The 115,343-nt window shown below is 42.5% G+C and carries 105 protein-coding genes and 1 pseudogene (2 of these 106 only partly in view); 87 read left to right on the top strand and 19 right to left on the bottom strand.

Annotated elements, in window-relative coordinates; translation table 11 throughout:
• Positions 1-609, top strand: partial view of a ketopantoate reductase family protein gene (locus tag M3636_RS09320; RefSeq protein ID WP_251382240.1) — the 3' portion only. It extends 312 nt beyond the left edge of the window; only the last 609 of its 921 coding nucleotides appear in the window; its start codon lies off the left edge, out of view; it ends in the stop codon at positions 607-609.
• Positions 610-862: 253 nt separating this feature from the next.
• Here M3636_RS09320 and M3636_RS09315 read toward each other — a convergent pair whose 3' ends face one another.
• Positions 863-2,287, bottom strand: a complete 1,425-nt coding sequence (locus M3636_RS09315) for a glycoside hydrolase family 1 protein (protein ID WP_251382239.1) — start codon at positions 2,285-2,287, stop codon at positions 863-865.
• Positions 2,288-2,529: 242 nt separating this feature from the next.
• Here M3636_RS09315 and M3636_RS09310 point away from each other — a divergent pair, with 242 nt between their 5' ends.
• From M3636_RS09310 to M3636_RS09300, 3 genes are all read left to right on the top strand, one after another.
• The gene (locus tag M3636_RS09310) at positions 2,530-3,498 is read left to right on the top strand and encodes a LacI family DNA-binding transcriptional regulator (protein WP_251382238.1); all 969 of its coding nucleotides are present in this window, start codon (positions 2,530-2,532) and stop codon (positions 3,496-3,498) included.
• Between the two features lie 246 nt (positions 3,499-3,744).
• Complete coding sequence (locus tag M3636_RS09305) at positions 3,745-4,038, top strand: DUF3817 domain-containing protein (RefSeq protein WP_251382237.1); 294 nt, start codon at positions 3,745-3,747, stop codon at positions 4,036-4,038.
• A 113-nt stretch (positions 4,039-4,151) separates the two neighbouring features.
• Positions 4,152-4,757, top strand: a complete 606-nt coding sequence (locus M3636_RS09300; protein WP_174715299.1) for a pentapeptide repeat-containing protein — start codon at positions 4,152-4,154, stop codon at positions 4,755-4,757.
• 95 nt (positions 4,758-4,852) lie between these two features.
• Here the strand turns inward: M3636_RS09300 and M3636_RS09295 are convergent, their stop codons facing one another.
• Entirely contained in the window at positions 4,853-5,686 is an 834-nt protein-coding gene (locus tag M3636_RS09295; RefSeq protein WP_251382236.1) for an AraC family transcriptional regulator, read from the bottom strand.
• 120 nt (positions 5,687-5,806) lie between these two features.
• Between M3636_RS09295 and M3636_RS09290 the strand changes: the two genes are divergently transcribed.
• From M3636_RS09290 to M3636_RS09235, 12 genes are all read left to right on the top strand, one after another.
• Entirely contained in the window at positions 5,807-7,273 is a 1,467-nt protein-coding gene (locus tag M3636_RS09290) for an alpha-L-fucosidase (RefSeq protein ID WP_251382235.1), read from the top strand.
• Between the two features lie 815 nt (positions 7,274-8,088).
• Positions 8,089-13,293, top strand: a complete 5,205-nt coding sequence (locus M3636_RS09285; RefSeq protein WP_251382234.1) for a S8 family serine peptidase — start codon at positions 8,089-8,091, stop codon at positions 13,291-13,293.
• A gap of 314 nt (positions 13,294-13,607) precedes the next feature.
• Complete coding sequence (locus tag M3636_RS09280; RefSeq protein WP_251382233.1) at positions 13,608-14,852, top strand: trans-sulfuration enzyme family protein; 1,245 nt, start codon at positions 13,608-13,610, stop codon at positions 14,850-14,852.
• Positions 14,853-14,969: 117 nt separating this feature from the next.
• On the top strand, positions 14,970-15,716 hold the full coding sequence (locus tag M3636_RS09275) for a FadR/GntR family transcriptional regulator (RefSeq protein ID WP_128102361.1): 747 nt from the start codon (positions 14,970-14,972) through the stop codon (positions 15,714-15,716).
• Positions 15,716-16,924: a M20 metallopeptidase family protein gene (locus M3636_RS09270; protein ID WP_251382232.1), complete on the top strand. Its 1,209-nt coding sequence runs from the start codon at positions 15,716-15,718 to the stop codon at positions 16,922-16,924. Before M3636_RS09275 ends, M3636_RS09270 begins: the two co-directional genes overlap by 1 nt.
• On the top strand, positions 16,921-18,489 hold the full coding sequence (locus M3636_RS09265) for an ABC transporter substrate-binding protein (RefSeq protein WP_251382231.1): 1,569 nt from the start codon (positions 16,921-16,923) through the stop codon (positions 18,487-18,489). The genes M3636_RS09270 and M3636_RS09265 overlap by 4 nt, the downstream gene beginning before the upstream one ends.
• 149 nt (positions 18,490-18,638) lie before the next feature.
• Positions 18,639-19,556 carry an ABC transporter permease gene (locus tag M3636_RS09260; protein ID WP_251382230.1) on the top strand — a complete coding sequence of 306 codons (918 nt, stop codon included), beginning with the start codon at positions 18,639-18,641 and terminating at the stop codon, positions 19,554-19,556.
• A 16-nt stretch (positions 19,557-19,572) separates the two neighbouring features.
• A complete protein-coding gene (locus tag M3636_RS09255; protein ID WP_128102358.1) occupies positions 19,573-20,505 on the top strand; it encodes an ABC transporter permease in 933 nt (310 codons plus the stop codon).
• 26 nt (positions 20,506-20,531) lie between these two features.
• Positions 20,532-22,562 carry a S9 family peptidase gene (locus tag M3636_RS09250; RefSeq protein ID WP_251382229.1) on the top strand — a complete coding sequence of 677 codons (2,031 nt, stop codon included), beginning with the start codon at positions 20,532-20,534 and terminating at the stop codon, positions 22,560-22,562.
• Complete coding sequence (locus M3636_RS09245) at positions 22,559-23,020, top strand: hypothetical protein (protein WP_251382228.1); 462 nt, start codon at positions 22,559-22,561, stop codon at positions 23,018-23,020. Before M3636_RS09250 ends, M3636_RS09245 begins: the two co-directional genes overlap by 4 nt.
• Positions 23,021-23,268: 248 nt before the next feature.
• Complete coding sequence (locus M3636_RS09240) at positions 23,269-23,844, top strand: TetR/AcrR family transcriptional regulator (RefSeq protein WP_251382227.1); 576 nt, start codon at positions 23,269-23,271, stop codon at positions 23,842-23,844.
• A gap of 22 nt (positions 23,845-23,866) precedes the next feature.
• Entirely contained in the window at positions 23,867-24,727 is an 861-nt protein-coding gene (locus M3636_RS09235) for a phosphotransferase family protein (RefSeq protein ID WP_128102353.1), read from the top strand.
• Positions 24,728-24,896: 169 nt separating this feature from the next.
• On the opposite strand, the gene M3636_RS09230 is transcribed toward M3636_RS09235, so the two are convergent.
• Entirely contained in the window at positions 24,897-26,336 is a 1,440-nt protein-coding gene (locus M3636_RS09230) for a DHA2 family efflux MFS transporter permease subunit (protein WP_251382513.1), read from the bottom strand.
• A 277-nt stretch (positions 26,337-26,613) separates the two neighbouring features.
• Here M3636_RS09230 and M3636_RS09225 point away from each other — a divergent pair, with 277 nt between their 5' ends.
• The 5 genes from M3636_RS09225 (at position 26,614) to M3636_RS09205 (ending at position 31,113) form a co-directional block, all read left to right on the top strand.
• A complete protein-coding gene (locus M3636_RS09225; RefSeq protein WP_251382512.1) occupies positions 26,614-27,228 on the top strand; it encodes a TetR/AcrR family transcriptional regulator in 615 nt (204 codons plus the stop codon).
• Positions 27,229-27,266: 38 nt separating this feature from the next.
• A complete protein-coding gene (locus M3636_RS09220; protein WP_251382226.1) occupies positions 27,267-28,400 on the top strand; it encodes an NAD(P)/FAD-dependent oxidoreductase in 1,134 nt (377 codons plus the stop codon).
• Between the two features lie 36 nt (positions 28,401-28,436).
• Positions 28,437-28,724 carry a hypothetical protein gene (locus M3636_RS09215; protein ID WP_251382225.1) on the top strand — a complete coding sequence of 96 codons (288 nt, stop codon included), beginning with the start codon at positions 28,437-28,439 and terminating at the stop codon, positions 28,722-28,724.
• A gap of 81 nt (positions 28,725-28,805) precedes the next feature.
• Positions 28,806-29,354: a GNAT family N-acetyltransferase gene (locus M3636_RS09210; RefSeq protein ID WP_251382224.1), complete on the top strand. Its 549-nt coding sequence runs from the start codon at positions 28,806-28,808 to the stop codon at positions 29,352-29,354.
• Between the two features lie 40 nt (positions 29,355-29,394).
• Entirely contained in the window at positions 29,395-31,113 is a 1,719-nt protein-coding gene (locus M3636_RS09205) for an ABC transporter ATP-binding protein (RefSeq protein WP_251382223.1), read from the top strand.
• 188 nt (positions 31,114-31,301) lie between these two features.
• Here M3636_RS09205 and M3636_RS09200 read toward each other — a convergent pair whose 3' ends face one another.
• On the bottom strand, positions 31,302-32,225 hold the full coding sequence (locus M3636_RS09200) for an AraC family transcriptional regulator (RefSeq protein WP_128102348.1): 924 nt from the start codon (positions 32,223-32,225) through the stop codon (positions 31,302-31,304).
• 218 nt (positions 32,226-32,443) lie between these two features.
• On the opposite strand from M3636_RS09200, the gene M3636_RS09195 reads away from it, so the two are divergent.
• The 10 genes from M3636_RS09195 to M3636_RS09150 all read left to right on the top strand — a co-directional run bounded on the left by M3636_RS09195 (position 32,444) and on the right by M3636_RS09150 (position 40,881).
• Positions 32,444-33,076 (top strand): pentapeptide repeat-containing protein, encoded by a 633-nt coding sequence (locus tag M3636_RS09195; RefSeq protein ID WP_353056276.1) that lies wholly within the window; start codon positions 32,444-32,446, stop codon positions 33,074-33,076.
• 46 nt (positions 33,077-33,122) lie between these two features.
• Positions 33,123-33,698, top strand: coding sequence for a TetR/AcrR family transcriptional regulator (locus M3636_RS09190; protein WP_128102347.1), 576 nt, complete (start codon positions 33,123-33,125; stop codon positions 33,696-33,698).
• Positions 33,699-33,761: 63 nt separating this feature from the next.
• Entirely contained in the window at positions 33,762-34,802 is a 1,041-nt protein-coding gene (locus M3636_RS09185; RefSeq protein WP_174715298.1) for an NADH:flavin oxidoreductase, read from the top strand.
• Between the two features lie 322 nt (positions 34,803-35,124).
• Positions 35,125-36,051 (top strand): cation diffusion facilitator family transporter, encoded by a 927-nt coding sequence (locus M3636_RS09180; RefSeq protein WP_128102346.1) that lies wholly within the window; start codon positions 35,125-35,127, stop codon positions 36,049-36,051.
• 350 nt (positions 36,052-36,401) lie between these two features.
• Positions 36,402-36,758, top strand: coding sequence for a DUF4234 domain-containing protein (locus tag M3636_RS09175; RefSeq protein ID WP_128102345.1), 357 nt, complete (start codon positions 36,402-36,404; stop codon positions 36,756-36,758).
• The gene (locus tag M3636_RS09170) at positions 36,703-37,137 is read left to right on the top strand and encodes a DUF2752 domain-containing protein (RefSeq protein ID WP_353056275.1); all 435 of its coding nucleotides are present in this window, start codon (positions 36,703-36,705) and stop codon (positions 37,135-37,137) included. Before M3636_RS09175 ends, M3636_RS09170 begins: the two co-directional genes overlap by 56 nt.
• Positions 37,138-37,404: 267 nt before the next feature.
• On the top strand, positions 37,405-37,824 hold the full coding sequence (locus tag M3636_RS09165) for an organic hydroperoxide resistance protein (protein ID WP_128102344.1): 420 nt from the start codon (positions 37,405-37,407) through the stop codon (positions 37,822-37,824).
• Between the two features lie 296 nt (positions 37,825-38,120).
• A complete protein-coding gene (locus M3636_RS09160) occupies positions 38,121-39,101 on the top strand; it encodes an aldo/keto reductase (protein ID WP_128102343.1) in 981 nt (326 codons plus the stop codon).
• 265 nt (positions 39,102-39,366) lie between these two features.
• Positions 39,367-39,954: a sugar O-acetyltransferase gene (locus tag M3636_RS09155; protein WP_217363751.1), complete on the top strand. Its 588-nt coding sequence runs from the start codon at positions 39,367-39,369 to the stop codon at positions 39,952-39,954.
• 33 nt (positions 39,955-39,987) lie between these two features.
• Positions 39,988-40,881, top strand: a complete 894-nt coding sequence (locus M3636_RS09150; protein WP_128102342.1) for an alpha/beta hydrolase — start codon at positions 39,988-39,990, stop codon at positions 40,879-40,881.
• A 115-nt stretch (positions 40,882-40,996) separates the two neighbouring features.
• On the opposite strand, the gene M3636_RS09145 is transcribed toward M3636_RS09150, so the two are convergent.
• Positions 40,997-41,530 (bottom strand): 2'-5' RNA ligase family protein, encoded by a 534-nt coding sequence (locus tag M3636_RS09145; RefSeq protein WP_251382222.1) that lies wholly within the window; start codon positions 41,528-41,530, stop codon positions 40,997-40,999.
• A 223-nt stretch (positions 41,531-41,753) separates the two neighbouring features.
• Between M3636_RS09145 and M3636_RS09140 the strand changes: the two genes are divergently transcribed.
• The 12 genes from M3636_RS09140 to M3636_RS09085 all read left to right on the top strand — a co-directional run bounded on the left by M3636_RS09140 (position 41,754) and on the right by M3636_RS09085 (position 56,035).
• Entirely contained in the window at positions 41,754-42,104 is a 351-nt protein-coding gene (locus M3636_RS09140; protein ID WP_128102341.1) for an Asp23/Gls24 family envelope stress response protein, read from the top strand.
• 82 nt (positions 42,105-42,186) lie between these two features.
• Positions 42,187-42,795 carry a GNAT family N-acetyltransferase gene (locus M3636_RS09135; RefSeq protein WP_251382221.1) on the top strand — a complete coding sequence of 203 codons (609 nt, stop codon included), beginning with the start codon at positions 42,187-42,189 and terminating at the stop codon, positions 42,793-42,795.
• Positions 42,796-42,889: 94 nt separating this feature from the next.
• Positions 42,890-43,456, top strand: a complete 567-nt coding sequence (locus M3636_RS09130) for a TetR/AcrR family transcriptional regulator (RefSeq protein ID WP_251382220.1) — start codon at positions 42,890-42,892, stop codon at positions 43,454-43,456.
• 377 nt (positions 43,457-43,833) lie between these two features.
• Positions 43,834-44,250 carry a MarR family winged helix-turn-helix transcriptional regulator gene (locus M3636_RS09125; RefSeq protein ID WP_145408625.1) on the top strand — a complete coding sequence of 139 codons (417 nt, stop codon included), beginning with the start codon at positions 43,834-43,836 and terminating at the stop codon, positions 44,248-44,250.
• Between the two features lie 54 nt (positions 44,251-44,304).
• Positions 44,305-45,159 carry an SIR2 family NAD-dependent protein deacylase gene (locus M3636_RS09120; protein ID WP_251382219.1) on the top strand — a complete coding sequence of 285 codons (855 nt, stop codon included), beginning with the start codon at positions 44,305-44,307 and terminating at the stop codon, positions 45,157-45,159.
• Positions 45,160-46,074, top strand: a complete 915-nt coding sequence (locus M3636_RS09115; protein ID WP_251382218.1) for a protein-ADP-ribose hydrolase — start codon at positions 45,160-45,162, stop codon at positions 46,072-46,074.
• A gap of 7 nt (positions 46,075-46,081) precedes the next feature.
• On the top strand, positions 46,082-46,909 hold the full coding sequence (locus tag M3636_RS09110; RefSeq protein ID WP_251382217.1) for an SPL family radical SAM protein: 828 nt from the start codon (positions 46,082-46,084) through the stop codon (positions 46,907-46,909).
• Positions 46,910-47,101: 192 nt separating this feature from the next.
• Positions 47,102-50,455 carry a tetratricopeptide repeat protein gene (locus M3636_RS09105; RefSeq protein WP_251382216.1) on the top strand — a complete coding sequence of 1,118 codons (3,354 nt, stop codon included), beginning with the start codon at positions 47,102-47,104 and terminating at the stop codon, positions 50,453-50,455.
• Between the two features lie 285 nt (positions 50,456-50,740).
• A complete protein-coding gene (locus M3636_RS09100; protein ID WP_251382215.1) occupies positions 50,741-51,751 on the top strand; it encodes an ABC transporter substrate-binding protein in 1,011 nt (336 codons plus the stop codon).
• A 147-nt stretch (positions 51,752-51,898) separates the two neighbouring features.
• Positions 51,899-53,488, top strand: coding sequence for a helix-turn-helix domain-containing protein (locus tag M3636_RS09095; RefSeq protein WP_251382214.1), 1,590 nt, complete (start codon positions 51,899-51,901; stop codon positions 53,486-53,488).
• A gap of 169 nt (positions 53,489-53,657) precedes the next feature.
• Positions 53,658-54,695, top strand: a complete 1,038-nt coding sequence (locus M3636_RS09090; protein WP_251382213.1) for an NAD(P)/FAD-dependent oxidoreductase — start codon at positions 53,658-53,660, stop codon at positions 54,693-54,695.
• 407 nt (positions 54,696-55,102) lie between these two features.
• Positions 55,103-56,035, top strand: a complete 933-nt coding sequence (locus tag M3636_RS09085; RefSeq protein WP_483311513.1) for a glycoside hydrolase family 5 protein — start codon at positions 55,103-55,105, stop codon at positions 56,033-56,035.
• Between the two features lie 162 nt (positions 56,036-56,197).
• On the opposite strand, the gene M3636_RS09080 is transcribed toward M3636_RS09085, so the two are convergent.
• The 3 genes from M3636_RS09080 to M3636_RS09070 all read right to left on the bottom strand — a co-directional run bounded on the left by M3636_RS09080 (position 56,198) and on the right by M3636_RS09070 (position 58,177).
• Positions 56,198-56,419, bottom strand: a complete 222-nt coding sequence (locus M3636_RS09080; RefSeq protein WP_251382211.1) for a DUF3221 domain-containing protein — start codon at positions 56,417-56,419, stop codon at positions 56,198-56,200.
• A gap of 105 nt (positions 56,420-56,524) precedes the next feature.
• The gene (locus M3636_RS09075) at positions 56,525-57,793 is read right to left on the bottom strand and encodes a M56 family metallopeptidase (RefSeq protein WP_251382210.1); all 1,269 of its coding nucleotides are present in this window, start codon (positions 57,791-57,793) and stop codon (positions 56,525-56,527) included.
• Positions 57,794-57,802: 9 nt separating this feature from the next.
• On the bottom strand, positions 57,803-58,177 hold the full coding sequence (locus M3636_RS09070; protein WP_251382209.1) for a BlaI/MecI/CopY family transcriptional regulator: 375 nt from the start codon (positions 58,175-58,177) through the stop codon (positions 57,803-57,805).
• A gap of 333 nt (positions 58,178-58,510) precedes the next feature.
• Here M3636_RS09070 and M3636_RS09065 point away from each other — a divergent pair, with 333 nt between their 5' ends.
• The 4 genes from M3636_RS09065 (at position 58,511) to M3636_RS09050 (ending at position 60,773) form a co-directional block, all read left to right on the top strand.
• Positions 58,511-59,329, top strand: coding sequence for an oxidoreductase (locus M3636_RS09065; RefSeq protein WP_251382208.1), 819 nt, complete (start codon positions 58,511-58,513; stop codon positions 59,327-59,329).
• A 27-nt stretch (positions 59,330-59,356) separates the two neighbouring features.
• Entirely contained in the window at positions 59,357-59,752 is a 396-nt protein-coding gene (locus M3636_RS09060) for a hypothetical protein (protein ID WP_251382207.1), read from the top strand.
• A 77-nt stretch (positions 59,753-59,829) separates the two neighbouring features.
• Entirely contained in the window at positions 59,830-60,045 is a 216-nt protein-coding gene (locus M3636_RS09055) for a hypothetical protein (protein ID WP_251382206.1), read from the top strand.
• A 38-nt stretch (positions 60,046-60,083) separates the two neighbouring features.
• Entirely contained in the window at positions 60,084-60,773 is a 690-nt protein-coding gene (locus tag M3636_RS09050; RefSeq protein ID WP_251382205.1) for an NAD-dependent epimerase/dehydratase family protein, read from the top strand.
• A gap of 80 nt (positions 60,774-60,853) precedes the next feature.
• On the opposite strand, the gene M3636_RS09045 is transcribed toward M3636_RS09050, so the two are convergent.
• Complete coding sequence (locus tag M3636_RS09045; RefSeq protein ID WP_251382204.1) at positions 60,854-61,864, bottom strand: helix-turn-helix domain-containing protein; 1,011 nt, start codon at positions 61,862-61,864, stop codon at positions 60,854-60,856.
• Between the two features lie 274 nt (positions 61,865-62,138).
• Between M3636_RS09045 and M3636_RS09040 the strand changes: the two genes are divergently transcribed.
• From M3636_RS09040 to M3636_RS08970, 15 genes are all read left to right on the top strand, one after another.
• The gene (locus M3636_RS09040; RefSeq protein ID WP_251382203.1) at positions 62,139-64,751 is read left to right on the top strand and encodes a glycosyl hydrolase; all 2,613 of its coding nucleotides are present in this window, start codon (positions 62,139-62,141) and stop codon (positions 64,749-64,751) included.
• A gap of 85 nt (positions 64,752-64,836) precedes the next feature.
• Positions 64,837-66,729 (top strand): beta-glucoside-specific PTS transporter subunit IIABC, encoded by a 1,893-nt coding sequence (locus tag M3636_RS09035; RefSeq protein WP_251382202.1) that lies wholly within the window; start codon positions 64,837-64,839, stop codon positions 66,727-66,729.
• 145 nt (positions 66,730-66,874) lie between these two features.
• Positions 66,875-67,564, top strand: a complete 690-nt coding sequence (locus tag M3636_RS09030; RefSeq protein ID WP_128102328.1) for a TetR/AcrR family transcriptional regulator — start codon at positions 66,875-66,877, stop codon at positions 67,562-67,564.
• Positions 67,565-67,756: 192 nt separating this feature from the next.
• Positions 67,757-68,386: a copper amine oxidase N-terminal domain-containing protein gene (locus M3636_RS09025; protein WP_251382201.1), complete on the top strand. Its 630-nt coding sequence runs from the start codon at positions 67,757-67,759 to the stop codon at positions 68,384-68,386.
• Between the two features lie 257 nt (positions 68,387-68,643).
• Complete coding sequence (locus tag M3636_RS09020; RefSeq protein ID WP_145408616.1) at positions 68,644-69,648, top strand: ornithine cyclodeaminase family protein; 1,005 nt, start codon at positions 68,644-68,646, stop codon at positions 69,646-69,648.
• 13 nt (positions 69,649-69,661) lie between these two features.
• Positions 69,662-70,624 carry a threonine ammonia-lyase gene (locus tag M3636_RS09015; RefSeq protein ID WP_251382200.1) on the top strand — a complete coding sequence of 321 codons (963 nt, stop codon included), beginning with the start codon at positions 69,662-69,664 and terminating at the stop codon, positions 70,622-70,624.
• Positions 70,605-71,003 (top strand): class I SAM-dependent methyltransferase, encoded by a 399-nt coding sequence (locus M3636_RS09010; protein ID WP_353056288.1) that lies wholly within the window; start codon positions 70,605-70,607, stop codon positions 71,001-71,003. The genes M3636_RS09015 and M3636_RS09010 overlap by 20 nt, the downstream gene beginning before the upstream one ends.
• An 87-nt stretch (positions 71,004-71,090) precedes the next feature.
• On the top strand, positions 71,091-72,314 hold the full coding sequence (locus M3636_RS09005; protein WP_251382199.1) for a sensor histidine kinase: 1,224 nt from the start codon (positions 71,091-71,093) through the stop codon (positions 72,312-72,314).
• A complete protein-coding gene (locus M3636_RS09000) occupies positions 72,311-72,961 on the top strand; it encodes a response regulator (RefSeq protein WP_251382198.1) in 651 nt (216 codons plus the stop codon). Before M3636_RS09005 ends, M3636_RS09000 begins: the two co-directional genes overlap by 4 nt.
• Before the next feature lie 297 nt (positions 72,962-73,258).
• Entirely contained in the window at positions 73,259-74,416 is a 1,158-nt protein-coding gene (locus M3636_RS08995) for an alpha/beta hydrolase (RefSeq protein ID WP_251382197.1), read from the top strand.
• Between the two features lie 254 nt (positions 74,417-74,670).
• Entirely contained in the window at positions 74,671-74,913 is a 243-nt protein-coding gene (locus M3636_RS08990) for a hypothetical protein (RefSeq protein ID WP_251382196.1), read from the top strand.
• 63 nt (positions 74,914-74,976) lie between these two features.
• Positions 74,977-75,324 carry a DUF3221 domain-containing protein gene (locus tag M3636_RS08985; protein ID WP_251382195.1) on the top strand — a complete coding sequence of 116 codons (348 nt, stop codon included), beginning with the start codon at positions 74,977-74,979 and terminating at the stop codon, positions 75,322-75,324.
• Between the two features lie 15 nt (positions 75,325-75,339).
• Positions 75,340-76,074 (top strand): hypothetical protein, encoded by a 735-nt coding sequence (locus M3636_RS08980; protein WP_251382194.1) that lies wholly within the window; start codon positions 75,340-75,342, stop codon positions 76,072-76,074.
• Between the two features lie 395 nt (positions 76,075-76,469).
• Complete coding sequence (locus tag M3636_RS08975) at positions 76,470-77,426, top strand: IS30 family transposase (protein ID WP_251382193.1); 957 nt, start codon at positions 76,470-76,472, stop codon at positions 77,424-77,426.
• A gap of 11 nt (positions 77,427-77,437) precedes the next feature.
• On the top strand, positions 77,438-78,289 hold the full coding sequence (locus tag M3636_RS08970) for an aldo/keto reductase (protein ID WP_251382192.1): 852 nt from the start codon (positions 77,438-77,440) through the stop codon (positions 78,287-78,289).
• Between the two features lie 189 nt (positions 78,290-78,478).
• Here the strand turns inward: M3636_RS08970 and M3636_RS08965 are convergent, their stop codons facing one another.
• The gene (locus M3636_RS08965; RefSeq protein ID WP_251382191.1) at positions 78,479-78,952 is read right to left on the bottom strand and encodes a DinB family protein; all 474 of its coding nucleotides are present in this window, start codon (positions 78,950-78,952) and stop codon (positions 78,479-78,481) included.
• Positions 78,953-79,265: 313 nt separating this feature from the next.
• On the opposite strand from M3636_RS08965, the gene M3636_RS08960 reads away from it, so the two are divergent.
• The 3 genes from M3636_RS08960 to M3636_RS08955 are packed head-to-tail and all read left to right on the top strand — an operon-like array spanning position 79,266 to position 80,638.
• On the top strand, positions 79,266-79,994 hold the full coding sequence (locus tag M3636_RS08960; RefSeq protein WP_251382190.1) for a CPBP family intramembrane glutamic endopeptidase: 729 nt from the start codon (positions 79,266-79,268) through the stop codon (positions 79,992-79,994).
• Positions 79,936-80,424, top strand: coding sequence for a DUF6442 family protein (locus M3636_RS29745; protein ID WP_353056274.1), 489 nt, complete (start codon positions 79,936-79,938; stop codon positions 80,422-80,424). Before M3636_RS08960 ends, M3636_RS29745 begins: the two co-directional genes overlap by 59 nt.
• Positions 80,425-80,428: 4 nt before the next feature.
• Positions 80,429-80,638 (top strand): helix-turn-helix transcriptional regulator, encoded by a 210-nt coding sequence (locus tag M3636_RS08955; RefSeq protein WP_128102316.1) that lies wholly within the window; start codon positions 80,429-80,431, stop codon positions 80,636-80,638.
• Between the two features lie 225 nt (positions 80,639-80,863).
• On the opposite strand, the gene M3636_RS08950 is transcribed toward M3636_RS08955, so the two are convergent.
• From M3636_RS08950 to M3636_RS08940, 3 genes are all read right to left on the bottom strand, one after another.
• Positions 80,864-81,823 (bottom strand): oxidoreductase, encoded by a 960-nt coding sequence (locus M3636_RS08950; protein WP_251382189.1) that lies wholly within the window; start codon positions 81,821-81,823, stop codon positions 80,864-80,866.
• 373 nt (positions 81,824-82,196) lie between these two features.
• Positions 82,197-83,342 (bottom strand): glycosyltransferase family 2 protein, encoded by a 1,146-nt coding sequence (locus tag M3636_RS08945; RefSeq protein ID WP_128102314.1) that lies wholly within the window; start codon positions 83,340-83,342, stop codon positions 82,197-82,199.
• 406 nt (positions 83,343-83,748) lie between these two features.
• Positions 83,749-84,264 (bottom strand): hypothetical protein, encoded by a 516-nt coding sequence (locus M3636_RS08940; RefSeq protein ID WP_251382188.1) that lies wholly within the window; start codon positions 84,262-84,264, stop codon positions 83,749-83,751.
• A gap of 173 nt (positions 84,265-84,437) precedes the next feature.
• Here M3636_RS08940 and M3636_RS08935 point away from each other — a divergent pair, with 173 nt between their 5' ends.
• The 4 genes from M3636_RS08935 to M3636_RS08920 all read left to right on the top strand — a co-directional run bounded on the left by M3636_RS08935 (position 84,438) and on the right by M3636_RS08920 (position 89,488).
• Entirely contained in the window at positions 84,438-85,100 is a 663-nt protein-coding gene (locus tag M3636_RS08935) for a hypothetical protein (protein WP_251382187.1), read from the top strand.
• An 89-nt stretch (positions 85,101-85,189) separates the two neighbouring features.
• A complete protein-coding gene (locus M3636_RS08930) occupies positions 85,190-85,510 on the top strand; it encodes a hypothetical protein (RefSeq protein WP_353056273.1) in 321 nt (106 codons plus the stop codon).
• Between the two features lie 14 nt (positions 85,511-85,524).
• Positions 85,525-85,809: a hypothetical protein gene (locus M3636_RS08925; protein WP_128102311.1), complete on the top strand. Its 285-nt coding sequence runs from the start codon at positions 85,525-85,527 to the stop codon at positions 85,807-85,809.
• Positions 85,810-85,819: 10 nt separating this feature from the next.
• Entirely contained in the window at positions 85,820-89,488 is a 3,669-nt protein-coding gene (locus tag M3636_RS08920; protein WP_251382186.1) for a multicopper oxidase domain-containing protein, read from the top strand.
• A gap of 61 nt (positions 89,489-89,549) precedes the next feature.
• On the opposite strand, the gene M3636_RS08915 is transcribed toward M3636_RS08920, so the two are convergent.
• Positions 89,550-90,191, bottom strand: coding sequence for a hypothetical protein (locus M3636_RS08915; RefSeq protein ID WP_251382185.1), 642 nt, complete (start codon positions 90,189-90,191; stop codon positions 89,550-89,552).
• 81 nt (positions 90,192-90,272) lie between these two features.
• Between M3636_RS08915 and M3636_RS08910 the strand changes: the two genes are divergently transcribed.
• Positions 90,273-90,689: a hypothetical protein gene (locus M3636_RS08910; RefSeq protein WP_251382184.1), complete on the top strand. Its 417-nt coding sequence runs from the start codon at positions 90,273-90,275 to the stop codon at positions 90,687-90,689.
• A 140-nt stretch (positions 90,690-90,829) separates the two neighbouring features.
• Here M3636_RS08910 and M3636_RS08905 read toward each other — a convergent pair whose 3' ends face one another.
• Positions 90,830-91,183 carry a GNAT family N-acetyltransferase gene (locus M3636_RS08905; RefSeq protein WP_251382183.1) on the bottom strand — a complete coding sequence of 118 codons (354 nt, stop codon included), beginning with the start codon at positions 91,181-91,183 and terminating at the stop codon, positions 90,830-90,832.
• Between the two features lie 175 nt (positions 91,184-91,358).
• Here M3636_RS08905 and M3636_RS29740 point away from each other — a divergent pair, with 175 nt between their 5' ends.
• From M3636_RS29740 to M3636_RS08870, 7 genes are all read left to right on the top strand, one after another.
• Positions 91,359-92,567, top strand: coding sequence for a helix-turn-helix transcriptional regulator (locus tag M3636_RS29740; RefSeq protein WP_251382182.1), 1,209 nt, complete (start codon positions 91,359-91,361; stop codon positions 92,565-92,567).
• A 116-nt stretch (positions 92,568-92,683) separates the two neighbouring features.
• Positions 92,684-94,156: a DUF5060 domain-containing protein gene (locus tag M3636_RS08895; protein WP_251382181.1), complete on the top strand. Its 1,473-nt coding sequence runs from the start codon at positions 92,684-92,686 to the stop codon at positions 94,154-94,156.
• Positions 94,157-94,394: 238 nt separating this feature from the next.
• Complete coding sequence (locus M3636_RS08890) at positions 94,395-95,270, top strand: helix-turn-helix domain-containing protein (RefSeq protein ID WP_251382180.1); 876 nt, start codon at positions 94,395-94,397, stop codon at positions 95,268-95,270.
• 153 nt (positions 95,271-95,423) lie between these two features.
• Positions 95,424-95,987 carry a nitroreductase family protein gene (locus M3636_RS08885; RefSeq protein WP_251382179.1) on the top strand — a complete coding sequence of 188 codons (564 nt, stop codon included), beginning with the start codon at positions 95,424-95,426 and terminating at the stop codon, positions 95,985-95,987.
• 72 nt (positions 95,988-96,059) lie between these two features.
• Complete coding sequence (locus M3636_RS08880; RefSeq protein ID WP_251382178.1) at positions 96,060-96,539, top strand: nitroreductase family protein; 480 nt, start codon at positions 96,060-96,062, stop codon at positions 96,537-96,539.
• A gap of 341 nt (positions 96,540-96,880) precedes the next feature.
• A complete protein-coding gene (locus M3636_RS08875; RefSeq protein WP_251382177.1) occupies positions 96,881-98,926 on the top strand; it encodes a methyl-accepting chemotaxis protein in 2,046 nt (681 codons plus the stop codon).
• Between the two features lie 366 nt (positions 98,927-99,292).
• Positions 99,293-100,051: an SDR family oxidoreductase gene (locus tag M3636_RS08870; protein WP_164848715.1), complete on the top strand. Its 759-nt coding sequence runs from the start codon at positions 99,293-99,295 to the stop codon at positions 100,049-100,051.
• 62 nt (positions 100,052-100,113) lie between these two features.
• Here the strand turns inward: M3636_RS08870 and M3636_RS08865 are convergent, their stop codons facing one another.
• On the bottom strand, positions 100,114-100,971 hold the full coding sequence (locus M3636_RS08865) for an alpha/beta fold hydrolase (RefSeq protein ID WP_251382176.1): 858 nt from the start codon (positions 100,969-100,971) through the stop codon (positions 100,114-100,116).
• Between the two features lie 135 nt (positions 100,972-101,106).
• Here M3636_RS08865 and M3636_RS08860 point away from each other — a divergent pair, with 135 nt between their 5' ends.
• The gene (locus M3636_RS08860) at positions 101,107-101,994 is read left to right on the top strand and encodes a LysR family transcriptional regulator (protein WP_251382175.1); all 888 of its coding nucleotides are present in this window, start codon (positions 101,107-101,109) and stop codon (positions 101,992-101,994) included.
• Positions 101,995-102,214: 220 nt separating this feature from the next.
• Here M3636_RS08860 and M3636_RS08855 read toward each other — a convergent pair whose 3' ends face one another.
• The 3 genes and pseudogenes from M3636_RS08855 to garR form a co-directional block, all read right to left on the bottom strand.
• A complete protein-coding gene (locus tag M3636_RS08855; RefSeq protein WP_128102302.1) occupies positions 102,215-103,534 on the bottom strand; it encodes a gluconate:H+ symporter in 1,320 nt (439 codons plus the stop codon).
• A gap of 125 nt (positions 103,535-103,659) precedes the next feature.
• The gene (locus M3636_RS08850; RefSeq protein ID WP_251382174.1) at positions 103,660-105,096 is read right to left on the bottom strand and encodes a four-carbon acid sugar kinase family protein; all 1,437 of its coding nucleotides are present in this window, start codon (positions 105,094-105,096) and stop codon (positions 103,660-103,662) included.
• Positions 105,083-105,997 (bottom strand): annotated as a pseudogene (gene garR / locus M3636_RS08845) (2-hydroxy-3-oxopropionate reductase); the annotation flags it as partial. The pseudogene garR and the gene M3636_RS08850, both read right to left, overlap by 14 nt.
• 278 nt (positions 105,998-106,275) lie before the next feature.
• Here garR and M3636_RS08840 point away from each other — a divergent pair.
• The 9 genes from M3636_RS08840 to M3636_RS08800 all read left to right on the top strand — a co-directional run.
• The gene (locus tag M3636_RS08840; RefSeq protein ID WP_251382172.1) at positions 106,276-106,926 is read left to right on the top strand and encodes a GntR family transcriptional regulator; all 651 of its coding nucleotides are present in this window, start codon (positions 106,276-106,278) and stop codon (positions 106,924-106,926) included.
• Between the two features lie 188 nt (positions 106,927-107,114).
• Positions 107,115-107,276, top strand: coding sequence for a hypothetical protein (locus M3636_RS08835; protein WP_251382171.1), 162 nt, complete (start codon positions 107,115-107,117; stop codon positions 107,274-107,276).
• Between the two features lie 323 nt (positions 107,277-107,599).
• Entirely contained in the window at positions 107,600-108,058 is a 459-nt protein-coding gene (locus M3636_RS08830; protein ID WP_128102299.1) for a GNAT family N-acetyltransferase, read from the top strand.
• A 159-nt stretch (positions 108,059-108,217) separates the two neighbouring features.
• On the top strand, positions 108,218-109,408 hold the full coding sequence (locus M3636_RS08825) for a hypothetical protein (protein WP_251382170.1): 1,191 nt from the start codon (positions 108,218-108,220) through the stop codon (positions 109,406-109,408).
• A 350-nt stretch (positions 109,409-109,758) separates the two neighbouring features.
• Positions 109,759-110,121, top strand: coding sequence for a hypothetical protein (locus M3636_RS08820; protein WP_128102297.1), 363 nt, complete (start codon positions 109,759-109,761; stop codon positions 110,119-110,121).
• A 244-nt stretch (positions 110,122-110,365) separates the two neighbouring features.
• Complete coding sequence (locus tag M3636_RS08815) at positions 110,366-111,112, top strand: Gfo/Idh/MocA family protein (RefSeq protein ID WP_251382169.1); 747 nt, start codon at positions 110,366-110,368, stop codon at positions 111,110-111,112.
• A 32-nt stretch (positions 111,113-111,144) separates the two neighbouring features.
• Positions 111,145-111,453 (top strand): Dabb family protein, encoded by a 309-nt coding sequence (locus tag M3636_RS08810; RefSeq protein ID WP_128102295.1) that lies wholly within the window; start codon positions 111,145-111,147, stop codon positions 111,451-111,453.
• Positions 111,454-111,725: 272 nt separating this feature from the next.
• Positions 111,726-113,270 carry a right-handed parallel beta-helix repeat-containing protein gene (locus tag M3636_RS08805; RefSeq protein ID WP_483311507.1) on the top strand — a complete coding sequence of 515 codons (1,545 nt, stop codon included), beginning with the start codon at positions 111,726-111,728 and terminating at the stop codon, positions 113,268-113,270.
• A 374-nt stretch (positions 113,271-113,644) separates the two neighbouring features.
• On the top strand, positions 113,645-115,343 hold the 5' portion of the coding sequence (locus M3636_RS08800; protein WP_251382166.1) for a beta-galactosidase. The gene runs 380 nt beyond the window's last position; only the first 1,699 of its 2,079 coding nucleotides appear in the window; the start codon lies at positions 113,645-113,647; its stop codon lies beyond the right edge, outside the window.

Raw genomic sequence — 115,343 nt, 5'->3', positions numbered from 1 at the left:
GATACATACGCGATGCAGGACTATTTAAGCAAATCTAAGAGATCACCCAAGCAGGTCGCTTTTGGCTTCCAGACTACCGCTGGTACACGTGCTGACGGGAAAGTGATCTGTATCCGTGGCGGTCATGGGCAGATGGTCATCGGCGGATTGGACGGAACCATTCCTTTCCGTGCTCTGTTGGAGCAGGCATTCATGCAAACTAAATATAAGCTTGATTTTCATGAACAGATCGATGCCTGGCTGAAAAATCACATGGTGTTGATTGTACCAATGAACATAGTCATCCTATTCCATGGCTTTCAGATGAAACAGGTTGTCCGTGACGACAAGCGTATGCATCAGATGGTGGCGGCAATGGGAGAGGGCTTCCGTGTCTTGGATTCATTAGGCTACCCGCTGATGCCTGCAGCGCAGGCATCATGGATCACCAACCACCCCCGCTTAATACGTTGGGCGCTGAAGCTTTTCTTGGCACTTCCAGTTAGCCGATTAATTGATGGGACGATAGTAGAACTCAAGGCGTTAAATGAATCATTTGCCGGGTGGAGAGCTTTGTCAGATGTGTCTACACCGAACTGGGATGCGTTGGAGGCAGATCTACCTACATAATCCTAGGCACTGTGATACATCTTGTGCAAGATGGTACACCTGTCTTAATTTATCCATGGTTTGATACAGATTCATGACATTCAGTATGAGGTAAATGCAGTTCAGATAAAGCAACCGAATGGTTTGCATTTAAATAAAAAGCGCAAGTAGCGGGGCCAATTCGCCTCGATACTTGCGCTATGATGTTTTCTTGAGAGTTTCAAACGCCGATACAATTGCGTCAACAATCGTTCAGAGAATCACCGTAATTGGATTAGCGTTTTAAGCTTTTTCCGTTGGTGCTGATGATATCTTTGTACCAGTGGAATGATTTCTTACGGTAACGTTCGAGTGTACCTGATCCATCATCATGACGGTCAACGTAGATGTAACCATAACGTTTTTTCAGTTGAGCGCTAGAAGCACTTACGACATCGATACATCCCCATGAGGTATAACCCATAACTTCAACGCCATCTTCAATCGCTTCAGCAACCTGTACCAGATGGTCGTTCAAGTATTGGATACGGTAATCATCTTCAACTGTTTTCTCACCATCAGCGCCAGTAATAAGCTCGTCCACAGCGCCAAGTCCATTTTCTACGATGAACAATGGTTTTTGGTAACGATCATAGAACATGTTCAGCACATAGCGAAGACCTTGCGGGTCAATCTGCCATCCCCATTCGCTTGCTGCGAGATAAGGGTTCGGAACACCTCCGAGCAGGTTACCTTCACCTGCTTTTTGTTTCTCAGGATCAGCTGTTTGACAGATGCTCATATAATAGCTGAAGGAGATGAAATCAACCGTGTTGAGCAACATTTCCTCGTCGCCAGCTTCCATTTTAATCTCAATGCCTTTTTCACGGAAGTAACGTTTCATGTAACCTGGGTAACGACCTCTTACGTGTACATCACCGAAGAAGTAGTTGCTATGCTCGAATTCCATCACTTTAATCATATCATCCGGGTTTGGTGTTAATGGATACGTAGGCATGCTTAAGATCATACAGCCAATCTGTGCACTTGGAATAATCTCATGACAGAGCTTCACCGCAGACGCACTTGCTACCAATTCGTGATGAATCGCCTGGAACAAATCTTGCTTGCTCAATTTCTCTTTTGGTGTGTAGATCCCGCCACTCATGAATGGAGCTTCCAGGATGGAATTGATTTCGTTGAAAGTCAGCCAGTATTTAACTTTGTTTTTGTAACGTTTAAATACAGTTGTAGCATAACGCTCATAGAATCCAATCATTTTACGGTTAACCCAGCCATCATATTCTTTGGACAGGTGAAGTGGTGTTTCATAGTGGGACAGGGTTACCAACGGTTCAATTCCATATTTGAGACACTCGTCAAAGAGATCATCGTAGAATTGCAGACCTTCTTCATTAGGCTCCAGTTCGTCGCCTTTTGGGAAAATACGTGACCATGCAATTGAGGTACGGAATACTTTGAAGCCCATTTCGGCAAAAAGCTTCACATCTTCCTTGTAGCGATGATATAAATCGATTCCGATCAGTTTCATATTATCTTCGGTTGGTTCTTCAGTGATCGGCCCCATGATGCCTTTAGGCGCTACATCCTGCGTGGACAAGCCTTTACCACCTTCATTGTATGCACCTTCAGCTTGGTTCGCAGCGATTGCGCCGCCCCACAAGAAATTTTCGGGAAAGTTAAATTGAGTATTACTCATCTGTATCACTCCAGTAGTCAAATTGGTTAAACGAATAAAAAGTGATTGTTGCCTGAAGCACTTGAAATGAAATTAAGCAACAGGCTGATAAAAAAAGCTTAAACGTTGTAACGGGTTACACGTCAAGTTTTACTTTTGACCTTTTTTTGAGGCATACTATACATAGCATCAGTAATATTATTAATCCCAATTCCTTAGGCGAACATTCTGCAACATGATGAGCGGGAAGAAAAGGAGGTCAGATGTCCAAGTTCGATGAGATTATGAAGCGATCTGGTTATTCGAAGGCAACTGTTTCACGAGTGATTAACAACTCACGTCACGTTAGTGACGAAGCGAGGCAGAAAATAACGGAGATTATGAAGCAATTAAATTATATCCCGAATCGTAATGCCATTTCGCTATCAACAGGGCAAACGAAGCAGATCGGCATCGTTACATCCACCTCAAATGCCATTATTCTATCTTTTATGAATCAATTTATTGATACAGCGATGGATTTTGGCTTCCAAACACTGATTTATACAACTCGTGGAGATAAAGATATTGAATTAAAGGCTTTTGAAGATCTGCGGAGTAAACGTGTGGATGGGTTAGCGATTATCGCATGTGTGAACGATCCTGAGAAGTTGAAGGCTTATCTGGAGTATGGTCCTATTGTTTCATGGCAGCGCATGGGGAATAACGAGATCCCATCGGTTGCTATGGATCAGGCTGAAGGATATATTCTTGCACTAGAGCATCTGGTATCCAAAGGATACACGCGAATCGCCAACGTTTTTGGTCGTGCAGATAGCATAAATACGCAAAGTCGCAGAGTGGCGTATGAGACATTCATGGCGAGTAAAGGACTGCCTGTGTTGAAAGAGTCTTATCAATACTGGGTATTTACTTCGTCGGATGGGGAAGAAGCGATGCGGAAAATGGCAAATGCACCTGAGCCTCCGCAAGCTGTGTTATGCTCCAATGACTATGCAGCGATCGGCATTTTAAGTGAAGCGCGTAAACTACATATTAGCGTACCGGAGCAACTCGCGATTGTTGGCTTTGATGATGTTGAACTATCTCGTGTACTCGGAATCACTACGATACATAATCCGATTGCTGAACAGGCAACCCAGGCATTCCACCAATTATGGGCAGTGCTCGGCAGACAGAAAATGGAGCCTGAGCCACTCACATATCGATTGGTTGCACGCGAGACCACATAAATCTGAGCACCTGATCATCCCAATCAGGTGTTCTTTTGTTCTTTAATTATTCAAATTTGAAGTAATTCATTATGGAAGACATGCGTTATACTGAACAGGAGTTTCAACTGTATAACGATGGTCTTTATATTTATAGCAGGTTGTATCGATATCTGACCTATGAACAGTGCTGCTCAACTAAGCGTGCGATGTTACAAGTTACATATTTCACAAACCATGAACAAATGAAAGGTGAGAATGAATGTTATGAAGACCATTACCGGCCGTTTTAGAATTGCAGGCATTTGGGAGGGGATTTCCTTCTTATTATTGCTTCTCGTTGCCATGCCAATGAAGTATTTTGCAGACATATCCTCAGCAGTAGCTGTCGTAGGCATGATTCATGGGGTTCTCTTCCCGCTATATCTTATTGCGTTAGTGCATATTGCGATCGTACATAAATGGAAGCCAGTACGCTGGTTCATGGGTGTGCTAGCTGGATTTTTGCCTTTTGGAACATTCGTATTCGAATCCTATCTTCGCAAGAGAGATTGGAAGTAGAACAAAAAAAGAATCTTGACTTTCAGTGCCATTTAGGCAGGTACTTGACAGGGGTATGGTATAGTGAGGAAAGTTTGATTCATACTGAATACCATACATTGCAGGAGGATACTGTGTACCAATACAAAGATCAGGAATATGATACAGTGCAGTTTGATGGGCGTGATTTACGTTATGGAGAGCTTATAAGCTGTGTTTTCACAAGATGTACGTTTATGAATACAGAGATGGATGAAATTGAGACAAGCAACTGTCGCTTTATTGAATGTGACTTTAGAGGTGTGACGCTGAATGCTTCGTCTCATACGGAATCTGCCTTTGAAAATTGTACGTTTGGCGGAGCAAATCTATTTGTCTCCAAATTCACTTCTTGCAAGATGACAGGCTCTGACTTCTCCGGGGCACAGATGGATGGCATATCCATGATTGGTGGTGATTGGTCTTATACCAATTTGCGTCATATCAAGCTAGGGAAGCAGGACTTAAGAGGCATTCGTTTCCATGAAGTCGATTTCTCCGATACCGATCTGGGTAAGGCCGATCTGAGAGATTGTGATATGTCCAGAGCAACGTTGACCCGAACCAAGCTAACAGGAACCGATCTTCGTGGTGCGAATTTAGAAGGAATTGATCTGAAATCAATGGATGTAAAAGGTGCACGAATGGACAGAGAGCAAGCGGTTCTGTTTATGCGCTCATACGGGGCTAAGGTTGACTAGAAAGCCCAATGGATAAAGAATAGCTCAGTCGCTAGTAATAGCGTACTGAGCTATATTTATTTTGTGGAAACATTGTAATCACCTTTATTAAACGGTTACAAGACAACGCCCGTCTTTAATTTACGGTAATCGGTGGGTGTAAGTCCGGTGTGCTTTTTGAACTGTCTAGAGAAATAATAGAGGTCACTGAAGCCAAGGTGTTCTGCAATGATGGTGACAGTGCTTGGCGTACAGCTTAAGAGTTCCTTCGCCTTATCGATTTTCTTGCTGGTAATATAGTGGATGGGCGGAACACCAATCTGCTGTTTGAAGAATCGAATAAAATAGTTAGGATGCATGTAGGCGAGTTGTGCCAGCTCCTGAACTGAAATGTTTTCTTCAATATGAGAATCAATGTAAGCGAGTACAGCCGTGATTTTCTCTATGGCAGGCACATTAAGATAAGCAATCTGTTCTACGTCCATTTGCATCACATATTGAGCAATGAGCTCCATTAGTTTACTTTTGGCCATCATATGCCCATAGACTTCACCTGACTTCAGATACATAAGTATATCGCGAAAAATCGTATTGATCTGTTCAGGCTGAACAATCGTACAGAAGTGAGGGAACTTCACAATCTGGAATAGATTGATGCCGCCCACCTTAGCACTGAAATGACACCAGTATTTGAGGAAAGAATGATCACTTATGGAGGAGTAGGACTGTGTCACCCCCTCGGGCATCAAGAAAAGTTGACCCGGCACAGGATTGTATTCCTGTTCTCCGATTTTGAGCCAGCCTTCTCCCTCACAGATCCAATAAAATTTGCTGTAATCGGGCGTATAATCCATATCCCGCCAGTCCGTTCCACAGCGATTGTAATCGCCCATGAATAACTCCACTTCAAGGTTAGATAAGTAGTGGGTAAGCAATGTGTGTTGATTCATACCTTCATCTCCCGAGCAGGTTAGTATTGTCCATCTATAGGTTAGTGATCTACATGTCTATTCCCGTGAGAAGCCACTACAATACAAGTGCAACCCATTAGTAGAAGGGATGAGATAGACATGAAATTAGACAAAAATGAATATTTGAAACATATTGATGCAACGATTGCGAATGGAAAGTATCAGGATAACTGGAACTCGCTTCGTCAATTCAAGGTACCCGATTGGTACCAGAACGCGAAGTTTGGCATATTTATTCACTGGGGTTTATACTCCGTACCTGCGTATGATAGCGAATGGTATTCGCGAAATATGTATATTCAAGGCTCCAAAGCCTATGATCATCATCTAGAGGTATATGGCCCTCACAAGGATTTTGGATACAAGGACTTCATTCCCATGTTTAAGGCAGAGAAGTTTGATGCAGATGAATGGGCGACACTGTTCAAACAATCGGGAGCAAGATACGTGATGCCTGTAGCGGAGCACCATGATGGTTTTCAAATGTACCGAAGCTCCATCTCTCACTATAACACATATGAAATGGGACCCAAACGTGATCTGCTGGCAGAGATGAAAACGGCGTATGAGAAGCAGGATCTTAAGCTTTGTGTGTCATCACACCGCGCCGAGCATTGGTTCTTCATGTCCCATGGCAAAGAATTTGAGTCGGATGTGCACGAGCCGTTAGAGCAAGGGGACTTCTACTGGCCTGCGATGCCTGAACCTAAGGATCATTTCGACCTGTATGATTGTCCGCCGAGCCAAGCATTTCTTGAGGATTGGTTGATCCGTTGCTGTGAATTGGTTGATCAATATCAGCCACGTGTTTTTTATTTTGACTGGTGGATTCAGAACGCCGCGTTCAAGCCTTATTTGAAGAAATTCTGCGCCTACTATTACAACAAAGGGGAGGAGTGGGGTACACCTGTTGCGATTAATTACAAGCATGATGCTTTTATGTTTGGCTCTGCGGTTCCGGATGTGGAGAGGGGGCAATTTGCTGAACTCAAACCTTACTTCTGGCAAACGGATACAGCAGTCGCCAAAAATTCCTGGTGTTACACGGAAGGTAATGTGTATAAAACGGCGGGGGAGATTATACGAGATTTTGTCGACATCGTGAGTAAAAATGGAAGTCTTCTGCTGAATGTAGGGCCTCGCGCCGATGGTACTATACCGGATGAGGATCGAAACCTGCTGCTTACCATAGGTCAATGGCTCGAAGTGAACGGGGAAGCCATCTATGATTCTACGTACTGGCGTAAGTTTGGGGAAGGGCCAACGGAAATTAAAGAAGGACAATTTACGGATGGGCAAACTAAACTGTTCACCAGCGAAGATATCCGGTTTACGGTAAGAGAGCAGTATCTCTATGCATCTGTTCTGGTGTACCCTGCAAACGGTGTAGTGCATATTCAATCCTTGAAGGAGAAGTCGCCTTATTTCGAAGGAATTATAAAGGGAATTCAGTTGCTTGGATTTGATGAACAACCCGAGTGGGTAAGAACGGGAGATGCGTTAACGATTACTACGACCAATGTACAAAGCGAATTGCCTGTCGTTTTTCGGATTGAATTGGATTAAAAATTAGGTGGATTAAGATATAGATCCATGCATGATGTGAGAGAATAGAGAGTCTAAGAAACCAATGCGAATGAATCGTGTTGGTTTTTTTGAGTTGTTTTAGTAGAATCAGGGCTGTTGAAATATGTCATACCAACAAGGATAAGCGCGTTTTGCGCGAATTAACATCGTGAGTTAGCATCCATTGAACTATCCGGTAAATGAAACTTTCATAATAACGAAATCATGTGAAATATTTCAGTGTTGGTAGACTTGTTAAATACTTATAAAGGCTTAATTTCTATATTTTTCAATAAATATGCTTGATTATCTCATAATACGACTCTATACTAAATCATAAAAATCCAGTATAAATATAAATTGTAATTTATATGAAATTTAAGATGAATTTCTAACAGGTTCCATTTAGCTATTTCGACGATATACAACCAACACTTCAGACACTTTACAACCTTCTACTAACGCTTGTGACCACCCTCCGACATAGAACTTACAAACGTTCGCTCACATCGATGATCTACGTTATCCCACTTCCAATGTATACTAACTCGCTGTCTATCTATTACAATGGCTTTCGCAACAGAGTACCTACCTCATTCGGTCTATTCATATCTATTCAATTTGAAACAAATGCGATCTAAATCCAATCACTATAGAAGTTTGCCTGTTAGGGAGGTGAGGCTTAGCGTAGTCCTATGAGCTTCGTGATGTTTCATTGGTGGAGTTTCATTCAAACCGTTGTACCGTTTCATGACATGGCGATGCGCTACATACTTCGCTAGATTCCAAAAACCGGGTAAAGGGAGTGGAAAAGTTTGATAAAGGCAAAACGGTTACGTAAGCCCCTCTCATTAGGGCTATCGCTTCTCCTCGCATTATCGATCGTTCAACCGGTTTCGGCTGACAACACCTCATCACAGAAGATTGACATGAAGTCTGGCGCAGCTAAGGTTACGACGTCCAAAGTCAACGCGAAGCTCAACACACAGTTTGAGAGCAAGGATTATGTTACTTATTTAGTCAAAATGAAAGAGCAAGTTGATACGGCTAAAGTGTCACAACAGGCGATGGAGCAGGCCACAATTCAGAAGATGACTGCTTCGGCAACGAAGCTATCGGTTCGAACTTCTGTAGTGGGTTCTTTGCGGGAAACCGCTTCACGCACACAATATAATCTGGAGCGTTTACTGGAGGAAGAGCTTGAACTAGGTAAGGTAAAAGAATACAAAAGCTATTTTATCGTAAACTCTCTTGTAGTCACGAGTACCAAGGACGTCATGGAGCAGATTGCCCTTCATTCAGAAGTGGATAAAATCCTGCCGAACGAGGAGCGTTTCCTCCAGAAAGTAGAAATCAACAAAGAACAGGCGGATGAAGCCGCGAAAGCCAAAGAAGCCGCGAAAGCCGCAGCAGCATCAACCGAAAATGTAGAATGGAATATTGATTATATCAATGCACCAGCAGTCTGGGAAAAGGGGATCGACGGAACAGGTATTGTTGTTGCGAACTTGGATAGTGGCGTTGATTACACCCATCCGGCGCTTCGTAACCAATGGAGAGGTATCGATGCTTCTGGCAACATTGTGAATCCTGAACTTAGTTGGTATGATCCGCACAGCCGTGCATCTCTTCCAGCCGATGGTGACGGTCATGGAACGCACACGATGGGTACGATGGTTGGTGCGGAAGCAGATGGTACCAATCAGATCGGTGTTGCTCCCGGTGCGAAATGGATCGGGGTTCGTATTTTCAATCCAAGCACAACAGATGCCATCATATTAGACGGCGGACAATGGTTGCTTGCGCCTGTCGATGCTGAGGGCAATCTTCATCCGGAGCTTGCGCCGGATGTGGTGAACAATTCATGGGGCGGTGGCCCAGGGCTTGACGAGTGGTTCCGTCCAATGGTGCAAGCTTGGCGTGATGCTCAGATTTTCCCTGAGTTCTCTGCTGGTAACGTCACTTTAACGAATCCGGGTGGTCCTGGTTCGGTGGCGAACCCAGCTAACTATCCAGAGAGCTTTGCGACCGGGGCAACAGATATTAATGGTAATCTGGGCTCGTTCTCCCTACTAGGTCCGTCTCCTTATAATGAGATTAAGCCTGATGTGGCTGCTCCTGGTGTTAACATTCGTTCCGCCGTTCCTGGCGGGGGGTATGAGGGTGGCTGGGACGGTACGTCCATGGCTGGACCACATACCACAGCACTTGCAGCTCTACTGCTCCAAGCGAATCATTCTCTGAATGTAGATCAGCTGGAGCAGATTATTATGGATACGGCGACACCAGCAACGGATCAACGCTATCCAACCGCACCCAATAACGGTTACGGGCACGGGATTATTAATGCTTTGGATGCGGTAGGTTCTGTCGTTGAGGGTATCGGTACAGTCTCTGGCAGAGTCGTTACCGCTGGAGATGATCTGGAGGAACCGGTATTAGATCATACGCCTGTTAACTCCGCTTTCTCAGGGATCGACGTTCCACTGACTGCTCACGTTACCGATAATGTGGCTGTCTTGTCAGTTGAGGCGTTTGCCAGAACGAAGGGGACTGAGGCATATGTATATTTGCCGATGCAACGCATTACGGGAGACAGTAAGGACGGCACATATTCTGCAACAATACCTTCATTTTTAGTGGAGTCACCTGGGCTAGAATATTACATTCGAGTTAACGATTATGGCAATAACGGTTTCGACACTAAAGTATATGACGTCGCTGTGTCGAATGGCGTTCAACCCGGATATATTCAAGACTTTGAGGAAAATGATCTCGGATTCACTTCAGGAGGGCCTGGGAATACGTGGGCATGGGGTGCACCGACCAGCGGTCCTCAACGTGCATACTCGGGCGAGAAACTGATTGCAACTAATCTGGAAGGTACTTATGCAGCGAATAGTAATGCTTATTTGCTCGCACCGCCTATTGATCTGACCGAAAGTCCAGAAGGGGCTATTCTATCCTTCAAACATTGGTACGATCTAGAGAATAACATCGATTTTGGTAAAGTATACATCGCAACAGAAGCTCGTGATTTTGCTTTTGAAGAAATACTCAGCTTCTCGGGAGCTGGGGGAGATTGGAAAACACAATTTGTGGATCTAAGAGAATATGCAGGGCAACAGGTATTTATCAAGTTTAATCTGACAAGTGATAATTCGATTCAAAAAGCAGGCTGGTACATCGATGATTTCTCCATCCAAGCACCAGACGATATTGCTCCTGAAACACCTAGTGCTTTGTCTGCCACAAAAGACATCTTAGGCAATGTAACCTTGTCTTGGACAGGGCCGGAGGATGAAGATCTGAAGTCTTATGTGGTCTATCGTTCATCAAGCTCTGGTGCAGATTACGAGGCCATCGGCGATACAACGGCAACAACATTTATTGACACTGCCACCGTAACAGATACAACATATTATTACACCGTTGCGGCACTGGATTACAGTGGGAACGAAAGCGAGAAATCGAATGAAGTATCCGTGACTGTCGAAGTGCCGGAAGATATCTACAGCGATTCGTTCGATGGGGATTCGGATAACGGATGGACACATGCAGGAACCAAGGATGAGTGGGAACGTGGAATCCCGGTTAATGGACCTGCAAGTGCTGTATCTGCACCGAATGTGTGGGCAACCGATCTGGATAGTACGTATGAGAACGGTTCAAATTATTCTCTCGTATCTCCCGTTGTTGACCTCACAGAGCTTCCTGAAGCTACCCTGACGTTTAACCACTGGTACGAAATTGAGGGTGGTTACGACTATGGCTACGTTGAAGCAACAACGGATGGTGGTGCAACCTGGACGGAGCTTGGCAAATTTTCACACAATACGATTGGCAAGCAATGGACACCGGTATTTTATGATCTGAAGGCCTTCACCGGCCATGAAGCTCAATTCCGATTCCGTTTAACCTCGGACAATAGTGTTGTGAAGCAAGGCTGGTACATTGATGATTTTCGTATTCTGGGTGTTGCAACGGCTACGGTAACGGATGACCATGCTGTTGTGCTCAGTGGCGACAAGCCAAAGCCAGTTTACGACAATCCTTGGTACAAGGTCACACGTACAGACAAATATGAATTTAATAAAACGAAGCAAGAAGCGCCTATAAAAGAACAGCCGCAAGACGGTTCCGTTTCACCACAAAGCTTGCCTGCGAGTGCTACGGTTACCGTGCTGGAGACCGGACGTTCTGTGAAAACAGATTCGGCTACTGGCAGATACAGCTTCACCCATGTGGCAGGTGAGTACACCTTGAAGGCAGAGGCGTACGGATACTATCCACGCACAGAGAGAGTTACGATTACAGATGGCGGAGGTGCAAAAGCCAACTTTAATCTGGAAGCGATACCTCATGGGCAAATTAAAGGGATTGTGACAGATGAACGAACAGGTAAACCGATTGCCGGAGCAACGATTCTTGTTCTCGAAGATGCACATGTAGGGGCAATTCGTTCCGGTACGGACGGTAGTTTTGTGCTTGAAGTTCTAGAGGGAACATATACACTTTCCGTAGTTGCAACGGATTATTACAGTAAAAAGGTGAACGTAACCGTGCCTGGCAATGGAACAGTGCAATCGAATGTTACGCTGAAGCCTTTTATCGGATTCCCAGGAGAAATTGCTTATGATGATGGAACAGCTGAAAATGCGAGAGCTTTTGTGGCAGCCAATAACGCTTGGGCTGTACGCATGACACCAGACTTGGCTGCGGCTCAGCTTACGGGTGCTTCCTTCCGATTCTGGAATACAGAATGGCCGCAACCAGGTGGTACAGCATTCCAGTACGCTGTGTACGATGCGAGTGGTGCGGCTGGTGCACCTGGACGATTGCTTGCAGGGCCTTTCGATGGAACAGCACTGCGCAATGATCAGTGGACAACCGTAGAATTTCCTGAATCAGTGGTCGTAGAAGGCGACTTCTATATCGTGTATGTTCAGACAACCGAAGGCACACGAGCGCCTGGACTGGCAACTGACGAAACGGGAACTAATGCTGGTCGCAGTTGGCAGCGAGTGAATGGTAACTGGACTACAGCGCCTGCCGAAGAAGGTAATTATATGATTCGTGCAATCGTTAAATATCCAGTTAATGCTCCTGTCATCACGACTTCAGTGAAAGGAACGTATACGAATAAAACGAAAATTACTGTTAACGGTACTTCCCCAGCTTCTGGAGCAGAGGCTCGCATCTACAATGGCGGAAAAGCTGTAGGCACGGCTCAGGTTGTAAATGGTAAATTCACGCTTGAAGTGAACCTTCAACCAGGAGTGAATGCACTCACGGCAGAAGTGATCGTAAACGGAAAAGCAACCGATCGCTCACTTCCAGTGGTCGTTATCCTGGACAAGACAGCGCCGGTATTAAACATCCTTACACCTGAAGAGGACAGTCTTACAAACGCTGAAGTCGTTCATGTTACAGGTAATGTGGTGGAAGCATTCCTCGATACGGTGACCGTAAACGGACAAAAGGTTGTCATTGGCCAAGATCGAAGCTTTAGTCATCGGGTACTTGTGAATGAAGGCAAGAATACGATTACCATTACAGCCAAAGATCTTGCAGGAAACACAACCACGATTACTCGAATCGTGCATGTAGAGACTGCATTGCCTGAAATCACGAATGTAACGCCGGCTGAAGATGTTCGCATTACATCTGGCGAGAGTGTTACCGTTTCGTTTGAGAGCGCGCCGAATTTGCAGGCTTCGTTCCGAATTGAATTACCACTCGATCTGCAAGCAAGAGCAGGAATTCCATTGACGGAAAGCTCCCCGGGACATTATACAGGAACGTATACAACACCTGAATCATTGGTTCTGGAGGGTGGCGTTATCGTGATCAAAGTTCGTGATGCAGCAGGCAATGAAACTGAGATTGAAGCAGCTGGACGTTTGTACGTCTCTACACCTAACGCTGTCGAGTCACCTTCCGAGATTCCTGACACACCAGCAGCAGAGGACGTGGACTCGCGAGCAGATGTCGAAAGTGATACTGAACCGACCACATAATACGGATGCAGTTCTAAAGTGTAAACGCAATTGCCAAGCCCCAACCCTTTCGAGTGAGAAGGGGGCGGGGCTTTTTCTCATGAGTTTGGGTGTATCTGATCTATGGATATCAAGCAGTTAAATGTCATGATAAGACATCTTGCATAGAAATGAGGTGGAGACGCGCTCAATTTGTTAGGATTGCTCGGTTAGCATGAATGTTGCTGTTGACGCTATAAACGGCGAAGTATATATTGAAACAAATAAATGGTTTAAGGTTTATACCTTATAGGTTTAATTCATACTGCGACGTTATAACAGAATGGAGAGAAAACATGAAGGATTCGTGGAAGTTTGATACGAAAGTGGTTCATGTGGGTCATCAACCGGATGAGTGTACAGGGGCTGTCTCTCAACCAATCGTACCTGCTGTTGCTTATGCTTTTCCGAATGCGGATGCTGCTGCAGCCGTTGTATCAGGACAAATGGAAGGTACGTTCTATGGAAGATACGGTAATCCTACCACCCGCACGTTGGAGCTAAAGATTGCGGAGTTGGAAAGTGGAGAGGACGCGATTGCTCTAAGCAGTGGGATGGCGGCGATCTCTTCAGCACTGTTGGCTTTTTTGCAACATGGTGATCATGTCGTTGTAACGAAAGATATTTACGGAGGCACATATAATTTTGTCACCCAGATGGGGGTGCGTTTTGGTATAAGCCACGACTTCGTGGATTGTACAAACCTTGAGGCTTTGGAGCTGTCCATTCGAGAGAATACCAAGGCCATTTATGTAGAGACACCATCTAATCCGCTGTTAACGATTCTGGATTTGAAGCAGATTGCCAAGATTGCTAATTCCCGAGGCATTCCACTCATTGTGGATAATACATTTATGACACCATATCTTCAGCGTCCGCTTGAACTTGGGGCTGATGTTGTTGTGCATAGTGCAACCAAGTATCTGAACGGTCATGGAGATGTCGTCGCAGGTGTTGTCGTCGCTTCCAGCAAAGTTATTGAATTTATCCGTAAAAGAATAGCGGGTGACCTCGGTCAAAATTTAAACGCATGGGAATCATTTCTCATTCTAAGAGGATTGAAAACGCTTGGTCTTCGGGTACGTGCGCATTGCGAGAATGCACGTAAGATTGCAGAATTTCTAGCTGCACATCCGCATGTTCAAGCCTTGCATTATCCAGGGCTCACGTCTCATCCTCAGCATGAATTGGCGAAGCAACAGATGGATGACATGGGTGGGGTTGTTTCGTTTGAGGTCATGGGAGGGCTTGAGGCGGCAAAGGCATTTATGAATCAACTGAAGCTCATTTTAATTTCCTTCAGCCTTGGTGATCCTGAGACATTGGTGCAGCACCCTGCAACGATGACACATTTCTCCATTCCCCCAGAGGAAAGACTGCAGTTTGGAATTACGGATGGTTTAATCCGCTTGTCTATTGGACTGGAGGACGTTCAGGATATCATCGCTGATCTTCAACAGGCTCTAGCTGTCATTGGAGGGCAGATAGAACAGATGGAGTCGCCAAAAGTGAACGAATACGTGAACGGAATTGTCGATTAAGAAATATATGTGGTGAATTTTGAAAAAAATGATTGCATATCTGTTTACTCGGAATTATATTAAGAGTATAAGTTTAATGGTATAAGGTTTAGACAATAGATCAATCGGAGGGTGAATATGCTTAACCAACAGACTTTCCAATTTGAGAAAGTTTCCGCAATAAAGGTTAGTGAATTTATTAGGGAGCAGTTGGAGGAAGCCATAATACTCAAGGAAATGTTGAGTGAGGATCAGCTCCCTTCCGAAAGAGAGTTAGCTGAAATTTTCAATGCCAGCCGAATTACAGTACGTGAAGCGCTGTCTGCTCTGGAAGCCAAAGGCTTAATCGAGAAGCGTGTGGGAGCCAAGGGAGGTACGTTCATCCTTCCAATTACGGCTAATGCACATAAGCGAACCAAGGAAGAGATTATGCGGGACTGGGATCAAATGTTACATGTGTTCGAATATCGCACGATTGTTGAGCCAGAGGGTGCTTTTCTGGCTGCTGAGCGGATCACCGCAGGCGAGCTGCAGTTGCTTGAAAGCTATATTGAGCAGAGCGTGCAACCGGATTGCTCGCGAGAATGGTTCCGGGCACTTGACGTTAAGTTCCATCTGACCATCGCAAAAGCATCGGGGAACCCTTACCTGGAGTCAGCGGTAAGACAGATTCGAACCAAGATCAATCCAGCACTGGATCTCATGCCCTACAACGAACAAGTTCGCTCTCTTAATCAGGGTGTACATACAGAGATTTTGGAGGCTTTGAAAGCCCATGATCCTGCTAGATCACGCGATACGATGAAAAAGCATATTGCTTTCTCTGCGGATGCTATTTACTCTCGGCTGGTTTCACCGGAACAACAAGAAGGGAATGAGCAATAATGCAACATACCGATTTATATCAGCTTGCACAAGAACTTCGGCCTCGTTTGGTAGATTGGCGGAGAGATTTTCATCGCCATCCGGAGATTGGTTACGAGGAGCATCGCACATCGGAGATCGTAGCTACGCACTTAGAGAGTCTAGGACTTGAAGTGACGCGCCATGTAGGGAAGACCGGAGTAGTTGGTCTGCTACGGGGGGAGACTGATGGACCAACCTTTGCACTTCGAGCGGATATGGATGCATTACCGATTCAGGATCAGAAAAAAGTAGAGTACAGCTCACAGATCGAAGGCAAAGCTCATTTGTGTGGTCATGATGCCCATACAACGATTCTGATGGGAGCGGCTGAGTTACTGACCGGGCTTGGTCGTCCCAAATCGGGCAACATCAAATTTGTCTTTCAGCCTGCTGAAGAGGGACTTGCTGGCGCACGCGCGATGATTCAGGATGGTGTGCTGGAGAATCCGAAGGTTGATGCAATCGCAGGACTTCATGTGACTCCAGGTCAGGATACTGGAACGGTTGGTGTGAGCAGAGGAGTTGCATTTGCTTCGGCGGACCGTTTGGTCATTCGTGTACTTGGTAAAGGCGGACATGCTGCTAGACCACATGAAGGTATCGACGCGATTGCCGTATCCGCTCAAGTGATCACAGCCTTGCAGAATCTCGCGAGTCGTATGGTTGATCCGCTAGAACCTGTCGTGGTAACCATTGGCAAAATTACAGGTGGTTATATGGGAACAGCCATTGCAGATGAGGTTGAAATGATCGGAACGGTGAGAACACTTTCTCCGGCAGTGCGTGAGCGAATGCCTGCACTGATCGAACAAGTGGTCAGCGGTGTATGCAGCTCGTTTGGAGCAGGTCATGAAGTCATTTATGGAGATGGTTATCCGGTTGTAGTTAACGATTTGGGTATGGTGGATTTCCTTGGGGAAACGGTTGACGGACTCGATTGGGCCAAAGGCTGGAGCAGCATTCCACCTTCCACAGGTGGCGAGGATTTTGCATTCTACTGTGAACAAATTCCGGGTGTGTTTTTCCGACTAGGTTCAGGGAATGAAGAAGAGCGAACTCGTTATGCACTCCATCATCCGATGTTCGACCTGGATGAGAACGTGATGCCGTATGGTGTAGCCATGCTTTCAACAATTGCTTTAGAATTTTTGAATAAGAACACAACTCAGGGGGAGCGTGCAAAATGAGAAAACGACAATGGACAAGCATGTTGATTACACTACTGGCTGTAGTATTGGTGCTCAGCGCTTGCGGCAGTAAAGCAACGGATTCCGGTACGAATTCCACATCAAGTGAAGCAAGCGGTGACACTGCACCAAGCACAACGCTTACGATTGCGGCAGCGACCGATATTGAAAGCTTTGATCCACACAATAACAACAACACGTCAAGTGAAGCTGTATTGGTTAACGTGTTCGATTACTTGATCAAGAACGACAGTGAGCAGAAAAAAGTTCCTGGGCTTGCTACTTCTTGGGAGCAAGTCAATGATACAACGTGGAGATTCAATCTGCGTGAAGGCGTTACTTTCCATAACGGAGATCCATTCACAGCAGACGATGTAAAATACACGCTGGAGCGTGTAGCGAAAGATAGCGCATTGAAGCAAAATAGTTATTTCAAAAACATCGTTGAAGTGAAGGTAGTGGACGAACACACTGCTGATATCATTACTGACGGACCAGATCCGTTGCTCTTGAACCGTCTGTCCAAGATGGGCGCAGGTATTCTCCCAGCTAAATACATTGAAGAAAACGGAATCGATGCATTCTTGAAGCAACCGGTAGGAACAGGGCCTTACAAGTTCAGCAAATGGAACAAAGATGATCGTGTTGAACTCGTGAAAAATGAGAATTACTTTGATGGAGAGCCAAAATGGAATGAAGTTGTGTTCCGCGTAATTCCAGAAGCGTCCACACGTGTATCTGAATTGCTTGCAGGCGGAGTCGATGTTGCTGCATCGATCCCATCTACAGATATCGCTCGTATTGAAGGTGAAGCAGACAAAAAAATCGTGAAGGCACCCATCCAACGTGTACTTCAGTTGATCTTCCGTCAAACGGAAGGCAGCATCACGGCTGATCCTAAGGTTCGTGAAGCCATTGATCTTGCGATTGATAAACAAGGCATTGTAGACAGTATTGCTGGAGGCGCAGGGATTGTAACGCGCACATCCGTCACTCCAGGTAACTTCGGTGCTGATCCTTCACTTTACAAAACTTCGCTCTATGACCTAGAAAAGGCGAAGCAGTTGTTAAGCGATGCAGGTTACGCTGAAGGTGAAGCAGAAATGACCATCTCAGTGTCCTCCCAATACAAGGAACAGGCTGAGGTTGTATCTGCAATGCTCGAACAGGCTGGATTCAAAATTAACCTTGATGTACTTGAGCCAAGTGCGTTCAGCGAACGTTATAGCTCCAAGTCATTCAAAGAAATCTTCATGATTGGTATCGGTAACTCTCTATTTGACGCTTCAAATAACTACAACCGTTACATGGCAGAAGAAGCTAAGGGCGAATCGGATTACAACAATCCGGAAGTTGAGAAGTTGCTTCAATCCGCATTGGTGAATATGGATCCAGAGGCTCGTGAGAAAGAGTATCAACAAGTACAGCAAATTTTTGCAGAAGAACGTCCGGCGGTATACCTCTACCAGATGGAAGGTGTCTACGGAACGAATGCAAACGTGAATTTTGCGCCTCGTAGTGACGAAATGTTCTATGCTGACGAGATCACTCCTACTGCAAAATAACATCGGACAGAACAGTCTGTCATCGCAAGGATAAGCCGTGAACGGCAGGGACTGGATACCATGTTCCTGCCGTTCTTTTATTAACGCTAAAGTACGATTTTGTAAGTGAAGTTGTGGCTATGATTAATGGTTATGGAGGTGAACGAAGAATGGGGAAGTATGTACTTAAATCTTTACTTCAAGTTATTCCGGTGTTATTCATTGTTTCACTGATCGTATTCATCTTGGTCAGGGTAACCGGAGATCCTGTTGCACTAATGCTTCCAGAGACAGCCACTGCTGAGGATCGGGCTGTGCTGACACAAGCGCTTGGCCTTGATCAGCCTTTATTCACTCAGTACATCAAATTCTTAGGCAGCGCATTGCAGGGAGACTTTGGTCAGTCTTTTCGTTACAATGAGCCGGCATTACAGCTTGTCTTAGAGCGTTTACCTGCCAGTTTTGAACTCGCTGTAGCCGCAATGTTTTTTGCAGTAATTATGGCGATTCCATTAGGTGTGGCTTCAGCAGTCAAACGGAACACGTTCACGGATCTGATCATTTCAGGTATCTCGGTTATAGGTAAAGCCATGCCGAACTTCTGGATGGGCATCATGCTTATTCTACTCTTCTCCGTCATGTGGGGAGTGCTGCCCGTATCTGGTCGAGGTGGATTATCCCATTTAATACTGCCTGCATTTACGTTAGGTGTCGGTTTAGCGGCTCAGATGACACGTCTGATTCGATCCAGCATGTTGGATATTTTGAGCCAAGACTATATTCGTACCGCTCGAAGTAAGGGACTTGGTCGTATGGTTGTCATTGGAAAGCACGCATTCCGCAACGGATTAATTCCTGTGGTGACGATCATGAGTTTGCAATTTACGAGTTTGATTGGTGGCACCTTGATTACAGAAACGGTATTCTCCTGGCCAGGACTTGGTCAGTTGTTAGTGGTTGCTGTGAATACACATGATATGGCGATTGTCCAAGCGGCGGTATTTGTGATTGCGTTCATTGTGGTCATTACCAATATCTTGACGGATGTAGTCTACCGACTGCTTGATCCGCGAATCAAATACGACTAGAGGGAGGTGCAACCTGATGACAGGAAGCAATGAATTGCAAGTTCCGGGTTCAGAGCCGGAGCGTGAGCCTGGTCTAAGAACTCCAACAGGATTTCGCTACATCTGGAAACAACTGATCATTAGTAAAACAGGGATGTTTGGAGCAGTGCTCGTCTTGCTGGTTGTATTGACAGCCATATGTGCACCTCTGCTCGCAAGCCATGATCCTGCTGCGGTTAATCCGCTGAATCGTCTCAAACCACCTGCGTGGTTAGAGGGAGGAAGCTCTGAATATTGGCTAGGTACTGACAATCTGGGCAGGGACATGTGGAGTCGTATCGTGTATGGTGCAAGAGTCTCGTTAATTGTAGGTATGGGGGCAGTCATTGTATCGGGAATTATTGGTGCAATTTTAGGGCTACTATCCGGATTCTACGGTAAATGGATCGATGCCATCATCATGCGGGTGGGAGATGCTTTCATGGCGATCCCGACGATTCTATTTATGCTTGTCGTTATGGCGATTGTAGGGCCAGGGATCACAACGTTGATTTTCGTAATCGGGGTAACGAACTGGGTATCTTATACACGCGTTGTTCGGAGTGAGGTTCTCAGTATCAAGGAGCGCGATTATGTTCAAGCTGCGAGATCTATTGGTGCGAAGAACGCACGTTTAATCATTAGACACATTGTACCCAACATTTTATCTTCCTTTATTGTTATCTCGGGTATGAATGTCGGAACAACGATTATTATGGAAGCTTCACTCAGTTTCCTTGGTCTTGGCATTAAGCCACCCGATGTATCGTGGGGCGGAATGTTAAGTGATGGTAGACAGTATGTGGCGACAAGCTGGTGGGTAGCTACGTTTCCTGGTCTTGCCATTACGTTTACCGTACTTGGTGTCATTTTCTTAGGGGATTGGCTGCGTGACGTTCTTGATCCACGTACAGATACTACACAAAAATAAAATGGCTTGAGGAGGAGACACCCGAGATGAATCAACGACCTATTATTCCTGAGGATTTATATCGTTATCGCTGGATTAGTCAGCCAGTTGTCAATCAGAGTGGGCAGGTAGCTTATGTGGAACAAACCATTGATCGGTTGAAAAATGAATATAACACCCAAATTCGAGGAATTGGGTTAGATGGCAGCCAAGACGTTGCGCTCACAGACGGTGTCAAAGACTCGGCTCCCTCTTGGTCGCCAGACGGTACGAAGCTTGCATTTCTTCGTGCTGGCGACGGCGGCGGTAAAGGGCTGTGGGTTCTTATACCAGGTGATGAACAACCCGCTGCGCTGCTCTCCGCTGATCACAAAATATTGGGTTATGTCTGGTCTCCTGATGGACGTTTCATTGCTTTTACAAGCAAAGCGCTTCGTAATCAAGAAGAATCGGCTGGGGAAAATAAAGGTGAACCGGCTCCTATACGAGGACGTGTATTTGAACGGACAACACCAAAGGCGGAAGGTTCGGGTTGGTGGGACGGGCTTTATAGTCATTTATTTATCTATGAGCTTGCTTCAGGTACAGTAACACAACTTACATCTGGAGAGTGGAGTGTGTCTTCACCTGTCTGGTCTCCGGATAGTCAGTCGTTGTCTTATATGTCCAAACAGGTAGACGATAGCGACCTCGATCCGGATCTATTGTATTTTACCGATGTATTTACAATTCGGATTGCAGATCGTGTTCCCTATAAAGTGACCACATCTGATCTATTGATCAGCCAATTTTCATATACACCTGATGGGCAGCGGCTTGTATTGATCGCAAGTGACCGTGAATACGGCAGTGGTAGCCACAATAGGTTATACGAGGTGTCAGCCAGTGGAGGTGCTGTGAAGTCGATCTCTTTACAGCTTGATGTACAATTTGGCAACGCGGCATTAGGAGATATGAAGTCAGCTGCTGCTTCTCCGGCACCACTTTTTGAACAGAATGACACTGTCGGTAACGCGATGTATGTCCTAGGTACAGATAGTGGCAGTGTTAACGTATATCGCATCAGTGGAGATGGAGAGTGCCAATCCATAACTGGAGCAGGCGAAAAGGATGTTTATCAATATACGTTGTCGCCCGACGGGAAGACACTCATTTATGCTGCGTTGACTGAAGATCGTCCTGGCGAGTTGTATTGTGTGTCCATAGATGACGATGGGCAAACGTTCAGACTTACCTATCGCAACGATGAGATGATGTACGAATTAGAAGTACAACGTCCAGAACGTATTGAGTTTACCTCGTCAGATGGATGGCCGATTCAGGGCTGGATCATCCGACCAGAGAAGCGTGATTCAAATGTGCCAACGAAATTACCAATGATTCTACAGATTCATGGTGGACCTCATACGATGTACACGGGTACATTCAGTCATGAGATACAATCGCTAGCGGCACAAGGATATGCGGTGTTGTGGGTGAATCCGCGTGGAAGTATGGGATATGGTCAGGCGTTCGCTAGAGCTTGCCGTGGTGATTTTGCCGGTGGGGATTACTGTGACCTTATGGAAGCTGTTGATTATGCACTCGCGACGTATGACGAATTGGATGAATCGCGGCTTGGCGTGGGTGGCGGTAGCTACGGTGGCGTCATGACGAACTGGATTGTCGCTCATAACCATCGATTCAAGGCAGCCGTAACTCAGCGTTGCATCTCTAATTGGTTGTCCATGTATGGAACAAGTGATATTGGCATTTCCTATGTCGAAGGTGTGATTGGAGGCAATCCGGCACAACACGCAGAATGGTTGTGGTCACGCTCACCACTTGCATATGCACATCAGATCGAGACACCTCTATTGATTATGCACGGAGAGCAGGACTATCGAACACCGATCGCACAAGCCGAAGAACTCTATACAACGCTCAAGCGGTATGACAAAACGACCAAGCTGATCCGATATCCAGGTTCCAACCACTCTCTACTGAAAATAGGTAAACCTTCACTTCGTGTAGACAGCTTCGAACAGGTGAATCGCTGGTTTAATCAATATCTACAAGAGGCAGGGGAAGAAGCATGAGTTCAATACAGCTCTCTATTCCAGTGGGACTATTAGTTGAAAATGTACTCACAAGCGGTGAATCCCCTGATGATATCATCCAATGCTTACGGCAGAGAGATTACGCACAGTTACTGCCAAAAATGAAGGAACCGACAATGAATTTGGATGAGAGATTACAGACGGCTGCTGAAGTCGGAGAAGATTGGGAGGCGGCGATCCGCATAGGATATGAATTCAAGTTTTTGCATATTAACGGGCTGAAGAGGCTGCTAGATTTTCGCTTTGATCAAAAGGTAGAACGAGATTATGTTCAGGAGAATCTGTCATTACATCAGGTTCAACTTGATAAACAAGAACTTGAATTACTTCGTTCAATGATCAGCCGACAATGGGATGTTGTTCTCGAAGAGAATAACGAGCAATCAGAGGAACCTACTTCACCAATTATGGTAAGTATTCAATTAAAATATCAGTAATGTTCAGAGCCACGATATCGCGGCTCTTTTTTTTTGTTGTTGTAAAAAACTTAATTTACTATTCATGTGCTCTAACGAACGGGTGCTGCTATCTCTTACATGTAGATGATCACACAATATTTTAAATTTCATACAATCTAATTTTGAAGATTGACATTCCAATAAAATCCATATAACATACGTAATATAACAAGTGTTATTCAACGAATATTATACAACACAAACAAGATCGGAGTTGAGTTGCTACTATGCCACCAAAGGTTGAGATTACCAAGGATAAGGTGCTGGATGCTGCATTCGAGATGGTGCGTGAGCAGGGACTTGATGTTTTGACAGCTAGAAATATTGCACGTAGGCTGCATTGTTCCACACAACCGATTTATAGTGCATACGGCAATATGGATGAGTTAAAAGAAGAACTGTTCGACCGAGCAATAAACTTTGCAATTGGTACGATGAAAACATACAAGAATGAACAGAATAGTCCCGCCATGAATTTGATCCTCGGGTGCTTAATATTCTCACACCAAGAGAAGCATTTGTTCAGAGCTTTGTACCTGTCCGATTACCGTGCGGTTTACTTGAGTAACCATACAGATCGACTGAATGAGGAAATATATGTTGCCTTTCTTCAGATTGATGATCGCTTGCAAGTGATTGAAGAGACCCGAGCACGTTCAATGTACCTCAAAATTATGACTTATTGGTTAGGCATTAGTACCATGATTAATACGAACATTTCTGAGCTAGATCTTGACGAAGCAACGAGGATGTTGGAAGAGATGTATAAACTGTTAAGTGTAAAAGAAGGACTTATGCGTTAATTCGGGTAAAGGAGCGCGCGCTATGAACTCAAAACTCGGTGTTAAGCTTGGTGAAGGCGGTTGTGCAGAGGTGTATGCTTGGGAAGGTGAGAGCAAAATCATCAAATTGGCTAAACCTAACACGATTATTGAAGCATTACAGGCAGAATTACATCATAGTTACATTGCTTGGGCATGTGGTTTGGCTGTCCCTCAGCCGTTTGATATGCAAGAAGTTGAGGAGAGATGGGGAATTGTATTTGAACGTGTGTACGGTGACTCAATTATGAAGAGATTCGTTGACACCACGCAGGAGCGTGCAAGACATAAACAATTGCTTCATGTTTCAGAGGACTATCTTCACGCCAGAGTAACGGCACAAATGTTATATCAGATACATTCACATGCTGTACCGAACATGCCCAGTCAAAGAGACAATATCAAGCATGATATTCAGCGAGCACAATATTTGTCTGAAGCTGAGAAGGCGCGAGTTATTGAGCTTATGGATCAAATTCCGACCAAACAACAGCTATGTCATGGAGACCCGAATCCCGGGAACATCATTCTTCGTGAGAACGATGCGATTATGATCGATTGGAACAATGCTTCTGTTGGGAATCCTGAAGCTGATCTAGCCGAGTATATCCTCATGATTCAGTATGCCATTTTGCCTGTCAATGTCCCGCAACAAGCTCAAGAAGCGTTAGAAGCAACACGTGAAGAGAGCATTCGTATGTTTATCGAGCATTATGGAAAGTTGTCAGGTATTCGTGACACGGACATTGAGCCATGGTTCGTAGTGGTTGCTGCTCGGAAGCTGGCTGCTGACGGTATATCGGAAGAAGAGAAGGGTCTGCTTGTGCAAGAGATCAGAAGAAGACTTCATTCCACTCCTTTATAATAGGTGCACGCCAGTGATCAGGACTCCTGCTACGTAAATTAGATGAAAAAAGAAAAGAAGCGACAGGTGAATGCATATGACATTCTTCCCGTCGCTTTTTCTATGTGATTACTATTAATGTTGTGGTTATCATAGATGCATGGATGTGAAACAATCACCTAAATATCAATTAGTTAGGATTCACAGAAACTTTCTTACCTACGGCACGTTGAGTTTCTTCTTCTGTAGCCGGTTTGGTTCGTTTGATGAAGAAGGATAATAACAGTCCGATGACAGAGATACCAATAATGACTACATATGCGTCATTGATCCCTTGAATCATGGATTGTGTCATTAACTGTTGCTGAGTCACACCTTGTGCTGCACCTGTAGCTATCGTATCTTGCAGATGAGTTGCAGTGCGGCTTGTCATGACACTTATGAGCACGGATGTACCAACAGCACCGGCTACCTGTCTTACGGTGTTGGAGATCGCTGTACCATGTGCCCCAAGTTTGGCAGGCAGTTGATTCAAACCAGCGGTTTGAATCGGCATGAGCAGCAACGCCATTCCAATCCGGCGTCCAGTGGACATCAATAACAAGTAAGTGTAGCTTGTTGAATCCGACAAATCAATAAATCCAATCGTAGTTACGATGGTTATGATCATACCGATGATTGCCAGCCATTTAGCACCAAAGCGGTCGAACAATTTACCCGTTACTGGCATGAGGAAACCCATTACAAGCGCTCCGGGAAGTAACAGCAATCCAGACTCCAGTGCAGTGTACCCACGCGCATTTTGCAGATAGAGCGGAAGCAGCATCATGTCCGCGTACATGACCATTGTAATTGCGATACTGATGATCGTGGTTAGCGAGAACATATTATATTTAAATGCGCGAAGATCAAGCAGTGGAGCTGCCGAGCTGAGCTGTCTCCATGTGAAGAGAGCAAGTGAAATAATGCCTACGATGATGAAAGTAATAACTTCTACGCTGGACCAACCTGCACTTCCTGCTCGGCTGAATCCATACAGCAATGCACCGAATCCAATTGTGGATAAAATAACACTGAGCATATCGAGCTTAGTTTCGACTCGTTCTGATACATTCTTGAGGTATATGAATCCACAGACAATAACAATTAAAGTCAATGGGATCATGCCATAGAACATCGTTTCCCATGTATAGTTCTCTAGAATATAACCAGCGAGCGTAGGGCCAATTGCTGGAGCAAATATAATTGCGAACCCGACCATTCCCATCGCCGCGCCTCGTTTATCAGGTGGGAATAGTGTTAAGATAACATTCATCAACAGTGGCATAATAATACCGGCACCTGCAGCTTGTATCATCCGTCCAGTTAACAATGTACCAAAGTTAGTCGCAATAGCCGATACAATAGTACCTAACAGGAATATAAGCATGGATGCTTGGAATAACTGCCTCGTGGAAAATCGCTGCATAAAGTAGGCTGTAATTGGGATGAGTACACCATTCACCAACATATAACCTGTTGTTAACCATTGAGCTGTAGCAGCAGTGATATTAAAATCACCCATCAGCTCAGGTACAGCTACACTCATGACTGTCTGATTCAAGGTAGCAAGAAATGCTCCCAGAATCATTACGAACAGTATAGGGCCCTTTCGCACGCCATCTTTTTCTCTAATCTGACTCAAACTATTCAATCCTTTCAATCAGCACATCGACTAAATTTACAATGTGTTGTATAGTTTACATTGTATTTATTGAATTATATACATATTCACACAGATTACAATTTACGATTTGGGGCATAACCGTTGCTTATTTTACATAATTCCCATATATGTTGTGTATTTCGAACATAAACGACTCATTATTTAAAATTGTAATGTTAAAAAATTGAAGGAGATGATAATGATGAGACAAGACAAAAAGTCGTCTACGCCTACAGATCCTCGTATTCTGAGAACGAGACAGCTCATTCGTGATGCCTTTGTTGATTTGCTGCAAGAGATGGATATTGAGAAGTTATCCGTTAATCGGATAGCCGAACGAGCAACCATTAACCGGGTAACCTTTTATCTGCATTACCGTGATATTACAGATATGATGGAGAAGATGGCCGACGAGATGATTGAACAGATTGAAGGGATTGTTCAAGAGCATGGTGCTTTATTTGAGAATGAAGCCAATGAGGATGAACCCTGGCCGGTGCTTGTCAAATTGCTTGAGCATTTTGCTGACAATTCCAAATTTTATAAAGTGGTGCTTGCTTCCAAGCGAACACCGATATTTACCGAAGGGTTATTGAAATTGTTAAGCAAACTGGTTACCGCCAAAATTGAAAAAATGGAAAGCCATAGCCCGCTTGCTAATGTAGGCATTCATAAGGAAATTGCGATCTGGTATGGGTCATCTGCATTAATCGGTACAATTGTCGCGTGGCTTCGTTCAGACATGCCGTATTCGCCACATTTTCTAGCCAAGCAATTCTCGCTAATTCGATCGCATAGCTACAAGGATTTAATATAGTTATAATGAGTGAAGTGATCTAGGAAGGGAATGTAATAATGAAGAAAGTTATCGTAGTAGGTTCAGGTATACTTGGCGCAGCGACGGCTTATCAATTGGCCAAATTAGGGGCAGACGTACAGATCGTTGACCGAAAGGATGTTGGGCAAGCAACGGATGCCGCCGCTGGTATCATCTGTCCCTGGTTATCCCAACGGCGTAATCAAGATTGGTATCAGCTTGCCAAAGCCGGCGCCCGTTTTTATCCGGGATTAATTGAAGAATTAGAACGTGAAGGGGAAACGGAAACGGGCTATGCAAGAGTTGGCGCTCTCAGCATCCATCAGGATATAGAGAAAATTCATAAGATGGAAGAACGGGCAGAGCAACGAAAGGTGGACGCACCCGAGATCGGAGATATCATTCGAATGGATGAGGCAGAGACTCTCGCGAGCTTCCCGCTACTCGAACAAGGCTATCATTCTCTTTATATTAGCGGAGCTGCTCGAATTGATGGACGTGCACTGCGTGATGCATTGATTCGATCTGCACAGAGACACGGCGCAGTTGTTATTGAAGGAGATGCTTCGCTGTTGTACGAGGAAACACGTGTAAGCGGCGTGCATGTGAACGGACAAAATTTAATAGCCGATACGGTCGTTGTCTGTGCAGGCGCATGGGCGCAATCGATATTAAGACCATTGGGCATGGAATTTAAAGTTAGCTTCCAGAAGGCGCAGATTATGCATCTACAGGTTGCGGATCATCATGATGCGGGCAAATGGCCAGTTGTCATGCCACCTACGGATCAATATTTACTTACATTTGACCAACAGAAAGTTGTTATTGGAGCGACACACGAGAACGAAATTGAAGGATACGACACAAGGGTAACGCCAGGTGGGATGCAGGAAATTTTACAGAAGGGGCTAGAGCTGGCACCGGGACTTGCAGATAGCACATTTGATGAAGTCCGTGTTGGCTTCAGACCGTTCACACCGGGATTCCTCCCCGTGCTTGGTGAAGTACCTGGATGGTCAGGCATTATCGCGGCCAATGGACTCGGCGCATCGGGACTAACGATGGGGCCATTCATCGGCAGTCAATTAGCCAAATTAGCACTGGATATGGAGCTGGACATCAACATTGAGCCATATAGCCTCGATCATGCTGTGGAGCCTATTTCATCGTAATGTGAATCTCTCAAATATTGTGAAATGAGGTGTACTATGACGTATTCACAGCGATCCACTCACGCCGCTGCTTCGTCTGATATAACGTATTTGGAGTATCAGATCGGCCAGACGGAAGAGCATTTGAAGGAAGCGGAAGAAGTTATAGAGGTGAAAAAGCAACAACTCGAACAACATCGTGCCGCAGCATCACAGGATCGAGAGGCATACGCAACACTTGAAACCCAACTAATAGATGAGATTGTCCAGCAACAATCTGTGATTGAAACTATTGGCAAACGTCTGGCGGAGCTGGAGGAGGAATTAGCTTTACTCGGTGATTAAATCTTACGACTGAGAAAGTCGCCATCAGGCGACTTTTTCTTGTAACATTCAACTAAATTGACGACAAAGAGGTGACTGGATATGAAGAGATATGATGGGCAGCGAATCTACATTCGTTTTTTAAGTGTGGCAGATGCGCGAGATATGTTGAATCTACAGACAAGAAATCGGGAGATATTTGAAAAGATAACGGCTAGTGAACGAACTGAGGCTTACTATACAATGGAAGGTCAAATATCTTTATTGGAGAAATGGACGCAGGCAAGGGAGGATGGAACAAGATATTCCTTTGGCATTTTCCTTCGTTCCACGGACGAGCTCATTGGAGAGGTGTCAATGTTCGAAATTGAGCTGAATATGGCGAAAAAATGGATTGTGGGTTATGTCCTAGACCAACATCATAACGGTCAAGGCTACATGAGCGAAGCGCTGCAGCAGTTATTTGACTTTTCGTTGAACGAACTATGCATTGAGTGCCTGGAAGCAGGTGCATTACCAGATAATATAGGCTCGATCAGGGTTCTTGAGAAAGCTGGCTTTAGGCAAACAGGGGTTCAGTCCATTGTAGTTCATGGAATGTTGAAAGAGCATGTTATGTATGCCATTACATTGAAGCCATCTGTAGATTGAAATATATGGAATAAAATTGTTGACAGGAGAGTGACTAAGAATGATTCGTCGTTTTTTCTCATATTACCGCCCGTATAAGAAACTGTTTATGATCGACTTTGGTTGTGCGGTCGTTGCGGGGCTGCTCGAACTAGCTTTTCCGCTAGCAGTGAGCAAATTTATTAATGATCTGCTACCAGGTCAGGATTGGCCCTTGATCTTACTTGCTTCCATTGCATTACTTGCTATCTACGCACTAAATACCGTTCTGAATTATGTTGTTACCTATTGGGGACATATGTTAGGAATTAATATTGAAACAAATATGCGTGCCAAAATGTTTGCCCATTTACAAAAGCTTTCCTTCCGTTTCTTCGATAATCGTAAGACAGGTCATCTCATTGGTCATCTCACGAACGATCTGAATGATATTGGGGAGGTTGCTCACCATGGCCCCGAAGATGTTTTTATCGCAATCATGACGCTAATCGGCTCGTTCTCACTTATGGCTTATATTAATCTGGAGCTTGCGCTATTAACGTTTATTATTATCCCGTTCATGGGATGGATTATTATTGTGTTCGGTGGACGCATGACGAAGACTTATCGACGTCTATTCGGCGATGTAGGTAATTTTAATGCTCGCATCGAAGATAACGTTGGTGGGATTCGTGTTGTACAATCATTTGCCAATGAAGAGCATGAGAAGAAACTCTTTTCGGTAGATAACGAGAATTTCCGTAAGACCAAGCTGTTAGCCTACAAAACGATGGCAAAAAGCATTTCAGTAAGTTATATGTTGATGCGACTGGTAACGGTGTTTGTTATGGTGTGCGGTGCTTGGTTCTTCATTGAAGGCAAAATTGATATGGGTGAATTCATGGCATTTTTATTGCTGTCAAATATTTTCTTCCGCCCAATTGAGAAGATTAATGCTGTTATTGAGAGTTATCCGAAGGGCATTGCAGGGTTCAAACGTTACCTGGAGATCATCGACACGGAACCCGAGATTGCAGATGCCAAAAATGCGGTCGAACTAACCGATGTGCGTGGTGATATTCGCTTCGAGCATGTATCGTTCGGTTATGAAGACAGCCGCCGAATACTTAACGATATTAGCCTTACTGTCAAACCAGGGGAGACCGTTGCATTCGTTGGTCCTTCCGGAGCAGGGAAAACAACCATCTGTAGCTTGCTTCCACGCTTCTATGAGGTACAGGAAGGGCGAATCACAGTGGATGGAACGGATATTCGAGAGGTAAAGTTGGAATCGTTACGCAGACAGATCGGGATTGTGCAGCAAGATGTATTCCTTTTCTCGGGTACCATTAAGGAAAATATTGCGTACGGTGATCTATCTGCAACGGATGATCAGATCTGGGATGCTGCGCGTCGTGCTTCCTTGGAAGAGCTCATTCTAAGTCTCCCGGATGGCATGGATACCGTCATTGGTGAACGAGGAGTCAAGCTGTCAGGAGGACAGAAGCAACGTTTGTCGATCGCGCGTATGTTCTTGAAGAATCCGCCGATTCTTATTCTGGATGAAGCAACTTCTGCACTAGATACGGAAACGGAAGCGTTGATCCAGAAATCTCTAGCTGAGCTCTCCGTAGGTAGAACAACCCTTGTTATTGCGCACCGATTGACTACGATACAAAATGCTGACCGCATCATCGTTGTGAACGCAGACGGAATTGCTGAGCAAGGGAGTCATCAGGAGCTTGTTGCAGCCGGAGGCATTTACAGTCGATTACACCAAGTGCAATATAGCCATTCATAAGCATGAGTAAGAATGATACGAGCATAAATAGTGTATGAATGAATGAACAAATGATTATGTGATCGAATGACCACACCGCGCATATCGCGCGGTTTTTTTCTTGTCTAAAACTTTGAACTATAGACATGCACTATGGGCTGAGTATAACTCCCAATACAGAATCATCCAATATAGCCTAAAGTTTGATCCTACACATCGTTACCAATTAGATCGTATTTTTCTCTTAGCTTTTTGATATCGGCTCTCGGTGGTGAACCAAACATTCGAGAGTATTCGCGACTAAACTGTGAGGCGCTCTCATAACCAACTCGATAGGCTACATCCGCGGCATCTGCCGATTCAGCTAACAGGATTCGACGTGCTTCCTGTAATCGCATCTGCTTCTGAAACTGGATTGGGCTCATCGCTGTAATTTCTTTGAAGTGGCGATGGAAAGAAGAAACGCTCATCCGTGCTTTCTCTGCAAGATCTTCGATTCGAAAGGATTGCTCCCAATGGCGAATTATATATTCAATGGATTCTCTGATCCGATAGGTACTGCTGTCTTCAACGGCAATCTGCGCTAATTCGTTCCCATACGAACCCCGCAGAAGCCGATACAAGATCTCTTTCGTATATAGCGGAGCAAGGAACGGGATTTCTTCCGGCGTTTCCAGCAGACGAACCAGACGAATAACGGCATCATGAATGGAGGCTTCCATCTGACCTACAAACAAGGCACGTCTCGCGTTTTCTGTTGCTTTTACTTTCAGATCACATTCGTTCAGGACTTCAAGAATTTGATTCGGTGTAAACTCCAATTTGAGACTGAGGTAAGGCATCTCAGGTGATGCTTTGATGACCTGACCGACTACAGGCAGATTCATGGATGCTATAAGGTAATTAGAAGGACCATATTCGAATCTCTCCTGTGCGAGCAAAATTTCTTTCTTTCCCTGGGCGATGATACAGAACGAAGGGTTGTAAACTCTGTATTGAGGTTCTGTAAGTTTGGAGTAGTGAAAGAAGAAAAGCGAAGGGATGATCGTTTTAATGGAGCCCTTCAGAAGGGTGTGACGTTTAATCATCTCGGTCAGTTCCATATGCTGCTGCTCTAAATTTCTTTCGGACATTCGAATCCTCCTTACACGTTGGTCAGGCTTTATTATATGTGATAATGAACTACAGTAATAGTAGCGTTGATAGGATTAGGCAATGATTTAAGAGGAACAAGATACCTTTACTAACCTTTTGTTCAGCATACGAATGCTCAGGTTATTATTTTGTCGAAGAAGGAAAGTGGGGTGAAAGTATTGAAAAGAGTAGTATGAGTTCATTAGTCAGGGAGGTAATGATGACAATGGAAGTTCCCCACATTCAGGAGCATTTGCTTGACGACGAAACAATTCACTTTCTGACATCCAAATCGGAATATGACCACAAACGGTTTGAACATATGACACTTGCCAATCAGGAGGCGACCAAGGTTTCCTTTGAGAAGGTGTGGTTCAAAAACGTCATTATATCGGAATCCAGTTTAGAGCATTGTGAATTTACAGATGTGATTTTTGAAAATTGTGATTTCTCTAATGTTAATCTCGCGAATGCCTTCATCCACCGTGTACATTGGAAAAATTGTAAACTCATCGGAACCGATTTCTCAGATAGTCGATTGAAAAATGTTATCTTCTCCAATAGCCTGATAGATTATGCGAATTTCCGATTTTCCAACATGAAGCATGTTGCATGGGAAGATTGTTCGCTCATCAGTACAGATCTTAGTTATCTGGTCTCTGAGCAAATTCAGTTTAGCCGTTGTAAGATGGATCAAGCCTTAATGCATGGTACCAAGTTGAATGGTGTTAACCTAAGTACCTGTGATTTTGATGTAATCGGTGTAGACATCGAAAATCTGAAAGGGTGTGTAATCTCGCCTTATCAGGCGTCAACCTTTGTTGGTTTGTTAGGTATGATTATTCAGTAATTATTATATTATTGACTGCATAGTCAAGAACTGATAAATTAGACACATGAGTAGACCAAGAGAATTTGATGCTGATGTGGTATTGCAGCAGTCTATGGAAGTTTTTTGGCGTCAAGGCTACAGAGCAACCTCTTATGAGGATCTCACACGCATGACAGGCGTCAAGAAACAAAGCTTGTACTGTGTGTTTAGTGACAAGCGTTCGTTGTTCCTGAAGGCGCTGGCGCTGTACCGTGAACAAGCTATTGCCAAGTTGAAAGAGATTGAGGCTGCACACTCATCTCCTCTTGACCAGCTAGATGCGATTCGCCATTCTTTAGTTGAGCATGAAGCTAGCTGCCAAGGCTGCCTGATGATGAATGCTTCACTTGAATTTGGAGTAGAGGATGAGCAGGTTGCCCATCAGATTGAACTTATGTTCGAAGAGAGCCGAGAGGTACTAGAGAAGATCATCCTGAAGGGTCAAGAGCAGCACTTAATATCCAGTCGGTTCACCAGTAGTGAGCTTGCTGCTTATCTTAACAACACCATAGCCGGTGCAAGGGTTATGGGTAAATCGGGTTCATCCCGTGAAGAGATCGAGACGGTTCTGCGTACGTCATTTGGCATGATCGTTTCTTGATCTTTTTTTGCTTCATTCTTGACTGTGTAGTCAAAATAAAAAAACGAATGTGTGGAGGTAATCATGAATAATTCTCAAACCGTAGAAGCGTTGTTTCAACCTATCGAGCTTGGATCGTTGAAGTTGTCTAATCGAATTGTAATGGCTCCGATGACTCGTCAGTTTTCCCCGGACGGGATTCCAGGTGAGAACGTTGCAGGGTATTACCGCCGCAGAGCAGAGAATGCAGTAGGTCTTATCGTGACCGAAGGAACAATTATTAATCATCCGGACGCATCCAATCAGGCGAATATACCTCACTTCTATGGTGAAGATGCTTTGAAAGGTTGGGCTCAGGTTGTATCTGAGGTACACGAAGCGGGTGGTCGAATTATTCCTCAGATCTGGCATATGGGAGCGAAAGGTCATGTGAATGACTATTCGGAAGCTGATATTGCTACAATTGTACGTGAATTCGCACAAGCTGCTACTGAAGCGAAACGACTTGGATTTGATGGCATCGAGCTTCATGGAGCACATGGTTATCTGATTGATCAATTCCTATATGAGAAAACCAATTCACGCACAGACCGATACGGTGGAGATATGATGTCCCGCACGCGTTTTGCGGTTGAAGTCATTGAGGCTTGCCGCGAAGCTGTAGGACCAGAATTCCCGATCGTGCTTCGTTTATCCCAGTGGAAGTCAGATGATTATCAAGCGAAACTTGCTGAGACACCTGCATTGCTGGAACAACTTCTGGCACCGTTAGTTCAAGCGGGTGTTGATATTTTCCACTGCTCTACACGTCGTTTCTGGGAGCCGGAATTCGAAGGTTCTGAGCTGAATTTTGCTGGATGGACCAAAAAGCTCACTGGTAAACCAACCATTACCGTGGGATCGATTGGTCTTGACGGAGATTTCACAAGTTTGTTCACAGAAGGTAAGGGAGCTGGCAACGTCGGTATCGACGGTTTGGTTCAACGCCTTCAGAACAATGAGTTCGACTTGGTAGCTATTGGTCGTGCGCTTCTGGTCGATCCTGCATGGGCTAAGAAAATTCAAGAAGGCCGTATAGATGATCTGATCCCCTTCACAAGAGAAGCGTTGACTGAGCTGTCTTAATTAGAATTTTTGTAATTATAATTTACTGATTTACTGATCTAATCACTATCTTTTGTACCAAAAGATATGCTTATCAAGCAGTGGCCGACCACAGACGTGGTTACCACTGCTGTTTTTATTTTTACGAAAGAAGTTCAATATTCAGTATCAACGATTCATCAAAAGTTGACCTCGTCCAATTTATTTTGACCTCTATCACAATTTTTCGGCAGTCAGATTAAGTTTCGCTTGATTCAAAACGTTTCTCTAGACCCACACAATATGCGAGTGATAAGATCATACAGCGAACGAGAAGATGCGGAAACAGGAGGTTTCAAAAAAGATGGATCAGGTAAAGTATGACAACTTAAAATTGGGAGAAAAGGGCGCAATCATCAGTATTATTGCTTACATATGTTTAACTGCAATTAAGATGATTATTGGATATACATCTAACTCTGAGGCTCTAAAAGCCGACGGTTTAAATAATGCCACAGATATTGTTGCCTCTATAGCCGTACTGGTCGGATTGAGACTGGCTCAGCGGCCAGCAGATAATGACCATACGTACGGACATTGGAAAGCTGAAACCGTAGCTTCACTCGTGGCTTCATTTATTATGATGGTCGTTGGTCTGCAGGTGTTGTACGAAGCAGCATCCTCCATATTCGAAGGGAAAAGCGAATCTCCTGATCTCATTGCAGCTTGGACAGGCATCGTATGTGCTGCGGTGATGTATTTTGTTTACAGATACAATAAGAGACTAGCGCTCAAAATCAAGAGTCAGGCTGTTATGGCAGCGGCGAAGGATAATATCTCAGATGCTTGGGTCAGTGTTGGAACGGTGATCGGTATTGTGGGTTCTCAATTTGGCTTGCCATGGCTTGATCCTTTGACAGCTGTCCTTGTAGGTCTACTCATCTGCAAAACGGCATGGGGAATCTTCCGTGAAGCAACACATCATCTGACAGATGGATTTGACGAATCCTTGATTATTGCGTATCGAGATACGATCTCGAATGTAGACGGAGTAGACGAAGTTAGAGATCTGAGAGCACGTAATTATGGAAACAACGCGGTGGTGGATGTGGTTATCGTTGTTCGAGCAGACATGGATATTCAGACAGCGCACGACATTTCAACAAATGTAGAAGATGAAATGTTCAGAGAATACGATGTGTACACCGTTCATGTTCATGTCGAACCGGGAGTAGAGGACTCTGGCAAAGATAATACGGAATATCATTATTCAAAAGAAGCAAATGGTTAGTGAGGATGCGCTTCACTTAAGCAGCATTGAATATAAAAGATAATCATCTTTTAAAATGTAGTTACGAAGTCGCCATATGGCGGCTTTTTTTCATTGAGCGGTTAAGAACGGATACGGTATTCACAGTTTTTTCGACAAGTAGTGTACAGCTAGATTCAATATGAATATACTGGAATATATCCATAATGATTCCTATGGGTTGTAGATTCAAAGTATGAATTAACCAGAGAGTTATTCCCGAATGAGGAGGTGTAATTGTGTTCATCTTTACGTGTGCCAATCATAGTCCACCATGTGGAGAATAAAATTAAGTATATTATTCATTACACTGCATGGGGAGGATTAATAGAGTGATTACGAATAGAAGTATAGCTTTATCCATTGTATTTTCGATTATAACGTGCGGGTTATATGGGATCTATTGGTTCTATACGATTACAGAAGATGTGAGCAAACTTAGTGGAGATCGAGATTTCACCGGGGTTAAACATCTGTTATTGACACTCGTGACTTGTGGAATCTGGAGTTACATATGGTCATATCAATTAGGTAAACATTTAGAAGTAGTTCATTACCAACGGAGACAATACAGTCAGGATCAATCGGTTCTGTACCTGGTTCTGATGCTTTTTGGTATGGGCATTATTACTTATGCTTTGGCTCAATCTGAGATCAACAAATATGCGCATGCGCCTCATCATTACTAATTCTTCTGTTTGCAAAAAGGTGCTTGGGACGATAGGGATTGGTGGAGCCGGATATCTGTATTTAAAGGTATGGCTACCTCTTACGGGAATTGGCATTCCATGTGTATTCCATGAGGTTACGGGGCTTTACTGCCCAGGGTGTGGAATTACTCGTTCACTTGGGGCTATGTTACGATTAGATATTCACGACGCTTTTCGATACAATATGTTAATTTTTATATTAGCTCCGCTATATCTTGTGTATATGGTGGCTGTGAAGAAGGACTGGGTTAACACGAAAAATGTGCTATTGTACAGCATGTTAGGTCTAACCATCTCATTTGGTATTCTTCGTAATATCCCTTTATTCAGTTGGATGGAGCCAACCAGTCTCATATAGATGAAACCAATAAACGAGCAAACAACCGTTTATGTGTATCATCACTTATCTAAATAACGTTTACAGAACAAGGTAGCCACGGGTTGGTTGCCTTGTTTTTATTTGCCCCTGAGAAGCTTATAGCACAGAACATTTAAATTGATATAGAATACGATCCGAAATATTAAGAAAAATAAAAGCTTTACAACATCAATTAAATTGTGTACAATTCAATTGTAAGCAAAAAAATAACGAATAATAAAAAACATTTGCAGAGGAGCTTATACAATGAAAACTTTATATGAAACTTCAGTGATTAATACCGGTGGACGTCAAGGTGTCGTTCAATCTCCAGATACTGTGTTTATGCTTGATGTGGCTGCACCACCTGAGCTTGGAGGCAAAGTGACTACAGCTACGAATCCTGAGCAATTGTTTGCGGCTGGTTATAGCGCATGCTTCAATTCGGCGCTTGAATATCAACTGAAGAAACACAATGTAAGCATTGAAAAAAGCACTGTAACTGCAACGGTAATGCTTCAGACCGATCCTTCAGATAACGGTGTTAAGCTGGAAGTTGAGCTTGAAGTGAGAATTGACGGATTGGATGAGGAGCAGGCACAAAAATTCGTAAAACTTGCCCATGACTACTGTCCATATTCCAAAGCCATCAGAGGCAATGTGAATGTAACTGTAAACCTGGACTAAGCCTTAGGAAGTCTGGTGATTGAGAGTAATACCATTGTCAAAAATACGATACAAGAGTTATACCTGAACCAAGGTACTAACCTTTGACTATAGCGTGAGAACACATAACACCTTCAGGAGAATGAATCCTTGTCGTAAGATAAGGGAACCCTCTTGAAGGTGTTTTGTATTGTAATTAATCCTCATAGGAGGATTAGGCAATCATTTGATATAAATGAGATAACGTTCTGGCTCTCTTTTGGTACATAATAAAGACATGACGAGTTATACATCCAACTGAAGGAGTGAATGATTACATGGAATACGTAAAACTTGGGAATACGGGACTGGATGTTTCGAGACTGTGTCTTGGTTGTATGGGATTTGGGGATGCGAACAAATGGATACATTCATGGGTGCTTGATGAAGCAAATAGTCGGCCAATCATTCAGAAGGCAGTCGAGATGGGTATTAACTTTTTTGACACGGCCAATGTATATTCTATTGGGGCAAGCGAAGAGATACTTGGACGAGCGCTCAAAGATTATGCCAATCGGGATGAGATCGTCATCGCTACGAAAGTCCATGGACGTATGCATCAAGGTCCTAACGGTGGAGGGCTGTCACGTAAAGCGATTATTAGTGAACTTGATAAAAGTCTTAAACGGTTGGGCACGGATTACGTTGACTTGTACCAGATTCATCGCTGGGACTATGATACACCCATTGAAGAAACGATGGAGGCGCTTCATGATGTGGTGAAGGCTGGAAAAGTGAGATATATTGGCGCTTCTGCAATGTATTCATGGCAGTTCTTGAAAGCATTGCATGTGGCCGAAGTGCACGGCTGGACTCGGTTCGTTTCCATGCAGAATCATCTCAATCTTCTATATCGCGAAGAAGAAAGAGAGATGCTTCCTTTATGTAGGGAGGAGAAGATCGGTGTTATTCCTTACAGCCCGCTGGCATCAGGTAGACTGACTAGAGATCCAGAGACAACAACCGAGCGATCCGAGACAGATCACATCCAGAAATCCAAATATGACGCAACCATTGAAACAGATCGTGTGATTGTGGAACGTGTTGCAGAACTTGCTGACAGATATGAAGTACCTCGGGCTCAAATTGCGCTTGCTTGGTTACTACAGAAACAACCGGTGGCGGCTCCAATTATCGGTGCCACAAAAATCTCGCATCTGGATAATGCCATTGGTGCATTGTCAGTGAAGTTGACGTCTGAAGAAATTTCATTCCTGGAAGAACCATATGTACCACATGCCGTTGTAGGTGCTGTGTAACTTTTAACTGGACAATCCCAATATGATATTACACGAAAGGTCGCCGAATTGGCGGCCTTTTGCTGTTCCATGTTACTGATAATTGAAAGGGGAAACTGATTACACTAGGTCTTTAGCATAACAGCTGTCAATTGTTGCGATTAATGAAGATGATTCCAAATATAATGGAAGACTTGATTTATTCCATATTCAGCCTATAATTAAAATACATTTAAAAAGTATTATAAATATAAAATTTGTTAAAATTAAAGGAGTTATTATAACGATGGAATCGATCATTAAGACAGAAAAACAGAAGATGCTGGATGGTGAGTTATACAATGCTGCTGACCCTGAACTGAGTCAAGAAAGAGAGCAGATCCGTAGAATGACGCGGTTGTACAATCAGACGACAGAGTCTGATGGAGAGATTCGTGTTAAGATGTTAAAAGAAATGTTGGGGTCAACGGGTGATTATCTATATATGGAGCCTAGTATCCATTTTGATTATGGCTATAACATCCATGTTGGCAACCACTTCTACACCAATTTTAACTGTACGATTCTCGATGTCTGTGAAGTGCGAATCGGAGATCATTGCCTAATGGGACCTGATGTACATATCTATACGGCTGCACACCCACTGGATCCTATTCAACGTGCAGCTGGACCGGAGTATGGTAAGCCAGTTACCATCGGTAACAATGTCTGGATTGGAGGTAGAGCGATTATCAATCCTGGCGTGAACGTGGGTCATAATGTCGTTATCGCCTCAGGTTCGGTTGTGACGAAGGATGTTCCAGATAATGTCGTGGTTGGTGGCAATCCCGCTCGGATTATTAAGGAAATCGAAGTGCAGACTGATTCAGAGTAGTTAACCCCATGAATATTGAATGGAGTGAAGACAATGAATGAAGAACAGCAAGAAATGATAACTCAAATACGTGAGAATCCCGTTGGCGCTGATTCAGCGCTGAAACCAAGCTCCAGTTTCTCTGTACAACGTCAAGAAGTATTCATTCCTACCTCTGTTGGTGATACTCGTGTCTTGATTTATACTCCTACGCCTGAATCAGGCGAGCCATTACCTGTGTTTATAAACATGCATGGTGGTGGTTTTATTGCGGGTAACGCTGATGGGGATGATCCATGGTGCCCACTGATTGCGCAAGAAGCACGTTGTGTAGTGATCAACATCGATTACCGTTTGGCTCCAGAGCACAAGTTTCCAACGGCTGTTCATGAATGTTATGACGTAGCGATGTGGGTGCATGAGCATCCAGAAGACTTCGGAATCCATGCAAGGAAGCTAGCCATTGGCGGACATAGTGCAGGAGGTAACCTAGCAGCGGCTGTGTGTTTGTTGAACAAGCAGCGAGGGCATCAACTGCCATTTGTATTGCAGATACTGGACTATCCGCCACTTGATCTGCATACTGATCCTGCACTGAAGCCCAGCTTCCCCGAAGCGATTCCAGCGGAAGCGGCTCGGATGTTTAACGCAATGTATTTGGAAAATCCAGCCGATGCTCAAAACCCTTTAGCTTCACCTGTGTTCGCCGAGTCTCTTGAGGGTCTGCCGGAGGCTCTAATTATTACTGCGAGCAAGGATTCACTTGCTGCCGAAGCAAGAGACTATGCAGATCAACTTAAACAGCAAGGTGTGAAGGTTCATTTCAAGCAATATGAAGACGTGCCACATGGTTTCACACATCATGGAGATATAGCTATCGCAGAAGATGCTTGGTATCTAATGTGCGATAAGCTGAAAGATGCATTTTCAAGTATCGACCCAGAATAGGCCATTACCATATCGGATCAAAGTTAACAGACGTGAAGTCAATTTCGCGTCTGTTTTGTTTTATCTAAGTAATTGAACATATTAACTAAGTTAGTCACGTCCTTCGATATTGCGGTCAACGAGCGAGTGGGATGTCCTCAAATGAAACGTATTGGTTAGGCTCAACTTCTTGGTACACTCGAATGCGCGTAACAGTGAAAGTTGGGAAAGGGGCTAACACATGTGTTGATGTGAGCCGCATCTCTTCAATTTCGGATTCTTCCATTCCCCAATGGGTCTGGCCTAACGTTAAATGAGGATGGAAAGCATCCATTTCGAAATATCGTTTGATAAGCTCTGGTGAAGGGGCTATGGTGTCTACGAGTAATTGGTGAAAATCATATATTTCTTTGGATCGCACACCAAGAAAAACAACCTCATTACCGAATGTCGATGGCTCTGTAAGAGTTAGCTGAAAACGTTGTGTGGTCGAGCATACTATTTTTACTTTTTCGAGCCAGGTTAGATCCTCTGTAAGTCCACCTTGAGCCTTCACTGTGATGTGAGGCTCAGCAACTTCGTTAAGCTGATGATGCTTCCAACGATTACGAAATGAAGTGATCTGATTCTTGTATTCGACTGGAGGAACGATACCGATAAAATACTGCACGTAGGCACCATCTTTCTAAAATTATATTAGGATGATGCAATCATACCACCTTACCGTACCTAATATCCCTTCTTTAATTCAAAAAGGTTAGTTGACTTCTTATACACGGTTGAAATATGATATAATCAAATGATAGTAATAACTATCAAATGTTTATAGATGAATATCAAGCATCACCTCTTAATACAAAAGCTTCGAAAGATCAAAAAAGGGGATGAAGACGATGTTGATACAAAACGCACTGGGTAAAACAACCTTTTCTAATGAGGTCGTATCCAAAATTATTAGCAAGACGATCAGTATGACCGAGGGTGTTGGCTCATTGTCTACCGGGATTGTGGAGTCACTTGCACAAAAATTGACTGGCAACCGAATATATAACGGCATCGAACTACGAGAACAAGATACAGGGTTAGATATTGAATTAAGTGTGATTGTGCGATATGGGCTTCGTATGCAGGAAGTGTGCAGAGATCTGCAGGAGAATGTAAGAGTAGCCGTAGAGAATTTCACAGGATTACCGATTAGTACAGTTCATATCAAGATTGAAGGTATTGATCTTGCTACCCAGTAAGTGGAAAACAGCAACAAAGCGGCGCGAGCGGCGAAGCAACGAGATAATATTCGTTTCATATTTGTTGATAGGAGTGATTCATATGACCACCATTTCCATCGTACAAGCTAATCCACATTCACTTGCAGGGGCTAAACTTAATTTAATGGCTGTAGGAGATCTTGCACATACCATAGCGGGGTCAAGCAGCCAGAGCGTCGTTGATGCTACCTTCCGTAAGTTATGGAAATCTAAAAATAATCGATTCAGTCATGAATATGCCTATGAGGCGAAGATGGGTGATTCAACACTCGGAATGATTACCTGTTTACCGATTACGGTACTGGATAAGCTGGTCAGCTCTACAATAAAACAACTTTTTTCATATCGAAAACTAGCTCTAATTGGTTATAGTTTGTTACATCCGAGCGCATTATTATCTACGATTACATTAAAGGAAGGATTTGCAGGCGAGTTCCATATTGCAACACTTGCCGCTATGCCCGAGAGCAGAGGGATGGGAATTGGTTCACAGCTTATTCATCATGCTGAAGCACAAGCGATCATGCAAGGTTTCAACCTATGTTCACTCACTGTGAAAAAAGAAAATCATCTTGCGGCCAAACTATATACCAGACTCGGCTATGAGGTCACATCAGAAGTAAATAAACCCTCGGTCTCCCTATACAGAATGGTGAAAAAACTGAAATAATGCATAGCTCAAGGATGGTATCCCTAGATTATGGTATAATTGACAATGAGATGTGAACACAATAAAAAGCATATTTCCCCTGAGGTGTACGAAAATGAAAAAAGAATTGTCATCTATGAAACAAACTCGGCTAAACTCCATACTTGATGAAGCAACCAAGCTACTTATTGAGAAGCCCAATGCTTCCATGAATGATATCGCTGACGCGGCGGGCATTGGCATTGCAACGTTGCATCGGTATGTGGAGAGCAGGGAACAGCTCATGATTCATCTGGGATTCCGTGCCATTGAAGTCGTCAGTGCGAAGATTCTGGAGTTCCCGCTGACCGAAGAGACCTGCGAGGATTATTTCCCGAATTTAATTGAAGCCCTCATTCCACTTGGAGATAAGATTTATTTCCTGGGACATGATTCCTCCGTTAACTATAATCCGGATATTGAAGGCGCTGATCAAAAGCTGAGAGAGCCTGTGTTAGAAGCGGTTAGTATGCTGCAACAAAGAGGGTACTTCCGTCAGGATGTGAATCGTAATTGGATCATTGATGTATTATATTCAATTCTTTTTCTCACATGGCAGCAAGTGATTGATGGACATATCGCTAGAAAATCGGCTGCAGCACTCGTGGTTGATACGTTCTATAATGGTTTTAGGGCTCGATGAAGCAAGCCTTCATTCGTAGCGACATAGAAGCACAATACGTCACTGATTGTCAGCAAAATAACCTCTGAAGATGTGTAATCATCAATCAGAGGCTATTTGTCGTTATAAGTGCGTGTTCAAAAAGAGCGGTTTTCAGTATCAAGAAGATGGGATGAAGATAGAAATGGAGTAGCGGAGCGTAGGCAAAACTACGTGAGCAATGGACATTTCGGCTGAATCCCAGATTCGACGCTGAGATGCCACTCGCGCATCCTTCGTAATCAAAAGCGGACTTTTTGAACAACCTCTATGAGTGAGTTAAATAAATCAACGATTAGTTGAGTGTGTATCATATACTCCTTCTTGACTATAGTTTTATATAAAACTAAAATGGAGAAATGAATGAAAATGTTATTCTGTCGCTGGTTGGTCGTATACATCGTCATGGCAATCGTTTTATTGAAAGTGAATTAAGGAAAAGGAATATTAATGATATTGCACCGTCTCATGGGGATATTCTGTTTCGTTTGTATCAGCAGGATAATCTTACGATGCAAGAGCTGTCCAAGCTGATTGATCGCGACAAGTCAACTGTAACGGTTCTGGTCGATAAACTTGTGAAAAGAGGGTACATTCACAAAGAGAAGGATCTGAAGGATACGCGGATTTATCGTTTATCTCTCACAGCGAAAGGGCATGATCTGCGGGAAGAGTTTGAGGAGATATCCCATCATCTTATTGACAAGATCTATGAGAAGTTCTCTTTAGATGAAAAGAAAACGGTAATGAGTTTACTTCAAAAGATCGAATTTTAATCGAATGAATTATTTCGCTATATTAGACATGACATGATAAAGGGAGAAGCTGTAATGAATGCGAATTATCAACAACGGATAGACCAGGCTAAAGCTGCTATTCAAGAGGCAGATTATATTTTGCTAGGAGGAGGAGCGGGGCTATCGGCTGCTGCAGGTATCACTTTTACTGGGAAGCGGTTTACAGATTACTTCGGTGATTTTATTGAAAAATATGGATTCACGGATCTGTATAGCTCAGGCTTTTATCCTTTTGAGACACAGGAAGACAAGTGGGCTTATTGGGCGAGACATATCCAATTGAATCGATACGACACAGGCACAACGCAACTCTATCTGGATTTGTATGATTTGGTGAAGGAGAAGCAGCATTTTGTAATTTCGACTAACGTGGAGAGCCAATTCGAGAAAGCAGGGTTTGCTTCCGATGCCATATTTGAGATTCAAGGAAACTATGGTTATCTGCAATGTGAGAGAGGATGCCATGCTACACTGTATGATAATGAAGAGCTTGTGAAGAAAATGGTAGCTCAGACGGTTGATTGCAAAATACCAACATCTCTTGTTCCCAACTGTCCTGTCTGTGGGGGAGCTATGGATGTAAACCTGCGGATTAACGAATACTTTGTCCAGGATGAGCAATGGCATATGTCCGAGAGATTGTATCGTAGCTTTTTGCAAACTTCTGAGAACTTGAACGTAGTCTACATGGAACTTGGTGTTGGATTCAATACACCTGGCATTATCCGCTATCCGTTTGAACGAATGACGTACCATAATGAGCGTGCCACACTAATTCGTCTTAACAGAGATGAGCCAGCAGGTATTGCAGAGAATCAACATAAAACCATTGCTTTTACAGAGGATATGAGTCAGGTATTCCGAGATATAGAAAGAGGGAATACCTAGATGAACCAATTACCCCAGAGTGCATATGCAGATAAAATTCAGTTAAAAACCACATATGTACCCTATCCTCCAACAGAAGTGTCAAAAGAGGAAGTCGTTAATACGTTATTAACACAGCTCCTTGAGGAATTCGATGATCTTCAGCATATGTCTATTCCATCGATGTATGCAGATAAGAGGGAACTGTTCAGAGGCCTCATGAATTTAAGAAAACCAGCGCCGATTCCAGTTGCATTCCAGAGAGGGATCGATTCCCTTTTGCAAAAGGAGTTAGAAGAAAAAGTTGTTGTTCGAAGCGATGAGCTGAAGCCGATATCACATCTTATTCCTGACGCTTCCATCGAACATGCAGACCAACTCGTTGTGTGGCAAGGAGACATTACGCAGCTCCAAGCAGACGCTATCGTGAATGCAGCGAATGAATATATGCTGGGCTGCTTTCAACCGTTACATGCTTGTATCGATAATGCCATTCATTCCGCCGCAGGGCCACTGCTACGAGAAGACTGCAATGTAATCATGTCTATTCAGAATGAGACTGAAGCGACGGGAGGAGCCAAAATTACACGTGCGTATCATTTACCTGCGACGTATGTTCTACACACAGTGGGTCCTATTGTTCCGCACGGAACACAACTGACTAAACATCAACAGGAGGAGCTTGCTTCCTGTTATATGTCCTGTCTGGAGCTTGCGCATGAAGTAGATGATATTAGAACAGTAGCGTTTTGCTCCATTTCTACAGGTGTATTTGGATTTCCTAAGGTGGAAGCTTCGAATATAGCTGTTAGAACTGTACAGCAGTGGTTAGATGCTCATCCTGATCATCACTTTGAACAGATTATTTTTAACGTGTTTAGTCAGGAAGATTATGAACAGTACATGCGGGTTTTTCAAGCCATGACAAGGGGGTAACAGACACGTGAAAACCACGGAAATCTTAGCTAAGCAGATATTGACAGAAGCCAAAGGCTACTTAAACGTGGGATTCACGCATTCACTCAATCCATATAGTGGTTGTGCCTTCTCATGTCAATATTGTTATGTTCGGGAAATGCCGATTCAGAGGTTTAAGGATATTCCATGGGGAGAATGGGTCGATGTTAAAATAAACGCCGCTGAAAACTATGCAAAAGAATGGAAAAAGCTTCGTTCCAAGAACAAATCAATCCATTTATTTATGTCTTCAGCGACAGATCCTTATCAGCCAATTGAACGCAATGCCCAGATCACACGCGGTGTACTGGAAGCTATGATGGATTGTCCCCCGGATCATCTTCAGATCCAAACGCGCAGTCCCTTGGTTACGCGTGATATTGATCTGATTAAGGAGCTAACTCAGCGAAGTAATGTGATCGTTTCGATGACCGTGGAGACTGATCGAGAGGATGTAAAACAAATATTTGCGCCTTATGCACCTGGAATTCGACTACGAATGAAGGCCCTACAGGAGATGCATCAGGCAGGAATACCTACGCAAGCTTCGATTTCGCCCGTGTTACCGTTCACTCCAGATTTTCCCAAGAAGCTGCTAGGTATCGTGGATCATATCTGGATTGATACGTTGAACATTGGCGATGGTGCAAGTGGTAGACGATCCAAGTCGCTTGGCATGCCTGAACTTTTTAAGGAACATGATCTGGAGAAATGGTATCGTCTCAACATACACCGGAGTGTGGAAAAGTATTTCAAAACATTTTTCCCTGAAGAGATGGTTCGTGTTTCCAAGGAAGAAGCCTTCTTAGGCTAAAAAAATCATTATAGATGTAGGCGCTATATAGTGGCTTATGAAAATATCAGGTCAGCCAGTAACTACTGGTTGGCCTTTTTTTGTGCTCCTTATGATATAAGAATATAGTCCATCAACTACCGACTTTCGTTAATTGTATAAAGGCGAGTGAATCGTTAAATTAAATCTATAATTACAAAGGAGGATCAGGCTATGAATACCAATGATTCATCATCGGCTGTATCTAATCAGGTTCGGGTTTGGGAGGAAAAAGTTGAAATCCCTACCTACGGAACGGGTAAACCTGACAAGAATCCCATGTTCCTGGAGAAGCGAGTATACCAGGGGAGCTCTGGACGAGTATATCCACTTCCGGTTATTGATAAGATCCTGGATGAAAAAGTATCTCAAACCTATTCAATGGCTGTTCTCGAAAATGAATATGTTCGAATCGAAATCATGCCGGAAATTGGCGGTCGAATCTACCGTGCATTAGATAAAACAAACAATTATGATTTCGTTTATTATAACCGTGTCATTAAACCGGCACTTGTTGGACTTGCTGGGCCATGGATTTCAGGAGGCATTGAGTTTAACTGGCCGCAGCATCATCGACCTAATACATTTGGGGCTGTACAGCACACGGTTACGGAGAACCAAGATGGTAGCGCTACCGTGTGGGTTAGTGAGATCGATCGAATGTACGGTACTAAAGTGACGACAGGTTTCACATTGCATCCAGGCAAAGCTTATATCGAAATTACTGCACAGATGTACAATCGTACGTCTGAACCGCAAACGTTCTTATGGTGGGCGAACCCTGCCGTTGCGGTGAATGATCATACACAAACGGTATTTCCTCCAGATGTGACAGCCGTGTTTGATCACGGCAAACGAGATGTGTCGAAATTCCCTATTGCTACAGGTACGTATTACAAAATGGATTATTCTGAGGGTGTCGATATCTCTAGATACAAAAATATACCGGTTCCCACTTCATACATGGCGTACAAGTCTGACTATAATTTTGTGGGAGGCTATGACCATAGCGTTCAAGCAGGACTGCTCCATGTAGCCAATCATCATGTATCTCCAGGTAAGAAGCAATGGACATGGGGGAATGGCGAATTCGGTCAAGCTTGGGATCGAAGCTTAACGGATGAAGATGGACCGTACATTGAGTTGATGACTGGTGTATTCACCGACAACCAACCTGATTTTACATGGCTGCAGCCATATGAAGAAAAGTCATTTACCCAGTATTTTATGCCTTACAAAAATATCGGAGTTGTTAAGAACGCTTCCATCGATGCAGCAGTGAATTTGGAAGTGGATGAAGCGCTACGAGTTGCGACAGTCATGGCCTATGCAACATCTGTATTTGAAGGCGCAACAGTCGAATTAAAAGGGCATAAGCGTACGTATGTAACGGAGAGTGTAACCCTTTCTCCAACGTCGACTTATAAATCGGTGGTTACCTTGGATGAAGGAGATCAACCGCATGACTTAACTTTAACAGTAAGGGATTCTGAACAGAACATACTCATCAGCTATAGACCAGCCAAGCCATCCATTGAACAGATTCCAGATGCCGCGAAGCCACTGCCTCTTCCAGAAGAGCTGAAAAGCACAGAACAATTGTATCTTGCCGGACTTCATTTAGAGCAATACCGACATGCTACCTTCGAACCGGAAGACTACTATCAGGAAGGATTAAGAAGAGATCGTACTGACATTCGTCTGAATGTCGCTTACGGTACACTGTTGCTTCGAAGAGGAGAACTGGAAGAGGCGGAAACCCATTTCCGTACGGCTATCCAATCATTGACCTGGCGCAACCCGAATCCTTACGATAGTGAAGCTTACTACCAACTTGGCTTAACGCTTCGACTTCAAGAACGGAATGAAGAAGCCTTCAAGGCATTTTATAAGGCCGTGTGGTCTTCAGCTTATCAGGACAGTGGTTACTATGCATTAGGCCAGATTGCATCCGAGCGGGGAGCATATCTAGAAGCGCTAGATCTCGTAGAACGTTCACTGGTTCGTAATGCTAGAAACTACAAATCAAGATTGGTGAAAACGGCGCTGCTTCGCAAATTAGGTCGTCACGAAGAGGCCATTGCCTTTGCCGAAGAAACGTTAACGATGGATATTGCCGATTTCGGTGCGAGATACGAAAAATTCATGAATCTTGAAGCAAAAGCTAAAAGTGAGGAGGCTCATGCCGTACAAACAGAGCTCTACCAGTTCATGCGAGATGATGCACATAACTTCTTAAATATGGCTTGGGATTATGCAGGAAGTGGCTTTTTCGAGGAAGCAGCTCATGTGTTAGAAGAAATACGTTCGTTACAGGGTGGATCGACATATCCGATGGTTCATTACACATTAGCTTATGTCTATGACAAGTTGGGACAGAGCGATAAAGCAGGGCAAGAACGTAACCTTGGAGAGAAGGCTGCACCGGATTATTGTTTCCCAAATAGCCTGTTCGATCTGAGCGTATTGTTGCATACCGTTAACCAAAATCCATCAGATAGTAAAGCGCATTATTATCTAGCCAACCTTTATTATGATAAAAAACGAGCTGAAGATGCCATTAAGCATTGGGAAATCTCTATCAGTCTTAACAGTACATTCGCAACAGCGCATCGTAATCTGGCCTTGGCTTATTACAATAAACAAAGTGATGCAGAAGCTTCATTGAAATCGCTTAACCAGGCTTTTGAATGTGATCAACAAGATGCCCGCGTGTTTTATGAGTTAGATCAGTTATATAAAAAGATTGGCGTTTCTGCACAAGAACGGTTAACGAAACTTCAGAAACATATGCATCTTGTCGAACATCGTGACGACCTGTATCTCGAATATATTACTTTGCTGAATACTTTGGGCGAACATAATGAAGCCTTGTCATTGTTGTTGGGTCGACGTTTCCATCCTTGGGAAGGGGGAGAAGGGAAAACGACAGGACAATATACACTTGCGCTAGTTGAGCTTGCCAAGCAGGAGAACAAGCGCAAATCGTATCACGAGGCTGTTTCGCTTCTACAACGGGCGTTCCATTATCCTGAGAATCTGGGTGAAGGTAAACTGGAAGGCGCGCAAGAAAACAATGTACATTATGAACTGGGTCTTGCTTATCAGGGACTTGGACAACAAGAAGAGGCCATTGTTCATTGGAAACTTGCCTCAGAGGGATTAGAAGAACCTGCTAGTGCGATGTATTATAATGATCAGCCGCCAGAGATGATATTCTATCAAGGGCTTGCGTGGGATCAGTTGAATAATTCAAAAGAAGCAAAGCGTCGCTTCAACAAGCTGATTGATTACGCCGAAAGACATCTGTTTGATGATGTTAAAATTGATTACTTTGCCGTATCGTTACCTGATTTTCTAGTATTTGAAGACGATCTGAACAAGCGTAATCAAACTCACTGCCTGTTCATGCTGGGTCTTGGATTACTGGGTCTTGGTAAAAAAGAAGAGGCCAAAAAACGATTTAATGAAGCAATACAGTTGGAGCCTAACCACCAGGGAGCGAGAATTCACCTGGAATTATGCTGAGTCTTTAATATTTGAGGTAGGAGAGGCAGCCAATCATCGTGATGGGCTGCCTTTGTCGAGCTTATAGTCAGATGATTTGAATAATGATCGAGGGTCAGCGATGGAATAATTATTTCTTCGTAGGAAGGAGTGACGAGTTTGTATAAAGCCAGTTGTAGAGAATGTATATTGAGCATGCAATCTAATATGGAGTAAAATCGATTAAAGCAAAATGATAATGATTATCATTATACATAAACGAATTATTTTGCTACAAACATAAAACATCTAGGAGTGGATCAGATCATGGGAAAATGGGGAATTATGAAAGCAGGATGGATGTCGCTTATAGCGGCAGCAATGATTACGGTGACGGGTTGCGGCTCGGCGGGCGAGCAAGCTGTGGCTCCAGTGACAACAGATCAGCCGGTACAAACAACGGCAGCGTCAAGTGAGACAACGTCTCAGGCGGAAACACGTGTCGTAAACGATGGCTTCGGGGAAGTAGAGATTCCAACCCATCCGAAGCGAATCTCAGCGCTGTATCGTGAAGATTACTTGGTTGCGCTTGGGGTGACACCTATTGTCCAATATTACAACCCAATGTGGGGCAAGCAGGATTATTTGAAGCTGGACGTACCATTGTTCGATGTGACCGGTAACATCGAAGCTTTGCTTGTATCCGAGCCTGACTTAATCATCGCTGCTGGAGAGGTTGATGCAGCACAGTATGAGTTGTATTCCAAGGTTGCGCCGACGTTCCGCATACCAGACGACGTACTTCCAGATTTACGCAAAACATTGACCTTAATCGCGGAATTGCTTGGTCTGAGTGACAAGGCGGAGGAAGTTCTTGCCGATTACGACGCACGAATTGTCGATGTGAAGGCGAAACTGAACGAAGCGATCGGCGACGAAAAGGTTGTCGTTTTACGAATGAACGTGGTAGACAAATCCATTAATATTTTCGGTATTCATAACACGTTTGTTGGACAACTCTTGTATGAGGATCTAGGGCTGAAGGCACCAGGTTTCGCTGAGGCAATGACGGAGGGCAATATCGTGCTGTCGAAGGAGGTCGTTCCGGAGCTTGACGCAGATCATATTATTATCCTGCCATCCAACGGAACATGGGAGGAAGAGAGCAATACAAAAGCACTTGAGGAAATGAAGACAGATCCATTGTGGAAGAATGTTCCTGCAATTAAGAATGGTCATGTGTATCCAGTAGAGAGATCGTATTGGCAGACGGGAGCTATTACGGCTAATGGTTTGAAGATGGATGAATTACTTCGCTTGCTGACTTCTCAGAAGTAAACATGAGTGATTAAATGCATGGGCGGGGAACCATCCGTCTGAATAAAGAACGAGTCGCTTTTCAACGAAGGTTGATAGGCGGCTCGTTTTATTTTACACTATATTCATTGAGAATGAATATCAATTAAAAGGCGGTTGATTGAAACGATGGATATTGAACAGCGCAATCAAGCTGGGACGGCGCGAGCAGTCCAATACGTGCTGCAATCGATTCGCTTCAATGTTGCGGGTGAGCAAGCAGAAGTGAATGATTGGGACGACAGGGATCGAAACGATAAGGAAGACTATGAACTGATTATTTTAACGAGCGGATCGGGACAGGGGAAATGCTATTTACAGAGGCCGGGAAGATCTTTATCGGTTAATCAGGAAATTATGAACTGCAGTCATTACCGAGTGTGCTTCGCAACAAACGGTAGTACGACAGCTTCGAGCTTGATGCCGGATAAATATGAGCTCGTCTGTTCACCTTTTGCGAAGATGATAGAACTGCTTGATGAGTTATATGGACTCCGCGAGGCGAGCGAGGAACTCGAGTTGTTTCAACGATTTGTAAGGTTTCAAGAGCTGCTGCTCTTTCTGTTCCGTCAAAATGCACCTGCATCCGAAGATGATGGAATGGATATCGAACGACAAGGGATAGAGCTTAGTATAGAGCATATTCATCAGTATTACCGTGAACTTCTCACTGTAGAGGAACTGGCATCTCTCGCAGGCGTTGATCGCTGGAAATATACCCGTCTGTTCAAAGAGGCTACGGGTCAAGTACCTCTCCAGTACTTAAATGAAGTGCGTATTAATCAAGCCAAGAAGTGGCTCGCAAGTGCCGATGACAAGCTGCTCGATATTGCGCTGAATGCAGGGTTTAACAATGAATATTATTTCAATCGTCGCTTCAAGCAGACGGTAGGCATATCACCCGGACAATATCGTCGAAGCCGTAAGGGACAGCTTAGAGTAGTCGCGCCGTATTTGGAGGATTTTATCGTTGCTTTGGATATACAGCCTATCGCCCAGTATTGGCATGCGAAATGGGGCAAACAAGACTATCTAGGTTTAAACCATATTCCAACATTTGACGAGAATGGCGGTAACTTTGACGCGCTTTCTAGTTATAATCCGGATCTGATATTGCTTATGGATCGGTATGAGCAACAGCAATATGCGCAGTGCCGACGCATATCCAATACGTGCATTCTACGTGAGCAGACTAATAATTGGCGGACACTGCTGCATACCGTCGCTGATTATTTTGGTCGAACGGAGCTAGCCGATGATGCGATTGCCAAGTATGATTCCAAAGCACGGATTGCTAGCCACTCCCTCAGTCAGATGATGAAAAGTGAGACGGTCACTTTTTTGCGTATTTCGGCTGACCACATCATCCAATATACCGAAGAAGGGCAAGGGTTTGTTTCAACTGTTCTCTATGGCGATGTTGGATTGCGCTCCCACGCTGCAGTAGGCGTTGCCTCAAAAGCCAATAGAGCGGGAATGTTCAATCTCTCTCTAGATGACTTACATAGGTTAAATGCGGATCATCTATTCATTACTTTTGATAAGTGGCATAGCCAGGCAGAAGGAAAGGAAAGGGAACTACTGGAGCAGCCAGAGTGGCTAGATCTGCCAGCTGTACGAAACAACCGCGTTTATGAGGTGGATTTTCTAACCTGGATGAATAACGGAATTATTTCTAACGGTAAAAAAATCGATGATATCCTGCGATCATTAGCCTGATACTGCTTTTGCTTATGTTTATAGCTGACTGGAAGGACTTTCTCCATTTTGTACAAAGCGACCGTCGATTCTGTCCATTGTTATTCGGGCGTTGTCGAAGCTACAATGAAGTTGATAATGATTATCAATAGCTCGGATGTTATATGAGCCGGTTGGAGGAGGAATTGAAATGACAGAGCAGCTTGAATTATACGATGTGACAATTATTGGCGGTGGTCCTGCAGGAATGTATACTGCCTTTTATAGTGGAATGCGCGATTTAAAGACGAAGTTAATCGAAGCAAAAGATGAGCTTGGTGGGCGGATGCTTATTTATCCCGAAAAAATGGTATGGGATGTTGGAGGGGTTACACCGATCCTATGTGAGAAATTAATTGCGCAATTATCGGAGCAGGCGAGGACATTCGATCCGACCATTGTATTCGGACAGCACATTGTCGGATTGGAGAAACAAGCAGATTCTACGTACATTCTGGAGGCGGCAACGGGGGAAAAGCACTGGACACGTACGGTCATTCTGGCGATTGGCCGCGGCATTTTACGAATGGCGAAGCTGGAGCTGGAAGGAGCTGAGCGCTATGAGGTATCCAATCTGCACTATACGGTGCAAGAACTGGAACCGTTTAGAGGAAAAAGAGTGCTTATTTCTGGTGGGGGTAATTCGGCTGTCGATTGGGCAAACGAGCTAGTTTCGATCGCTGCTCAGGTTACAGTTGTACATCGACGAGACCGTTTCGGTGGGCATGAGAAAAACATTGCTCGAATGAAAGAGTCTTCTGCCGAGGTGCTTACGCCATATGAAGTCACGCAATTGTACAGTGGTAACGGAAAAGCGATTGAATGGGTGACGATTACTCATATTGAATCAGGGGATTCGCATGAATTAGAAGTAGATGAGGTTATCGTCAACCATGGACTGAAATCCGATTTTACAGGTATTAAGGATTGGGGACTGGATATGGACGATTGGAACATATTCGTCAGTCCGAAACTGGAGACGAACCTACCGGGCATCTTCGGGGCTGGTGACTTCGCCAATTACGAAAGTAAGCTTAACCTGATTGCTGGAGCATTCACGGATGCAGCCTTAGCACTTAACAGCGCCAAACTGTATTTGGATCCTGAGGCGCCAAGAATGGCCTATGTATCTTCTCATAACGAGAGATTCAAAGAAAAGAACAAGGCACTTGGTGTATCTGTTGAATAGTTTTTGATCTACAAGTTTATGATTCAATCTAAGCGCCTTGTGGCGCTTTTTTGTTGTAAATAACGAAAGAAAGGGGCGTTCCTTTGAAATGTAATTTTAAAGATAACCTGTTGTATCGCTTTATTTATGGATATAAATAGAAAAACGTTGACTAGTAAGCGTTTTCATTTTATTATAACTATTGTTAGCTAATCGATAAGGTAATTAAATGGTATAGTAAACGATATATTTTGGTTATTTTAAGTTACATTTGAGTGTTAAAAGCTACAAACTTTAGAATGAATGTTTCTATGGTTTTAGTTAACAAATTCCTATCGGAGTCTGTTAATTGAGATAAAAAAATTTAGGAGGGTAAACGAATGGTTAAGTGGAAAAAGTGTACAATCTTCACGGTAATTGCTGCACTCATGTTAGTAGTGATGGGAAGTGCAGCACCTCAAGCATCAGCAGCCAGTGGATTTTATGTAAGTGGCGGTAAGCTCTATGATTCTACAGGTAAGCCATTTTACATGCGTGGTATTAATCATGGACATTCCTGGTTCAAGAATGATCTAAACACAGCCATTCCTGCCATTGCAAAAACGGGTGCGAATACGGTTCGGATTGTTTTATCCAACGGTACCCAGTATACAAAAGACGATTTAAACTCCGTTAAAAATATTATTAATGTCGTGAATGCTAACAAAATGATTGCTGTTCTTGAAGTACATGATGCCACAGGTAAGGACGATTACAATTCGTTAGATGCTGCGGTAAACTATTGGATTAGCATCAAGGAAGCGCTGATTGGCAAAGAAGATCGTGTCATTGTGAATATTGCCAATGAATGGTATGGCACATGGAATGGAAGTGCTTGGGCAGATGGCTACAAGAAAGCTATTCCGAAATTGAGAAATGCGGGAATTAAAAATACATTGATTGTTGACGCAGCTGGCTGGGGACAATACCCACAATCCATTGTAGATTATGGACAAAGCGTATTCGCGGCTGACACTCAGAAAAACACGGTTTTCTCCATTCATATGTACGAGTATGCAGGTAAAGATGCTGCTACAGTAAAAGCTAACATGGAAAATGTTTTGAATAAAGGCTTAGCATTAATTATTGGTGAGTTTGGTGGATACCACACCAATGGAGATGTAGATGAGTATGCAATTATGAAATATGGTCAGGAGAAAGGGGTAGGCTGGCTCGCTTGGTCTTGGTATGGCAACGGCTCAGGACTGCAGTATCTAGACATGGCCACAGGTCCTAACGGAAGCTTGACCAGTTTCGGTAACACCGTCGTAAATTACACATATGGAATCAAAAACACTTCGGTAAAAGCTGGTATCTTTTAATCTTGTCGGACTTTTTGAATAACGTGTAGTTCATTAATGTATCTGTATCGGTTGTCAGAAGCAAACTAGTTGTAGAATAATGAACAAACGCAGCTGTTAAGATTAGCTGCGTTTGTTGCTTTTTATTTACGAATTAAGATTGTACAGACCAGGCGAATATGCTCACTGAACTTTTTCTATGTTTGTTGCTTCACCTTGAATTGGATTACTCTCTTCGTACATACCTGTCGTCCAAACCCTAACTTTATCACCAATTTCGGCAGTAAACCGAATTCCTGTAGTTGCAAGTATATATTGTTGTTTAGCGTCATCACTTGTTATTACTGTTATAGTTGACCCCTCTTTTTCTAAAACTATCGCTTCAAAATTTTCATTGGGATTCACTTCGTTATGAGTCTCATTATTAACCGTATTAATCCCGCATCCAATGATCACGCACGACATTAATAATAAAATCGAGATGGAACTTAGTATGGTTCTCATCAATAACTATTTCTCTGCAGGAACCGTCACAGGTTCTGCCACATCAGAGACAACCCGAACATCGTCCGTGCTTGGTTTCCCGGCATCGGCAGGAACCGTCACAGGCTCCGCGACATCAGAGACAGCTCGAACATCGTTCGTACTTGGTTTTCCTGCTTCGGCAGGAACCGTCGCAGGTTGCGCCACATCAGAGACAGGGCGAGAAGCATACTCGGTTGATGTAGTGTTTTCTCTGGGATGTGTGACAGCTTCTGAGACCCCAGCTTCCGTTAAAGCGGGAGTTACATTTGGAGTAGTACTGGAAGCCAGCGTCGCGGTGGATACGCTAATGCTTGCAATGACAAAGACAGTGGTTGCCGTTACTATCCATTGCTTCTTTGTTATCTTTTTAACATCAAACATTATGGTTAGTCTCCTTTTTAATTGTTTTCCTCCTCCAGATAAAGAGGCATAGACGGATAGGGGTAGCTTCTGTGATCGAACCGTAACATTCAAAATCGTTTCGCCATAACGCTTGCGTTCTTCATGGGTCATATTCTGAACCACCGTTTCATCACAAGAAAATTCACTCCATGTATGAAGATCCTGGCGAATGAGGTGAACGAGAGGATTGAACCAGTGCACAGCGCTGACAATCAGAGCCAAAGCTTTGACCCACAGATCTTTATGCTTAAGATGAATCAATTCATGGTGAATGACTAGGTTCATGTCTAATGGGACTGCATCCTCCACAGGGAGGTATATTGTAGGTTTGATCATGCCAACCAGTAGTGGGCTTCGCACAATTGGACTGTATGCCAAGTTGACGTGATGTTGAATACCCAGTTCTTTACTTAAGCGCGAAAGCAAGAGGGCTGTTTCACTGTACTCATGCACATCCATCCGTGAATGTTTCAATGCTTTTACGAACTTCCAGTAGCAATAGATTTGCCATGTCAAAAAAATGAGTACACCCATTGCCCAAATACTTAACAGTAGATAAGCAGTTGTAGAGGAAATGCTCCACGCTGGCATAATCGCTGTTTCAAGCTTGCTTGGAAGTGAGTCAGGCTGAGCAAGGAATGTGCCTGAAGGTTGAGTGAATAGAAAGCCTGAAAACCATGACATTCCGAAAGATATAGGTAGCAGATACAAAGCGACAGCCATTTTACACAGTCTGTAGCCCCAGTGGGGTGGAATTAAATGAGTAGGCGCTAGCCGTAGTACAAGAATACAAGCGGCAACTATGCTTCCAGCCACGGATAAAGTGACTAGTATTTGGAGAAAGCTATTCATGTTTGGCACCTACTTTTCCGACAGCCATTTTTTTAGTTCAGAGATGTCTTCCTCTGAAAGCTTATCCCCGTCATACATGGCTGAAACGAGATTTTTAACGGAGCCTTGATAGAGCCCATCGAGTACAGTTTTGGTTTTCTGGAGCTTGTAATCCTCTGGCATAAGAAGAGGCTCATAATGGTTAGTTCGACCATGTCTTGTAACGGTTAGAGCTCCTTTATCAACCAGTCTGGACAGAAAAGTAGAGATGGTCTGTGCCTTCCACGCTCTTCCTTTATCTTTAAACAGGTCTAACAATTCAGTAGAGGTGACTGGAGGAGTACATGACCAGATCACTTCCATCAGTTCTAGCTCAGTTTCGGACAAATTTTGGTTATGGTGCACCCTGTGCACTCCTTTCAAACGTTATGCGTCCATAACGAAAGTTTTATTACTACACTACGTAGTACATATAAACTACTACAACATGTAGTATATAGTCAAGCATCCTTCATTTAATGAAAAAGAAACAAGACAGGCAATCTATCAGCTACTTAAGCTTTTTAGGATTGCTTCCAAAATGAAGTAGGATCATATGTAAATGGGAAGGATGATGTTGTTTCGATTAGACTAGTCGCGGAATTAAGATCGAAAAATAAAATAAACACGATTGACAATTGATTCAGAGTCAAATATAATTGACTCAAGATCAAATAAACATTGTGGAGGCTACACAACATGAGTAAACAAGTTGCTTTAATTACAGGCGCATCGTCAGGAATCGGTAAGGAGGCTGCACTTGAGCTGAGAGACAAAGGTTTCACGGTGTATGCTGCAGCTCGTCGGATTGACCAAATGAAGGATCTTGCGAACAAAGGTATTCGTCCCATTTCCATGGATGTAACGAATGAAGAATCCATGATTGCAGCGGTCAATGAAATTTTAAGCAAAGAAGGTCGTATTGATGTACTGGTAAACAATGCCGGATACGGGTCTTACGGTGCGCTTGAGGATGTTCCCATGGAAGAAGCGCGGCGGCAGATGGAAGTGAACGTGTTTGGACTTGCAAGGCTGATTCAGCTGGTGGTACCGAGCATGCGAAAACACAAGTTCGGGAAAATTGTGAATGTCTCTTCAATGGGGGGGAAGATTTGGACCAACTTCGGTGCATGGTACCATGCGACCAAGTTTGCCGTGGAAGGCCTTTCGGATTGCCTGCGTTTAGAACTGGAACCTTTCGGCATTGATGTTATCGTGGTAGAACCAGGCGGAATCAAAACAGATTGGGGCATCATTGCTGCCGAACATCTGAAGAAGGTATCTGCGAACGGGCCATATGCTGAAGCGGCTAACAAGTCGGCAGAGGGAATGATCAAAAACTATACAGGCAATCAGCTTTCGAAGCCGGAACTCATCGCACGTACGATTGGAAAAGCAGTGACGGTGAGAAGACCGAAGACACGTTATCTGGTGGGATTCATGGCAAAACCAATGGTATTCATGAAAAATGTATTTGGGGATCGCGCTTACGACAGGATTATTAAAATGTTTGGCTAAAACGTAGCATGGGAGAGGGAGTCTATAATGTATACATTCGAATCGAAATTACCAAAAACGACAACGTATTGGAAAGAAGACGGAATCTTTTTTATCAAACATACCAATTTTATGGTGAGTACAGAAGAAATACTGGCTATTGGAGAATTGCTAAAAGAAGCTCATCGAGATAAAAGCACAACAGCAATCGTCATAAACAATCGGGAAGCCAAAGGAGCCTGGACGCAGGAAGCCAATCAGGTTTGGTTGGAGGTAACGGCCGAGTTTAATTATGTGATGCCCAAAAAAGTTGCGACATTAACCAACGATGCGATAGCAACTATGCAAATTAACCGGCTGACCCGAAGTCACGGAGCGGAGAAAATGTCGCGAGCATTCTGCAATGACTATGACGAGTCGGTAAAGGCATTCTTTCACGAATAAAAGATAGACCATGACGTTGAAGCTTAACTCCTGATCGATGAGCTATCTATTACAGATCGAATGGAGTGGTTGCGATTATGGATCAAGCGGCTGAAATGATTTTGAATCTTCAAGCCGAAGCCTCGATCATCACAGGTTGCAAGCTATCAGCGACATTGCCGGAAGAAGTCAATGACATAATCAAGCAGAACAATCTAGATGGACTCCAACGTAGTTTCAAGGAGGATGTTCTGAAAACAATGAATTGTTATCTGGACGGATACCATATGAATTATCTCCCTCAAATCAACTGAGGCATACAAGGATTTATTTACTTACACGGAGGAAAAGGATGAACAATCGAGATCATACAAATACAGCTGTTGTCGCTGGGGCTACAGGAATGATGGGCAAGCAGCTGGTTCAATTATTGCTTGAGGATACTGCTTATAAACGAGTGATTGTACTGGTACGCCGTAGTGTTGGCATCACGCATCCAAAGCTTGAGGAGCGCATAGTCAATTTTGATCGATTGGAGAGTGAAGTTGGTGCGGATATCCTTCAGCATGCAGATGTTTTCTGCACTTTGGGAACCACGATGCAGCAAGCAGGCTCCAAGGAAGCTTTTCGAAAAGTAGATTTTGAATATCCTCTGTCTTTGGCCAAGCTTGCTCTCCAGCATCATTCCGCCAGTTATATTATTGTGACAGCGATGTGGGCATCTGAACAGTCATGGATGTTCTACACACGTGTGAAGGGGGAATTGGAACGGGAGCTTTTGTCTCTCGGACTACCTCGTCTCGTGATCTTACGTCCTTCTCTATTGACTGGAGACCGTGAAGGTGAAAGTTTGGGGGATCGTGCAACTGAAGTGATTTTCCGAATAATCGATCCTTTCTTGATTGGTCCCCTTGCCAGGATGAAAGCCATTGAGTGCAAGAAGGTGGCGAAGGCGATGATCGTCAAAGCGTGTGAAACAAAACCAGCAGTCGAAGTACTGGAGTCAGAGATAATCCCACAAGTGGACTATGCAAGAGTTTGATAAATCTCTCATTCAGGAAGTAGCTGTTTAAAAAACCGTAATCGTAAAAGATTGCGGTTTTTGTGCACTCTTTTTTGGCATTATTCAAGATGCGACTGGAGGATCGTATGTTGATCACGGTACTGCTGTGGAGTCTGTCCAAACCGCTCCTGAAATTTTTTGTAAAAATAACTCAGATTATTCTGTCCGGTAAGGGAAGCAATATCGTATATTGGCCGTTCCGTATGAGCTAATAAAAAGGAAGCATACTTTAATTTTTCACTCAATACCAGCTCCTTGAAACTGAAACCGGTTGTTCTCTTAATTAAGGTGGATAGATACTTGGAATTAAAGTTAAAATGTTCAGCCGTAGATGCAAGTGTACATTCCATATAATGCTTCTCGATATAGTTCAGAATAGATATCATATCTAGGGTGCTTCCTTTTAAATCCGTCATTTGATTCGTGTCATATTGAAAAACGCGTAACAGCTCATAGAAAATAAGCAGCATATAAGAATCAATAATCTCTGCCGATCCAAGAGATTTATCGTAAAATTCGCATAGCAATTGTTTGAACAAAATTGGAATATTAACATTGTTTTCGCTATGAAAAATAATGTATCGATGATGATTATGTCGATCCGAAATAGCGCTGGTGAGGAACTGTAATAAAATCCCGTTGTTCGCCAGTTTGCTCAAGAAGGAAGAGTTAAAATAGGGTTTGCGAATCAACACATTAATAATAATATCGTCCTCGGTAGTACTCAGAATAGAATGAGGCATTTCAGTATCCAGAATACATATTTGTCCTTGTTTCAGTGTAACTCTATTCCCATTGATGATCTGCGAGCATTGTCCTGAATAAACAAAATTTAGTTCGATATAGGAGTGAACGTGGAGTGGAACTTCAGCATAACGAATGTGCTTAGAGATAGAGATATTGTCCTTCTCGGGCAGTGAATCGGGAAAAATATAAGCTTTCTCGCCGTTCTCCAAAATTCGTTGTTCTAAGGACTCGTAAATCTGAGAAATCAGTGTTGGATTTTGTTTATAAAAATATTCCCGATCCGTAAACTTTCGAAGCTCTGCATCTAGTTGATCATGATTCATAAGTTTACCTCCTAAACGGCCAAATTCAACTACAGGAATTTTGATAGTCAATAACGAACCGTTTGATATTTCGCACTTAAATTGGAAGCGCTATATTTAATGTAATCACATTATAAGTGTTTGTTTGACACTATTTCATCTGATTTCAATCTCGAAATATGTTGTTTTATGTTTGTTTATGATTGATTATATCTTATCACAATGAGGGTATGATATAAAATTTTGTTACTGCTCTGCGTTATTACAGTGCAGGTTGAGAAGGGAGAGTAACTGCGTGAGAAAAGTGATCGAGGTTTTGGAACATAGGGAAAACAATTATATTTTGCCATTCTTTTGGCAGCATGGTGAAGAGGAAGCTGTGTTGCGTAAGCATATGCAAGTGATCTATGAGAGCGGTATATACGCTGTTTGTGTGGAGTCAAGACCACATCCTGATTATGTTGGGCCAAAATGGTGGCATGATCTGGACATTATTATGGATGAAGCTCGAATGCGTGGCATGAAGGTATGGGTATTGGATGATGCACATTTCCCAACCGGGTCTGCCGTAGGTAAAATTCAATCCGACTACCCACAATACCAGAAACAATTCCTGAAATTACACCAGCAAGACTTTGTTGGCCCTCAGTCTCAAGCAGGAGTTCTGGTCAAATGGGCGATGTTGCCGTCAGATCAGATTATAGGTATCGTTGCTGCGCGAAAAGTCGGTTCGGATGAGATTGATGCAGATTCATTGATTAATTTGACGGAATTTTTGCACGAAGGAATTGTTCATTGGGATATTCCGGAAGGTCGCTGGCGGGTGTTCACGATCGTGCAGACTACCAAGGGAGGGGAACAAGCGACAGAAGGTTACCTCAATCCATTAGTACCTGAAGCGACACGGATTCTCATAGATACGGTGTACGAAGCTCATTATGAAAGGTATCAACAGGATTTTGGAAATACATTTGCTGGATTTTTCTCTGACGAGCCTAGGTTTGGTAACGTCAAAGGCCCGCTCGCCTCAATCGGAAGATTCGACATGATGCTTCCTTGGCGAGATGATCTAACAACTCATCTTCAAGAAAATTATCCTGACGGGGATGTTATTCGTCATCTACCGTTGCTTTGGGCGAATGCGGGTACTGAGGGTCACCGTACACGTTATTATTACATGGATCTGATATCCAGATTATATGGAGAGCATTTTACACAGCAACTCGGAGATTGGTGCCGGGAACATGGTGTGGAATATATCGGTCATGTCATTGAGGATAACAATGCACATGCTCGATTGGGCTATGGAGCGGGACATTTCTATCGTAGTTTATGGGGGCAGGATATGTCCGGAATTGATGTAGTATTACATCAAATTATGCCGGGTATGGACGATGGTTATTTCAAAGCACTCACGGCGACAGGCTGGGATGGGGAGTTTTTCCATTATGCTTTGGCTAAAATGGGCGCATCCCTAGGGCATCTGGATCCCAAAAAACGGGGACGCACCATGTGCGAAGTGTATGGAGCATATGGTTTCGGTGAAGGACTGAAACTAATGAAGTGGCTAACAGATCATATGCTGGTTAGGGGCGTCAATCAATTTGTCCCCCATGCTTTCTCACCTAAGGAATATCCAGATCCTGATTGTCCACCACATCTTTATGCCAATGGACATGACCCACAATACCGGTACTTGCCAGTTCTTACTCACTACATCAATAGAGTTAGTCACCTACTATCAGATGGTTTACACATTGCACCTGCAGCTATTTTATATCATGCAGAGGCGGAGTGGTCGGGAGACTATATGCTGTTTCAAAAACCTGCACGGGAACTGATGCAGCATCAAATTGATTTTGACGTTATTTCTGTGGATATGCTGCTATCTGCCAAAGTGTGCGGCCAAACGTTTGCAATGAATGGCGAACAATTTTCTACACTCATCATTCCATATGCTGAAGCACTGCCTAGTTCACTTTTAGCAAAATTGTGTGCAATGGCCGCAGCGGGGATTCAGCTCTACATTTTGAATAGTCTACCTGAACGATCTAGTGAAGGCGGCTCTATTGTCGAAGCCCATCATTATTTAAGTTCAAGCAACAACGTACATGTGATAGACCTTGCCAGCCTGGCATCTGCGTTGATAGATGCTGGTCTGAATGAAATATCTGTATCCGAGTTTCAGCCTTACTTGAGATATTATCATTACCAACATCTTGATGGTGAAGTTTATATGTTCTTTAATGAAGACCCGGCAAAAACAATAAGTACGACAATCAATCTTCCAATCGGTGAAGTTGGAAGAGATTGGCTTGCATATAACGCATTGTCCAATTCGTTGCATCCATTGGCTATGGAACTGAACAACGGTATGTATTCTTTCGAGCTGGAACTGTCGAAATATGAATCAATCATTATTTTACAAAGTGATGAAGCAATGGGACAGCATATTCAGGAAACATATTTAGAGAAAGTATACGATCACCGTATTTCGATTAACGGGGAATGGAATGTATCTCTTGCGAATGCGGCGCAATATCCTCAATTTGTGGAACACGGAGTTTATAAAGAGCTTAAATCACTCGCGCTACCAGGGGATGTGCCAAGGTTCTCCGGAACAGTACGGTACGAGATCGAGTTTAGTCTAGATTATGTTCCGAGTCAGGCTCAACTTCTGATTGATGAACCCTACGAGGTTGTCCAAGTATGGCTTAACCAGCAAGATCTGGGTACACGAATTTGTCCGCCTTATACCTTTGACATTGATGGAAGTTTACAAAAAGGGCAGAATCGCCTGGTTATTGAAGTGACTAATACGCTAGTGAAAGAACAGCAAGATTACCTATCGCAATATTTAATTCAAGAACCAACAGGAATTGTGGGCAGCGTATTTATACAATACTAGATCTGGTTACTATGAGCAGCAGGAGTATAGCATTAGAACTGTTGACTGCTGCTCATCTAACACAGGTTGCAGAGGAGAGACAGACATGAATCATCGGCAATTGGCGGAAAATGTATTGAAGAGTGTTGGCGGTCAATCTAACATTAACAAAGTAAGTCATTGTGTCACACGCCTGCGATTTGAACTGAAGGACATACAGTTACCAAATACAGATGAGATTAAAAAAATGGACGGTGTACTAACGGTCATCCAGCAAGGTGGGCAATATCAGGTTGTTATTGGTAATCAAGTCGTTCCGGTGTTTAATGAATTGCAGTCGTTCCTTGGAGGTAAAGCGGAGCAGGAATCAGAATCAGAAGCAGCAGCTCCTGATCAGAAGAAAAAGCTGTTTGAACGTTTTACGACCATGATTTCAGGTGTATTTATGCCTATTATGGGAGCGTTTGCTGCAAGCGGTATCATCAAGGGGTTACTTGCGTGTTTGTCCGCTTTTGGAGTTCTAACCGCAACAGATGGAACCTACATCGTTCTGAATGCTATTGGAGATACTGTTTTTTATTTCTCCCCAGTCTTTATAGGTGGATCTGCAGCTAAATATTTTGGGTTAAATCAATATCTGGGTATGATGATTGGTGGAGCCTTGGTTTATCCGAGTTTGCTCGGGTTCGTCGGAGCCGAACAAAAGCTAACCTTTTTAAACGTACCTATCAACATGGTAAACTACAGTTCATCAGTATTTCCCGCCATTGTAGCCGTTTGGTTTGCCTCAATATTGTATCGTTGGATAGACAAAGGAGTGCCTAGCGGGTTTAAATATTTTGTCACACCTTTAGTCGTGTCCTTGATTACAGTACCCATTACTCTGTTTGTTATCGGTCCGTCGATCACATACCTCAGTAACGGGCTCGCACAAGTAACAACGATGATCTATAATTTTAGTCCGATTTTAGCTGGCTTGGTGCTTGGAGGACCTTGGATTCTCATCGTAATGTTTGGTCTGCACTGGGCATTTGTACCGATCTTCTTCAATAATATGATGACCCTGGGTCATGATCCAATTATGGGTTTATTAGTTGGCAATCAGTTTGCGATGGCTGGTGCGGCAATGGCATACGGGCTTCGCGTCGTTGATAAAAAGCAGAAGTCACTGGGGATTTCTACCGGTGGGACAGCCTTGCTTGGCGTAAGTGAACCAGCGTTATATGGAGTACTGCTACCCAATAAAAAACCATTAATTATGGCTATAATCGCCGGTAGTTTAGGCGGTGTTATAGGTGGAGCGATGTTAGCCAAAGTTTACGCGTTTGTTCCATCTGGCATATTTGCTATAACTGGCGTCATTAACCCAGCTGGTATTGATATTGGATTTTATGGATATTTGTTAGAAATGATAGTAGGTCTATTGTTAGGTTTTGTTTTGACGTATATCTGGGGTACCAACAAGAAGTCACCTGCTACGAATGAAGTCGTTTCCATTCCTCCACAGAACGTAGGGCATTCAGATTTAACAAGTTCTCATATCATCGTTCACAGTCCGATGTCTGGTCAGCTCGTTCACTTGTCTGAGGTGACAGATGAGGCATTTTCAAGTGGTGCAATGGGAAAAGGTGTCGCAATTATCCCATCCAGCGGAACTGTGGTTTCTCCAGTTAACGGCGTTATCGCTACTGTGACCAAGTCCAAACATGCGATTGCTATTCTTGGAGATCAGGGAGAGGAGATCTTGATCCATGTAGGAATGGATACCGTCAAAATGAAAGGAGAAGGCTTCACTCTTCAAGTGAAGGAGGGTGACGTCGTTAACGTTGGAGATGTGTTGATGGAGGTGGACTTATCCTTGATCAAGGAACATGGATTTGAACTGATTACCCCGGTTATTGTAACAAACAGTTCATCCTATTCATCGATTACGTTGACTGACAAACCGAAGGAACGAGAAATAGTTTCAGGTTCACCTATGATTAGCATTACACCTTAGCATCGGAATAATGATCTCCTGTATACAAGCAGACACTGCCCTAAGGTGGTGTCTGCTTTTGTTGTAATTTTTATTTGGAGTTGTTTAATTTTGACTCTGGGTTAATAAACGTTTTAAAATGATGTTGAATGGAGTGATAGACATTATGGCGAAACGTGCAATGACCCCCGAGGCAAAAGCCCTTAAAGCGAAGGCTATTATGGATAAAGCAGCCGAAATGTTTCTTGAATTGGAATATGATAAAATTAAGATGTCTGATATCGCCAAGCAGATGGGGATGTCCAATGGAATTTTATTTGTGTATTTCAAAACAAAAGAAGCATTGTTTTTCAGTGTATTGTGCAGAGAATACGTGAAAAGGCTGGATCGTTTGGGTGAGATGGTATTACGTATGCCTGTACGAAGTTTTGAGGACTTCAAAACTCTGCTTATGGATGAGCTGATGGAATTAGTTGACGATAATCCACTTTACGTCAAACTGGAATCGATGCGTACAGCCGTGTTCGAGAAGAACGTGGATGCAGAAACCATGTTAAATCACAAGCTCGATCTCTATAAACGTATGACTGCTCTGGTGACGATCATATGTGAATTCGAAGCCGTGACTCCTGAGGACGTAATGGAAATATTACAGGCTGAGGCGTCCATTATGACGGGCTGTAAACTAACTGCAACGTTGCCTGAGGAGGTTGTCGAGATCATTAAGCAGAATGGACTGGACGGTCTTCAACGCAATTTCAGGGAAGATGTTCGGAAAACCATGCTAAGTTACTTGGACGGCTACTACAATAACTTTATAGTTACCCGTTTCTCAGAAGGAAAGGCAGATCATTAATTCGGATACTGCACAAAAGTCGCTAATTAGCGGCTTTTTTTATTCTAAAGTACAAGTTAAAGTACCAGTGCCAGTCTTGAGCCGAAGGTATAAAAACATTGTCTAATTGCTGATTTGGTTGATATCTAGTAGGTGTGTATATTATATGTTATGATACATAGGAAAATTGAACCAGTTAAGGGAGTGTTAGAAATGAACAAAAAGGTACTTGTAACTTCTGTGTTATCTCTGTTTCTTTTAACGAGTGCAACAAGTGTATTTGCTCATCCGGGGAGGACAGATTCGAATGGAGGGCATACGTGTTGGACAAATTGTTCCAAATGGGGACTAGAGTACGGACAGTATCATTATCACAATGGCGGTAGCTCATCATCCTCATCTTCTTCAAGTTCCAAATCATCGGGTAGTTCATCCTCATCGTCTTCCAAAAAAACAACCCCAGCAAAACCCAAAGAAACTAAACCACAATATACGGAATCTTCATTGAAAGTATATGTTAATGACCAAAAAGTAGATTTCACGAATAAGCCTGTACAATATCAAGGGAGTAATTTGCTTCCTTTACGAGACATTGCAGATGCATTAGATGCTACATTTACATACGATCCGGATACTGCAAAGATCGGTCTGACAAAAGATAAATTCAAGGTTACCCTTACGATTGGAAGTAAAACTGTATTTTATAACGGTAAGGCTGTTACATTAAGCACAGCTCCAAAAGTAGTTAATGGTGTAACTTACATTCCAGTACAATCTATTAAAGGATTAGGCGCAACCTTGCAATTAAATGCTAGTAAAAATACGTTAAATATTGAGATATAATACGTAGTGGAAGGACTAAGCTTCATTTTGTGAATAAGGTATAATTAGGAATTCACTCGTTAATATCTATCAAATTATTGTTGTAATCTCGACATCATTTAGATATTATAAATCTACAAATAAATATCATGCTTGTTTTTATCCCCGGGTAAAAACGATTTTAAAGCATTGAGTCTTATTCCCGTTAGGGCCTATGAATGTAGGAGGGATGAGATTCAATGCTTTTTTAATTATTTGATGTGGAGGTAGTATGACTGATGCGATTTTTGAGTGATAGAGATGTTAGACAAGTATTGAATGTTCAACAAGCCATCCATCTTGTTGAGACGGTGTACCAAGCTAAAAGTGAAAATAACACGGAGACTTGGCCAACAGTCTTTTATGATTTTGAGCCGGGTAAGGCAGATATGGACATCAAATCAGGGTATCTCAAGCGCGATAAGGTATTCGGACATAAGACAGTTACATGGTTCGCTGATAATGAAGCAAAGCAGATGCCGACTCTCATGGGACTAATCACCGTTTTCGATGCTGAAACAGGTAAACCTGTAGGAATAACCGAGGCTGCATATATTACAGGCATCCGGACAGGAGCTTCAGGAGCAATTGGTGCTAAATACTTAGCTAGAAAAGAATCTGAAAATCTACTTGTTGTGGGATCTGGTAACCAAGCTATTTTTCAAATAGCATGTGCTTTGTTTGCTCTCCCTACGTTAAGAATGATCCGGGTTGCAGGTAGGGACAAAGCGAAATTAAAACAATTTGTTGATGCCATACCACATAGACTGCAAATCGAATTTGGGATGAACGTAGAGAAAGTTAAATTTGAGGAAGTAAACTCCTTGGAACAAGCAGTGAAACACAGTGATATCATCATTACTGTAACGGCATCCAGATCACCAATCATTAAGAGGGAATGGGTAAAACAAGGCACACATATTTCTTGCATCGGTGCAGATATGGCTGGAAAACAGGAGATTGAATCAAGCCTGATCTCAGAAGCCTGCCTTTTCTTAGATGATCAAGAACACTGTAAGCAAGTCGGTGAGATTGAAATCCCACTTAAAGAAGGAGCGATTACAGAGGGGGATTTACGTGGTGAAATTGGTGATGTGATTCTAGGAAAAATAAAGGGAAGAACCAGTAACGAACAAATTACAGTCTTTGATGCTACGGGTATGGCAATCTTGGATATCTATGCAGCAAAAATGGCATTACAGGCTGCTGAGGGAAAAAATCTTGGAGTTAAATCTGAAATCTAAGGGAGCATTAGAAATGACTTTTAGCTATGAACATGTAATAAATGCCTATGATCGAATCAGGAACTATGTAATGAAAACACCACTTGAAGAGTCCTTTTATCTAGGTGATGACGATAGCAGATTTTTTTTCAAACTGGAGTCTCTTCAGCGAGCAAAGAGCTTTAAAATCCGAGGGGCTCTAAATAAAATGATGACGCTAACTGAAGAAGAAAGAAACTGTGGTGTTGCTGCAATCTCCTCAGGTAACCATGGAAGTGCTGTAAGCTACGCTGCATCAATTCTTGGAATAAATAATGTTGTTGTAATCGTCCCAGAATCAACACCCCAAAGTAAAATTGATAAAATTAATTATTTCGGATCAGAAGTAATGAAATTAGGTGAAGATTTTGACGAGGCTCATGTGTTAGGCATGAAATATATTAATGAACAGGGTCTAACCTATATCGATGCATATTATAGCGATCCAGAAATTTATGGTGGGCAAGGGACGGTAGCTATTGAAATACTAGAGCAAAACAAAGATATTGATACAATCGTAGTCCCCATAGGCGGAGGTGGCCTTATAACGGGTATTGCTGTTGCTGCAAAATCGATCAATCCGACAATTCGTATTGTTGGCGTTCAAACAGAGGCATGCCCGGCTATGTTGAAATCTTACGAGGACCACATCTTCTATGAAGAATATCCGAACGAAGAGTCATTGTGTGACGCGCTACTTGGTGGAGTCGGAAAATTGAGCTTCGAGATGGCTAAGTATTACGTAGATGATTTTATCGCAGTGTCTGAACGCTCAATCGCCAAAGCAGTTAGTTTTATGGCCAAAGAAGAAAAATACATCGTTGAAGCTGGGAGCGCTACAACAGTTGCGGCTATTATGGATTATAAAGAACGTATTGGAGGTAGAAATGTAGCACTTGTTATAAGCGGTGGGAACATTGATGGAAATGTATTAACGGATATTTTGTCTAAATATTAATTATCTCTTTCAAGTTACTAGAAGAAGTGCTGATAAATCATGGGTTTCTCTGATCCAAAATAATGTTAACGTTAATGGTAAGCCAATTGTTGATATCGGTTGCGGAGGTGGAATTTATACAAAATCCTTGGCTGATATGGGTGCATTACACGTTACAGGTGTAGATTTGTCATTAGAGATGATAAAGGGAGCTAGCGAGAACTGTATAAATTACGACAACGTTGTGTTTGATAGAACACCAGAAGATTGCTTGATGCCAGGAAACGAAAGCCATCTAAGAGGTTATTTTTTTGAAAAGTACTGCGCTGATCATCTGCACGTCTGGGATCCTGATGACCATTTTATCTTTAGACAAACAAATAAGGCAGGGGATTTGTAATGGACTCTTGCATTGCTTAATTTTAATATAGGGTAGAAGAGTTAAATTAATATGGATTGTTTGAAAGCGGCCTTGGAGGTGAGTACGATGGGCGAACAGAATGATGTAAAAAACCAACAGCAAATAAGCTCAAGATTAGCCATCCAAAATGTACTGCTTGATTCTCGTCAGCCTGCTTTAATCTGGGTCACTCTGATTTATGTGTCTGCCTTGTTCTCTCAGTTTCCCGGGTTTCCCACAGCGTTTGAATTGAGTATGTTTACAGGTCTTATGCTGATCCACATTTTGCTACATTGGTATGCCGGGAGCATTGTGGATCGGAGATCCTGGGTATATTTTGTGGTGCAAGGATTGATCGTCCTGGGTTGTGTAGCTATCATGCCTAGCACTCATCCCATCATCTTTATAAGTCTATTAACAGCTTTGGTCGGGCAAAGTATAGGGGTGTATGCCGAACGGGTTAAGGTTTTATGGGTTTCTGCTTTTTATGGAGTTCTGTTTTCACTAGTTTGGCTCCGAACGACTGAGGATTTGTTAACCACATTGCCTTCACTCTTTTTTGTAACGTTTTTTGTGATAGGTTATGCTTCTTTGTTTTATAAGCAAGTTCGTGCTAAATGGCAAACCCAGTCGTTTTTGCGGGAATTAGAAATTGCGCATAGGCAGGTGGAGGCGCTAACGATTGCCAACGAGCGCCAGCGAATGGCTCGTGATCTCCATGATACCTTAGCACAGGGGTTGGCAGGTCTGATTATGCAACTGGATGCCGTGGATGCTCATTTGGAGAACAGTAATACACATCGCGCTCATGAAATTGTTCAGTTGTCCAAAGCCCACGCCAAACGTGCTCTCTCCGAAGCAAGAAGCGCCATTGACAATTTGCGTTCGCATGCCGCAGAGGCCATAGACATATCCAAAGCAGTGCAGGCTGAAGTTGAACATTTCACGCATACGACAGGGATTCAGATCTCCACCCAATTATCGCTACACGATCCGCTAGTACCGAAGCTGATTCACGAGCATAGTTTGCTGATCATCCGGGAATGCCTGGCTAATACAGCCAAACACGCTCGTGCTGCAAACGTAGAGGTTGCGGTTGTTGCAGGTGAAAATAAGATTGAGCTAAGGATAACGGATGATGGGATAGGTTTTGATACCCGAGTGATCAAGAAGCAATTCGGCAGCTATGGTTTAATTGGTTTGACTGAACGGGTCAGAATTATGGGTGGTGATATCAGCATTAATAGCGGGTCGCAAGGCACCCGTGTGATGGTTAACATTCCATTATATCAGGAGGATATTAACTTATGACAATCAGGATTCTGATAGCAGATGACCATCTGGTCGTTCGCGAGGGACTTAAGCTGATCCTGGAAACCAATTCAAGGTACACGGTAGTCGCAGAAGCTTCCAATGGTGTGGAAGCGCTCCAACTGGCGGATGCTTATAGTCCGGACATTATTCTATTAGATCTTAACATGCCTAAGCTGGATGGCTTAGCCACCATGACTGGACTTAAAGAAAAAGGACATGATATGCCGGTTATTATCTTGACTACATATAATGAAGACGACATGATGAGTCGTGGACTGGCGTTGGGCGCAAAAGGTTATTTGCTAAAGGATACGGGGAGAGAGATGATATTCCGTTCCATTGAAGCAGCGATGCGGGGAGAAACGCTGTTGCTTCCGGAGATCACTGACAAAGTATTCGCTAAACAGACCTTTGAAAAGACGACAGTACCATCTACTACGGCCAACATATCTATTACCGACAAGGAGCTGATTGTGCTTCAAGCCATTGCACGTGGATCTCGAAGTAAAGAGATTGGTTTAGAAATGGGGATATCTGAACGCACCGTAAAAGCTCATTTAACTACAATTTACAATAAGTTGGGGGTCGACTCGAGACCGCAGGCGGTTGCTGTCGCGGTGGAGTGGGGCATTCTACATTTTTAATCGAACTGTAAAGAAGCTTGTCTGAATTTGCCCGATCGTACATTTGGGGATTGCCCTTTTGTACGATTTTTTTTTCGTGCTCCTCCAATTATGATAGATGCAGTAGTACAAGAGATTTCAAATGGAGGAGAAATGATGAAAAAACTAGTGACAATAATCCTGACAACAGCTTTCGCACTAGTCCTGCTATCTGCTTGTGTTGCGAATAACGGGACTCCCACTAAGGAGAACTTTGCGAAGGAAGACGTGACGAAACCAGAAAACAACAGCCAATTGAAAAAGGAGGAATCTTTGGATATGGAAACTAAAGAGGGTTCGATCTACAAAGAATTTCCGAAACCAATCGGCAATTATACGGTGGGACGGACACAGATGGACTTCAAGTACACCGCATCCGACCAATCGGAAAGGGAATTAACAGCGTTATTTTTTTATCCGTCCGACAGTAGTGAAGACAAATCAACGGCAGAATATGCTTTTCCTGAGTTTCATTCTCTGAGAAATGAGCTTCTTGTGAAAATAGGCGCTCCACTAGGCGAGCAGCTTTTTGATTCGAATTTTAAGACGTGGTCATACGATGATCTGGCCTTGTCTAAGCAGGAAACGCAATATCCCGTTCTATTCTTCAGCCATGGTGCGGGCGCTTATCCGCAGCAAGGTACTGTGTTTGCCCAAGACCTGGCAAGCGCTGGCTATATCGTGGTATCTATCGGACATGCAGAAAGCGGTGTTTACAAACTGAAGGATGGACGAACGGTTGCTATGACAGAAAAGTTTATGGAAGACTTGACGGCTTACAGTATGGAAGTGGCCTCTCTCATCATGCCACAGCCGCAAATCATGACCGAGAAGTTAGGAGAAGAACAAGCGATCAAGACGTCACGTCAATTAACATCGGCGCCTCAAGCCGTCGAATTTGCGAAATATGCCGTTTTACAGAGCGAAGACATTAGACATGTAGCAGATCGACTGTACGCTATGAATGCGGGTGACATAGAATCTTTGTTTGAAGGTAGATTGCAGTTGGATATCGGCATGGGAGTATTTGGACATTCGTTTGGTGGAACGACAGCGGCAATTGTTAGTCGTGACGATGACCGTTTCGTCGGTAGTGTAAATCTGGATGGAAATATGGTAGGTGCGCTGGACAGCGATCTGAAAAAGCCTTTCATGCAGCTCGGCACAGTACTTGCATACAATACGAATGCTTTTCTTCTTGAATCCAACAGCGAGGATACCTACTTTGCCATTATTGATCAAGTGACACATGGCGATTTCTCGGATTCCATGTTTACGACTACAGACTTAGGCTCCAGAGGAGCCCGGGACGCTATGGAGCAGCGCGATATTCTTACTTCGTATACAAAAGCATTTTTTGATAATTATCTGTTAAACAAGACATTGGGTCTGGAGAGCCTCGCATTTGAAGGCGTGGAAATGATCAAAAAGCCTTAGTGATAATGCTCTTTGTTCAGGACAAGAACATGATACTATATGATATGAGTAACTTATCGAAGTCGCTATATTTAGCGGCTTTTTTTTGTTTCGTTGAGAAAAGTTCGTAAACTAGCACTATAGCAAGAAAATAGAAGGAAGTTTGAATATCCTTTTTATGGTGTATATCACAAATTAGTGTAACTTCTAACTTTCAAATAACGTACAATTTAAAAAGGGTTCAGGCATGAATATATAGGATGGAGGGGCTAGGAATGAACAAATATGTGTTACATATCGTTGCAAGTGTAATTTGCATATTACTGCCTCCTATTGGTCTCTTATATGGATTGTGGGACAGTAACCAACCTAAAGTAGGACCTGTGGGAGATGGAAAACCGATATATCCTACCATACCTCAATGGATATCTATTGTGTCTCCTTTTATTGCTGGAATCATTAATCTACCTTTTGCCTTTATGCGGTACAGACAATACAAAAAGACTAAAACGGACTAAGAAGAGTTGAAGAAATCCGCACTGTTACAATGGATTTTACATTGTAAGTGGAAGGGGACGGACATGGCTAAATTAGTGAGTGGACTCACAGTTGTCTTGTTACTTGTACTAACCGTCGGCTGTAGTTTTCAACACGAACAAACTCAATCTCATGCAGACATCATTGGTACAATTATTGAGGTTAATGAGCAAGATAATCAAATATTGATCGAGCATGATGACGTAAAGGGCTCTGCAACGAATTTAATCTGGATAAGTTTAGATCAGGATAGTGAAATAATTGTCGGTGGCGTAGCGAAGTCTAAGTTGAATAATTTATTAATAAGTAAGAAAGTTGAAGTGTGGATAAAAGATCTTATAGCGCAATCATCACCTCCACAAGCTCTAGCTAATAAAGTTATTATTCAATAATGAGGTGCAATAATATTGAAGACTTTAAAAGAATTTATCTGTGACTTACCATACATTATTAATGATGCAAATATTGAGTCAATAATGAAAATACAAAAATGCGATTACAACGAAGCAACCAAAATAGATTATGAATTGAATTGGAAATGGAAAAGACGTTCATTTCATTTGCAAACCCGTTGTATTACAGCGATGTATGAACGTTTATTTGGCAAATACAAAACAAAGGATTGTAGGAAAGTCATTATAGAATGTGTAGAACACATTACGGACAAAAAGGTTGTTAAGGATTCGGACGTTTGTTCCGTGCCAATCCAATTTAGTTTAAGTGAGTTTAGTGCCAAAAGTGAGTTGGAGAAAAAAAAGGCTACGCTTCGACTGCTAATGAGTGGGATAGAGGAACTTGCTGTAAATAAAAATTGGGTAGTTGAGCCATTTAAGGAGGTAGCTCTACAGATAGAAGAGCTAGGTTACGTAAATGAATGGATTTGGAAAAAAAACTTGAAAAGCCCTAATAAGAAGTACAATGCTAAAGTTATATGCCATCATCATGTAGAAAGCATGGATATATACATATCTGTTTCACAACGTGATGGTAAGCAAGTGCTTTTAGAGAAGGTGGTATCAGATCAGCCAGATGAATTTGCCTATGCTAGACATTTAGGCGAACTGAAATGGCTATCTGATTATGAACTGGTTTTGATTAATAAAGCTGGCAATGAAAAATTGCTGGTTACAATAGAACAGTGACAGTTTCCAAGGGACAAAACATGATTCCTATTATCTAATTGAAGTCGCTATTTTAGCGGCTTTTTGTTTTTCGAAGAAATCGCTATTGATGCAACGAGTTCATTCAAGAAGTTTACCATAACGTACAGGAAAATGGCGTGAGAGGATTAGGCAAACATTTGATCTGATTGGGATAACGCTCACTTTCTCTTATGTTGCATAATGAAGGTGAGGGATGTAGGGTATATGATCAAGCTTGAATGCACATCGTATTCTTTATAGAAAAGTGGAGGGTTTTATATGACGGATTGTAATATGAAGTGCGACACCTACTGGAAATAAATAAAAAATGACCCATGGCTGGATTCGTGTAGAATGAAGGTTCCTACACCACATTCACACAAGGAGAATCCACCATGAGCTACACACATCTTAGCATAATTGAGCGCAGCAAGCTAGAAATCCTCCATCGGCAAGGCCATAGTGCAAGAGCCATCGCAAAAGAATTGGGAAGGCATCCTTCGACGATTTGTCGTGAATTGGATCGTGTTACTTCATCGCAACCCTATCATGCAGAGCAGGCTCAGAGCGCTTATGAGGAGCGTCGTAAAGCTTCAATCTCATCTGGTAAATGGTCCGAAGCCATCGCTATTTCCTTGGAGGAAAAACTACAGGCAACGTGGTCTCCAGAGCAAATTACGGAACGTTTCCGCATCGAAGGCTTGCCATCGGTTTCCTTCAAAACCATCTATCGCTGGCTCTACGCTGGGCGTTTGGTTCGAGGCACGTTACAGGTTCTTCGGCATAAAGGGAAGCGTAAGAAGCCCCTAGAAACTCGCGGTACATTCGCTATCGGCAAATCGATTTCAGATCGTCCTAAAGAGGTTCGTTCCCGTGAAACGTTTGGGCACTGGGAGCTGGATACCGTCGTTTCGGGTCGCGGGAAAAGTAAAGGATGCGTAGCCACGCTCATTGAGCGAAAAACCCGTCTGTATACTGCGATTCTCATGCCTGATCGTACAGCTTTGTCCATGGAAATTGCACTTGGTGTAGCTATCTCACAGTATCCTACAGGTACTTTTCTCACAGCCACAGCTGATCGGGGAAAAGAGTTTGCATGTTACGCCAATCTAGAAACCAGTCATGATCTGCACGTTTATTTTGCTGATCCATATTCGTCTTGGCAACGTGGTTCCAATGAAAACGCGAATGGCTTGCTTCGAGAGTTTTTCCCAAAAGGCACTGATCTCGCTCAAGTGCAGGATGAAGATCTCGCCAGTTCACTAGATTTAATTAATCACAGACCACGAAAATGCTTGGGTTGGAGAACCGCTCACGAATCTTTTACAGAGGAACTGTCGCACTTGGTTTGACAATCTGTCATATGAAAAAAATGATCTTGAACAATGGGATTGAAATTCCTATCCTCGGATTTGGCGTTTTTCAGATTGCTGATCCAAATGAGTGTGAACAAAGTGTCTTGGACGCGATTGAGGTAGGTTATCGGTTAATTGATACCGCTGCTTCTTATATGAATGAAGAAGCTGTTGGCAGAGCACTCAAACGAAGTGGCGTGGCAAGAGAAGAATTTTTCATTACGACGAAGCTGTGGGTGCAAGATACAGGTTATGAGCGCACCAAAAAAGCATTTGAGAAATCGCTGGAACTTTTGCAACTTGACTACTTGGATCTTTATTTGATTCATCAGCCCTATGGAGATGTGCATGGATCATGGCGCGCTATGGAGGAGTTGTATAGAGAAGGAAAAATTCGCGCAATCGGCGTCAGTAACTTCCATGAGGATCGCTTAATTGATTTAATTATTCATAATGAAGTTGTTCCAGTTGTAAATCAGGTTGAAACACATCCTTTCAACCAACAAATTGAAAATGCAAAATTTATGAAACAGAACAACGTTCAAATTCAATCATGGGCTCCTTTTGCAGAAGGTAAAAATGACTTGTTCCAGAATGAAATATTGGTTTCCGTTGCTACAAAGCATAACAAATCCGTTGCTCAGGTCGTTTTACGTTGGCTGACTCAAAGAGAAGTCGTAGTCATTCCAAAATCAGTTTGTAAAGAAAGAATCATTGAAAATTTCAACATCTTTGACTTTGATTTGAGTCAAGAAGATATGGAGATGATTGCATCCCTAGATACGAATCAGAGCCTGTTCTTTTCACACCGTGATCCTGAAATGGTCAAATGGATTGGCACTCGGAAGATTCATGATTGATCATAAAAAGCGTGTGAACTTCTGAATAACATGTTCACACGCTTTTAACGACTAAGGAAGAAAACATATCCTCATTGAAGTCGCTATTATTTATAGCGGCTTTCTTTACTCCATCGTATATCAAGAAAGGTGTAACTTTTTTAATAAAACTGTTCAATGTCGGTCATAGACTTAACGTAACTTCCTCAATTAACGCTTCACGGTAAATAAGCCTCTACCAATCAAATTTGCTGATATAGGTTGAATCCCAATCTCTCTTGCCCATATGGATAGCTGCCCCATATGATGGATTTCGTGTGCAATGACATGGCGCAAGATCTCACCTTGGGTATAACGTCCTTCATTCCATGGAACACTCACCAATTGGTTATCAAAATCATCTGACCAGGAATCAAGAAAGGCTTTTGTCTCTTGTATCCATGAATCGGAGAGTTCTTTTACTTGTTCCAGTGTTTTATAGTTCTCATACTGGACTTGAATATCTGGTTTACCTTGTATTCCGCGAATCCAGCTATACTCTACGTCTGCAATATGGAAAAGTGTATACAGAATGCAACCTGCTCCACCTATTCTATTCCGCAACAATTCCTCCTTCGAAACTTGCTTGAATAGTTCAAACCATTCATCTCTTACCATCCAGTTATAATGAAATAACTTAATCAATATGTTCCCTCCTTATCCGTAATTAAGCAAGATCGGATCAGTATGTTCTTTTGGAGTGCCGTTGGTCTTCAATTTCCTTAAACTATGCTATTCTCTCATTATGGAACAAATGTTCGCGATTATCAAACGTTAGTAGATAAATCATTCTAGTAGCTGCTGAGATTAAAGAATTCGATGCATGGCAAGTGAATAGAAGAGAGAGTGAATATACGATTGACAAGTAAACTTGGCAAGCATATAATAACTTCATGACAAGTTTACTTGTCAGAATCCATGAGAAGTATACATAATCCTAGAGCAGAGGTGGAATTTTTTGAGAAGTATAATAAACAAAGTTGGAAACAGTAGGAGACTTACAGACCGCACCCAATTCAGTAATCCGAAGTTATTAGAAGTCATCGTTGCTGCAGTCGTTTATCTCGCTTTTCTTTATGGCGCTGCGCCAGCAGTTGCAAGATTTTTCTCAAGTGATATCGTTTCAATGGGTCTTGCACTCGCGGCACTGTCCGGCATCATGGGACTGGCTGCATTTGCAGCTGCATATCTGATTCGGATCCGCCGGCTCTCCGTGTTTGGAATCCGAAGTGTGTCCAAGCGGCAAGTGTTGCTCGGCATAATGTACGGAATAGCGGCAGTACTCTTGACCCGCGTAGTTTACATCATAATCTATCTTTCCGGTGTGTCATTGGTCAATGTACAAGAGTCATATCAATCTGCATCTACCGGAGGGATCCTCGCATTTGTCTTCCAGATCATCTTCATCGCTGTGCTAACCCCCATTGGTGAGGAATTTGCATTCCGTGGTGTTCTTACCAATGCACTCGAGCGATTCGGTCCTTGGTTAAGCGTGTCAATCAGTACCATCGTTTTTGCAGCTGCACATGGCTTCAATGCTGCCTTTGTTCCTGCTGTCATCGTTGGTGCCCTCGCGGCAATCCTCTTTCATCGAACAAAGTCGGTGTGGCCTGGAGTAATTGTTCACTGTGTTAACAACGGAACAGGTGTATTGCTCTCGATACTTCTCGCGGCATTCGCCAATTAAACGGGAAGCGTCCACAATTTTGTGCGTTCAGAGCGCACTATGTTCTCTTGTGATATTATGGACAAGACTATTGGTAAGACTGCTGGGAGGAATTCACATCAACAAGGATGAAATATTAGCGAAAAGCAGAAGAGAAAACAAGAATAGGGACTTATTTAAATTAGAAGTTCAGTCTAGAGCAGTAAACATTGGTTCTGTTGTAGCCGTCTTCCTGGCGACTGTCTTTTTTGTAGTTCAACTTCTGCTGGATGGTGGTTTTAATTGGGGATTGTATGCCATTTTATTCTCTGTATCGGCTACAAGTTTTCTCATTACAGCCTTTCGTTTGAAACGCAGCCTCGACATCGTTTTTGCAATCATCTGCACACTTGCGACACTGATGTTCTCTTTCATCCATATCTATAATTTGATCACAACGTTTATAGGGTGAGCCGATGGACAATGAACTGATCTTGAGAAATCATTTGAAAGAAGCGAGAACAGAAAAAAAATTTTCACAGGAACAACTTGCAAAATTAGTTGGAGTTTCCCGAAATACGATTAGTTCGATTGAAACTGGTCAATTTAATCCAACAGCTAAGCTGGCTTTAATTCTTTGTATTGCTTTGGACAAAAAATTTGAAGAACTTTTTTATTTTGATTAACTCTCTACGTATTTAATTAGAGCTTTTAAGATAATGGGATGCGATAGCAGAAGGAGATCAAGAAAGCAGCCGATCAATGATCGGCTGCCTTTTTGTTCAACTATTCCCCAAAACTCGTTCCAGAGACAACGTATAACGATCCCCATATTGCATTGATTTATGTACAACTATAACGAATTCATTTTATCTCTTCTTTCAAAAGTGAAATTCAAGTTGTCCACTAGTTTATTCGCCAAACTTTACGTTGGTCATTTGCTCACTAAGTTTCCACAACCGCTCTGCTGCCTCAGGATCGATGGCCCAGGGTAACACACCTGGCATTTCTTCTGGGGTGAACACAGCTTGAGCAATATCAGCATCCAAACAGTATACTCCACCCATACCATTTAGCAGAGAATTGGTAGCACACCATACACTAGTCGCTGCTCCTTGAGCTTCAGTTTTGAGATCACTTCCGAAGTCCAATCCGCCAAGCTCTTCTTTGGACAAAAACCGGGACAAGTCTGTATAGATTGCACCAGGGTGAACTGAGAACGCACGGATTCCGTGACTAAAACCTAATCGATCTAATGAAACGGCAAAGAGAGCATTAGCGGATTTTGATTGACCGTAAGCTTTCCACTTATCATAGGAGTGGTGTTCATAGTTCGGATCATCAAACTCTACGCCCCCTAAGACGATCCCTGAAGAGGAAACGGATATTACTCTAGCCTCACCTGCTTGTATTAATGCTGGCCATAAACGTGCAGTCAACTGAAAATGTCCTAAATGATTCGTGGCAAATTGAGATTCATATCCACGAGAATCGCGAGTTAATGGAGGAACCATTATACCTGCATTGTTTATCAAAATATCAATCTGACGTTCCGTATCTAGGAAGTGCTGTGCAAATGTATCAATGGACACTGGATTGATCAGGTCAAGTTCTGCTAGCTCTACTCGTGGAATATCCTTCAAGGCTGATCGTGCTTTATCCATGGATCGGGCTGGTACTACAACGGTTGCGCCGGCTTCTGCCAAGGCACGGGTAGTTTCAAGCCCAATACCTGAGTAGCCACCTGTTACAATACAAACTTTATTGCTCAGGTCGATTCCTTTCAATATATCTTTTGCTGTTGAATGTTTATTGAAGCCACTAGAAAGAGGTTTCTGAGGAGTGATAATATAAGTTGGTTTTGAGGGCATAGTCTTAGCTCCTTTTTTCATTTGATTTTATATTTTACATACTAGAGTTAACTCTAGGTCAAGAGAAGATAACCTACTTTTATTAATTGCAGTTATTATATAGGTGCAGTTCCGTTACTGTGTTTCGAGCAGAAGCTTGAATTGTGATCACTCGAAAACATAAATTTCTTATCTATTATGTACGAAAGTGTGAGGAATTCATATAAAAGGCCTTTGATCGGTACAAGTTCGTGTCCCGAGCCAAGGACAAGAATTTGTACCGATTGCGGTATGGACAGGGTCATAATTCAATGACCGGTTAATCTCAAAAGTAGATGCTTTCCGTAGTTTCATCTGCTGTCATATGAATTACAACAGCCGATTCTCCCTAGCTCTATATTCGTTCAGCTCTCTGTACCATATCCCGTAAAACACGAGCCGTTCGGCTTTTCCGGCCATTTGCTCTACGTTGTATTCTAGCTAATGTTTTTTTGTATGCCTGAGCATCCGCTTGGATTACGAACTGCTTGGCTGCAATTCGTAATGTTCTCTTTAACAGCTTTGCTGAAGAACGTGTTGCTCTATACCGAAACCCTCTGCGCAAGACTCGGAGGGTGTTTTTGTATGTTTCCAAATCTTCAGACGGAGGCACAACGGTAAGTAAGTTAAGTGCAGAATCATTGAGTCCGTAGGTTTCCAACATGATGCGAAGGTTTTCTGTATTTAACACATCCCCTCGGAAATGGGTTGGATGCTCCTGATGGTAGCCCACGACTTCTTTCATGCAGTAAAACGGTACTTTCAAGCGGTGCAATCTATAGCCTAAATCCCAGTCCTCAAGGCCATAAAGGACAAACCTTTCGTTGAATCCTCCAACCCGTTTCAGTAGACTGCGCCGGACAGATACACACCGAGTAACAAATACCATCCAGGGAGCCACATCTGTGCTGGCAAATTGCTTGATGACACCAGGTGGCATTTGAGATGAGAAGGCAATTCGGGAAAAAGCATCTGTATGATGCATAATATCTGCTGGTGTAATCAGCGGGATAATTTCATTCGCAGCATCTAGTTCAGGACGCCATAAGTTTGATGCAGCGAGAACCGCACGACAATGTTCCTTCTCTTCAGGAGAAAAGTCTGGATAGTAGTGGGTATATGAGCCACTGAATGAATAGGGGAAGCCAGAGACAACAGCTCTGGGATGTTTGCGATGGTACTGTCGCACGGTTCGTATAAACTCGGGTAATGCCAGAAAATCAGCATCGCAAAAGATAACGTATGATCCTTTGGCATGTTGCAGCCCCAAATTCCGAATAGCAGATCTGCCGCGTTGTTCTGTCTGCGATACATAAGTCAGTGGATATGAAGCTTGAAAGGCCTCAACCTGTTCTTTTGTGCCATCTGTGGAACCATCATCAGCAACAATGACCTCAAATAAATGCTTGGGGTACGTCTGCGCCTCAAAAGCCGCCAGTGTAAGTGATAATTGATGAGCCCGGTTATAGGTTGCAATAATAATACTGTAGCGGATTGCCATATTCTTGCCTCCCTTAAAAAAGCTAAATAAAGTCAGAAAATGAAACAGACATGTACGAAGTGATATCAGTATATTCCAACTTTTTAACGGAGACTGGTTAAATACCCTATGATCTGGGAAACAGGCTTGGTCGATGTCTAATGATGTATAACCGGCAGATTCATAACATATCCATCACATGACGTCAATTCGTGAGTGGAGAGAGTGGCTCTACCGAAGGGAGTGTATCATGAAAAAAATCTGCTATGCCTTGGCTATTGTATTTCTCAGCTTAACTATAGGGTGTAGCTCAGATGGTGATAGTGGTCATGATCATGCGAATCACAAGGATCATAATCATCACTGAAATCAAAAAAAGAAATGAGCCCGGATAGGGTCATTTCTTTTTTCTCTTATGGCGAATTTTTTATTCTTCACCATCTTCGTATTCATCGTACTCATACTCATCTCCACAATCATCTGCAATGTACTCCACTTGCGGAGCTCGTTTTCTGCGACCCAGCCATTCGATTTTTTGAATGTTCGATTGAAGAATCGTAATGACTCTGCCATTCGCTTTTTTGATGTCAACGTAATCCGTGCCAACATCTAGGAGAACGCCTCTGATTTTTTCACTTTTCTCTCCAGAACTCACTTCAATGATGACACGATTACCCTTGTGACGGAACAGTTCAAAGTTCAAGTTGTTGTTTATGCCAGCTAACCGCAGCTTAATCAGTGGCTTTACCCCATCAATGACCTGAAAGCATTTATTACGATGGAGAATGTGTTTTGATATAGGCTGATGACAAGCGCAATCGTCGGGAAGATGGTTTACTTTAAGGTCACAGTTTTTGTTCAGCAGAATTCTTAGATGTTTTTTGGACTTTGATCTGGTCGATAATGCTAATTTACGGCTTGATCTTACTCGATTATGACTCATGTGATCCTCCACTTAAATGGTATTTAATGTCATGTATATGCCCAGTTCAGGAGATGTGTCTGGGCATTCGCCCGTTCTGAGTAAACTCAATAAAATTAGGCTGATGTCCAGTGCGATAGTGATAGCCGCCCATATACTGACTTTAACTGATTGCATATAGGAGGAATTATCTCGTGAACACCACATACCAAACGATTGGCATTAGCTCTCCAACGACTGCATTGCCCGAAAAACAATTTGTTGAGTTGAAAGCATGCATAGCGGAAGCGAACCATATTTTGCGATCTTTGGGCAATCCATCTCAACCGACTAATCCAAGGCAGCTTGAACTAAAACTCACTTCATTGAAAGACCAGTATGTGAGAATTCAAACGTCTTTTCGCGGAGGGTTTAGAGCATATGAAGGTTTCTTACTTCAGGCGGGGAGGAATTACATTCAATTCTGGAGTAAAGGTAGACTGCGTTATGTAACATTTGATCAACTGATTTCGATTTCATCCGAGCCCTGTGAATCTGAACTTCTTCAAGAGCCTCGTCATGTCTGCCGAAGCGAAGAACTGAATTGTGAGTTACTATATGCATTTACTGAAACTGTATCCGGAAGCGTAAAGCTGCTTAATCGGTTCTATGGCATCCCGCTAAGCATGGCCCTCCTGCAGCATGCAGGACAACAGGTCGTACTGCAACTGACAGAGCCTAAACGCAAGAAAATCGGTTGTCTGGTAAAGACGACAGAGGATAAAGTCATTATTCAACCTTCCAGTAGACACGATAAACATTGGCTTGAGTCCATCGCATTTGCTGATATCGAAATCATTTCCATTTCCAAGCAGTAAGATTATTAATTAGCATATTTACCCTCCTTGTTACCATATATTTAACTGGTTAAGTTATACCATCATCACGCAACCAAGGAGGGATAATATTGAGTTCTTTGCATTCCTATGATGATAATTATCACACACCTCAACTGAGGGAAAGTAACATTATTTTTGAAGAGCTGCTTGGACAAGAGATCATTGTCATTCTGGATGCTTCTCAGCTAAATATACTAGGACAGACATTCAGACCGATTTTTACAGGCAAGCTAGAACTCGTAAGAGGTGGCTCGATTCAATTAAATCCAGTCATTATCAAGATGCCTAATGCTCCAAACTTCCAGTTCCCAACCCCGCTAAGTTTTCCAATTGAGAATATTGCGATCTTTGCTCCTTTTGGATTAAATAACAGACTTACACTTTCTTAAGGAGGTTAGGAACGATGCTACAGCGAACAGATCATCTCAATATTAATGACCTTAGACAAGAGGCTCTCATTGCTGAATTCACTGCTTCTATCAACGGTAGAATTCTGGTTATTATTGAATCCTATCCTTTTTTTTACGTGGGTCGGATAGTGGAAGTTGAGTCAGATACGGTATCAATCCAGGTCGAAATCTGCAATGTCCCTGAGTTGGATGGTACTACGCTTCGCACGCATATTGATAACATTCAGGTTTACTTTATAGAGACACCTGAGAATCCGATTCCTGAAATACGTATATAAGAGGTGGAATGTGAAGAGGAAATTTCATATTGTTGCCATTTCGGTTCGAATTGTCGTTAACGACTTTGGAGACCACGATCCTGAAGGAAAGATGTATGTTCTCAAGGAAAATGAAGATAAGATTCGCAAGCTTATCGCCAAAAATCCTTTTACAACTGTCGATCTAGTACAACCGCTAATCATCCGGGCTAACGCAGGAGACGATATTGAAATTCTGTTTGAAAACAAGCTGGATCATCCCGCTTCCATACACATTCAGGACGTCGAATACGATGTAACCACGTCAGATGGAGCCGCAGCAGGATTCAATCCCAACACAATAGCTCAACCTGGGGGCTTCATTACGTATAGGTGGCACACAACGCTAGAAGGGATTTGTTACTTTACGGATTTTGGAAACACACTGTCTAGTGAACTGGGTACACAAGTTCACGGACTTTTTGGAGCATTAATTGTGGAGCCAAGAGGCTCCACATGGACCGACCCCCAAACAGGAAAGCCGCTACTTTCTGGTGTGTACGCTGACATACATAATCCTTTCCTGCCTTCATTTCGAGAGTATGCTTGGGTATTTCTCGATGAGATGGAGATTAAGGACTTAACCGGGGATACCCCGTTTAGTCCACATACGTTTCAACCTGAGGCAACACATGCCGTAAATTATAGGTCTGAGCCTATGCGGAATCGTCAACGTCTGATTTTAGAAGGAGTGGTATCTCCTGAGACGGAAGGCGAAGAAGTGCATCATGATTCGTGGATGTTTGGTGATCCTGTAACACCTATTCTAAGAGCCTACGTAGGTGACCCTGTTAAAATACGGCTTGTTCATGGCGGAATCAAAGAAACACATGTTTTCCATTATCATGTACATCAATGGCTGTTTGAGACAACGGATCTAGATTCCGAAATTAAAGATTCGCAGGCTATTTCTCCCCAGGCATCGTACACGGTCTCGCCACTCTATGGTGCGGGAAGTATGCAAGGGGCATTCGGAGATATCATCATACATTGTCATTTATATCCACACTTTGAAGAGGGCATGTGGGGAATGCAGCGGATTTTCAATACTCTCCAGGATGGAACTCAAAAATATCCCAATGGAATGCCGATTCATGCCCTGATACCTCTCCCAGGTCGAACTCCGCCTCCAAAGCCAACCAAGGATAAGCCAGGGTTCCCGAATTTCATTCCAGGGATTATTGGTAAGAAGGCTCCGAGACCGCCACTTGGCATCATTGGTGGACGTGAATCAACTCCACTCGAAATAAACCAGTTTGCTCCGAATGCTGTACCTGGTGCTGTATTTGTAAATCCATGTGATCCTCTTGTTAACCCGGTACGTGAATTTCACATCGTGGCGATTCAGCTTCCGATTGTGTACAACAATCAGGGCTGGCATGATCCACAGGCACGAATCTTCGTGTTGGCAGAAGATGAGGAAGCTGTATGTTCAGGAAGGAAAGCACCTGAACCTTTAACAATTCGTGCCAATGGTGGAGATTGCGTCAGACTTCGGTTTACGAATAAATTCCCCGAGGTCATCGGCGGAAATGCTTTTCAGCTGGTTAACCGCACATATGAAGCAGGTCTGCATGTTCATTTTGTTAAATTTGATCCGCTTGTCTCAGATGGTGCCAATGTCGGCTGGAATTATGATTCGGGCATACTTCCGGGTCAGACCATTGAGTATCAATGGTTTGCAGATAGTGAATTGAAATCAACCTTCTTTCACGATCATCTATTTGCTAATCAGCACCAACCACACGGTGTGTTTGCGGGAATCAATATTCAGCCCCGAGGCTCCAAGTATTTATCTTCACAGACGGGTGAAGAGATCCGTTCAGGAACACAGGCTACGATTGTTAATCCCTTTATTCCTGACTTCAGGGAGTTTACGTTAATCGTACATGACTTCGCACTATTATTCGACAAAGATGGAGTGCCTCTAAACCAGCCACCATTCCCAGGTTCTCATGAGGATCCGGGTGTGATGGGAATTAACTACAGAAACGAGCCATTGCAATTTCGTTTAAATGAGCCACACATGGACGCCGCTTATGTGTTCAGCTCTTGGGTTCATGGAGATCCAGTAACACCGCTCTTGCAGACCTATAACGGGGATCCCGTTCGAATTCGACTTCTTCAAGGAGCTCAAGAGGAGTCTCACTCATTTAATTTGCATGGCCAGCGCTGGAGGCGGGAACGGGGGGACTTGGATTCAGATTTGGTTGATCAGCAGCATATTGGTATATCGGAATCCTTTACGCTGGAATTTGCGGTCGAAGGTGTCGGTGACTTCGATATGTTATACCATTATGGATCCATAGATGATATTTGGTTAGGGAACTGGGGGATTATACGTTCCTATGAAAAAAGTGTACCGCATCTCATTCCACTACCGGATCGAAAGCGCCCTAAACCTAGAACGGAGCCATTACCAGTACCGACAGGCGAAAGACCTCCCAAAGCAGTAGAACGAGTGTTGCCTGGAATTAAACGTGCACCCGTCCGGAGTTATGATGTTGTTGCTCTACAAACACCTGTAATCTATAATCGCTTTGGTGATCAGGATCCGTACAGTATTATTTTTGCTTTAAAGGAAGATGTGAAAGATATTCTGAAAGGCAAAAAGAATCCAGAACCATTGATTATACGAGGGAACGTAGGAGAAATCGTAGAAGTTAGGCTAACGAACCAACTTCACCACCTTAAATTCCCTCCGGACGATCAGTTCTACCCGGGAGTTCCCGTTAACATGAAATATAGACCCTCCAAACGAATATCGCTGCATGCGCAAATGCTTGAGTATGATGTTCTTAGTTCAGATGGAACTACGGTTGGGTTTAATCCGGATCAAACTATCGCGCCTGGGGAGCAAATAACGTATCACTGGTATATTGATCAACAAATCGGAACCGCTGGTCTAGTCGATATGGCAGATCTTCGTAACCATAGACACCATGGTGCATTCGGAATGCTAGTCACTGAGCCACAAGGTTCCGTGTATCTTGATCCTGTAACAAGGGAGCCTACACGTACAGGAAGTCAGGTCATTATCAGTAGTGGCGGATTAAGTTTAAGAGAGTATTGCATCATCATGCATGACGGCGTAAGACTGTACAATCAGGATGGTATGCTTATTATCGATCCAGAGCCCGTAATTAACATGAATCAAGAAGCAGAGGAACAAGAGACTGAGGATTTTGAAGATCAAGGTTCACGTGGATTTAATTATCGAGCAGAACGTTTCAAGAACAGGCTTGCGATCAATCCGAATATTTCCCTTGTCTTCAGCTCCAAAGTTCATGGGGATCCAGCAACGCCTGTATTTCTCGCTTATGTTGGAGACCCTGTGGTTATCCGCATGATGTTCATTTCAGACCGGGCTAGGGCACATACAATTGTGCTTCATGGTCACCAGTGGCTAAGAAGTGATGATGACCTGAATTCGCTGCCTGTATCCTTTCAAGGTCAGCTCAGTGTAGGACACACGGATGATTTCCTATTACTCTATGGTGCAGGCGGCTCACTTGGCATACCTGGAGATTATCTGTATCGTTCAGGAAATATCAGGTGGGACATAGAACTAGGCTTATGGGGAATCTTACGAGTGCTTGATAAGCCTACTCCAGAGCTGGCACCTTTAAACCCCAGACCTCGAACTAAAAACAAACGATAAGGCACAGAAAAAGACGCCTCAGTATGATCTATGAGGTGTCTTGCCCTTCAATCGAACAAAGTTATATGAATCGTTGTTTCTCGATCCATAATACGTCCATCCATTTTACTGAAGAACAGGTTCCATTTTCTCTTAACTGTATTTCATGTTCCTTAATATCCATTAATTTGCCGCGAATTCGCGATACGTTGGTTTCGACATTTATCTTGTTTTTAATTAAAGACCTTATGTGACCAGCTAAAGTTTGTTCAAAAAATTGCTGTTTTAGATAATCCTTCTGGCTCACAGTTTTACCGAACTTAAGTAATATGTTTTGTTTCAACTCTTCATCATAAACCACCTGCTGATGCTGCTGATGGGGGATATTTACTTGATCATAAGGCTGTTCGGCGGTTTCGATTGCGCGAAATGGAATCCAGTACTTGGTGAGTAGCGAAGTTAATATCACAAAGTCTCTGCCAACGGCATCTGTCTTTGCCAATATGACTTTCTGTTCTTCGCGGCATTGAATCTTGATTTTTACGGTTTGATTTTTGTGTGATTTAAAAAAATTGGACAGCATAATTTCTTTACGGCGGGATGGATTAATTTCTCCAATAATCTGCACATTTTGATGATGAATGAATTCCTGCAGTATTTTTAGTTCATGGGATGGCAATGGACTTGCGGGTGAGCTAAACTTGCTCGAACCCGAATGCAGCATAGGGGCACACCTCCATATGTAAGATATACACTCATTTTATGAAGGGGATTTTTACCTTATTCAATTGACAGGAGGAAAACAATGAACGTTGTATTGTTTATACTTGTTAATGTGTTGTTGTGTGCAGGTTTAATTGGTAGTTATATGTATTTGAGGAGATTAAAAAACTTAATCGGGTATCATCTGGGAATGAACATCTCTATGACGGTCAGTACGGTTAGCGCACTATCTATTGGCGGATTATGGGGGTATCAATTTCCGTATTATTCGACATGGGTAACGATTATTGCCACTGTAATCGCAATGTTGATCGGCATGATTTTTGGTGCACTTGTAGATTACCAAACTATTGTGACGGGTGTGTCTGGGGGTATTATGGCTGGACTTATGTCTCCTATGGTTGTGATGCACAGTCATCACCCTGTACCTATTCTTATATTCTGTATCTTTTTATTTTTCTTCGCCATCTTAATGCTGTGTACTTCGGTAAAGGTGTGAAAGCTCTTGATTAAGGACTTTCGTCCAGGTGTGTTGTATGCTAATTCTCCTGGACGAGTTGTCCTTTGACGATCTTAGCTGGTATCGATATGTGACCACACAACTTAGCCAGACTGCGAGAAATGCCTGGTGTTAACCAATTAGGTTTTGGTGGTGACCTCAACACATTTTTGCATAAATATCACTCTTCTGAAGCCGGCTCTCTTAGTAAATGAACCGGATTTAAGTTCTTTTTTGAACATATAACCGAAGCGTTCATATAACTTTTGAGCTGAAGGGTTAGTATCAACCACTTCAAGACTGATTATAGTAATGTGCATTTTTTTTGCGAGTTTCTCAATCTCACGTAATAGTAATTTGCCAATTCCCTGGCCACGTGCTTTTTCAGACACAGCAATAGGGTCAATCTGCAGTATTTCTTCGTTGTATAAATGAAACCTTAAATAAAACGAATAAAAGAAAAACAGCCAAAGCGCTGCGAATGGAGAGTACACCTTCCGAAAAGCACTGTAAATCGCAGGTGCAAAGGCTTTTTGCCTATATTGTACCCCAGAAAGCCAACCACTTCTTCATTTCTAATTGCATATATGCCTTGTTCAAAACCCTCCCTTAACAGTGCAGTTCCTAAGGATCAAAGACGAACCGTTTCGGTGGAGTAATTCCATTGAGGTGGTCATTATACTGGAAGGTAGCATTCATGTTGCCATTGCAGACGAGAATAGAACATTAAGTTCTGGTGAGATAGAAATTTTCAATATTAATCAAGTTCATCGTCTGTTACATACACATGAAGATAATCTAATACTGCTTATTAATATCAATGCCGAATTTGCAAAGGATCATTGCGATTTATCAAAAATCTGGTTTGCTCATGAATTTGGCCCTGGAACAGATCTCGGGTTAGAACGAACAAAAGAAATAAATAAAGCAATCTGCGCATTAATAACTCCAGTAATAAACAACAAGGGTGAGCTAAAATACTTAACTTTAGTGGGTGTAACTGGAGCATTGTTGAATCTGCTTGTTACGAATTTTGATGTCAAACGAATTTTCGAAGGTAACCCCATCAAGCTACAACGAATATGGAAAATCTACGATTATTTGTTTCACAATCAAGGTTACACCAACAAGGCATCTCTGAATGAAATTGTCCAAATGACAGAGGAGTATTTAAATTTAGATTATTTATCATCTCAATTTAAGTTGTTAATAGGAGATACGCTGCAAAATTTACTCCATTACTTACGAATTGAGCACGCAATTAAACTATTATTAACGACAAATTCAAGTCTGGTTGAAATATCAATCGAGAGTGGTTTTTCTTCACCTCGATATTTTCATCAAAAATTCAAAAGGATTTTCCCAGAAGGACCGAAAGAATTTCGCCAAGATAATAAAAGAAAGCAAGAGACGATTGAGCACTGCAGAGAAATCATTGATCCGGCATTTGTTATTCCAAGGTTTGAAGGGTTGTTTAACCGCTGTGAAACACTAACCATCGAACCAAATCAATCGATTAACCTCAACCTGTTCGAATCTGATGATCAAAACTCAGCATCATTATATTTGATTAAAATATCTGACTTACTTAGAGTAAATTCAGATAAGGAGATTAATAGAATTCTTCAGGTTCATAGCTTAAGCCCGTATCAGGTTTTTGGGTTCGAAGAAATTCTGAATTTCGCGGATAGTGATATGAAGGATCTAACAAAGGTGATAAACCAATTTAGCGAGGTTAATATTCATCCTGTATTTATTGTGAGAGCGAATAACGAAGCTATGTCAGAGCAGATAACAGCAATCCAGCAACTAATTCAAAATTACGCCCTTACATACGGAGCAGAACAACTGAAGGGTTGGAGGATTGAAATTCAATAAAAAAAAGTTAAGTTAAAATTGCTGAACTTTATATAAATTAGTGCTAAAATATGGTTGGGTCAATTGAATGCGTTTACAATTCAGGAATGCCACAAAAGAAAGGTGGAGGGTTCGTTATGGAAAACGCGATGCTTCATGAACCTGTGTCCCAATGGGCACGGTTTGAACTTCGGTTGCCAGGCTCAACTGAAGGTAATCCTTATCTGGATACCGATTGGACGGTCATTTTTCGTAAAGACATGAAGGAATACAAGGTTTCCGGATTTTATGCTGGGAATGGGGAGTACATGGTCAGATTCATGCCATCCGAGCTTGGAATTTGGACATATGAGACGTTCAGCAATCTGACCGAGTTGAATGGTTTGAACGGAAGTTTCACTTGTATACAGGCAGAAGATTCAATTCACGGCCCGGTTAGAACACGAGATGAGACTCGTTTTGCTTATGCGGACGGCACGCCGTTTTATCCGTTTGGTACAACCGCTTATGCATGGATATATCAGTCAGAGACATTACGAACGGCAACGCTGAATACTCTTGCGGAAGGGGCGTTCAATAAAATTCGTATGTGTTTATTTCCGAAAAATTATTCTTTTAACGCAGAGGAACCTGAGTTCTTTCCTTTTGTCGGCTCTTCCGAAATAGGTTTTGATTATACTCGCTTTAACCCGGTTTACTGGGAGCACCTTGAGAACTGCATTGAATCACTGCTTGAGCTAGAGATTGAAGCTGATCTCATTTTGTTTCATCCATACGATAAAGGACGCTGGGGTTTCGATCGGTTGACTTCTGAGGAAGATGATCGTTATCTGCAGTACGCAATTGCACGACTGGCAGCTTACCGGAACGTCTGGTGGTCGTTGGCGAATGAATATGATTTTATGAGTGAAAAAACGATGTCAGATTGGGACAGGTTGATCAGTCTTACTGAGCAAGAAGATCCGTATGCACATCTGTTATCCATCCATAATGGCACAGCCATGTATGTTCCGGAAAGTATAGTGATGTATGATCATCGTCGTCCGGAAATTACGCATTGCAGCATTCAACACTGGGACGTCACATTAGTACCTTCTTGGAGAGCGCAATATGGGAAACCGGTGATCGTTGATGAATGTGGATACGAAGGGAACCTGCAGCAGCGATGGGGTAATCTGACCGCGCAAGAAATGACGCACCGTATCTGGGAAAGTTTTGCACGAGGTGGTTATGGCAGTCATGGTGAGACATACCTGCATCCAGAAGACGAGATCTGGTGGGCAAAAGGGGGAACGTTATACGGACAAAGCCATGAACATATTCGCTTTCTTCGTCAAGTGGCGGAACAAATGCCTTCTGACACCGCACCGATTCCGCTCCGTGACGTGCCGGTAGTTGGTGTGGAAGGTGAATTTTACTTACATTACTATGGTCAACACCAGCCAGGATACCGGGAAGTTGACCTTCCGGATGATCGAGAATTTGTTGCCGAATGGATTGACACACAGGAGATGGTAATCACAAGGCTGATTGAGACGTATCGAGGAAAAAGCCGTATTCCTTTGCCCAGCCGACCTTACTTTGCATTGCGCATATATGCCCTTCATTAATAAGTATAGTGAAATAACAGGAGAACAAATGAGTATGCAATAACACGGAGATTTTCAAGGGAACAATTAGACCGTTAGAGCAACTTGAGCATCCGATTCAAGAGAACAAAAGATGGAGTCAGTAAAACAGGATCAATCCGTTAATCTGTTTAACTTGTTTTTGACAACTGGTGTAGAGTAAGACATAGTGGCTAAGTATGAAAATGCAGATATGATAAAGTTTTGAAAGGATTAATTTATGTCAATTACAAACCAAATCCCAATCATTTCAGGCCATATGCTCGACTTGAATGACTTTAGGCTCTTCTCATTGATGGATGAAGAACATATTACAGAATTCGCACACCATGGTTTACATCGTCATGATTGTTTCGAAATGTTCTGGATTACAAAAGGTCAGGGGAGAGTACGGATCGATTTCCAGGATTACAACTTGTCTCCCAATACACTCGTATTAATCTCTCCAGGTCAGATTCACGGCTGGTTCGGAGAATATTCTGTCCAAGAGGTTGAAGGATTCATGCTTATTTTCTCATCTGAACTAATGTCCAGACAAACATCTGCGTTAGCGGGTTGGTCACCAACCACGTTATTCGAGATGATGGGTAGCAACCCTTTTCAGCGACTGAGCGAAGATCAGGCTTATATTTTTAATGAACTTTTTGGTTTGCTTTCTCGTGAAAAAGCGAGGTTTCAGAAAGATCAAACCCTTGCCGTGCGTAACTATATTGAACTACTACTCATCGAGATGAGTAGAATTGAGGATCAATGGGAGCAAAGTCATAGGGAGGAGGCGGGCTTTAAGCTTACACGGCAGTATCTATTGGCTGTAGAAACGAATTTCCGTGCAATAACAAGTGTGTCAGAGTATGCCTCCATGCTGTACGTTAGCTCTAACCATTTGAATGATTCAGTTCAAAAAACACTCGGGTGTACTGCAATTAATGTATTAAGAGAACGTCAGTTACTTGAAGCGAAGCGTCTTCTAAGTTTTTCAAGCGCAAATGTCGATGAAATCGCATCTCACATTGGCTTTCGGGATGCATCATACTTTGGACGATGGTTCAAAAAAAACATGGGGTTAACACCGACAACGTTTCGCAAATTAAATTAGTTCTATAGATTAGGCAGCCTCTCATCCACGTGGATCAGAGGTTTTTTTCTGAAAAAAGCACAAATAATCCGGACTATTTGTGGTATTTATACTTATGATATTGAAAGTGAGAATGATTATCAACTAAAATGACTGAAAAAGGAGTGAAGCTTAATGGAAGTAAATCAACTGATTAAAGAAAGACGATCTATTCGTAAATTCAGTGACCGCCCTGTACAATTGCAGCGACTAAAAGAACTATTATCCGAGGCAGAGCAGTTATCCCAAGATGAAGTACCGCCACGCTGGAGATATGTAATCGCAGTAAGCCCTGATGAACGGCTACGTCTTGCTGACTATTTAATGGAGAAGGTGGTGGAGAATCCAATTGCAAAAGTAGCTTTGTCTCCTATCCTTAAAAGCTATCACAAGCATTTTCGGCAGGTACCAGCTAGTATTATTATTATCGCACAGCAAAACGGCAATCCAATAAAAGATGAAATGACCTATGGAACTGTATGCCGAATCATACAGAATTTTCAGCTTCTCGCTTGGGACGAGGGAGTGGGCATGCTATGGATGACAGATCCAATTCTTTTGAATGAAGCCTTCTCGAAAAATGTAGGCCTCAGACAAGGTGAAAAATTCGTGGGCATTCTAAACATCGGTTACCCTGAAAAAATTCCAAAAGGTCGGCCACGGACACCTGCGGAGAAACGTTGGACTGTCATATCGTAATTTAATTAAATCAATTTATGGCTTAATAATAGTTGAAAAAGTTTAGGATTATTCATTCAGGAGGAAACAACAATGTCACTGCTTAATATGACTATAAAACCTTTAAACCGATTCGAGCAGGCTTCCCGATCAGTTCATCAAGATATTCTTCTAGAGTTACTTAATCTTGCAGTGTGGGCACCAAACCATAAGTTGAGGGAGCCTTGGAGATTTATATATTTAGATCAGGAAAGCGGTAGGAAATTAAATTGTTTGCGAGATGAACCAGCAGCTCATTTAATAATTGTGAACGAACTCAATTCAGTTCCGTCCAGACAAGCAGAAGATACAGCGGCTACGTTTTGCCTAATTCAAAATTTTCAAATACTCGCTTGGCAACACTCGTTAGCTGTAAACATTACTTTTCCCGAATGGAAATATGATAACAAAGTGCGCGAAAAACTAAAAGTAACGGACAAGGAACACATCGTTGCAGTATTAGAATTGGGGTATGTGAGGACAGAAGACATAATTGGGAATTGGAAGATGAACAAAAAAATGAACATAAATTAAACTGGAGCTTAATCGATTAAACAGAAAGTTGGCTTTGAATTAAACTAAAGAACAATGTGTTTAACGGGTACAAGAGCTCTTAAGAATAAAAGACCATTTATTCCATATCTATGATATAATACAGATCAAACAAGGCTTGTTACTGAATATTCAGGCAAAACCTATGTATAAACATGCTCAAAGTTTCTTTGGGTGTGCATATATATAGGTTTTTTTGCGTTTATTGACTTGAATACAAGCAAGCCGTGTCACACAAACGGATCATTCCATTGGAATTAGGATTCGGTACAATAACTGCCTTAGGTTATTGTAAAAAGCAGAATAGAGAGAGGTTGATACACTTGAAGGAGAAAGAGAAAAGATTATCATTTTTCAAGAAAGGACTTACCATTTTTCAAAAAATGAGTACTAAACTAATTGTAGCATTTCTTAGTGTCCTCATTATTCCAACTGCGCTTATTGGATATTATTCATATCAAAGTGCTAAAGATCAGGTTCAGCAGAAAATGACAGAGCCGATCAACACCATTCTAACGATGACAGGGCAGAACATTGACAACATTGTAGGTGCAAAAGCAGAACTGTTACATTTTATAGATTCAATGATTGAACCCGGCTCGCTTACCAAGAGCGCAGATATAATTTATACAGAGTTGGATCGATTAACCTCTACATATCCGGATATTATTTCCATTACAATTGGTAACGAGCAGGGGGAGTATTTAGCTTCCCCAGAGATTGTTGATTCAACCTATGATCCGCGTGAGAGCGATTGGTACAACAATGGAAAAAGTAATAATGGGAAGTTTTATTTTTCTAACATTATGAAGGATGAACAATCCGGTAAAATTGTTGTGAACATAGCCAAAGCTCTTGGAGAAGGAGAAGGTGTGGCCAATATTAAACTAGACTTGGATGTTCTAGCAAAAGAGTTATCCATCGTAAATGTTGGCGGAAATGGAAGTCTAGTTGTAGTAGACTCCAATCGAACGATTGCAGCCTGGGCAGGAGCGATCACGCAAGGTGGAGGAGGCGAGCTTGGTGGAGAGCTTGTTGGTGGGATTCCGCTCCAGCCGAATTCCGCTGTAACCGCTGATGAACCCATGGCATTTTCCCACTTTGTTAGAACAGATCTTGCGTATGACTTGGAAGTCTTTACTGGTGTCAATGCTTTAACAGGTTGGAATGTCATTGCTTTAATGGGGTATGAAGATTTTATAGCAGCAGCAAAACCAATTATGGTTACAAGCTATATTGTCATTGGTATTTCCGTTGTTATTGCAGGATTGATTATATTTGTTATTCTAAGATCCTTTATGCTACCTATGCAAAAACTACGCACAGCAACTCGCAATGTCCGAGATGGTAATCTGTCTGAGCGAGTTGGTCTCAAAAATAAGGACGAATTCGGGTTATTGGCAGATGACTTTGATCAAATGACCGTTACACTTCAATCGGTTGTTCGTGAACTTAATCAAACATCGTCTCATCTTAACAACTCTTCGCAAATGATACAGGAGAGCACAGAACAAACAACTTTATCTGTTCAACATGTGACTGAAACAGTGCAACAAACGGCGGAAACGGCCGTAATTGGAGCTGAAAATGCTGAACAAGCTGCAAATGCAGTTGAAGAAATGGCGCGAGGGATTAGTACAATTGCTGAGTCAGCGGGTGCGATTGTGTATTCTGCTGAAGAAACAGAGCGAGCAGTCGTGCTTGGGGGGACAACCATAACCAGTGTGCGTGTACAGATGGAACAGATTCTTGAAGCTGTTACAGAAACAACAGTATTGATTAACGAGCTGTCTACGCTCTCAACTGAAGCGAATAGAATGAACGAAGCCATTGCTGATATTTCTCGGCAAACGAATCTGCTGTCTCTGAATGCATCTATCGAAGCAGCGAGAGCAGGAGAGCATGGTAAAGGATTTGCTGTCGTTGCAGGTGAAGTTCGCCAACTATCGCTACAATCCAAACAAAGTGCTGACGAGATTGGTGCTACGATTGGTAAAATGTTAGATTTAATCGACAAGTCCACCTCATTAATGAACAAAAAAGTGCGTGATCAAGTCGGTGAAGGCATGCGCGTAAGCCAGGAAGCTTCGGTTACCATTTCAAACATTGAACAGTTTACATCTCACATTGTAGGTCAAATTCAGGATATTTCCGCTGTATCCGAGCAGTTGTCTGCAAGTACAGAACAAGTCTCTGCTACAGTTGCCGAGATGGCAAACATATCTAAAGTCTCAGCTAGTGGTGCCCAGACTACATCGGCAGCAGCTCAAGAGCAAATGGCTGCGATGGAAGAGATATCTTCATCCTCGGCACAACTCGCGAAAATGGCCGAAGATATGCAAAAGCTGGTACAACGTTTCACAGTATAGACTGATTCTGAAGATAGAGGAGAACAGAAGGAGTGTGATGGATATCTGAAAATGTTTAAAAACTTATTCTCTATGGGAGATCTTAACAGGAGTTGATCGGTTAAAAGTCGCAGTGTAATCTTGCGGCTTTTTTTGTTGTACTGGTACAAGTTCATGTGCAGACAAAACGATAATAACGTGTGCCGATTTTATTGCTCAGTTCTGAGTTCGCTTTTCTTTTAGATATTCAACAATGATAGATGTGCCGTTGAGTAACGCACAGTTCTTGAGGTATTGACTATTGAATATAAACGAATCTCCTATAAAATAATTAACATGAGTTGATTAAACAATCGACGTTCATTTATATAATTAGGAGGAATTTTCATGATAGCAACAATGAAAGATAAAGTGGTCATTGTAACTGGAGCAAAAGGCGGTATCGGACTGGCAACCGCACAATTATTTGCTAAAGAAGGTGCGAATGTAGCTTTAGTGGATATTAATGAACCTAAACAAGAAGCACAAGACTTGATCAACGCAGGTTATCAGGTGATATCCATCCAATGTGATGTTTCGAATGAGAAATCTGTTGAATCTATGGTTGAGAAAACCGTGGCTACATTTGGAAAGCTAGATTATGCCTATAACAACGCTGGTATTCAAAACGCCGCGACAGACACAGTGGATTTAAAAGAAGAAGTTTACGATGATGTCATGAATGTGAATACAAAAGGGATTTGGCTGTGTATGAAGTATGAGTTGTTACAATTAAGAAAGCAAGGTACCGAAGGGGCGATCGTGAATTGTTCTTCAATGGGAGGATTAATTGGTGTTCCCGAGCGTTCTGTATACCATGCTTCTAAACACGGCGTATTGGGATTAACGAAAAGCACTGCTCTAGAGTACGCTCGAAAAGGGATTCGTATTAATGCCGTTTGTCCTGGGATCATTGAAACGCCAATGGTAGAAAATATGTTAGCTACGGAAAGCGATGCCATGGACGAATTAGTGAAACAAGTCCCCATTGGTCGTTTAGCGAAACCAGAGGAAGTGGCTTCCGTTGTACTTTGGTTATGCTCTTCTTCCGCAAGCTATGTAATCGGTCAAGCGATATCAGTTGATGGTGGATATACGGTTCAATAACATAATGGCAGAGCAAGTTTTAGTTAACTTGCTCTGCCTATTTTTTTAGAGATTTGACTGGCCTATTTCACATTAACCAAAAATTGCAGCATAAGCGAAGCAATCTCGTCAGCATGTGTTTCGAGTGCGAAATGACCTGTATCCAGCAGATGTATTTCTGCAGATGGAAGATCATGTTTATAAGCCTCAGCTCCAGCAGGAAGGAAGGCAGGGTCATTTTTCCCCCATACGGCTAGTAGTTTCGGTTGATACTTACGAAAATACGCTTGAAATTCAGGATAAAGCTCCACATTAGTTCTATAATCTAAAATCAGGTCGAGTTGGATTTCCTCCGCGTCGGGACGTGACATATATGCAATATCTAGTGAATACCCGTCTGGCGATACAAGGCTAGCATCCGCTCCGTGCAGGTATTGGAAATTACGAATCGTTTCCGGAGTCAGGGAATCACGACATGCTTCACGATTCTCTGGTGTTGGCAAGCGCCAATAGTTCTCCCAAGGACCCCAAGCTTCACTAAATCCTTCCAGATAAGCGTTCCCATTCTGACTAATGATCGCCTGAACTTTCTCCGGGTGAGCGACGGCCAGTCGATACCCGACAGGTGCACCATAATCGAACACATATAATACATACTTATCAAGAGCCAGTGCCTGAGTAAAACCTTCAATAACTTTATATAGATTATCAAAGGTAAAATTAAATTGACCACGCGGCGGCGTGTGGGTATGTCCGAAACCGGCAAGATCAGGGGCAATGACACGGTAATGTTTAGATAATTTCGGAATCAGGTCACGGAACATATGACTTGAAGATGGGAACCCGTGTAATAATAAAATCACCTGACCATCCTTAGGACCAGCTTCGCGATAAAAAACGTTGACGTCTCCGACCTTTTGCTGCTGATAACGAACCTGCATATGTGACATCTCCTTCGCTATTTTTTAATAACACGAACAACTAAAGATATCGTATAATACAATCATCTATTTGACTAACGAATATATTGAATGCTTACTATTTCAAAATGAAATATGAAAGGTTGATCCGATGTGATGGATGCATTAGAAGGACGTTTTTTTCTCGCTTTTATCGCTTTAATGGAAGAAAAAAGCTTCAGTCGAGCTGCTGAGCGTTTAGGTTATGTGCAATCTACTGTGACGACTCACATTCAGCAGTTAGAGAGAATTGTTGGACAAAAGTTGGTGCATCGCTATCCAAGGGGGATAGAACTGACGGAGGCGGGAAAGGTATTCTCCAAATATGCTTATCAGTATGTGCACTTGATTCAATCCCTTGATGAACATATCCATGAACTGGCAGAGCCATCTGGAACGATACGTATTCGAACACAAGAGTCCTTTTTCCTTACACGAATGTTGCCTTTCATTCAGGAATATACAAGTCAGAGGCCTAATGTGAATTTGCGTATAGAACACGGAACACATCAGGAGATTCTAAAAGGCGTTCTCGATTATGAGCTGGACTTTGGTATTGTGCCTGAGAATCCGAATCGACATGAACTTCTTTTTAATCCAATCTTGGAAGAAACAATTGTGTTCGCTACGTCGCAGACCATCACTCAGAACGTGAAAAAGTTGGGAGCGCATATCCTGAACCATCAACTTTTCATCAGCAACGGTACATCTTGTTTGTACCACACGTCGGCTATAGATGTTTTGAAGCAAGCTGGTATTACGGTTAAAGATGCTTTAGAGCTGCCTAGTCTGGAGATGATCAAACAATATGTGGGCTGTGGTAAAGGGTATGCTCTAATTCCTGAAATAGCAATCCGTAAGGAGCTAGAAACAGGTGAATTGCAAATTCTTTCTTTTGCCCCAAAAATGACCTTTACTCACGGCCTGATTACTCATAAAAATCGAGAACACAGTGTGACTTGCAAAGGTTTTCAAGCTGCATTTATGGATTTTTATCATCGTTAAACCTTGTCGCTAATATAGCGGCTTTTTTTATTTTAGGAATCAAATAAAGGTCAAATCCTAATCGCCATGTGTCAGTCTAAATGATTGCGTGAAGCTCTTATTAACATCGTCATAATCGGTTGTTAACTTGTTATGGCTCTAGACAGATAACAGTAAAAGCCAAAGAGCACAAGCAGAGGTTCATCCTACTTGGACTCTTTGGCAACAATTTAATTATTCTTCACATAAACATATCTAAAATCAGGACACCAGCAAGTCCTACCAATGAAATAATCGTGACCATGACTGACCAGGTTTTTATCGTCTTACCTATAGTAAGATTAAAATATTCTTTGTAAATCCAGAAGCCTGCATCATTGACGTGAGAGAATGTTACGCTTCCCGCACCAGCTGCTAGAACCATGAGTTCTGGACTTACTCCTGTGGCAGCAACCAGAGGTGCGGCAATACCAGCTGCTGTCATACCAGCCACAGTTGCAGAACCAACGGCAATTCTCAAGATGGCTGCAATCAACCAGGTTAGAATGAGAGGAGATAGCGTGGAGCCTGCCATAAGATCAGAGATATATTGATCAATATGACTATCGATCAACACTTGCTTGAACGCACCACCACCAGCGATAATCAAGAGAATCATTCCGATTCCACTTACAGAATCACTTAGAGATTTCATAACCTCTGGCATTTTTTTGCCTAGGTTCAGTCCAAAAGTGAAAATGGCAACCAAGACAGAAATCAACAAAGCGACATTGGCATTACCGATGAAATTAGTTACAGATGAAAATGCTGATTCAGGTGCAAAGATCTCGACAAAAGTTTGAAGCGCAATCAAAATGACAGGTAGAAGTGCTGTGAAAAGACTGATTCCGAATTTAGGCAGCTCTTCTTCCTTAAATTCTTTTGGATTAAATAGACCTTTGGGGATATCGATTTCCAAGGCTTCTTTTTTAAATAACCTTGTATACACAGGGCCAGCAAGGATGAATGCAGGGATCGCAACAAGGATACCTAAGATCATCGTTAATCCGATATTGGCTCCAAAAACATTAGCAACGGCTGTAGGGCCAGGATGCGGAGGTACGAATCCGTGCATGGTTATAAGTGCTGCAATAACGGGCATTCCAAGATATAGAACAGGTACTCGTGCAGCTCTGGCGATGGTAAATACCAACGGAATTAACACGACCACTCCAGTTTCAAAGAATAAAGCGATTCCAACAATAGCTGCTGTAATAACGGCTGCCAGCTGAGTACGTTTTTGACCAAAGGCACTGATCATGGTTGTGGCAATGCGCTGAGCACCACCAGAATCGGTCATTAATTTACCGAGAATTCCTCCGAATATGATGATCATCGTTAAATGACCGAGTGTTCCGCCTAAGCCAGCTTCGATGGACTCGACAGCTTGAATCGGAGTCATTCCTTCCAGTAAGCCAACAGCTAAGGAAACAATAATTAATGATATGAAAGCGTTTAACTTAAAAGCCATCATTAATATAAGTAATATAATGACCCCTATTGTGACTGAGATAATTGGCATATAATTTCCTCATTTCTTTATTTGCTTGATATAAGAAACCGGATGATAAGGAGCGAACTAATTGTTTATATTGCTTTGTTATTAGTGTTGCTCCTCACAGTCTGGTCATACTAACGAGTTTCGAATTACTTCGTACTCAACATTTCAACAACTTCCCTTAGATCGGTTACAGTACCCACATTGCCAGGGAAGATGACATAGGAGATTCCTGGAAATTTACTTTCATCCCCGGTTGTCCACACGGGAATACCAGGTCGAATCTGTCCGGCAACGGTAGCTCGTTTAACTTCCAATCCGTTCGTTCCAATATCGCTTGAGGTAATGCCACCTTTAGCAATGATATAGGCTGGTCGTACTTCTAATCGTTTGACAATACTCGTAACTGCATCCGAAATCTTGACGGATAGTTTCAATTCATCTTCTTTTCTGTCCTCTCCAAGGTCTAATCGCTCTCTTTTGGTATAGACAGCCACATTTTTACCTTCGAGAATCAGTTGGTTGGTTGTTTCAACAACTCTGTTAAGCTCATTATCGAATTGAACGGGTTCCAGTACAAGGTGAACGTTAAATTCAACAAATTCTACTACACTGGACTTTTTCAGTTCTTCAAACTGTTCTGTCGTTTTTTTGACATGTGATCCGATAATGACTAATCCGCCATGGTTTGTATTGTCACTCATCATTTCTGCACGTGTGAGCAGGCTTTTGTTACTAACGCCTCCCATGACCTTCGTAAGTGCAGCAGCACTTCTAAACATAAAATGTTTACCTTTATTGAAGGCTCGAATCAAAGCAATGGTGAAGACTTGAACATCCGAATAGTCAACTGCATTTACGATAACTTTATTGAAGTTCTCAACTTTTAACAGCTGCTGTTCAATGAGATCAATGTGCATGGCACGAAGGCTTTCCAGCGAGATGTAAGTCATCTGATCCGCTTTATACTGCCCATTCGATTTTTCCTCTGCCCACTCACCTAAATGTGATTTGGTGTAACCAAAGGTGCGATCTTTGGCGAATTCGGTTTCTCCTGCTGGAACCAATTCCGTATCATATTGAACATAGTGCACATTATCGATGGTGAAGCGTCCGCCTTCTTTGAAGAAGGGGAGGAGTATTTCACCGTCAAACCGTATATTTGAGTTAGCTTCAACGGTGTCTTTTATCACTTCAGTTTCAAGTGGATAGTGACCTCGAAGTGTAGAATCACCACGGCTTATAATCGTAAATTCGCGATTGTTTCTTTTCGCAGCTTCTACAATATTAGCAGCAATTTCCTGGTGTGCTTTTGTCGTCTCAGTAGCTGTAAACCCACGTGAGTTGGTGAGGATAAAGAACATCGAATTGTCTTCCTGAAATCCTCTGTCGATACTATCCACGGACCAGTCCGTATAGACCGAGATGCCATGTACAGTTTGAACACCGGTTGGATCATCATCCAAAACGATAATTTTACGATTAAAGTGTTGAAGTTTTTGATTAATCATTCCATGAATAAGGTTCGTATCAGGAGAAGGAATTCTACTGAAAACCTCTTCTACAGACCGGTTATTTGTTTTCATAGCCAAGACCCCTTACTTCGACATTTGCTAATTTTTCATAATACTGTACGATCCCGCCGTGGTCGTCCATTAATTTCCCGTCAATCTTCAGGGCATGGAACATTTCTAACAAGTGGCTGGACAGTGGAAGAGGTACGCCAATCTCATGAGCTGTGTCCATTACGTTGGTAATATCTTTCATGTTGATCGCGATTGTACCTCCTGGAGCAAAGTTTCTTTCCAGAATGAGTGGAACTTTGGCATCAAGAACCGCACTGCCTGCTAACCCACCTCGAATCGCCTGATACATTTTCTCAATATCAATCCCAGCTTTAGCAGCCAGGACAAGCGCTTCGGACATCGCAGCAATATTTAAATTAACAATGATCTGGTTAGCGAGCTTCGCAGTAACTCCGCATCCACTATCTCCAACCAAGGTGACCGCCGTCCCCATATCAAACAAAACGGACTTAGCTGCTTCGAATACGCTTTCTTTACCGCCCACCATAATTGCTAAAGTACCATCAACGGCTTTTGGTTCTCCGCCGCTAACGGGTGCATCCAAGAATCCAACGCCTTTTTTTGCTGCTTCTTCTGCAAGAGCGATGGAAACGGCAGGAGTGATGGAGCTCATATCAATAATAATGGAGCCTTCTTTTGCTCCGGATAAAATACCTTGTTCACCCAAAACAACAGCTTGCACATGTTGGGATGCAGGGAGCATCGTAATAATAATTTCGCATTTCTCAGCGATTTCTCTGGGTGAGGAGGCTGCAGTTGCACCGGAGTCTAGCAATATTTGAACCGCTTCCTGATTGAGATCATTAACGGTTAATTCGTGTCCTGCTTTTCTGAGATTAAGAGCCATCGGTTTGCCCATGATTCCGAGTCCAATAAAACCAACTTTTTTAGCCATGATATTTCCTCCTAATACTTTTGTGAGCGAGGGCTTCTATGCCCATGATTGAATATATTCAGTTGACGAAATGTGAAGAATGAAGAAGCGACTTGACGAAAGGATGAAATAATTTATCGGCAACCGCTTACATCGTTGATTGCGTTTTCATTGTATACTAAAATTTTAAAATTGTATACATTAAAATATGTTTTTGTATACAATTTTTGAAGTTTCGTATACTTTTATTGGTGTATATCGTTTATTGGAATGATTTTACGAACATAATTTGGTACTATATTGATATGAGAAATGAGACAGAGGTGAAGTTTGTGCATGAAAATAATAGTTCACGACCGGCGTACCATCAATGTTATGAAATTCTTCGAGACAAGATTTTAAACGGGGAGCTTCCGAGCGGTACGAAGATCGTCGAAGAAAAGCTCGCTACAGAGCTTGGAGTGAGTAGAACACCCATAAGAGATTCGATACGTAAGCTGGAAAACGAAGGATTAATTGTTCAAAAAAAAGTGGTTAAACCTACGGAAAAGGATTTACGTAATTTGTTTAATGTTCGGATATTGCTCGAAGGGTACTCGGCCAAATGTGCAGCGAAGTTTTTGAAAGACAACGAGATTGAAGAGCTGTATAAGTATGTGGAGATCGGGAGAACGGGGACAAAAGATGAGATTATGTCCGCCAACGAGAGTTTCCATAACGATATTGTAAAAGCGAGTAATAATCCGCTGATGATTGATATTATAGACCGGATGCAAGCCATCATTTATCTGTTTAGAAAAACAGTTGTGATCTATAATCGTCCTCATCTTATCGATGAGCATGAAGAAATTTACGAGGCAATTAAGTCTAGAAGCGGTGAGCGGGCTGAGGAGCTAATGAAAAAGCATCTGGAAAACGACTTGAACTTTTATCTACATGTAATGAGCAACCAGTGAAGAGTTGTCTTCTGAGTTAAATAAAATCCTTTTACAAACATTGTCAATGCGCTATAATACATTTACTACGTGGATTACTCATGAAAAAAAGTGAAATGCTGTTAATTCACTACGGAGTTTAAGGGTTCAACCTAGGCTCGTCATCATCCTGAGCCGATGATTACATAATGCATAATGGAGGTATTATTATGGTCAATAAGAGAGTTTCCACAATCCTTAGTACTGCTCTAATTGTCTCTATGATGGCGGCAGGTGTGATCATCACTTTTCAAGGTAAAACAACGTTAGATGTAGCTAAAACAGCCGGTGATAAAAAAGTTGAAGTGATTAAAGGTATTCAAAGCGCCTAGTGTGTTAGGCAACCGAATGCTGAAAGTGATTAGAACTTCAAACACAATGATAATACATGAATGAACCTCAGCTTGGCTATCCTCGCTGGGGTTTTTCATGATCTTTATTTCTAGAATGAGTCTTTCAAACGGACAAAGGAATTTCCAGCATTATTTTATGTACAGGGATGAAGCGAACGAATGCCTATGCATTCTATGAACATAATGATTATGAGAAAGATTCAAACTGCTTTGACAAAGTTATTAAAATTGACTGATCGACAGATTACCTTATATTAATGAAGAAAATTACTGAGGAAATTCCTATCATATTGGAGGTATTTATGAAGTTTATAACTGCTACTGTAGAATATCTTCCTGCCATCGTTCGGTTGTTAGCTGACGACGAATTAGGTGCTACTCGAGAGCGCTATGAAGAACCATTACCCCTAGCATACATCGAGGCTTTTGCGAAGATTGAAGAACAGATCGGCAATTCAATAATCGTTGCTATAGATAAGGAGGAAGTGATCGGTTGTTTACAGCTCACGATTATCCCGGGGATAGCAAGATTGGGTACAACACGAGGCCAGATTGAAGGTGTTCGTGTCAGCAATGATTATAGAGGTAAAGGTGTGGGTGAATCTCTATTTAAATATGCCATCGATCAGGCTAAAGCTAAGGGATGTGAAATGATTCAATTGACGACAGATAAGAAGCGTAAAGATGCGCACAGATTTTATGAACGTCTTGGATTTGTTGCTAGTCATGATGGGCTGAAGCTAGTAATCAGTAATGAGTAAAGTCAAGGAACGTTTGGAGTACAATTATTGAGTTGAAAAATAATGCTTAATCAAATATCCAAAGCCAGCCGTCTTCCAAATGCAGGATGCTATTCATTTTACATACACAAATGACGATAATGCATCTGTAATTAAAAAATGAGAAACAGGTGATATGATTTGCTTCATGTAAAACGATTGATACCTTTAGTAGTGTTCCTACTGCTCAGCAGCATTCTTGCGGGAACAGTCTCTGCAAACAACTTTCAAAAACTACCAAAACCAGATTGGACTTTTTCCATACCGGATGGTCACGAGTATGTGTCAGACAGTAACGTCCGGATCGCAGATCAAACATTCCACTTTATGAGTATGGACAATCAGATGTACAATCTTGACAAGAAGACAGGAAAGCAATTATCCAAGACCGATTATACCGCAGGAAGCAACCTAATTTTTAGTTTTTTCGGTACATATGCACAAGTCGCACCAAACGGTAATGTTTATATCCTCACTTCGATTAGAAATAGTTCAGGAGTTGTAAAACCACGTCTAACCGCATACCATCCGAATGGGAAGGTTTTGTGGACTAAGTACTTTGACGAGAAAATCCGTTCCTTATCTGGGATATCCATCATGCCTGATGGAAATTTATTTGTTTATCTGGAAACGGCTTCTGAACGGGTGACTAGTTATCGGTATAGTCCGCAAGGCAAATTTTTGGGTAAAAACAGTTGGAATGCATCCATTCTTTACGGTTTTGTCAATGGTTTACTTGAAACTACCAACAGAACAAGCAAGACATCCAGCCGTATGACATATTATGATTTTAAAATGAAGCAGCAATTTCAGTACCATTTCGACTTCAAAGAAGGTATGTTTTCAGGGTTAGGATCCGATGGTTTACTTCATCTCCAGAAGAATCACGGGAACAATGTCATAAGTTTTACCGCCAAAACTACGAAAGGGAAAGAGGTATGGACCCAAAAAATCAGCAATGTGAGTTACTATGATGATATGGAAACATCGATGACGGTGAAAAAAAACGTGTTTTCGAATGGATTCACAGGGATACAGTCTAATGGTAACTTTTTTATTATTGATCACAAAGGTGTCATGCAGACTGTACCTGCCTCAGCCAAAATGTATCAAACTGCGCCGGATGGAACCGTCATGCTGGTTGAGGACTCAAAAATATCCATCTATCAGACAAGCGCGTCTGCACGCACCAAAGTGAAATTACTTCATACTGTTAATACTTCTGAACTTAGTGAGTCAGATCCCACGTTTGTATATGAAGGTGCAGGTATTATTTATGTGATGACTGATAACGCTCAGATAAACCGTTTTGATTTGAATAAGCAGCTCTAGTACATCGTGCCTCACTCAAGTAAATAATCGTTCCAAATCAAGTCGCTAATTTGGCGACTTTTTTATTTTGCACAACTCATCTGTGACCCCATTTTTAGGAACTCACTTGACCTTAGGTCTGTCTCAAGTCGTATGGTTCATGTCGGATTTTCAAATGTAAATAACATTGAGATGTATTCAGGAGGGGATACCATAAATGTACATCGACGAATAGGAAGGATCTTTGGCCTGGACTTGACAAGTTTGTTTTGGCGGTGATTTCCACTATGCATAATAAGGATGCTTTACTATAATGCAACAGGTAATACGCAAGCGATTATTCTTAAATAGACTATAAATGAGGTACATATGTGATTAACTGGTTATGGACGATTTATCTCGGATTACTTGGAACAGCATCCCTCGGTTATTTGCTAAAGGGGAAATACGGAACAACACTGGGGAAAGTCGATTTTGTTGTATCTGTCATCACTTGGTTTGGATTGTTAGGGTATGTTAAACACATTCAATGGTTGAATCCTCTTGCTTGGAAAGTAATCACAATTTCAGCGTTGTTGTGGGAGATACTATTCGCAATGTTGCTTAAGGATCACCAAGGCGAAGAAATATTAGAAGAAATTTCAATAGGAAAGAGAAGATGGATAATGCTCGTCACATTGGTTATCACACTTGCTCCTCTTTACTATGGGTTGTTCAGATATTCTTTTATGTAAAAGTATCATGCTGATGAAGTCGCTATTTAGCGGCTTTTTTATTTGAATGAAGAAATATCCAATAGAATTGTATAGTATTACTGATATAAATAAGAGAATTGTGATATAAGTAGAACTTTTCAGATCTTACAATGAACTCGTAATCGAATATTCATTTCATCGAAGAGAGTGTAAACGCTTAAAGTTCATCTCTATGTTGCCAAGGTATGCAGGTAGATAGGAATTAGAACATGGGAAATCCGTATTGGTAGAGAAACCAGCTTGCGTTAATGAGAAGGAATTACTTGAGGTTATCTCAGCTGCCAAGAAGAATAATGTTTTCTTTATGGAGGGTACATGGACTCGTTTCTTCCCGTTGATCAATAAAATCAAAACGCTTCTTACGGATGAGGGCATTGGTAAGATTCGATCCATTCACTCGGCATTTTCGTTTCGTATACCGGACGAATACATGTCTCCAGAGCTCCGGTTGATAAATCCTGATCTTGCCGGAGGTGGGCTTCTGGATACAGGCGTATACAACCTTCACTTCGTGGAGGAATTGTTGGGGAAATTACCTGTAGATCTGACAGGCTTTGCAACCATGAATTCTGATGAACACCATGTACAAGTGGACGAACAAGCCACGTACATTGCTAAATACGATAAAGGTGAGCTTGCTGTAATGAGTAGTGGTGTGAGAACAGATATGGCTGGTGTAGCGATGATTTATGGAACACAGGGCTACATTGAAGTACCAACGTTCTGGAGACCTATTACGATAAAAGTCATGAAGAATGGAGAGTTAACGACGTATGATGAGTCTGTACCCCAACGTATAGACGGGATTGAGGATAAAGGCTTTCAGTATGAAATAGCTCATGTGAACGAATGTATTAGACAAGGTCTTAAGGAATCACCGATTATGACGTGGGACAAGAGTCTAGGTGTGATTAGACAGTGTGATGAATTACGGAAACAATGGGGTCTTCAATATCCATTTGAGAGATAGTCGCAATTAAACGTGATTAAGGAGAGATATCAATGAGCAACGAGCAAATCATTCATTCTGTTGTATTTTCACTTAAGCATGAGAAGGGATCAGCAGAAGAAGCGAAGTTTATACAGGATGGGAAATCCATGTTGAGTAGCATACCTACAGTAAACCATTTTCAAGTCTTTCGTGAGATCAGTCCTAAAAATAATTATGATTTTGGATTCTCTATGGTCTTTCACAATAGAGAAGATTATGAAGCGTATAATGCGCACCCAACGCATGTTGAATTTGTCTCCAACCGTTGGGAGAAGGAAGTTACACAGTTTATGGAAGTAGATTATGGAACGCTAGAATAAAGAGTTAACCTAAGGTGTTTAAGGACTTTAAGGACAATAACGCTTGCTAAGCATCACAAAGAATTGTAAATGCAAAAGAGTAGCTCCTTTGAGGGACTACTCTTTATTAATTTGATTGAAGATTCTTATAATTCTTGATTTATCTATTTCATTCATAATAGATTGCGTAAGGGATGTATTGTATATCACTTTACATATTGATCAAGTGATGTGTAAATATATTGACACAGAAAATGCAGAAATGGTTAGCTTAGACTGGGGTGATGAGGATTGTGTTGAAATTTTGGGGATTTATGCTGGTAGGAGTAAGTATAGCTGTACTAGGTATTGTAGCAGGGAATGTGCGACCCTCAGCTGAATCGGCAGTTAGTACTCAATATTATGTGGCGACGAGTGGCAACGACTCCAATCCGGGCACTAAGAATGCACCATGGAAGACGCTACAGCATGCGGCCAATAAGGCTGTACCAGGTAGCAAAGTCAATGTTCGGGGAGGTATATACAATCAGAAGCTGAAAATCACACGTTCGGGTTCCGCTTCCCAAGGTCCTATTGTATTCTCGAACTATGGTAAGGAGAAAGTCATCATTGATGGTACCGGACTTTCCGTTGATGGGATCGAGGGGCTTATCGAGATGCAAGATGTGAATTACATTACCGTTCATGGATTTGAGATTCGTAACTACAGTACGACGTCCAGAAACAGCGTACCTGTCGGAATTTACGTCCACGGTTCAGGTGGCTTCATACATCTGTCTAACAACAAGATCCATCGTATTCAGAATACGGCCAAGCCAGTAGGCAGCGATTTGATTGGCAGGGATGCTCACGGTATCGCAGTATACGGCACAGAAGCTCCTGCATCTGTTCATGATATTACGATTAATGGCAATGAATTATACAATCTTGTACTAGGCACAAGTGAAACGCTGGTGTTGAACGGGAACGTGGATACCTTTGCAGTGACAGACAACCTCATTCATGATAACGACAACATCGGGATTGATATCATTGGTTTTGAGGGGATAGCACCGAATACAGCTTATGATCAGGCTCGTAATGGACTGGTAAAGGGCAATCGAGTATATAACATATCTTCCAACCAAAATCCTTCTTACGGTAAGAAGGTTCCGAACAACAGTAATTCTGCTGGAGGGATATATGTAGATGGCGGAAAAGACACGATTATTGAACAGAATTACAGCTACAATAACGACATTGGCATTGAAATTGCCTCCGAGCATGCTGATAGAGCTACCAGCAATATTACGGTTCGCAGCAACCTGATCTACAACAATCGACAGACCGGTATCGCTATGGGGGGCTACGACAATCAGCGCGGTTCGACAGTGAATTGCAAGGTAGTGAACAACACCGTTTACAAGAACGATACTTTAGGGGGCGGTAGCGGCCAAATTTTTGTTCAGTACGATACAAAAAACAACATAATTAAGAACAATATCTTGGTGGCCAGCCTGACAAATGTGTTGATTTACAACGAGTATCTCAAGAATGCAGGAAACGTCGTCGATTATAATCTATACTTCACTTCTGATGGTAGTGCTGACGCATACTGGACATGGAAAAATAAAAATTACACCAGCTTTTCAGCGTATAAAACAGGTAGCGGTAACGATGCACATTCTTTGTTTAACGATCCGAAATTCGTTAATGTCGACAGAGCCGACTTCCATCTCCAACCATTGTCTCCAGCGATCCAAGCAGGTTCAATGGGGAGCGCGATCAACGGAACCCAAGACATGGACGGGCAGATAAGAGTACAAGGCAACTCTGTAAACATCGGTGCATATGAGTAAAATCCGTACATCTCACATAGCGCACTATTTTGGATCAGTCCTGATTGCAGCTTGAAAACACATGCTCACGAAGGAATCGTAAAATCGAATGAATAGATAACCCACAATGAACCATTTCTCATTGTGGTTTTTTTATTAAATGAATCTATCTACATGTTATTAATTTTGATCCATTTACATTTCTACTTTCATACAATTGTTCGTTTTGTGCTATTTTCTCATCGTGATAATCCTAACGTGCAACTCATCCAGTAAGTTAAAATGAAATTACTTAAGGCAAGAAAGGGTTGTTGACGCGAATCCGGAAATCTCAATTTCTAGAGTGTGAGTCTTTAAAAATTTGAAACTCACTACGATTAGGGAGGAAGACTTTAATGTATACATTTAAAAAATATCAAAAACCTGAGATTTTGCAAAATCATTTGAATCTTGGAGGGGAAAATCCTGCAGGAGAAAAGATTGAATTAACAAGTTTATATGTTACACGCAATGGTAAACCTACGATTCCGGTCATGGGCGAATTTCATTATTCCAGATATGATCGAAGCGATTGGTATGAAGAGCTGTGTAAAATGAAAGCAGGCGGAATTACGCTTGTATCTACCTATGTGTTCTGGATCTACCATGAAGAGATCGAAGGGGTATTCGACTTCTCCGGTGACAATGATCTTCGTGCTTTTATATTGGAGTGTAAGAAGGCCGGGCTTGAAGCCGTCATAAGAATTGGACCATGGGCACATGGCGAATGCAGGAACGGCGGACTCCCGGATTGGCTGCTCAAGAAACCATTTAAGCTGCGTGATAACAATCCAGAATATCTTAAGAAAGTACGTATCTTTTATGAGAATATTTCTAAGCAAGTACAAGGACTTTTCTATAAAGATGAAGGAAACATCATTGCCGTGCAGTTAGAGAACGAGTTAACCAATGATGCTGAGCATCTAGCCACGTTAAAAGAAATGGCTGTGGATTGTGGCATGATTGCTCCGATCTATACGGTAACTGGATGGAATGCTGTTGAGGGAGCACGCATTCCAGTTGATGAGGTGTTTCCTGTATTCGGTGGATACTGTGATGCTCCGTGGGACGACCACCTAAATCAACTTCCGCCTTCTCCTCATTATTTCTTTACGGGTATGAGAAATGACACAGGCATAGGTGCGGATCTCCTTCCTCAAGAGATCGAAGATGATGGCCAATGGCGATTACCGTATGAACGATATCCATTTGCAACCTGTGAATTGGGTGGTGGTATTCAAGTTACACATCACCGCAGACCCATAATTAAAGGTATGGATATTTATAGCATATCGCTTGTAAAGATTGGTGATGGTAACAATCTGATTGGGTACTATATGTACCATGGTGGAACTAATAAAATTGGCAGGCTGTCGACTTTCCAAGAGTCAAAAGCAACAGGTTATCCCAATGATTATCCCATTCTTTCATATGATTTTCAGTGTGCATTATCCGAGTATGGAGAAGTTCGAGAGCAGTACAGACTGCTGAATATCCTGCACTTGTTTGTACAGGACTTTGAGGAAACACTCGCACCGATGACCAGAGTAGAAGCTGAGAATTCGGTTTCAAGAGAGGATACGACATCATTGCGATATGTGATGCGTACAGATGGTGAGAGTGGATATGTATTTGTTAACCATTATCAAAGGCTTTCTGAGCTTCAGGATGTGCGGAACGTTGTCATTGATACAGGCAGTGTCATATTCCCATCGTTTGATGTATGTGGAGAAGTAAGCTTCTTCATGCCGTTCCGTATGGAGTTGTCAGGTATTGTTCTCGACTATGGCACAGTGCAACCGTTATGCAGAGAAGGAGATACCTATTTCTTTGCACAAATTCCTGGAATTATACCAGAATATCAATTTAGTGATGGACAGAACATAACAGCTCAGGCGGGACTTGAATCTGCATTTCAGGTCAACGGCACTACAGTTGTTACACTGAGTTGGGATCAGGCACGATATCTGCGCAGACTAGATGGGGAGCTTTATGTAGGTGATGGATGTGATCTGTACAAAGCTGCTGACGAAATTCGTTCTGTGGAAGACGGTG

Source organism: Paenibacillus sp. MER 99-2 (assembly GCF_023714095.1).
Classification (GTDB): domain Bacteria; phylum Bacillota; class Bacilli; order Paenibacillales; family Paenibacillaceae; genus Paenibacillus.
Note: the sequence above shows the minus strand (reverse complement) of the source record. Positions and strands in the feature narration are given on the sequence as shown.

Bases quoted from the DNA above. Each gene is read 5' to 3' on its own strand.
- M3636_RS08970 (WP_251382192.1), top strand. From the start codon at position 77,438: ATGAAAAAAATGATCTTGAACAATGGGATTGAAATTCCTATCCTCGGA.
- M3636_RS09260 (WP_251382230.1), top strand. From the start codon at position 18,639: ATGGGGAAGTATGTACTTAAATCTTTACTTCAAGTTATTCCGGTGTTA.
- M3636_RS08850 (WP_251382174.1), bottom strand. From the start codon at position 105,096: ATGAAAACAAATAACCGGTCTGTAGAAGAGGTTTTCAGTAGAATTCCT.
- M3636_RS09245 (WP_251382228.1), top strand. From the start codon at position 22,559: ATGAGTTCAATACAGCTCTCTATTCCAGTGGGACTATTAGTTGAAAAT.
- M3636_RS09275 (WP_128102361.1), top strand. From the start codon at position 14,970: ATGCTTAACCAACAGACTTTCCAATTTGAGAAAGTTTCCGCAATAAAG.
- M3636_RS09170 (WP_353056275.1), top strand. From the start codon at position 36,703: ATGCTTTGGCTCAATCTGAGATCAACAAATATGCGCATGCGCCTCATC.
- M3636_RS08885 (WP_251382179.1), top strand. From the start codon at position 95,424: ATGGAAGTAAATCAACTGATTAAAGAAAGACGATCTATTCGTAAATTC.
- M3636_RS08940 (WP_251382188.1), bottom strand. From the start codon at position 84,264: ATGAGTCATAATCGAGTAAGATCAAGCCGTAAATTAGCATTATCGACC.
- M3636_RS09100 (WP_251382215.1), top strand. From the start codon at position 50,741: ATGGGAAAATGGGGAATTATGAAAGCAGGATGGATGTCGCTTATAGCG.
- M3636_RS09015 (WP_251382200.1), top strand. From the start codon at position 69,662: ATGACTTTTAGCTATGAACATGTAATAAATGCCTATGATCGAATCAGG.
- M3636_RS08945 (WP_128102314.1), bottom strand. From the start codon at position 83,342: ATGGCAATCCGCTACAGTATTATTATTGCAACCTATAACCGGGCTCAT.
- M3636_RS09220 (WP_251382226.1), top strand. From the start codon at position 27,267: ATGAAGAAAGTTATCGTAGTAGGTTCAGGTATACTTGGCGCAGCGACG.
- M3636_RS09270 (WP_251382232.1), top strand. From the start codon at position 15,716: ATGCAACATACCGATTTATATCAGCTTGCACAAGAACTTCGGCCTCGT.
- M3636_RS09140 (WP_128102341.1), top strand. From the start codon at position 41,754: ATGTTGATACAAAACGCACTGGGTAAAACAACCTTTTCTAATGAGGTC.
- M3636_RS08915 (WP_251382185.1), bottom strand. From the start codon at position 90,191: ATGCTGCATTCGGGTTCGAGCAAGTTTAGCTCACCCGCAAGTCCATTG.
- M3636_RS09105 (WP_251382216.1), top strand. From the start codon at position 47,102: ATGAATACCAATGATTCATCATCGGCTGTATCTAATCAGGTTCGGGTT.
- M3636_RS08870 (WP_164848715.1), top strand. From the start codon at position 99,293: ATGATAGCAACAATGAAAGATAAAGTGGTCATTGTAACTGGAGCAAAA.
- M3636_RS09210 (WP_251382224.1), top strand. From the start codon at position 28,806: ATGAAGAGATATGATGGGCAGCGAATCTACATTCGTTTTTTAAGTGTG.
- M3636_RS09185 (WP_174715298.1), top strand. From the start codon at position 33,762: ATGAATAATTCTCAAACCGTAGAAGCGTTGTTTCAACCTATCGAGCTT.
- M3636_RS09125 (WP_145408625.1), top strand. From the start codon at position 43,834: ATGAATGAAAATGTTATTCTGTCGCTGGTTGGTCGTATACATCGTCAT.
- M3636_RS09060 (WP_251382207.1), top strand. From the start codon at position 59,357: ATGTATACATTCGAATCGAAATTACCAAAAACGACAACGTATTGGAAA.
- M3636_RS09230 (WP_251382513.1), bottom strand. From the start codon at position 26,336: ATGATTCTGGGAGCATTTCTTGCTACCTTGAATCAGACAGTCATGAGT.
- M3636_RS08830 (WP_128102299.1), top strand. From the start codon at position 107,600: ATGAAGTTTATAACTGCTACTGTAGAATATCTTCCTGCCATCGTTCGG.
- M3636_RS08985 (WP_251382195.1), top strand. From the start codon at position 74,977: ATGGCTAAATTAGTGAGTGGACTCACAGTTGTCTTGTTACTTGTACTA.
- M3636_RS09020 (WP_145408616.1), top strand. From the start codon at position 68,644: ATGCGATTTTTGAGTGATAGAGATGTTAGACAAGTATTGAATGTTCAA.
- M3636_RS09205 (WP_251382223.1), top strand. From the start codon at position 29,395: ATGATTCGTCGTTTTTTCTCATATTACCGCCCGTATAAGAAACTGTTT.
- M3636_RS09025 (WP_251382201.1), top strand. From the start codon at position 67,757: ATGAACAAAAAGGTACTTGTAACTTCTGTGTTATCTCTGTTTCTTTTA.
- M3636_RS08955 (WP_128102316.1), top strand. From the start codon at position 80,429: ATGGACAATGAACTGATCTTGAGAAATCATTTGAAAGAAGCGAGAACA.
- M3636_RS09075 (WP_251382210.1), bottom strand. From the start codon at position 57,793: ATGAATAGCTTTCTCCAAATACTAGTCACTTTATCCGTGGCTGGAAGC.
- M3636_RS08975 (WP_251382193.1), top strand. From the start codon at position 76,470: ATGAGCTACACACATCTTAGCATAATTGAGCGCAGCAAGCTAGAAATC.
- M3636_RS09200 (WP_128102348.1), bottom strand. From the start codon at position 32,225: ATGTCCGAAAGAAATTTAGAGCAGCAGCATATGGAACTGACCGAGATG.
- M3636_RS09235 (WP_128102353.1), top strand. From the start codon at position 23,867: ATGAACTCAAAACTCGGTGTTAAGCTTGGTGAAGGCGGTTGTGCAGAG.
- M3636_RS09315 (WP_251382239.1), bottom strand. From the start codon at position 2,287: ATGAGTAATACTCAATTTAACTTTCCCGAAAATTTCTTGTGGGGCGGC.
- M3636_RS09215 (WP_251382225.1), top strand. From the start codon at position 28,437: ATGACGTATTCACAGCGATCCACTCACGCCGCTGCTTCGTCTGATATA.
- M3636_RS08895 (WP_251382181.1), top strand. From the start codon at position 92,684: ATGGAAAACGCGATGCTTCATGAACCTGTGTCCCAATGGGCACGGTTT.
- M3636_RS09050 (WP_251382205.1), top strand. From the start codon at position 60,084: ATGAACAATCGAGATCATACAAATACAGCTGTTGTCGCTGGGGCTACA.
- M3636_RS09255 (WP_128102358.1), top strand. From the start codon at position 19,573: ATGACAGGAAGCAATGAATTGCAAGTTCCGGGTTCAGAGCCGGAGCGT.
- M3636_RS08860 (WP_251382175.1), top strand. From the start codon at position 101,107: ATGGATGCATTAGAAGGACGTTTTTTTCTCGCTTTTATCGCTTTAATG.
- M3636_RS09090 (WP_251382213.1), top strand. From the start codon at position 53,658: ATGACAGAGCAGCTTGAATTATACGATGTGACAATTATTGGCGGTGGT.
- M3636_RS09165 (WP_128102344.1), top strand. From the start codon at position 37,405: ATGAAAACTTTATATGAAACTTCAGTGATTAATACCGGTGGACGTCAA.
- M3636_RS09250 (WP_251382229.1), top strand. From the start codon at position 20,532: ATGAATCAACGACCTATTATTCCTGAGGATTTATATCGTTATCGCTGG.
- M3636_RS09045 (WP_251382204.1), bottom strand. From the start codon at position 61,864: ATGAATCATGATCAACTAGATGCAGAGCTTCGAAAGTTTACGGATCGG.
- M3636_RS08840 (WP_251382172.1), top strand. From the start codon at position 106,276: ATGAGAAATGAGACAGAGGTGAAGTTTGTGCATGAAAATAATAGTTCA.
- M3636_RS08865 (WP_251382176.1), bottom strand. From the start codon at position 100,971: ATGCAGGTTCGTTATCAGCAGCAAAAGGTCGGAGACGTCAACGTTTTT.
- M3636_RS09035 (WP_251382202.1), top strand. From the start codon at position 64,837: ATGAATCATCGGCAATTGGCGGAAAATGTATTGAAGAGTGTTGGCGGT.
- M3636_RS08910 (WP_251382184.1), top strand. From the start codon at position 90,273: ATGAACGTTGTATTGTTTATACTTGTTAATGTGTTGTTGTGTGCAGGT.
- M3636_RS09095 (WP_251382214.1), top strand. From the start codon at position 51,899: ATGGATATTGAACAGCGCAATCAAGCTGGGACGGCGCGAGCAGTCCAA.
- M3636_RS09160 (WP_128102343.1), top strand. From the start codon at position 38,121: ATGGAATACGTAAAACTTGGGAATACGGGACTGGATGTTTCGAGACTG.
- M3636_RS09310 (WP_251382238.1), top strand. From the start codon at position 2,530: ATGTCCAAGTTCGATGAGATTATGAAGCGATCTGGTTATTCGAAGGCA.
- M3636_RS09000 (WP_251382198.1), top strand. From the start codon at position 72,311: ATGACAATCAGGATTCTGATAGCAGATGACCATCTGGTCGTTCGCGAG.
- M3636_RS09225 (WP_251382512.1), top strand. From the start codon at position 26,614: ATGAGACAAGACAAAAAGTCGTCTACGCCTACAGATCCTCGTATTCTG.
- M3636_RS08880 (WP_251382178.1), top strand. From the start codon at position 96,060: ATGTCACTGCTTAATATGACTATAAAACCTTTAAACCGATTCGAGCAG.
- M3636_RS09305 (WP_251382237.1), top strand. From the start codon at position 3,745: ATGAAGACCATTACCGGCCGTTTTAGAATTGCAGGCATTTGGGAGGGG.
- M3636_RS08835 (WP_251382171.1), top strand. From the start codon at position 107,115: ATGGTCAATAAGAGAGTTTCCACAATCCTTAGTACTGCTCTAATTGTC.
- M3636_RS09085 (WP_483311513.1), top strand. From the start codon at position 55,103: ATGTTAGTAGTGATGGGAAGTGCAGCACCTCAAGCATCAGCAGCCAGT.
- M3636_RS09155 (WP_217363751.1), top strand. From the start codon at position 39,367: ATGGAATCGATCATTAAGACAGAAAAACAGAAGATGCTGGATGGTGAG.
- M3636_RS09290 (WP_251382235.1), top strand. From the start codon at position 5,807: ATGAAATTAGACAAAAATGAATATTTGAAACATATTGATGCAACGATT.
- M3636_RS09130 (WP_251382220.1), top strand. From the start codon at position 42,890: ATGAAAAAAGAATTGTCATCTATGAAACAAACTCGGCTAAACTCCATA.
- M3636_RS08855 (WP_128102302.1), bottom strand. From the start codon at position 103,534: ATGCCAATTATCTCAGTCACAATAGGGGTCATTATATTACTTATATTA.
- M3636_RS09280 (WP_251382233.1), top strand. From the start codon at position 13,608: ATGAAGGATTCGTGGAAGTTTGATACGAAAGTGGTTCATGTGGGTCAT.
- M3636_RS09295 (WP_251382236.1), bottom strand. From the start codon at position 5,686: ATGAATCAACACACATTGCTTACCCACTACTTATCTAACCTTGAAGTG.
- M3636_RS09265 (WP_251382231.1), top strand. From the start codon at position 16,921: ATGAGAAAACGACAATGGACAAGCATGTTGATTACACTACTGGCTGTA.
- M3636_RS09135 (WP_251382221.1), top strand. From the start codon at position 42,187: ATGACCACCATTTCCATCGTACAAGCTAATCCACATTCACTTGCAGGG.
- M3636_RS08925 (WP_128102311.1), top strand. From the start codon at position 85,525: ATGCTACAGCGAACAGATCATCTCAATATTAATGACCTTAGACAAGAG.
- M3636_RS09005 (WP_251382199.1), top strand. From the start codon at position 71,091: ATGGGCGAACAGAATGATGTAAAAAACCAACAGCAAATAAGCTCAAGA.
- M3636_RS09115 (WP_251382218.1), top strand. From the start codon at position 45,160: ATGAACCAATTACCCCAGAGTGCATATGCAGATAAAATTCAGTTAAAA.
- M3636_RS09190 (WP_128102347.1), top strand. From the start codon at position 33,123: ATGAGTAGACCAAGAGAATTTGATGCTGATGTGGTATTGCAGCAGTCT.
- M3636_RS09120 (WP_251382219.1), top strand. From the start codon at position 44,305: ATGAATGCGAATTATCAACAACGGATAGACCAGGCTAAAGCTGCTATT.
- M3636_RS09030 (WP_128102328.1), top strand. From the start codon at position 66,875: ATGGCGAAACGTGCAATGACCCCCGAGGCAAAAGCCCTTAAAGCGAAG.
- M3636_RS08950 (WP_251382189.1), bottom strand. From the start codon at position 81,823: ATGCCCTCAAAACCAACTTATATTATCACTCCTCAGAAACCTCTTTCT.
- M3636_RS08990 (WP_251382196.1), top strand. From the start codon at position 74,671: ATGAACAAATATGTGTTACATATCGTTGCAAGTGTAATTTGCATATTA.
- M3636_RS08810 (WP_128102295.1), top strand. From the start codon at position 111,145: ATGAGCAACGAGCAAATCATTCATTCTGTTGTATTTTCACTTAAGCAT.
- M3636_RS09195 (WP_353056276.1), top strand. From the start codon at position 32,444: ATGATGACAATGGAAGTTCCCCACATTCAGGAGCATTTGCTTGACGAC.
- M3636_RS09065 (WP_251382208.1), top strand. From the start codon at position 58,511: ATGAGTAAACAAGTTGCTTTAATTACAGGCGCATCGTCAGGAATCGGT.
- M3636_RS09240 (WP_251382227.1), top strand. From the start codon at position 23,269: ATGCCACCAAAGGTTGAGATTACCAAGGATAAGGTGCTGGATGCTGCA.
- M3636_RS09150 (WP_128102342.1), top strand. From the start codon at position 39,988: ATGAATGAAGAACAGCAAGAAATGATAACTCAAATACGTGAGAATCCC.
- M3636_RS08890 (WP_251382180.1), top strand. From the start codon at position 94,395: ATGTCAATTACAAACCAAATCCCAATCATTTCAGGCCATATGCTCGAC.
- M3636_RS09180 (WP_128102346.1), top strand. From the start codon at position 35,125: ATGGATCAGGTAAAGTATGACAACTTAAAATTGGGAGAAAAGGGCGCA.
- M3636_RS08995 (WP_251382197.1), top strand. From the start codon at position 73,259: ATGGAAACTAAAGAGGGTTCGATCTACAAAGAATTTCCGAAACCAATC.
- M3636_RS09055 (WP_251382206.1), top strand. From the start codon at position 59,830: ATGGATCAAGCGGCTGAAATGATTTTGAATCTTCAAGCCGAAGCCTCG.